Consider the following 114,445-nt stretch of genomic DNA (forward strand, 5'->3'; position numbering starts at 1 on the left):
ACCTCGCCCGTGGTCGCAGCACGCGCAGTGTCACCAGCCAGGCGGCGTTTGCCAGCCTCCATGAACTCCTTGGACCAGGTGTAATACAGGCTCTGGGCGATGCCTTCGCGACGGCACAGTTCGGCAATGGAGTCATCACCGCGCAGGCCGTCGAGCACAATCCTGATCTTGTCTTCAGCGGAAAAATGCCGACGGGTCTTGCGGCGGATGTCTTTCACCACCTGCTCGGCAGGCAATTTGGACTTCGAGGATTTGGGCTTCATCTTCGCTCCTTCGTCACTACGACGAAGCCCAAATCCTCCTTAAATCACAACCTCAAATCTGTGCCATTGGCGCTGACGGGGGACACTACCGCAGTGTTAGCATCCGCCTGGGCGAGCGCAGGTGTTCCATATGCGGCGATTGCCAGCATGGATACCGTTGCACTCGCAAAAAGGCTGCGGCGCACGATTACAGAATTCTTGTTCATTTTTACTATAGTCCCCCTAAGGAAAAACCTTGGCATGCCCGAAACACGGCCTTGAAAGTCTCACCATGGCCTTACTGAATGTTGCCAGCGAAGCTTGGTTGAGCCCGGAAAATGCCGGACAAGACCGATGGTGACAACTTAAAACCATGCAATGTCGCGATTGTTGAATTTTTGTTGCGAAGATACAACACCGACGCTTCAACGGATGGTCAAACTTTTCAAGCTCTCGCTGGTCTTATGGGCTTTGCTAAGCCAAACGCGATCATAACGGTATCCCAACGATGTCAACAATTCATACTGCGAGCGTCCGCTGGCAGCAGCTGATAATGGCAAATTGAACCTAGGACATACCCAAACAGGTGTCGTTCGAACTCCGTCTTCCAAGGCTAATATGCAAAGATCCATCGAAACAAAGCCAATTACCTGGGCTTGGCTTTCTCCCACAGTAAAGTAGCCGTGGTTAGAAAGCGCGCGCGTATAACCATCTGCGTAGCCGATCGCGGTGATGGCCACAGTCATCGGCCGGTCGGCGGTGAAGGTGGCGTTGTAGCCTACCTTGTCGCCGGGCTGCAGATCGCGGATCTGGAGGACACGCGCTTCCGGATAGGCGACTTGCCGGATGCGTTCTTCCAGTTGCTTGCGCTGGATACCCCCGTAGAGGGACAAACCCGGCCGGGTCAGATCGAAATGATAGTCCGTTCCAAGCGCGATGCCGGCGCTGTTGGCCAGGCTTTTGCGGGCGTTCGGGAAATGGCTGGCAACGGCCTGGAAACGCGCCAACTGGTGCGCATTTTGCGGGACATCTTCATCGGCGGACGCCAGGTGGCTCATCACGGTATCGACGTCGAGCGACATAGCGGCGACGGCGCCTGCGCGATGGTCTTCAATGCCAAGCCGGTTCATGCCGCTGTCGAACATGAGATCGCAACGCCCGCCGCCGCTGGCCTGCCAGGTGGCAAGCTGATCCATGCTGTTGATGACAGGCTTTGCGCCGATACGCCGGGCCGCGCTTACTTCTTCCGGCAGAACGCCATTCAATACCGAGATCGAAGCCGGAGGAACCAGATCCGCGATCTCCGCAGCCTCCCGCCAGTGCGCCACGAAGAAATTACGGCACCCGGCCGCGCTCAGGCGCGCGACGACCTCCCTTGCGCCGAGACCATAGCCGTTTGCCTTCACCGCAGCGCCCGCCACGGCGCGCCCGCTCATGTCATTAAGCGTCCGCCAATTGTGCACCAGCGCATCGCCGTCGAGCCGAAGCCGCAACGGTGATGGAATGTCGGACAGATCGAGCGGCTCGGTCATGCTGCGGTCTCGCGCGACCAGTCGGGCAAGGTCTTGGGCAAGCCCCACCAGGTCACGACGAAAGCCATCAGGGTGACGCCCCATGTATACCAGAGGCCGGCATAGGGATCGCCGGTGGAGGCGATGATGGCTGCGGCGATCAGCGGCAGAAAACCGCCGAAATAGCCTGTGCCGAAATGATAGGGGATCGACATGGAACTGTAGCGGATCTTGGGCGGAAACATCTCGGTCAGCAACGCCGCCATCGGGCCATAAGTGGCGCCGGAGAGACCACCGAGGATCATGAGCAGAACGATGATGATCGCGATGGCACCCGCCGAGGGAATGATCGGCGAAAAATCATATCCGGCGCTTGCCAGCGCGGTATCGATGCTGGCGGCGTCCAGCGCGGCAACCTCAGCCCGGCCGACTGTCAGGGACAGCGCGTCGCCGGGTTGCAACGTATAATGTACCCCGCGCGCCGATAGATCGCCCAGCAATTGTCCGCAGGCGCTTGCCTGTTCAGACGCGAACGGATTGTAGGAACAGTCCGGCCCGCTGACGACGATCGGCGCGCGCGTGAAGCTGTCGGTCAGTGCCGGATTGGCGACCGCGCCGATACCCCAGAAAATGGGAAACAGCAGAACCAGTGTCAGACCATAGCCCCACATGATCGGCGTCTTGCGGCCGATCCGATCGCTGAGACGCCCGAACAGGAGAAACCAGAACAGACCAAGCGCGGCGCCCACGCCAACGATGATCTCCGCCGCCGTGCCATCGATCCGCATCGGGCCTTTGAGGAAGCTCAGGCTGCTGAAATATGCGGTGTACCAAATCACCGTCAGCCCCGCAGACAGGCCGAACAGGGCCACGAAAATGCGCTTCTTGTTGCCGGGATAGGTGAAACTTTCCACGAAAGGATTGCCCGCAAGCTCTCCTGCCGATTTCATCTTCTTGAAGATCGGGCTCTCCGACAGCTTCAGACGCATCCACAACGAAATCGCCAGCAGCAGGAGCGACAGGACGAAGGGAATTCTCCAGCCCCAATCTTCCCAGACATCTGCGGGTATCAGCGCCTTGACCCCCAGCACCACGATCAGGCTGAGAATGAAACCGCCCGGAACGCTGGCCTGGATGAAACTGGTAAAAAAACCGCGCTTCTGCGGCGGGGCATGTTCTGCAACGTAAATCGCCGCGCCGCCATATTCCCCGCCAAGTGCCAGGCCTTGCGCAATGCGGAGCAGAATGATGAGAATCGGCGCCGCGATACCGATCGTTGCCGCTGAAGGGATGAGGCCGACGCCGGCCGTCGCGATGCCCATGAGCGTGATGGTGACGAGGAACGTGGCCTTGCGCCCCACCTTGTCACCGAGATAGCCGAACAGGATCGCACCGAGTGGACGGAAACCGAAGCCAACCGCGAACCCGGCCCATGCCAGCAGGGTCTGCAGCGTCTCATTACCGCTTGGGAAGAACACACGGCCGATGATGCCGCTGGCCGCCAGCGTGCCGTAGATGAAGAAATCATACCATTCAAAAACCGTACCGACGGACGATGCCGAAATGACGAGCCGCATTTCTTTATCGTGCGGCTCGGCATCTTTGCCGTGGACGCCTTCGCTCGCAACGCCATTTGCCATGGACATAATCCCCGCCCTGCCTGTCCTCATTCCTTATCAAAGCGCTTTAGCGCCAAGCGTGGCGCTTGGCATCACCAGAAAGGCCGAGACGGCTGAAAACGCATAGCCTGATGGAAGGGGAAGTGGCGCGACGGGCCCTGTTGCCCCTATTCCAACTCCAGGATTACCTCATCGACCGCAAGGCTATCGCCCTCGGCCGTATTGATCGTGGCGATGGTGCCGGCTTTCTCGGCGCGCAGGATGTTTTCCATCTTCATGGCTTCCACGGTCGCCAGCGGCTGGCCGGGCTCGACCTTGTCGCCCTCACCGACGTGCAGAGACACCAGCAGGCCAGGCATCGGACATAGCAGCAGCTTCGAAGTATCCGGTGGAATCTTCTCGATCATGTGCTGGGCATGTTGCGCCGCATGGGCCGGCAGCACGCGCAGATCGTGGCTGGCGCCAAGACTGTTGAACCGGAAACCCGCCCGCGTGGGCCGCACGGCCACCACGATCACATCCTCGCCAAATTCCGCCTCGACCATGCGGTCGCCCGGCGAATAGGCCATCGACAGTCCGGTGCCCTCTCCATTCACGCTCACATCATCCTGTGATACCGTGACATCAAAGACATCGTCTGCGATCTTCACCTGCCACTGCGATGGCGGCTGCAGGCGGTGGCCGAGCTGCCTGTCGATCAGCAGATTGCGATCGGCATGCGCGGTGGCCACGAAGCCGCCGATCGCGGCAAGGCGGCGCAGCTGTGCATGGTCTGCGGGCGCGCCCTGGAAACCGTCCGGATATTCCTCGGCAATAAAATTGGTGGTGATGTTGCCGGAGCGAAAACGCTCATGCTGCATCAGCGCGCTGAGAAAATCGATATTATGGCCGAGGCCCACAATTTCGAACCGGCCCAGCGCCTCCACCATGCGATCGATCGCGGTGATGCGATCTTCGCCGTAGGTGATGAGTTTGGCGATCATCGGATCGTAGAACATCGACACTTCGCCGCCTTCGGCCACGCCATCGTCGACGCGCACATTCTCGTCCGTTTCCGGCGGGCTGTAGCGCACGAGCCGCCCGATCGAGGGCAGAAACCCGCGATAGGGATCTTCGGCATAGACCCGGCTTTCCATCGCCCAACCGGTCAGCGCGACATCTTCCTGCGTTAAGGGGAGCGGCTCGCCAGCGGCGACGCGGATCATCTGTTCCACCAGATCGACCCCGGTAACATATTCGGTCACCGGATGCTCGACCTGCAGGCGCGTGTTCATCTCCAGAAAGTAAAACCCCTCGCCGGTGGTGTCCGCGCCAGAGACGATCAGCTCGACCGTGCCGGCGCTGTAATAGCCCACCGCGCGTGCCAGCGCGACGGCCTGCTCGCCCATCCGCTTGCGCATTTCGGGCGAGACGAAGGGCGATGGCGCTTCCTCCACCACCTTTTGATGGCGACGTTGGATCGAGCATTCGCGCTCGCCCAGATAAACGATATTGCCCTGGGTATCGCCCAGGATCTGGATTTCGATGTGGCGCGGCTGCTCGATGAATTTCTCGATGAACACGCGGTCGTCGCCAAAGCTGGCGAGCCCTTCGCGCTTGGTCGCCTCGAACCCGTCTTTCACGTCCTGATCGTTCCAGGCGAGGCGCATGCCCTTGCCGCCGCCGCCCGCGCTGGCCTTCATCATGACCGGATAGCCGATCTTGTTGGCCCAGGTCAGCGCGTCCTCGGTGCTGTCGATCGCGCCTTCGGAACCGGGCACGGTGTTCACGCCCGCATCGCGCGCGAGCTTCTTGGATTCGATCTTGTCGCCCATCGCCGCGATGGCATTGGCTGGCGGGCCGATAAAGGCGATGCCGGCTTCCTTGCAGGCCAGCGCAAAGCTCTCGCGCTCTGAAAGGAAGCCATAGCCTGGGTGGATCGCATCGGCGCCGGTGTCCTTGGCCGCCTGAATGATCTTGTCCGCCAGCAGATAGGATTCCGCAGCAGGCGGCGGGCCGAGATGAACCGCCTCGTCCGCCAGCTCGACATGCGGGCTGCGCGCATCGGCATCCGAATAGACCGCGACCGTGGCGATGCCCATCTTCTTGGCCGAACGCATGACCCGGCAAGCGATCTCGCCGCGATTGGCGATCAGGATTTTCTTGAACATCAGATTTCCTCACCCTGCTCCAAGGCAGGCATATTATTGGTCAAGGGCGGAACGCGGTTCCTGTGAAATTTGATTGATCGTCAGGTCTCGCAACTGAGACGTGCGGTACTGCGTAACGCGCTCCAGGCAGCCGTTCACAAGCATGGGCTCAATGGAGCCACCGCGCCCATCGTAACCGACAAGGCGACAATGGGCATCGCGATATTGCAGCCAAGCGCGCTGCGATGCCAACAGGCTATCGAAATAGCCTGGTCGGTTGTCATCATAGTCAAAGGACGCATCCTGCGCTTTCATCAACGCTGCAGTCTGCTTCCACTGCACATTGAGCGCCGCATCGGCAGCGTCATAGTCTTGCGCCGCGCACATTGTCATGGCGGACTGCGTCATGGCGTTCTCACAATCAAGCGCGCCTTCGCCCTGTCCAGGAGCAGCAACCATAGCGAGCAAGAGCAATGCTGAAATCACTCTGCCGCTTCCATCGCCTTGCAGGCCCGCATCGGCTCCTGTGCCACCATGGCCTTCAGCCCCAGGCGCTGCAGCATCGCCGCATCGGCATCGTCGCCGGCATTGGCTGCCGTCAGCAGCTTGTCGCCGGTGAAGATCGAGTTCGCGCCCGCCGTGAAGCACAGCGCCTGCGTCGCCTCGCTCATGCTCTCGCGACCTGCGCTCAGGCGTACCATGCTCAGCGGCATGGTGATGCGCGCGGCGGCGACGGTGCGGACGAATTCGATATCGTCGATCTTGGCCATGGGCGTGTCGGCCAGCATATCGCCGAGCACGGTGCCCTTCACCGGCACCAGCGCGTTGACGGGCACGCTTTCAGGGTGCCGTTCCAGCGTGGCGAGCGTGTGGATGAAGCCCACCCGGTCCTCGCGCGTCTCCCCCATGCCGACGATGCCGCCCGAGCAGACATTGATGCCCGCGCCGCGCACATGGTCTAGCGTCTCGAGCCGTTCGTCCATCGTGCGTGTGGATATCACCCGCTCATAATATTCCGGGCTGCTGTCGATATTGTGGTTGTAATAATCGAGGCCCGCCTCGCCCAGCATGTCCGCCTGCTTGGGCGTCAGCATGCCCAGCGTCATGCAGGTCTCCAGCCCCATGGCGCGCACGCCCTTCACGATCTCGACAATCGCGGGCATGTCGCGGTCCTTCGGATTGCGCCAGGCCGCGCCCATGCAGAAGCGCTGCGAGCCATTGTCCTTCGCCTGCGCCGCCGATTGCAGCACCGCGCGCACATCCATCAGCTTGGTCGCCTTCACGCCGCTGTCGGCATGGACAGACTGGCTGCAATAGCCGCAATCCTCCGGGCAACCGCCGGTCTTGATGCTGAGCAGCGTGCACAGCTGCACCTCGCCCGCCGCGTGGTTTTCCCGGTGCACGGAGGCCGCCTGAAACAGCAGATCGGTGAAGGGCAGAGCAAAAAGGGCGGCGATCTCGTCGCGGGTCCAGTCGGTACGAATCTCGGTCATGCAGATGCGATAGCGATGCCGCGCGCAGTAGCAAAGCCCCTCAACGCCTCACTGTAACAGGGAGCGCCGCGACGATCACCCTCCCCGCGCACCAGCGCCGCAACCGCCAGGGCGAGGCGCGCGACATTGGCGTCCGACAGCGAACGGAGCGGCGCGACATAGACACCGATGGTAAACAGGATGGCGCCCGTCTCCGGCAGGCGGCGCAGCGTTTGCCGTTCGCAACGCACGAACAGCATTTCGCCGGCATTCTGCGCCGTCACCGCGGCAAAGGCGGATTGCGGCTGCTCGGCGGCCAACCATCGCATTCGGCCAGTGGGTGCGATGAACCAGTTGCAGCGGCCAAAGATCCGGTCCGGGCTCAACCTGGCCATGAAATGATCGACGCCACTGGCCAGCTGCTCGGCATAGCCATGGATCGGCGCGTGCATGGCGGTGAGCGACAGGCCCATTTTGCGTGCCGGTATCCAGTCTGTGGGGAAGGCGACGGCGGTGCCGACAAGCCGATAAAAGGGCTCGTCCGTGCTGCGGGTCAGCAGACACATGTCTTCATGATGGGCCAACGCCGCCTCTGCCAGGCCGCCATCGATGCCCAGCATTCTGGCCAGTTCGCGGCCCGGTGCCTCCCCTTCCGGTGAGCGTTGCACCCCTTCCGGAAGGCGGCGAAACCGGCTACGCGCGCCGCAAGGTCCGGTGCCGGATCCAGCCAGGCCTCGGCCGACAAGGCCGTAAGCCCCATCTTCAGCTGCCCGCCTCCTCTTGCTCTGGGCAAAAGCGCATCGACGGAGAAGCCGAGCGTCACCGACTATAGACCAGCTTTCTGCGCGCCGCCGCAATAATGAACCAGCAGGACGCGCCATCCGGCCAGCGCTGCGGCGTCACTCGGCGGCCTCCTCCAGTGGAGGCAGGTTGTGTCCGAGCAGCTGCAGCACCTCGCCCGCCGCCTCGACCAGATTGGTGCCGGGACCGAAAATCGCCTGCACGCCTGCGGCCCGCAGCGCCTCATAGTCCTGCGCCGGGATCACGCCGCCGGCAATCACCTTGATGTCGGAACGCCCGGCCTCGGCCAGCTTGCCGATGAGCTCGGGAATCAGCGTCTTGTGGCCAGCGGCGAGCGAGCTTGCCCCCACAATATCCACATCCTTTTCCACAGCCCAGTCCGCCGCTTCTCCGGGGGTCTGGAACAGAGGGCCGCTGACGATCTCGAAGCCCAAATCGGCAAAGGCCGAGGCGACGAGGTTCGCGCCGCGATCGTGACCGTCCTGGCCCATCTTGGCGACCATCATGCGCGGTTTGCGGCCAAGGCGACGCTCCACGGCATCCACACCGGCACCGGCGCGCAGCCATTTGGGGTCTTCGGCATAGGCCCCGCCATAGACGCCGCTGACCGGCTTCGGCACGGTATCGAAGCGCCCGAACACATCTTCCATCGCGGACGACATCTCGCCCAGCGTGCAGCGCGCGCGCGCCGCTTCTACGCACAGCGCCAGCAGGTTCGCGTCGCCGCCGGCCCCGCTGCGCAGCGCGTCGAGCGCCGCTGTCGCCGCCGCATCGTCCCGCTCGCTGCGGGTCTGTTCGATCCGCTTGATCTGATCGCGGCGCACACGGGCATTGTCGATATCGAGAATGTCCATCTCGTCTTCTTCGGGCAGACGATATTTGTTCACGCCCACGATCACCTGCTCGCCGCGATCCACCGCAGCGGCCTTGCCCGCGGCGGCCTCCTCAATATGCCGCTTCGGCAGCCCTTCGGCCACGGCCTTGGTCATGCCGCCCGCCGCCTCGACCTCGTCGATCAGCTCCTTGGCCTTGTCGACCAGGGCCTGCGTCAGGCTTTCGACATAATAGCTGCCACCCAGTGGATCGGCGACATCGGTGATGCCCGATTCTTCCTGCAGAATAAGCTGTGTATTGCGCGCGATCCGGGCCGAGCGGTCGGTGGGCAATGCCACGGCTTCATCGAAGCTGTTGGTGTGCAGGCTCTGCGTGCCGCCCAGCGTGGCCGCCATCGCCTCGATCGTGGTGCGCACGACATTATTGTACGGATCCTGCTCGGTCAGCGAAACGCCGCTGGTCTGACAGTGGGTGCGCAGCATCTTGGACTTTGGGTTGGTTGCGCCAAATTCATGCATGATGTCATGCCACAGCTTGCGCGCGGCGCGCAGCTTGGCGACTTCCATGAAGAAGTTCATGCCGATGCCCCAGAAAAAGCTGAGGCGCGGCGCAAAGCTGTCCACCGGCAGCCCCTTGGCCATCGCTGCGCGGACATATTCCATGCCATCGGCCAGCGTATAGGCCAGCTCCTGCACCGCCGTCGCACCGGCTTCATGCATATGATAGCCGCTAATCGAGATCGAATTGAAGCGCGGCATATGTTCGGCGGTATAGCCGATGATGTCCGCCACGATCCGCATGCTCGGTTCTGGCGGATAGATATAGGTGTTGCGGACCATGAACTCCTTCAGAATATCGTTCTGAATGGTTCCGGACAGCAGCTTCTGGTCGACGCCCTGCTCCTCCGCCGCGACGATGTAGAAGGCGAGCACCGGCAGCACCGCACCGTTCATGGTCATGGAAACCGACATCTGATCGAGCGGAATCTGGTCGAACAGAATTTTCATGTCCGCCAGCGTGTCGATGGCGACACCGGCTTTGCCCACGTCCCCGGTCACCCGCGGATGATCGCTGTCATAGCCGCGATGGGTGGCCAGATCGAACGCGACCGACAGGCCCTTCTGCCCGGCGGCCAGATTGCGACGATAAAAGGCGTTGGACTCCTCAGCCGTGGAAAAGCCCGCATATTGGCGGATCGTCCAGGGCCGCCCGGTATACATCGAGGCATAGGGCCCGCGCGTATAGGGCTCGAAACCCGGCAGGCCCGGATCGATCGCATCCGCGCTGGTGTAGAGCGGCTTCACGGTGATGCCCTCGGGCGTCTCGCGCGTGAGGTCGCGGCCCTTCACCTCTTTGTCGGCGCGGGCTTTCCAGTCGTCATAGGTCGGTGTGTCAGTCATGAACCATCTTCTATCTGTTCAAACTTGGCTTGTCGAAGCCTCGTCCTGCCATGTCGCCGCCGCGCTCATTCGATACCCGCCCGCTCGCCCTGCGCGAGGGGCATGGCGGCGGGGCCTATGCCCAATCGCTATCGGCCTGAAAAAGCGGGCTTTTCCTTTTTCAGGAAAGCGATCGCACCGGCGCGCGCATCCTCGCTATTGCCGGCATCGCGCTGCGCATCGGCTTCTGCCGCCATCGCACCGGCGAAATCGCGGTCCAGATTTTCCGTTGCGCAGCGGCGCATGAGGCCGAGCGCCTTTGTCGGCCCCTTGGCCAGACGCTGCGCCAGCGCGGTGGCCTCCGCCACAAGCGATGCATCGTCGATGACGGCATAGATCATGCCCCAATCGAGCGCCTTGGCGGCATCGATCTTTTCGCCGAGCATCATCATCTCGAAAGCGCGGGCCTTGCCGATCAGGCGCGGCAACGTCCAGCTGGCCCCGCCATCGGGCACCAGGCCGATATTCACAAAGGCCTGCAGGAAATAGGCCGACCGACCGGCCAGCACGAAGTCACCGCTCAACGCAATCGAACAACCGATCCCCGCCGCCGGACCATTTACAGCCGTAATCAGCGGCACCGGAAGCTCGGCCAGCTTCTGCATCATCGGGTTGTAGCTGTTGGTGAGCGAAGCATGGGCTGCATCCCCGCCCATGCCGGCACTGCGGTCACGCCCGCCTGCCAGATCGGCGCCGGAACAGAAGGCCCGGCCCTCGCCGGTAATCATGATCGCCCGCGCCCGATGTGCCAGAGCGGCGTCCAGCGCATGGACAATCTCTTCGGCCATCTGCGGCGGCGCGGCGTTCAGGCGTTCCGGACGATCCAGCGTGATAACGGCCACATGCGTGTCCTCATCGATTGCCAGGCGGATGGTTTCATAATCCATTTTTATCTCCATGGCCCCGGGGCCGGTCAGGGCATTTCAGCCCGCAAATTCGGTCGCTCGGCAACACATAGGCGTGCCGAGCCAGTTCAATGGGCGTCCTTGGGCGTCTCCATGATCTCGGTCAGCATGCCGCCCATATCCTTCGGGTGCACGAAAAAGATGAGCGTGCCATGGGCGCCGATGCGCGGTTCGCCGAGCACGCGCTTGCCCGCCGCCTCGAACTCGGCCCTGGCGGCATGGATATCGGGCACCTCGAAGCAGACATGATGCTGTCCGCCGAGCGGATTGGACTTCAGAAACCCGTGGATCGGGCTGTCTTCGCCGAGCGGCTCGATCAGTTCGATCTGGCAATTGGGCGCATCGACGAAGCAGACCTTGACGCCCTGCGTCGGCATGTCGAATGGCGCGCCGATGTTCGTAGCGCCCATCACATCGCGCCAATGGGCGATGCTATCTGCAATGGACGGCGTGGCGACACCGATATGATTGAGCGGGCCGAGCTGCATCGAAATCTCCTAAACGATCATTCAGGCTGCTGCTCCTAGAACAAGCAAATGTCATTAGGCCAGCGCTTCATGTGCCGCGATCGGTAGCGGAGGTGGGGAAGACGAATGTCCAGCTGGTGCCGTCACCATCCGATTCATGGCTCAGTTCGCCACGCATCTGTCCGGCCAGCGCACGGACGATGCGGCTGCCGGAACCGGCACCATCACGCGCCGCGTTCATCCCCTTGCCATTGTCACGCACGCCCACTTCCAGCTTGTCATGGCCATTGCGCAGCAATTTTATGTGGACGCGGCCCGGCTTGTCATCGGGGAAGGCATGTTTCAGCGCGTTGGTGATGAGTTCATTGACCATCAGGCTTAGCGGCGTGGCATCGTCCACATGCAGCGCAATTTCGGCCAGGTCGTTCTCGATCTGCACATTGGGCGGCATGATCGAGCTTTCCAGATAATGGCACAGCGATCGGATCAAATCCGCCACCGGCACCATTTCGATCGCGCCCGCCCGGTCCAGAATTTCATGCACCGAAGCAATGGCCTGCACCCGGTGCTCCAGATCCTGCAGGGCGGTGCGCGCTTCGTCGCTTTGGCTGGTGTTGCGCCTTGTGCTGATCAGCGCGCTCAGCAGGCTCAGATTGTTTTTGACGCGGTGGATCAGTTCCGTGTGCATGCGCTCTTCGCTCACCAGCGCGCCCTGCAGGCGATTGGCCGTCTGCTGGCGTTCCGCCAGATCGCGGTTCAGATCGCGGATCAATTTGCGAAGCTGCGTGAACCCCTGATCGCAGTGGCGGTCGGCCACCAGCAACACCTGCGATTCCTGCGCGCCTTTTTCGCGGAAACCACGGCCGCGGAACTTCAGTTCCATGCCGCGCATCGGCCCGCTTTTCAGCGTAAAATTGACCGGTGCCCAGATGCTGGTCTGGGCGATGCGGCGCAAGCGCTCACCACCCTGCCCGCCCTCGAAGAAATCGCTGATGCGGTTCTTGTCCGGAACAGCGCCAAGCGTCTCGATGGCGCGATCATTGACGAAGACAACCTGCCCCGAGCGATCGATCACGATCACCTCCCCATCCAGGGAGTTGATGACCCGATTGCAAATGGGTTCGGAAAGCGGTTGCACCTGTTTTCCTAAATTAGCGGCTGATCGATTTTAAAGAACTCATGGCTGTCATCATCATCGTCATCATCAGCTTTCAGATTGATGGCGATGCGGCATTGGCCATCCCCTCTGGCGATGGTTTCCTGCAGAACTACGCGCGCATAGCCGAGCTGATTGGCGGCAATCCGCCCGAATACGTTGGAGGTCATCTGGCATAGCGCCGGCTGCCCGTCGGCGAGCTGGCCGAAAGGGCATTCGCTGTTGCCGAGCAGAATCTGCTCATCGCTAATCGAAATAATGTGGAACGCGCCGCCGATCCGACGCTTCAGGTCAACCAGCAATTCGGCGATCTGTTGCGGATCGAAGGAATCGCGGCCTGCCGATTTGCTATATTCGGCCTCTATCCACTCGCCGATCTCGCTTCCGACCACGGCCACATAACCTGCCGCCTCGTCAGCTCCCACTGTCGCTTCCAGCGATGCCGCGAAAGACCGGATCATCTTGCGAAAGAACAGATCGCGGTCAAGAGGAACGTCCAGCTCCTGCATGCCCATGATAACCCTTCCCTTTTTGCCCGCTTTCATTTGCCTGACTAGCGGCAAAAGCGGTTCAAGGGAAGGTGTCGATCAATCTGCACTACAGTCGGGCGCTATTCAGGCGCTTCAATCTGCACATAAAGCTCGGTCGCAGGCCGGGCCTTGCGCGAACTGCTTGTGCCGTCACAGCGGAATATTGTCGTGCTTCTTCCAGGGATTTTCGAGCTGCTTGCTGCGCAGCTTGCGCAGGCCCAGCGCGATGCGTAGGCGGGTGGAATGCGGCATGATGACCTCGTCGATGAACCCCTTGCTGGCGGCGACGAAGGGGTTGGCGAAGCGGTCTTCATATTCCTTGGTCCGCTCGGCGATTTCTTCCTCGCTTTTGTTGCGGAAAATGATCTCGACCGCGCCCTTGGCGCCCATCACGGCGATTTCGGCGGTGGGCCAGGCATAATTCAAATCGCCGCGCAGATGCTTGGAGCTCATCACGTCATAGGCGCCGCCATAGGCCTTGCGCGTAATGACGGTGATCTTCGGCACGGTGGCCTCGGCATAGGCGAACAGCAATTTCGCGCCATGTTTGATGATGCCGTTATGCTCCTGCGCGGTGCCGGGCAGGAAGCCGGGCACATCGACAAAGGTCAGGATCGGGATGCTGAAGGCATCGCAATAGCGCACGAACCGCGCCGCCTTCTTGGCGCTGTTGATATCCAGCACCCCGGCCAGCACCATTGGCTGATTGGCGACCACGCCCACGGTGCGCCCTTCCACCCGGCCGAAGCCGCAGATGATGTTGCCCGCATGGGCCGGCTGCACCTCGAAGAAATCGCCCTCGTCCAGCGTCTTCTCGATCACCTCATGCATATCATAGGGCTGGTTGGCATTGGCCGGGATGATCTGGTCCAGGCTCGGCTCGGTCCGGTCGAACGGATCGGCCGTGGGGCGTTCGGGCACCTCCTCGCGGTTCGACAGCGGCATGAAATCGATGAAGTCGCGCGCGGTCAGCAGCGCCTCGATATCATTCTCGAACGCCAGATCGGCGACCGAGGACTTGGTCGTGTGCGTCACCGCGCCGCCCAGTTCCTCCTGCGTCACCACCTCGTTCGTCACCGTCTTGACCACATCCGGGCCGGTCACGAACATGTAGCTGCTATCCTTCACCATGAAGATGAAATCGGTCATCGCGGGGCTGTACACCGCGCCGCCCGCACAGGGGCCCATGATCAGGCTGAGTTGCGGCACCACACCGCTGGCCAGCACGTTGCGCTGGAACACCTCGGCATAGCCGCCAAGGCTGGCCACGCCTTCCTGAATACGCGCACCGCCGCTGTCGTTCAGCCCGATCACGGGGGCGCCGATCTTCAGCGCCATATCCATCACCTTGCAGATCTTTTCCGCATGCCGCTCCGACAGCGAGCCGCCAAACACGGTGAAATCCTGGCTGAACACGAACACCAGCCGGCCGTTGACGGTGCCCGATCCGGTGACCACGCCGTCGCCTGGAATATGCTGCTCGTCCATCCCGAAATCGACGCAGTTATGCTCTACATAGCGGTCATATTCCTCGAAGCTGCCGGGATCGAGCAGCACGTCCAGCCGCTCGCGCGCGGTCAGCTTGCCCTTGCCATGCTGGGCATCGATCCGCTTCTGTCCGCCGCCCAGTTCGGCCTGCGCGCGCTTTTCCTTAAGCTGATCGAGAATATGCTGCATGATCGGTTCCGTTCTGTCGATTATCGGCTCCGGTCATTCCAGAGCCCGGCGCCTTTGGCAACCGGCGGCGCGATATCCCTTATTTCATCAACACCAGCTCTTCGGCCATGCTGGGATGCAGCGCCACGGTATCGTCGAACGCCTGCTTCGTCAGCCCGGCCTTCACCGCGATGGCCGCCGCCTGCAGGATTTCCGGCGCTTCCGGTCCGATCATGTGCAGGCCGACGATCTGCCCGGTCTCGCCATTGCAGATCATCTTGTAGAGGCCGCGCTCATTGCGGTTCGCCAGAACATTCTTCATCGCGCGAAAATCGGAGGTGTAGATCTTCACAGATCCCAACGTCTCCTTTGCCTGACTTTCGGTCATGCCGACCCCGGCCATGGGCGGATGGCTGAACACCGCGCTCGGCACATTCTCATAATCCACCTGATGCGGATTGTCGCCGAACATGGTGTCGGCAAAGGCCTGCCCTTCGCGGATGGCCACCGGCGTCAGCTGCATGCGGTTGGTCACATCGCCCACGGCATAGATGCTGTCGACATTGGTCTTGGACCACTGGTCGACGATCACCGCCCCCTTGTCGTCCAACTTCACGCCGGCATGTTCGAGGCCCAGCCCCTTGGTCAGGGGCACGCGCCCGGTGGCGAACATCACGCAGTCCACCTCGATATCCTCATGATTGCTGACCGATACCTTGAGGCACCCTGCGCTGGTCTTTTCAATCCCTTTAAACTCGGCATGAAATTTGTAATCGATGCCCTTCATCATGGAAATCTGCAGCAGGCGGTCACGGATCTGGTGATCATATTGGCGCAGGATCACGTCACTGCGATTGATCAGGGTCACCTTGGACCCCAGCTCGTTGAAGATGCCGGCAAATTCATTGGCGATATAGCCCGCACCCGCAATCAGGATACGCCCCGGCACATCGTCCAGATGAAATGCCTCATTGCTGGTGATGCCCAGCTCATGCCCCGGGCAGTCCGGCACATGCGGCGTGGCGCCGGTCGCGATCAGGATGGTCTTTGCGGTCACCGTCCTGCCGCTGGCCAGCCGGATCTCATGGGGGCCGACCACCTCGGCGCGCTCGTCGAAGATTTCCGCCCCGTGATTGGTCAGGGTCTCGCGATACACGCCGTTGATGCGGTCCACTTCCTCGAACACATTGTCCCGCAACGTGGACCAGCTGAAATTGCAATTGTCTGGCACATCCCAGCCAAAGCGCTGCGCGTCCTTCAGATCTTCTGCAAAATGCGCGCCATAGACGAGCAGCTTCTTGGGCACGCAGCCGCGGATGACGCAGGTGCCGCCCACCCGGTGCTCCTCGGCCACCGCCACCCTGGCGCCGTGACTGGCCGACACGCGGCTCGCGCGCACCCCGCCCGAACCGGCACCGATGGTGAAGAGGTCGTAGTCATATTCGGCCATGAAATCGGGCTTTCCGTGAATTGAATGTCGAAGCTAATCTAATGTCTCGCCGCGCCGCCGAAAGCCGCAATCTCGGCTAGCATGGCGCCAAACGAGAAATCAGCCTTCTCCGCGGGGGATGATTGCCGGCGTCTTGGGTTGCCGCACTACTGCGCGGGATCGCCCAGCGCCGCTTCCATCAGCGCCTTGGTCGAGGCATCGAAATCGTCCATGCCGCCTTCCTCGATCGCGCGGGCCATGTCCTTGCCCAGCTCCACGCCGAACTGGTCGAACGGATTGATGCCCAGCAGCACCGCGTTTACAAAGGTGCGGTGCTCGTAGAAGGCAATCAGCGCGCCCAGGATGGCGGGCGTCACATCGTCGATCAGCAGCGTGGTGGACGGGCGATCTCCGGCATAGCTGCGCGCGGGATCATCGGTCTGCTTGCCCGCCATCAGCGCCGCGCCCTGGGCAAAGCAGTTTGCCAGCAGCGCCTCATGATGGGCATCGTCGAGATCGTGACCCGGCTCCCTGGCGGCAATGAATTCCACCGGCACCAGCACCGTGCCCTGATGGAGCAGCTGGAACACGGCATGCTGCCCATCGGTGCCGACCCCGCCCCAGGTGATCGGCGAGGTGGGATAATCCACCGCCTCGCCCTCGGCAGTCACGGACTTGCCGTTCGATTCCATTTCCAGCTGCTGCAGATAACTTGGCAGCAGGCGCAGCCGTTCGTCATAGGCGAACACCGCGCGGGTCTGTGCGCTGCGCGCTTGCGTATAATATAGATCGGCAAAGGCGGCCATGACCGGGGCGTTCGCGCGCCAGTCGGCATGGGCGAAATGGCGGTCCATCGCGCCCGCCCCTTCCAGCATCTCCTCATAGCCCGCCCAGCCAAGGCCGAGCGCGGCGGGGAAACCGATGGAGCTCCACAGCGAATAGCGCCCGCCAACGCTTTCGGAAAATGGCAGGATACGCGTTTCGTCCACGCCCCATTCCACCGCCTTGTCCGGATTGGCGGTCAGCGCGATCACCCGGCCATGCGGATCGTCCACGCCGCCCGCGCGCATCCACTGCATCGCGCTTTCCAGATTGAGCAGCGTTTCGGCGGTAGTGAATGTCTTGGAAGCGGCGGCCAGCAACGTGGTCCGGGGATCGATGCCCTTGATGGCCTCGGCCATCGCAGCGCCATCGACATTGGACACCACGCGCACCTCGATACCGCCGGTATTGCGGCCCAGCGCATCCATCAACAGCTTGGGGCCAAGCGCCGATCCGCCGATGCCGATATGGATCAGCGTCTCGATCTTGCCGAACGCCCCGGCCTCGATCACCTCGACCAGCGCGCGCATCCGGGCATGGAACTGGCGGGCCAGCTCCACCGCTTCGGGCGATCCGGTGCCGCGCTCTGCCGTATGCTCCGCCGCGCGGCCTTCTGTGGGGTTGATCACCTCACCGCCGAGCAGCTTCTGCCGCTGGCCGGCCAGATCCATCGCCCCGGCCTGCTGCACGAACCCGTCGATCAGGGTATCGTCCAGATGCGTCTTGGACAGATCGAACCGGATGCCCGCCTGCTCGATGGTCAGGGCGGCCACGCGCGCCTTGGCATCGTCTGCGAAAAGCTGTTGCAAGGTCGGACGCGCCTGCGCCTTCAGAAACTGCCAATTGCCGCGCATTACCGCCCCTCTCAAGATGCCGTCGTGAAGGCTGGCCTTTAGCCGGTCACCGGCCTATGTGACCAGTCTTGTCGCTCAATATTTTCCGGCCTTACCCATGATCAACAGCGCGCGGGACGATGACACCGCCGATCCGCGCGGCGCCCCGTCGTCCGCATTGCCCCATCAGGACAAGACGTCACCGCGGTCGGAATGGATCGATCTTGGCCTGTATCTGCTCAAGGTGCTGCTGATCATCCTGGCGATCCGCAGCTTCATCGTCGCACCGTTCAACATTCCGTCCGAATCCATGCACCCGCGCCTGCTGGTCGGCGATTATCTGCTGGTGGCCAAATGGCCCTATGGCTATTCGCGCTACAGCCTGCCGGGCGACGTGCCGCTATTGCCCGAACGCATCTTCCCCCATCAGCCGGACCGGGGCGATGTGGTGGTGTTCAAAGCCCCGCCGGACGACCATACCGATTATATCAAGCGCGTCATCGGCCTGCCGGGTGACACCGTGCGCATGCAAAGCGGCGTGCTGTTCCTGAACGGCAAGGCCGTGCCCAAACAGCGGATCGCCGATCTTGTGCTGCCCGTCACCCCCAATATGATGGCCGCAGCGGCGCAGGCCGGATCGCCTTATCCCTGCTATTCCCCGCAATTCGACGAGGTGATCGATGGCCAGGATTTTTGCCGCTATCCGCGCTACCGTGAGACCTTGCCGTCGGGCAAAAGCTATGAAATTCTCGATCTGGTGCAAGGCAGCATGGGCGATGACACGATGACCTTTACCGTGCCGGAAGGCTCGCTGTTTCTGATGGGCGACAATCGCGATCGCAGCGCGGACAGCCGCTTCCCCGCGGAAGTCGGCGGCGCGATCGGCATTGTGCCGCAGGACAATCTGATCGGGCAGGCGCTGGTGACCATCTTCTCCACCGACGGATCGGCCGAATGGCTGAAGCCCTGGACCTGGGTCAGTGCCGCGCGTGGCGAACGGATCGGACAGGGTTTTTGAAACCGCTTCCCGCCTGGCTCGCCTCCATCGGCATTGCCCATGTCGGCAATCTGCCGCTCTATGAGCGCGCGATGACCCATGGCAGCACGGGCAAGCCGGATTATCAGCGGCTGGAATTTCTCGGCGACCGCGTGCTCGGCCTGGCCGTCGCCGACATGCTCTATACCAGCTACCCGGACGAGCCGGAGGGCAAGCTCTCGCACCGGCTGAATGCGCTGGTATCGGGCGCGACCTGCGCCGATGTGGCGCGCGATCTGGGCGCAGGCCCTTTGATTGCGCTCGGCAAACAGGCGCGCAGCGACGGCGCGGCCGAGAGCGACAATGTGCTGGGCGACGTGATGGAATCGATCATCGGCGCGCTGTTTCTCGATCAGGGCATCGCGACCGCCCGCAGCTTTGTGGAAAGCCACTGGCGGGAGCGGATTGCATCGGCGGGGCAGGCCCCGCGCCATCCCAAATCGCTGCTGCAGGAATGGGCCGCCAGCACGGGCAAGCGCCCGCCGGTCTATGAAACCCTGTCCAAGACCGGCCCGGCCCATTCACGCACGTTCGAGGTGCAGGTGAGCGTCAAGGGCCTGGAGCCCGTCACCGCCACCGCGCCAAGCAAGCAGGAGGCCGAAACCCGTGCCGCCAAATCCTTTCTGGAGAAATATATATGAGCAGCGACCCGGCCATGGACGGCACGTCCGCTGAAACATCCGGCGACGGATCGGCAACAGGCCAGCGCTGCGGCGTCGCGGCGCTGATCGGTGCGCCCAATGCCGGCAAATCCACGCTCACCAACGCGCTGGTCGGGCAGAAGGTGGCCATCACCAGCGCCAAGCCGCAAACCTCGCGCACGCGGCTGATCGGCGTGGCGCTAGAGGGCGACGCGCAGATGCTGCTGGTCGATACGCCCGGCATTTTCACGCCCCACCGCCGCCTCGACCGCGCGATGGTCAGCGCCGCCTGGGAGGGCGCGAGCGATGCCGATATCCTGCTGTTCGTGGTAGACTCCAAGGCCGGCGCCGGCCCAAAGCTCGATCCGCTGATCGAGAGCATCAATCAGCGCCCCGGCCGCAAATGGCTGGTGATGAACAAGGTGGATATCGCGGCCAAGGACAAGCTGCTGGTGCTCGCCGAGAAGCTGAACGGCGCGGTGACGTTCGAGCATACATGGTTCGTCAGTGCGGAAACCGGCGATGGCCTGCCCGAACTGAAGACCGCGCTGGCCGATGCCATGCCCGAAAGCCCCTGGCATTTCCCCGAAGATCAGGTGTCCGACGTGTCGCAGCGCCTGCTCGCCACGGAAATCACGCGCGAGCAGATCTATCGCCAGCTCCATGCCGAGCTGCCCTATGCCAGCGCCGTGGACAGCGAACAATATCTGGAACGGCCCGATGGCTCACTGGAGATCCACCAGCAGATCCTTGTCGCGCGCGACAGCCAGAAGGCGATCATGCTGGGCAAGAAGGGCGCGCGGATCAAGGCAATCGGCGAGGCGTCGCGCGCCGAGCTGTCCAAGCTGCTCGGCGTGCCGGTGCACCTGTATCTGCACGTCAAGGTGAAGGCGAACTGGGACGACAGCCGCGAACAGTTCGAGAATATCGGGCTCGACTGGGTGGATTAAGCCGGCGGCCCCGACCAGGCGCAAGGCCGCCGGGGCGCAGAAACGGCGCTGCTGGTCGGCAGCGCCGGGCTACTCCGTCTCTGCTTTCTTGGCCGCCGGTTTTTTGGGCGCGGCCTTTTTTGCCGGAGCCTTTTTTGCCGCCGGTTTCTTCGCAGGAGCTTTCTTCGCGGCAGGCTTTTTCGCCGAGGCCTTCTTCTTGGCGGGGGCCTTCTTCTTTTTCTTCGGCGGTGCCTTGGCGGCGCGCTCGTCGATCAGCTGCGCCGCTTCTTCCAGCGTCAGCTTGTCCTGCTCGATCGTTTTGGGGATGGTCGCATTGACGTTGCCGTCGGTGACATAGGCCCCGTAGCGGCCGTCCATCAGCTTGATCTCGTCCTCGGTACGCGGATGCTTGCCGAGGATTTTGAGCGGCTCGCGAGCCCCCCTGCCCTTGCCCTTATTGGCGGCGGCCTCGGCCAGTTTGGCGACGGCAGCGTTCATGCCGGTCTCGAACACTTCGGCGGTGTTCGCCAGCTTGGCATATTTGCCGTCATGGCGCAAATAGGGACCATAGCGGCCGATCGCCGCCTCGATATCCTTGCCCGTTTCCGGATGCTGGCCCACGATGCGCGGTAGGTTCAGCAGCTTCAGCGCCATCTCCAGATCCAGCTCGCCCGGCAGATCCTTGGGGATGGAGGCGCGCTTGGCCTCCTTGCCCTCGCCCGACTGGATGTACGGACCGAAGCGCCCGGTCTTGGTTTCGATGGTCGCGCCGGTCGCCGGGTCCACGCCCAGCTCCTCCGGCTCCACGGCCTCGCCCGCATCCCCGCCCGGCTGCGCGAACTGCCGCGTATATTTGCACTCCGGATAATTGGAGCAGGCCACGAACGCGCCATAGCGCCCGCCGCGCAGCGCCAGCTTGCCATCGGCGCAGCGCGGGCAGGCGCGCGGATCGCTGCCATCGTCGGTTTCGGGGAACAGATAGGGGGCCAGAAAGATGTCCAGCTCCGCCGTGATGTCGCTGGGCTTCTGCTCCATCACCTCTTCGGTCTTGGGCTTGAAGTCCTTCCAGAAGGCGGCGAGCACCTTTTGCCAGTCCGCACGGCCGCCGGACACTTCGTCCAGCTCATCTTCCAGTCCAGCGGTGAAGTCATAGGCAACATAGCGCTCGAAGAAGCGCTCGAGAAAACCGGTCAGCAATCGGCCCGATTCCTCGGCGAAGAACCGGTTGCTCTCGGTGCGGACATAGCCGCGGTCCTTCAGCACCTGGATGATCGAAGCATAGGTGGAGGGACGGCCAATACCGAGCTCCTCCAGCCGCTTGACCAGACTGGCTTCCGAGAAACGCGGCGGCGGCTGGGTAAAATGCTGTTCGGCGTCCACGGCGTTCACCGCCGGGCGATCGCCCTCGCGCATCATCGGCAGCAGCTTGCCGTCATCATCGGCGCTGTCATCGCGCCCTTCCTGATAGACCGCCAGAAAGCCGGGGAATTTCACGACCTGCCCATTGGCCCGCAGCACGATCTGGCCCGTGCCGTCGGTGAAGTCCACCGCGGTGCGCTCCATCTGCGCCGGCGCCATCTGGCTGGCCATGGCGCGCTTGAAGATCAGATCGTAGAGCCGCCCATGATCGCCCGATCCGGCCTTGTCCTTGCGGAAATCGGTCGGTCGGATCGCTTCATGCGCTTCCTGAGCATTCTTCGCCTTGGTGCTGTAAAAGTTCGGTTTTTCCGGAATATATCCGCCGTCGAACCGGTCCGCGATGGCCTTGCGCGCATCGGAAATGGCGCTGCCGTCCATCTGCACGCCATCGGTCCGCATATAGGTGATCGCGCCGTCTTCATACAGCTGCTGCGCCACGCGCATGGTGTGGCTGGCGGAAAAGCCGAGCTTGCGCGCAGCCTCCTGCTGCAGCGTGGACGTGGTGAAAGGCGGCGCGGGACGGCGCGTGACCGGCTTGGTCTCGACCTTGGAGACGATCAGGCTGGCCGCTTCCACCGCCGCCTTGGCCTTGGTCGCAATGCCCTCGCCGCCCAGCGACAGGCGCTCCAGCTTCTCGCCATCGAACTGCGTCAGGCGTGCGTCGAACGCCTGGCCGTCATGCTGCATGCGTGCGATGACGGACCAATATTCCTGCGGCTTGAACGCCTCGATCTCGCGCTCCCGCTCGGCAATCAAACGCAGCGCGACCGACTGCACACGGCCCGCCGATTTCGCGCCCGGCAGCTTGCGCCACAGCACGGGCGACAGCGTGAAACCGACGAGATAATCCAGCGCCCGGCGCGCACGATAGGCATCGATCAGATCATGATCCAGATCGCGCGGCGCGGCCATGGCGTCCGTCACCGCCTTCTTGGTGATGGCGTTGAACGTCACGCGGCTCACCTGCGCGGGCAGCGCCTTCTTCTGCGCCAGCAATTCCTGCACATGCCAGCTGATCGCTTCGCCTTCGCGGTCAGGGTCGGTCGCGAGGATCAGGCGATCGGCTTTCTTCGCGTTATCGACCACCTCCTTGATGCGCTTGGCCTTGTCCGCATAATTCTGCCAGGTCATGGCAAAGCCGTCGTCGGGATCGACCGAGCCGTCCTTGGGCGGCAGATCGCGGATATGGCCGTAGGAAGCCAGGACCTTGAAATCCTTGCCGAGATACTTCTCGATGGTCTTCGCCTTGGCCGGCGATTCCACAATGACTAGCTGCATGAGGTTGGGCGCTTTTCTAAATTGTCTCGCATGTACGCACGAGGCTGCTGGCGAATATGGAGGCCCGTCAAGCCGGAAATGATCAGCCTGTCAATCGCACCCTGCCGCCAGCGCCCCGTTCCAGTCGCCCCGCCAGCTCCAGTTCCAGCAGCACGGTCTGCACCACGCCGGGGGCCTCGCCGGACTGGCGCACCAGTTCGTCAACCGCCACGAAATCATGACTGAGCAGGTCCTGCAGCTTCTGGCGGCTGTAGTCCGGCGCATCGACCGGCTGCGGCGTAAAGTCCTGCGTCGGCGCGCGGACCGACCGGTGATCCATCGGAGCGAGCTGCTCGGCAATATCCGCGGCGGACTGCACCAGGATCGCGCCGTCGCGGATCAGCTGGTTGCAACCGCGAGAGCGCGGATCGAGCGGGCTGCCGGGGATCGCCATCACCTCGCGCCCGGCCTCACCCGCCAGCCGCGCGGTGATCAGCGAGCCGGAACGCGGCGCGGCCTCCACCACCACCGTGCCCAGCGCCAGTCCGGCGATGATGCGGTTGCGAAACGGGAAATGGCGCGCGCGTGGCTCGGTGCCGGGCGGCTGTTCGGCCAGCAGCAGGCCCTGATCGGCAATCGCTTCCTGCAGATCGCGATTTTCGGGTGGATAGTGTATGTCGATTCCGCCGGCGACCACGCCGATCGTGCCCTGCGCCATCGAGCCGTGATGCGCCGCCGTGTCGATCCCGCGTGCCAGCCCGGAAACCACGGCAAAGCCTTCGTCGCCCAGATCGCGCGCCAGCCCACGGGCCAGCCGACATGCGGACGCAGAGGCATTGCGCGCGCCGACCATGGCCACGATCCGCTGGTCCAGCAGGTCCCGCCGTCCGCGATAGCTGATGACAGGCGGGGGGTTGTCGATCTCGGCCAGCAGCGCCGGATAGGTTGGCGTGCCGAGGAACAGCAGCTGCGCGCCCAGCTCATGCAGCCGTTGCAGCTCCTGTTCGATCTGCGCCTGTCCGGCGAGTCGCGGTGCCCGGCCGCCGCCGCGCCTGGCCAGCGCGGGCAAGGCTTCGAGCGCAGCGGCGGCGCTGCCGAAGCGGGCCAGCAATTGCCGGAACCCGACCGGCCCCACATTGGCCGATCGGATCAGCCGAAGCCGATCGAAACTGTCTACCATGTCGTTCTCCCCCCAGAGAAAATGCGTCGTCTAGGACTTGCCCACTCTGGGCTCCTGTCCCTGCAGCAGTCTGATGACGTTCGGTCGGTGCTTCCACAGGGTCAGCACCAGAAAGGCAAGCAGGAGCGGCACGAGCCATTCCCGGCCGAACAGCAGGGCCGCAATCGGGGCGGAGGCGGCGGCCAGAAGGCCCGCGAGCGAGCTGATGCGCAGGATGGCCAGCACCCCCAGCCAGACCACCGCATAGACCAGCCCGCCCTGCCAGAAGAGCCCGAACATGATCCCCGCCAGCGTGGCGATGCCCTTGCCGCCGTCGAAACGCAGCCAGACGGGATAAAGATGGCCGATGAACGCGCCCGCTGCGGCCGCCTGCGCCGCCAGCTCCGGATTGCCGGGAAACAGCGCACGCGCGATCAGAACCGCAGCGAGGCCCTTGAGCAGATCGAGCAGCAGGGTGGCCGCGGCCAGCCCCTTGCGGCCCGTGCGCAGCACATTGGTCGCGCCGATATTGCCCGATCCGATGCTGCGCAGATCGCCGGCGCCGCCGATGCGCGTCAGCAGCAAGCCAAAGGGAATGGCGCCCAAGACATAGCCCAGAAGCGCGGCCCACCAAATCGTCATGTTCATGCCTGTATCACTCTCATATTCGTGGCCTAACCACTTTGCATTGCGGCAACAAGACGGTTAGCAGCGGTGCCCTTCCCTCCGGCCTAGTCATGGAGACCAATGCTGCCCGCCGCCCCCATTCTCCTGTTCGATTCCGGTGTTGGCGGTCTGTCGATCCTGCGCGCGCTGAAGAAGGCGGCGCCCCATGCGCCAATCGTCTACGCCGCCGATTTTGCCGGCCTGCCCTATGGCAGCAAGACCGAGGCGGAGATCGCCGCCCGCGTGCCTGCTTTGCTGGGCCGGCTGGTCGAGCGCTATCGCCCGCGCCTGGTCACCATCGCCTGCAACACCGCCTCCACCATCGCGCTGCCGGCGGTGCGCGCGGCGCTCGATATCCCGGTGGTGGGCACCGTGCCTGCCGTCAAACCCGCCGCCCTGCAGACGCGCAGCGGCGTGATCGGCCTGATCGGTACGGAGGCGACCATCCGCCAGACCTATGTCGACAATCTGCTGCGCGAACATGGCCGGGGCGCCACGCTCATCCGCATCGCCGCGCCAGAGCTGGTCGAGGCCGCCGAGCGCAAATTGCGCGGCCAAGCCAATGATACGGCCGTATTTGCAGGGGTGATCGGCCGACTGCTCGCCGCGCCCGATGCCGAGGGGATGGACATCGTCGTGCTGGCCTGCACGCATTTCCCGCTGCTGACCGCAGAACTGGCCGCCGCCGCGCCGCCCGGCCTGCGCTTCATCGATGGCGCCGATGGCATCGCGCGGCGCATCCTTCATCTGTGCGAAACGGATTTTGCCGATGCGCCCCCTGCGGACGGTCTGTTCGTCTCCACCGGATCGGGCCTGGACGCCAGCCGCTATGCCGAGGCGCTGCTGCCCTATGGCCTGACCCGGTTCGAAACGCTGTAGCGCGGCCATTGCGAGCCATCCCCGCCGATCAGCGTTATGGCCAGACCGAAGCCGGTTCCCGTTAAAGCTGGATTTTCGCGGGGTCCGTCTCTATGTCCACCCCAGATAGTAGCAGCCAGCGGCATGGACTCATGAGCCTGAATTACGATCACATCTTCTCTCAGGCCATCGACCGGCTGCATGAAGAAGGGCGCTATCGCGTCTTCATCGACATTTTGCGCAACAAGGGCGCCTATCCCAATGCCCGTTGCTTTGCCCATCATAACGGGCCGAAACCGATTACCGTATGGTGCTCCAACGATTATCTGGGCATGGGCCAGCACCCCAAGGTCGTGGCGGCGATGGAAGAGGCGCTGCACGATGTCGGCGCGGGCTCCGGCGGCACGCGCAACATTGGCGGCAACACCCATTATCATGTCGATCTAGAGCATGAGCTGGCCGATCTGCACGCCAAGGAAGGCGCGCTGCTGTTCACCTCCGGCTATGTCTCGAACGAGGCGACGCTCAGCACACTCGCCAAGATCCTGCCCGGCTGTGTGATCTTTTCGGACGAGCTCAACCATGCCTCGATGATTGCGGGCATCCGCAATTCGGGCTGCGAGAAGCGCGTCTGGCGGCACAATGATCTGGCCCATCTGGAAGAGATGCTGGCCGCCACCGATCCCGATGCGCCCAAGCTCATCGCATTCGAAAGCGTCTATTCTATGGACGGAGATGTCGCGCCCATCGCCGCGATCTGCGATCTGGCCGACCAATATAACGCGCTGACCTATTGCGACGAAGTGCATGCCGTGGGCATGTACGGCGCACGCGGCGGCGGCATTACCGAACGGGACGATGTCGCCGACCGGGTGACCATCATTGAAGGCACGCTGGGCAAGGCATTCGGCGTGATGGGCGGCTATATCGCGGCGGACAAGACCGTGGTGGACGTGATCCGCAGCTATGCGCCGGGTTTCATCTTCACCACCTCGCTCAGCCCCGTGCTGGTGGCCGGCGTGCTCGCCTCCGTCCGGCACCTGAAATCCTCCTGCGAGGAACGCGCCGCGCAGCAGCGCCATGCCCGCCTGCTCAAGGACCATCTGCTGGAAGCCGGCCTGCCGGTGCTGGAAAGCCAGACGCATATCGTGCCGCTGCTCGTGGGCGATCCGGTGAAGGCCAAGCGCATCGCGGATATCCTGCTGGCCGAATATGGCATCTATGTGCAGCCGATCAACTACCCCACCGTGCCGCGCGGCACCGAGCGCCTGCGCTTCACCCCCGGCCCCGATCACAACGAAGACATGATCCGCGGCCTGACCGACGCGCTGACCGAGATCTGGGGCCGCCTGGAGCTGGAGATGATCAAGGCGGCTTGAGGGCTGGCGTTGGAGGGGTGAGGCGTTAGGTTTCCGCGCCCTCATTTGTGACGGCGGCTTTGCGCCCCATTTTCGTTCTGGAACGCACAAACAACCTTTAAAAGCTGCCTCTCTTGATTGGCACCTTTTGCACCAAAGTTTCGGTCTATCTCTTCCATTCGTTCAGGTCATCGCATGGTGCAGTCGGTCCCTTGAAAAGCCGTAAGCTGCAGTCCATCCCATCACCGATGCGCCAATTTTTTAGTCTGTTCGCCCTTTCGATATTGATGAGCCAAACGCCCGCCTTTGCTCAGTCTCTGGCTGGCAACTGGCAAGCAATGGGCGATGAAGGCCCAAACGCGCAACTGACGCTGGATCGCGATGGTGGTTTCGTTCTGTCCTGGGAGTTCCGGGAGAAGCCGTTACGGCATGAGGGCGTCTGGCAGCGCCGCGGCGACATTGTGATCTTCAGTTGGGACCCGCTCGATATCGGCCCCACCTATCGTCTGCTTTCTGCCGGACCATGGAATGAGGAGGCTGAGCAAGCTGCACTTTCTGCGCAGCAGGCCGCAATCGAAGCGGATATGCAGGATTACTGCCCATGGCTCGAAGTGTCCGATGTGGTGTCCGCCATTCCTGCTCCAGGCGGAAACCAAACCTTGGCCGCAGAGGCGAACGAAGCGCTGGGAGAGGCTCGTCTTGCCGCCCAAGCGTTGTCGGTAGCAGCGCAGCGTGCGGCCCCCAATGGCGGATATGCCGACCGGGATACAATCCGCCACGCCGTCGAGGAAGCCAAACGCTATGCGAAGGCCTGGGGACGTGCAAAAGCCATATATTCTGCCGCTGGTCTGGCGCTTCCAGACAGACCTGAGCCACGCATACCCGAATTTTGCCGTCCACAGGATGTATCGGTCGAACCGCATCTGGTTGCGGTGCATGTGGTGCCGTTCGGTGGGTCGCAGATTGACCTTTCGGATGACCTCAGCGTAGCCTTCCGACTGCCCAGTGGTGAGCGGCAAGAACCCCTCAGGAAGGGCAATTGGGCGTTTACCTCGGCTGGCCGAGGCGGACCAATTAATGCCATCACATTCTATGGGGCAGGCACTCCAAGTGAAACCGTCGCTATCCCGCCAGAAGACAATGCAGCTCGCATCTTTACCATCGAGACCAATCTGCAAGCGCTTGCCAATGGCCCCCGAGACATAGTGGTATCGGTGCGTGATAATGCGCTTCTGATGTACCAAGGAGCCGTTCGATTTGTGCGAACCGAGGGCCAGGGAGATGCACAATCACAAGAAAATAGCCGCGATAGCGAAGCCAGCGAAACGGTACTGCATTTGCGCTTGACCGAATCCGGAGCTTGGCCAGACGCCCACAGAGCCAGATTTTTGCAATCGAGCGATGATCCGCACGCCTGCACATCTAGCGGCATTTCCATGGCGCCCCCGCCCGGCCGCCCTGCCGCGCCGAACTGCGCAGCGACATCTGATCCGGAGAACCGCTTCGTAGCATTGGATATCGGCGTTCCTGACGGCGATGTGCATCCGGACGGGCTTAAGGTCGTAGCCTTGACGGGCGATGGGACACGCCTTGAGACGACCACCCGATCCGGCGCTGCGCTTGTCGCAGCTGCGACAGGAACCTATTTGACCGAACTGAAGGTGATGCTGCCGAATGGGCGCAGCGCCAAATTGGCGTTGCCCGAACAGTGGCGCAGAGCCCGATATTTCAGGCTGACATTACCGCGAGCGGCGCTGCGCTGACGGTCGGCGGGCTTGCTATAGGCCGATCGGGCGTATCCAGCCTGAGGCCAAATGGAAATCAATCAAGTTGGAGAGCGACATCATGCGACCAGGCCTGAAACTGCTCTTACTGTCTGCCTGTCTTGTATCGACCACGACGGCCTCTGCCGCCGAACCGTTGCGGGAGGACAGCGGGGTTCAGCATGATCTGCGCTGCATGAGTATCGTCATGGGCGTTGCCTTTGATGACAGGATCGTCTTCGCTGATTCCGACAAATTCTTTAGCACGGGCGTTGCCGGGCTCGGCTATTGGCTGCGGAAGATTCTGGTGGCCGAACCGGATATCGATCTGGGAGAGCGGCTGAGATCTGAAATGCTCTGGATCGAGAGTCTCCAAAACGAGAGCGAGGCCGCCGAGCAAACGCTGATTGCAAATGCTGAAGAATGTGCGGCCGAGTGGTTGCCGGTCATGGAACGGTTCGATGCCGCCTTCCCGCATGAAAGCGGCCCGGAACAGGATGATCGGTAAGATACGGGTTAGCTGTAAGGAAACCTGGTCGATCAGCGCGGCCTCGGCAATCTATTGTTCGCCATCGTTCTGCAGCGTTTCGCCTGCATTTTTCAGTTGGCCGCCCACCTGGCGAAATTCCTCCAAGCATTATACCATAATATCATCCAATGCCTCCGGTTCCTCGGGTAGCGGCCCGGACTTCTCAATAGCCGAAGCAAGGTCGATATCGGGCTGCGCGCCTTTTACCTTGCCGATATAATAGAGGGTAAAGGCCAGCAACGACGCACGACGATCGGCATCATCGCCGCGAAGCTCGTTCAAATGTTGAAGGACGGACGCGGCGGTTACGCAGCGCAAGTCACGGTCTACCGTGCTCGCCGCAGGCGTTGACGGAGCGTTTGGCGCTGCACCGGAAAGCGCGATGAACATCATCATGTGGATCGACATATCTTCTCACTAACAGCGATCAGATTATAATGCACTTGGGTCATAGCGCTGATCGAACTAACGGGGCGTCTCTTTTACGAACAGCAGCGACCCATCGAGAAATAGGCCTCCATCGCCAATGGTCAGCGGCGGCGGCGTTTCGGATGTTCCAGTGGTCTCGATTGCAATAGGGTGCACAGCCAAGGTGAATATCTCGGCATCAGCCGCATGCGGCGGAATTGGCACGGTTACATCCCCGCCACCTTGGCCGACCGTCCCTTTCACCCTGATCCCGCGCAATTTACCCGCCCGCGGCGCCGTTGCCGCAAAGGTGGAAGGGGTAACCAGCGCTTCTGCCGTTCCGCCATCTTCGAACTGCAACCAAACCTCCCAGCTTGGCATCGCTTCGGCAAGCCATCCCGTTTTTGGCTTGAACAGAATTTTCGTCATCGGCTGCGCCGAACTTCGATTGTTTTGCCCCGGCCTCTGCGCTTTGTGGGATTCCAAGGACGCACGCTCCAATGTTATCGGTGGTTTGGAAACGATGCTGTCGAATATGATCTGATCGCCTTCCTGATGCCACGTCCCGGAGAAGGTCTCGCTTTCGTAGGGACCGCCGAGCGTCAGCGCGAAGCTGCCATCGGCAAGCAACCTGATACTCGGTCGGTCATCGACCGGTTGCGGGGAGCCATCCTCCCTTATCGCGCGATACATTCCTTCCGGCGCGGCTGCTCTTTGCGACTGCTCCGGGGCTTCTGCCGTTTGGGTGCCGCTCTGCTGAACGGCATGAGCCGGCATTGACGCTAATAAGGCTATTGGAAAAAGGAGGGATAGGAACATAGAATTCTCAATCGAACGACGCGTTAGTGGTATTACAGACTATCGTAGATCGACGGCCAGTAACAGACAGTCCGAAACCGGCTCACAAGGAGTTGCTATGCAAAGTCACATTTGATGTAAATTCCTCCGCCCATCCACGCCTACCTCCAGCCCATCCACGCTGGGCATCGCCGTTGCTCTGTTGTAATAACCGAGCATGATCCGCACCATCCTTGCCTCCACCGCGCTCTTCATGGCCGCTCCGGCGCTGGCGCAGACGGCGCCCTCGTCTTTTCATCCCGGGCCGTTGATTGCCGATTATGGGCCGATTGCGGATGTGGAGGTCAGCGCGCCTTTGCCGGCGGATGCCAGCTTCAAGGTGGCGTTCGATCTGATGGATGCGGGCACGGCGGATGCGCCCAATCGCGGGCTGGTGTCGCTGGCGCGCTTTCTCAACATGCATGTCGCCGCCGGGGTGCCGGAGGCCAATCTGCGGCTGGCGGTGGTGGTCCATGGGCCGGCCGGGGTCGATCTCACGCAGGACGCCTTTTACGGCGCGCAGCATGACGGTGCGGCCAATCCCAATGCGGATCTGATCGCGCAGTTGCAGGCGCATGGCGTGCGGGTGATCCTGTGCGGGCAGAGCGCGGCCGCGTCCGGCATCGCGCGGGCCGATCTGCTGCCCGGTGTGGAGATGGCGCTGTCCGCCATGACGGCGCATGCGCTGCTGCAGCAGGATGGCTATACGCTCAATCCGTTCTGACGGCGCGTCCGCTTTGCTGCTGGTGTTAAAAAAGCGCTGTCCTAGAAAACGCTGTCCTACAGGGCCTTGGCTGGCGCATATCATGGTGGATGTCGCTCCCTGCCGCCCTGTCCCGTCATTCCGCTTTTCGAGCGGCGGGTGGGATGCCATTTTTCCGCTCTGGACAGTGTGACCTGTGTGACCCTGGCACGGCCCACGGCTTGGAAGCGGCGGGCCGCCGCCCTATCTCCCATCGATGCCCGCTGAAAACTGGATCGAGCCGCACCCCACCGGCATTTACGTCAAGCCCTGCGATGCCTGGATCGATCCCTCGACTCCCCGCCCCCGTGCGCTGGTTACCCATGGCCATGCCGATCATGCGCGCGGCGGCCATGGCGCGGTGTGGGCGACGCCCGAGACGCTGTCCATCATGGGCCTGCGCTACGGCGTCGGCGCGGAAGGCAATGCAATGCCCTATGGCGAAGAGGTGGATCTGGGCGGCGGTGTTATCGCCAGCTATCACCCCGCCGGCCATGTGCTGGGCTCCGCGCAGATCCTGCTGCAGCATGATGGCGAGCGGGTGGTGGTTACCGGGGACTATAAACGCCGGGCCGATCCGACCTGCCCACCCTTCGAGGTGGTGCCATGCGATGTGCTGATCACCGAGGCGACCTTCGGGCTGCCGGTGTTCAAGCATCCGGACACCGCGGAGGAGGTCGCCAAGCTGCTGGAGGCGCGCGCGGCCAATCCGGATCGCTGCATTCTGGTGGGCGCCTATGCGCTGGGCAAGGCGCAGCGGGTGATCGGCGAGCTGCGCGATGCGGGCTATCATGAGACGATCTATCTGCATGGCGCGCTGGAGAAGATGTGCCGCCTCTATGAGGAGCTGGGGGTCGATCTCGGCCCGCTGGCGCTGGTCGCGGACCAGGAGAAGGCCGATCTGAAGGGCTGCATCGTGCTGGCGCCGCCGGGTGCGCTGAACGACCGCTGGAGCCGCCGCCTGCCCGATCCGGTTACCGCCATGGCGTCAGGCTGGATGCGGGTGCGCCAGCGCGCGCGGCAGCGCAATGTGGAGCTGCCGCTGGTGATCTCCGACCATGCCGACTGGGACGAGCTGACGCAGACGATCGAGGATGTCGCGCCGCGTGAGATCTGGGTGACCCATGGGCGGGAGGACGCGCTGGTCCATTGGTGCAGCATGCGGCAGATGAAGGCGCGCGCGCTGGCCATGGTGGGCCGCGAGGATGAGGACGACTGATGCGCGCCTTCGCCGAACTGATCGACCGCCTGATCTACACCCGATCGCGCAACAGCAAGTTGGCGCTGATCGCGGACTATCTGCGCCAGACGCCCGATCCGGACCGTGGCTGGGCGCTGGCCGCGCTGACCGGGGAGCTGGACCTGAAGACGGTGAAGAGCTCCCAGATCAAGGCGATGGCGGACGAACGCTTCGATCCGCTACTGTTCCGCATGAGCCGGGACTATGTCGGCGATACGGCCGAGACGGTCGCGCTGATGTGGCAGGAGCCGGTTGGCGGTGTGCCCGCCGAAGACGATCTGAGCGTCTCCACCGTCATCGACCTGCTGGCGGACACCAGCCGGGCCAAGGCGCCGCAACTGCTGGCCGGTCTGATGGACAGGCTCGATGCCAATGGGCGCTATGCGCTGCTGAAGCTGGCCAGCGGTGGCATGCGTGTCGGTGTCTCCGCACGGCTGGCCAAGACGGCGGTGGCGCAGGCTTTCGAGCTTAATGTCGATGACGTCGAAGAGGTGTGGCACGCGCTTAGCCCGCCCTATGCAGAGCTGTTCGCCTGGGGCGAGGGCAAGACCGCGCGGCCCGATCCCGAAGGCACGCCCTATTTCCGGCCCTTCATGCTGGCCCATCCGCTGGAGGAAACCCGCGTCGATCTGGCCGACTATGCCGCCGAGTGGAAGTGGGACGGGATCCGCGTGCAGATCGTCGGCACACATGGCTCCGTCCGGCTCTACAGCCGCGGCGGCGACGATATAACGGCGAGCTTTCCCGATATCGCGGAGGCCTTTGCCGCAGATGGCGTAGTGGATGGCGAACTGTTGGTCCGCGGCGACGTGCAGGGCGGAGAGGCGGCCAGCTTCAATGCACTGCAGCAGCGGCTGGGGCGTAAGACGGTAACGGCCAAGATGCGCAAGGACTTCCCCGCGTTCGTGCGGCTGTATGACATACTGATCGAGGGCGATCAGGACGTGCGCGCGCTGCCATGGACCGAGCGGCGGGCGCGGCTGGAAGCGTTCGTGCCAGCGCTAGATCAGGGTCGGTTCGATATCTCGCAACTGATCCCGGCGGAGAGCTATGATCAGCTGGCCACCATCCGCGAAGGCGCGCGGGATGCTGCGATTGAAGGGGTTATGCTGAAACGCAAGGACAGCCCCTATATTGCGGGCCGCAAGACCGGGCTCTGGTACAAGTGGAAGCGTGATCCGCTGAACGCCGATTGCGTGATGATGTATGCCCAGCGCGGATCGGGCAAGCGCAGTTCCGTCTATTCCGATTACACCTTCGGCTGCTGGACCGAAGATGACGAACTGCTGCCCGTCGGCAAGGCCTATTCGGGCTTTACGGACGAGGAGCTCAAGATGCTCGACCGGTTCGTGCGACAGAACACCGTCAACCGGTTCGGGCCGGTGCGTGAGGTGGAGAAGACCATGGTGCTCGAAGTCGCCTTCGACTCCATCCACGACAGCAAGCGCCACAAATCCGGGCTGGCCATGCGCTTTCCCCGCATATCGCGTATCCGCACGGACAAGCCCGCGGACGAGGCGGACCGCATCGCCACGCTTAAGCGGATGGTGACCTAGCGCCGATCTCCGCCGCCCAGGCATAGCCGCCGTATAGCCGCTCGAAACTGACGTCATGGCCCATGCGATAGTAGCGATCGACCAGCTGCGGCAGATCGGCGCGGGCGGCGACGTGGAAGCGGGCGAGCCAGGCATAGAGCCCCTTGCGGAAGAGGCGTGGGAGCCGCTCCTGCTGGCCGAAGTCCACGATGTGGAGGCGGCCATCGGGCGTCAGCGCGGCGACGCCCTGCCCTATGGCGGCCTGCCAGTCGGGGATCATGGAAATGGCGTAGCTGATATAGGCGCGGTCCACGCTTTTGACGCCGAACAGCGCTTGCGGATCGAAATCCGTCGCATCCCCCTTGGCCAGCGTGATGCGGTCCTGCAGCCCGGCGCGCTGGACGGCTGCGCGGGCGCTGACCAGCATCTCCTCGCTAATATCGAGGCCGTATAGCCGCGCATCCGGATAGGCTTTGGCGGCGGCGATGAGATTGCGGCCGGTGCCGCAGGCGATCTCCAGCACGGTGCCACCCGGCGGGGGCTGCAGGCGGCTGATCAGGCGGTCCCGCCCGAGCAGATAATATCTGCGGGTGACGTCATAGAAATGGCGCTGGACTTTGTAGATCGCGTCCATCTGGGCGGCATGGGCTTGCTTGGTCATGAGGCTGTTCTGGTCCGGCGGATTGAGGATGGCGCAACAAAATGGCGCAAAGTTGACAAAGTGAACATGAGGCGATTGCGCGAGCGGGTTTGCATCGGTCCAATGTAGGAAATTCTATTTCCTACAGGTCATTGCGGACAAAAACTCATAGCATTTCATGCTTCTGTAGGACAGCCACTACCGCAGCACATAAAGATGCACGCCGCCGTAGATCGAGCTGCGGTCGCGCGCGGTATAGCCCAGCGATTCCTCGGCGCGATAATTCCAGCGGTCCAGCAGCGCATCGGGCAGGCGGCCCGGCAGCAGCGTCTCCTCTGCCGCCGTGCGGAACAGGACGCGTGCACCGGGGCGCGCGGTGCGGGTGATCTCGGCCCACAGGTCGGTCAGCTGCGCGTCGCTCATCCAGTCCTGCGCGTCGAGCAGGATGTAGCGATCATGGCTGGCGTCTTCCGCTTCGGCCAGATGCTCGGTCATGCTGATATGGCGCACCGTCACCCGGTCGGCGCGCGTTCGCACCGCGTCGAAATGGCGTTCCTGCAGATAGGGCGGCAGCGGCGCATCGGCACCCTTGCCATAACCGCGCCCGAAGGCCTGCCAGGCGAAATAATTGTCCTCCAGCGCGAAATCGCAGGCCAGTTTTTCCAGCCGCGCGCGCAGCACGTCCGACATCTTGGCGTCACCGGCCAGTGCCTCGAACTGTGCAGGCGGAATGCCGAGGCCGAACAACGAGGCGGGCTGATCGGTCAGCCAGCGGATGAAGCGCTTGTCGAAAATCGGCGCGAGCCGCGTTTCGAAGATGCGGCGCTGCTCCTCGATATTCCCGGCCTCCAGCAGCTCCTTGGGATCGATGCGGTAGAGCCTGGCGACCAGATGGGCCATGCCGATGAACCCGCCGAGCAGCCCGCGCTTGTACACCCCCTTGGCAAAGCCTCCGATGCGGCGACGCCCGGTGAGATCGCGGCCCTCCCAATAGGCACGGCTCGTCTCGTCCAGATGCGGGCGGACAAACCGTTCATAGGCCGCGACATTGTCCTTGCGGTCCGCATCGGCAAAGAAGCGGCGGAAACTGTCATAGTCCGGCAAATTCTGCGCCGCCGCCAGTTTCAGGCGGTTGAGCGCCACATGGGCGGTGTTGAGATCGACCGCCACAATCTCGGCCGGATCGGCGGTGAGATAGGACAGGATATTGCAGCCGCCGCTGGCGATGCTGGCAACGCGGTGCCCCGGCGCGATCTGCAGCGCCTCCATATCCACCACCGGGTCTTCCCAGATCTGCGCATAGACCAGGCCTTTGAAGGCGAAGGCGAAGGCGCGGTCCCACAGCTTGCCGCCGCCCTCATGGCCCAGCACGGCCTGTTCGATTTTCCTGTTCTTTTCGGGCATTGCAATGTCCTGAAATGGGTTCATCACCCGTTGGTCTCGATCGTGCGGTGCCGCAGGCGACGCGGCAATCCATGCCAGTTTCAGCCCTGCCCCCGCCCTGAATTGCTTCGCTTTGGCCGCCATGACGGAAGATCAGGGCTGCTAGTCTGGCTCCATGACCGCCTCATGACAGATCGATGCCGGTCAATCGCGTGAATGTGGCCGGATCGACATTGCCGCCGGACAATGTGAGCGCCGTACGGTCACTCAGCGCCACCTTTCCAGCCAGCGCAGCGGCCAGTGCCACCGCCCCGCCGGGCTCCACCATGCGGCCGAGCTGGGTCCAGGCGATGCGCATCGCGGCGGCGACCTCCTCCTCGCTCACCGATATTCCAACCGCGCCGCGCGCACGCAATATGTCGAAGGTGATCGGCGAAACCTTGAGCGTCTGCAGCGCGTCGCAAGCGGTCGGCGGCGGGTTGGGGCCGACGGGCTGGATGACGCCATGACGCAAGGACGCGCCCATGTCGTCCCAGCCGTCTGGCTCCACCACCGCGATGCGCGCATCCGGATTGGCCAGCGCGCTGCCGGAAGCAAGGCCGCCACCGCCGCAGCAGATGAGCAGGCGATCCGGCCCCTGCCCCAGCTGCGCGATCATCTGTGCGCGGATTTCATGGCCACAGCTGCCCTGCCCCTCCACGATCCAGGGATCGTCGAAGCTGGGGATGACGGTGGCGCCGGTCTCTTCGGCAAGGCGGGCGGCGATATCCTCGCGCGATTCGGTCATGCGTTCGTAAAAGATGACGCTGGCGCCAAGGCGTCTGGTCCCGTCCACCTTCGCCGCAGGGGCGTCCGACGGCATGACGATGGTCGCCGCGATGCCGCGCTCCTTGGCCGCCCAGGCCACGCCTTGCGCATGATTGCCGCTGGAAAAGGCGACCACGCCGCGCGCCGCCTGCGCGTCGGTCAGATCGGCGATGCGGTGGATGCCGCCGCGTATCTTGAACGCGCCAACCGGCTGATCGCACTCCGCCTTGCACCAGATGGTGACGCCATGAAGGTCGAGCGGCAGCAGCGGCGTTGGCGGCAACAGCGCGGCCACACGGGCGGCGGCCACGGCCACGCCCTGCGCAGTCGGGCTGCGCCTGGGGTCGGTCAATCCTTGTCCCGTCATGGCATCAGTCTATATGCGGTGCCCACCCCTTCCCCCAAGAGATTTCGCGGAGATGATATGAGCAAGGTTCTGGTAATCGGCGCTGGCGGCGTCGGATCGGTCGCGGTCCACAAGATGGCGATGAATGCTGATATCTTCGGCGAAATCGCGCTGGCCAGTCGCACCAAGAGCAAATGTGACGCCATTGCGGCATCGGTGAAGGAGCGCACCGGCGTCGATATCTCCACGCATCAGATCGATGCCGACGATGTGCCCGCCACCGTGGCGCTGATCCGCCAGCTCGGCCCCAAGCTCGTCGTGAACCTCGCTTTGCCCTATCAGGATCTTAACATCATGGATGCCTGCCTGGAAACGGGCGTGCATTATATGGATACGGCCAATTACGAACCGCGCGATCAGGCAAAGTTCGAATATCATTGGCAGTGGGCCTATCAGGACCGGTTCAAGGATGCCGGGCTGATGGCGCTGCTCGGCTCCGGCTTCGATCCCGGCGTGACCAGCGTGTTCGCCGCCTGGCTGAAAAAGCACAAGCTCGATACCATCGAGCAGCTGGACATATTGGACTGCAATGGCGGCGACCATGGCCAGGCCTTTGCCACCAATTTCAACCCGGAAATCAACATCCGCGAAGTGACCGCGCCCGCCCGCCACTGGGAAAATGGCGAATTTGTCGAGACGCCTGCGATGCAGGTCTCCCAGAAGTTCGACTTCGAGGGCGTGGGCGAAAAGACCATGTACATGATGTATCATGAGGAGCTGGAGAGCCTCGCCAAATTCCTGCCCGAGCTCGAGCGCGCGCGCTTCTGGATGACCTTTGGCGAGGAGTATATCAAGCATCTCACCGTGTTGCAGAATGTCGGCATGACGCGGATCGACCCGGTGATGTACGAAGGGCGCGAGATCGTGCCGCTGCAGTTCCTGAAAGCCGTGCTGCCCGAACCGTCCAGCCTGGGCGAGACGACCAAGGGCAAGACCAATATCGGCGACATCGCCACCGGCATCGCCAAGGATGGCGAGCGGCGGACCTATTATATCAACAATATCTGCGACCATGAGGACGCCTATGCCGAAACCGGCAATCAGGCGGTGAGCTACACCACCGGCGTGCCCGCGATGATCGGCGCGGCCATGATCCTCACCGGATCATGGAGCGGCGACGGCGTGTTCAACATGGAGGATTTCGATCCCGATCCGTTCATGGCCATGCTGAACGATCACGGCCTGCCTTGGCAGGTCGCCGAGCTGGACGGGCCGCTGGATTTCTAGTCGGTCGATTTGGCCGCCAACGGCTGCCCGGCCTGGGTTCCGGGCCTCGGCAGCCGCCGGGCCAGGGCCGACAGGCCGAGCACGCTGATCGCCAGCATGAGAACCAGCAGGCAGCTGCCGGTCCATCCCAACAGTTCATAGGTGGCGGTGGCCGCCCAGCTGACCATGCCACCGCCGATGAACATCAGCATGATATAGACTGTCATCAGCCGCGTGCGGATGGCGGGCTCCTCGATCAGAATGGTGGCGCGTCCGCAAATGTCGATCACCGGGCCGACGGCGGTCAGGATGAGCAGCGGCGCGACGAGGATCCACAGGCTGTCCTCGCCCAAAAACAGCAGGATGGCGGCAACCAGCTGGATGCATGCCACGATCAGCCGGGCCTTGCGCGGGCCGATCCGGTCCGTCCATTTGCCCAGCGGCGGCGTGATCGCCAGATTGATGATCGAAACGCCCGCCAGATAGCCGACCACATCCACGCCATAGCCGATATCGGGCAGATGCAGGCCGATGGCGAGCCAGACCGACAGGAATATGCCGAAGTTCAGGCCCTGGATCGACCCTGACAGAAGAACATGGCGGTTGCCGCGGGCCAGCGTGAAGATGGAGCGCAGCAACGCGGCATAGCTCATCTGCTCTTCCGGTGCGCGCGCCGTCCGGGGCTCACGCATCAGCCAGGGCAGCACGGCGCAGACCAGCGCCAGCAGCAGCGCGGCAATCCAGTAGATGGTGCGCCAACCGAAATATTCGCCGATCACGCCGGCCCCCAATCGTGCCAGCAGAATCCCCAGCGCCACGCCGGTCGTCACGATCGCCACGGCATGGCCCAGCTGCCTGGGGTCCACCCGTTTCGAAACATAGGCCGGGATCAGATAGGGCGTGATCGTGAACAGGCCGAGGACCGTCGAGGCGATCAGGAACAGGCGGAAATCCTCCACGAACCCCATGGCGACGATCGCGATGAACTGGCCGATCGTGAAGACCGTGGCCAGCCGCACATTGCGCACCCGGTCGCCCAGCGGCAGAAACAGGAAGATGCCCAGCGCCAGAGCGATCTGGTTGAGCGCCGGCACCGCGCCGATCATCGCATTGCTGACCCCGAAGGCGGCCGCCACCGGCGCCACGATCGGGTGGATATAATAGGCATTGGCCACCACCACCGCCGTGGCCAGCGCCAGCGCATAAAGCTGCCCGCGTGACAGATAATCTTCGCTTTCGTGATCGTCCAAACCAGCTTTCCCTTTGCGGCCACCCCGGCGCAGCGGCTATGGGCCTATGCATGATGAATACGCAAGCCGGTGATCCCGGCGCCTTCGCCCATTTCGATCTCAGCCGCGTGCCCTCGCCCGCCTTTGTCGTGGACGCGGCCAGACTGCGCGCCAATCTGGAGGTGCTGGCCGACATCAAGCACCGGTCCGGCGCCAAGATTCTCTCGGCGCTCAAGGCCTTTTCGATGTGGGAAGTGGCACCGCTGCTGGCCGAATATCTGGACGGCGTGGCCACCAGCGGCCTGTGGGAAGCGCGCTTGGCGTTCGACAAATATGAAGGCGAAATTGCCACCTATTCCCCCGCCTTCAAGGCGGAGGATCTGGCCGAGATCGCCGCGATATCGGACCATATCATCTTCAATTCGCCCGATCAGATCGCCCGGCACAGCAAGGCGATCATCGGCCTGCGCGATGCCGGCGAGCAGTTCGACATTGGCTTGCGCATCAACCCGCTGCATGCCGAGGGGGAGATTGCGAAATATGATCCCTGTCAGCCGCACAGCCGGCTGGGCTTTCCCATCGATCAGCTGGCCGATGCGCATATCGACGCGATCGACGGCATCCATTTCCACAGCCTGTGCGAGCAAGGCTTCGAGCCGCTCTACCGCACCTGGGAAGCGATCGTGCCCTTTCTGGAGCCCTATATCGGCGACCTGAAATGGCTGAACTTCGGCGGTGGGCACCACATCACCCGCGCCGACTATGCGCGTGACGAGCTGGTGGAATTTCTCCACGATGTGGCCGAAACCACCGGCTGCGAGGTGTATCTGGAACCCGGCGAGGCGATCGCGCTGGACGCCGGTATCCTCGTTGGCGAATTGCTCGACGTGATGGACAACGGCATGCCTGTGGGCATCACCGATATCAGCGCGACCTGCCATATGCCGGACGTGATCGAGGCACCCTATCGCCCCGCCATGCTGGGCGAGGCGCGCGATGGCCCGGTCATCCGGCTCGGCGGGCCGTCCTGTCTGGCGGGCGACATCATCGGCGACTATCGCCTGCCCGGCCCGATGGAGCCGGGGCTGCGTTTCGCCTTTCTGGATCAGGCGCATTATTCGATGGTCAAGACCAGCACCTTCAACGGTGTGCCATTGCCCAGCATCTGGCTGTGGGACAGCGAAACCGACGAATTGCGCGAGGTGCGCCGCTTTGACTGGACCACCTTCCGCGACCGGCTGAGCTGAACCGGCGGAACGGTCGCCAGGCCGGGCCGTTCATACTCCAAACACCAAAACCACTTTACAGCGCTTCGGCGCACCCATATATCGCGCGTCCGCTGCCCCATGGGGACTTCCAAACCGCAAGGCAGCTTAAAACTGAAACGAAATCCTTTGGGGGTCCCTTGAATTGCACGATTTTCCTGACGCTCTCGCTGTAGTCCAGGCCACTTCGCCGGACGAACCCGTGACGCTGGTCCGCCCTCATGCGGCGGAGCGCGCGGCGCGTTTTTTCGTGGAGAATTTCCGCGGCAAGACGCTCTACGCGGTCAAGGCCAATCCATCGCCGGCACTGCTGCGCACCTTGTGGCGCGCTGGCGTGACGCATTTCGACGTCGCGTCCATCGCCGAGGTGCGTACTGTTCGTTCGGCGCTCCCGCAGGCCAAGCTGTGCTTCATGCACCCGGTCAAGGCCGAGAGCGCGATCGCCGAGGCATATGCAAAACATGGCGTGCGCACCTTCTCGCTCGACAGCCATGAAGAGCTGCAGAAGATCCTGCGCGCCACCGATCATGCGACAGACCTCGATCTGTTCGTGCGTATCCGCGTGCCGAGCGACCATGCGCAGTTGAGCCTTGCCGCCAAGTTCGGCGCGCAACCGCATGAAACACCGCAGCTTTTGATGGCCGCGCGGCAGGCCGCCGATGGCCTTGGCATCTGCTTCCATGTCGGCAGTCAGGCGATGAGCCCGCATGCCTATGTGAGTGCGATCGAGCGCGTGCGCGCAGCCATTGTCGAGGCTTCCGTGCTGGTCGACTATATCGATGTCGGCGGCGGCTTTCCCTCGGTCTATCCGGGGCTGGAGCCACCGGCGCTGCAGCAATATTTCGATACCATATACCGCGCCTATTGGGATCTGCCGATCAGCTATTCGGCCGAACTCTGGTGTGAGCCTGGCCGTGCCCTGTGCGCGGAATATAACTCCATCATCGTCAAGGTGGAGCGCCGCCGCGGTACCGAATTATACATCAATGACGGTGCCTATGGCGCGCTGTTCGATGCCGCCCATATCGGCTGGCGCTTCCCGGTGAAGCTGCTGCGCGCGCAGGATAACGAGGCCGAACTGACCGAGTTCAGTTTCTACGGGCCTACCTGCGACGATCTGGATCATATGACCGGCCCGTTCCTGCTGCCCGAAGACATCAAGGTGGGCGATCATATCGAGATCGGCATGCTTGGCGCTTATGGGTCTGCCATGCGCACCCAGTTCAACGGGTTCGGCACGAGCGGCTGCCTGGTGGTCGCCGACGAGCCGATGGAAAGCCTCTACCGTGAAGTCCCTGCGGAACCCGGCACCGACAATGTGGTGGCCATCGGCAAACGCTGATCGCACGGCGCTCCTGTTCCTGACATGGAAACAGGAGTGCCTTTTCATTGCCAGCCACCGCGATTGACGATCGCCCTTTCCGCGCGCATCCCTTCTCCCGAATAATAGGGAGAGAGAGATGATCGATACTGCAATTCTGATTCCCGCTGCGGCGCTGATCTGCTGGACGCTGGTGATGCTCTACTGGATGCTGCTGACGCGGATGCCGGCGATTGCGAAGGCGGGGATCGACATGGGCGCGCAGCCCGGAGGACGTGGCAGCGATCTAGAGGGGATTGTTCCTGCAAAAACGCAGTGGAAAGCCCATAACTACAACCATTTGCATGAGCAACCTCTGCTCTTTTATGCCGTCACTGTGATATTGAGCCTGACCGGCGGAACTACTGATCTGACATGGGGCCTGGCCTGGGCCTATGTGGTCATCCGCGTCGTGCACAGCATCTGGCAGTCCACCGTCAATAGCGTGCCCGTTCGCTTCGGCCTGTTCCTGCTCGGCAGCATCATTCTGACGATCCTGGCCGTAATGGCGTTAATTCAGGCGCATTAAGATATAGGCATGCCGGTGGTCAGGGGCTCTAGTCAGGGGCTGGGGCGTTCGAACGCCCCCACCAGTTCCACATGGGTGGACCAACGGAACTGGCCGACCGGCGTGATCCTGCGCAAGCGATAGCCGCCCTCCACCAGGCGGGCGGCGTCCTTGGCGAAACTTGCCGGGTTGCAACTGACATAGGCAATGCGCGTGGCCGTAGCCTCGGCCAGGCGCAGACATTGCTCGCGCGCGCCGGCCCGTGGCGGGTCCAGCACGACCGCACCGAACCGGTTCAGCTCCGCGGTCTCCAGCGGGCGACGGAACAGGTCACGATGCTCGGTGACGGCATGAAGCCGCGCGGCATTGGCTCCGGCTTTCAGGCTTTCGATGGCGGCCCGGTCCGCTTCCGCGGCATAGATGCGGCGGCTTTCGCCCGAGGGGCTCACGCCCAGGGACAGGGCAAAGGTGCCCAGCCCGGCAAACAGATCGGCCACGGTATCCGCATCTCCAATGGCGCTGAGAACGGCGTCCAGAAGCACCGCCTCTCCGTCTGCGGTGGCCTGCAAAAAGGCACCGGGCGGCAGCGGCACCGTGGCCGCGCCAAAGCGCATCGTAACCGGGCGCGGCTCCCAGCGCGGCTCCGGACCATAGCCTTCATCGAGACATAGCCGCGCCAGTGCATGGGTCTCGCAGAAGGCGATGATGGCGTCATGGCCATCCAGTCCTTCGAACCGTGCGCCCTTGATGGCGATGTCTACGCCCTGATCCGCGATGGCAAGAATGATTTCCGCGCCGCCGCCCTTGGGCAGCCGGTTGGCAAGCAGGCCCCGCAACGGCGCAATCATGGCAAACAGCCGCGGCTCCAGCACCTCGCACTGCATCATGTCCACGACATGATGGCTGCGCTCCCTCGTGAAGCCGATGCGTGGGCCTTTCGGTCCATTGATCGCATGCAGCACCGCCCGGCGTCGGCTGCGCGGCGGAGACAAGTGGGCCGGTGCGACCTCATCGGCCACAATTCCCTGTGACTCCAGCGCATTCAGAACACGTTCTGTGACAAAGTCTGACAATGCGCTCTCATCGAGATGCTGCAACTGGCAGCCGCCACATTCGGGGAAGTGACGGCAAGGCGGCTGCGCATGATGCGGGCCGGGCACAATTTCGCCGCTGGGCGTCACATGATCGCCAGGCGCGGTGAGCGCCACATGCCGTCCGTCGGCCGTAAGCCCGTCGCCCATGGCCGCGACGCGCAGGACGAGACCGGGGTCCGTTGGGGTTGGTGCGTCGGTCATCGCGCCGGCGGGCTTTTCGCGGCGTCCGCAGACTGGATGCGCGCGGGCAGACGATAGCGATTATCGTCCGACGTCACTTCGATCATGCCGTCATCGAGCAGCCGGATTTCGGTATCGTCGAAGCCATCGGCGGCGATCAGGCCGCGCCCGTCGGTCACGATCTCGAAACGCTGAAAACCGCCGTCCGGATGCTGGATGATCAGGATTTCCCGGTCGGCCCCGGATATACGGTCGGTCGAGCAGGCGCGGGCAAAATCCTCGCTGCCGGCCAGAGCGCATTCGATCTTGTCATTGCCTGCCATCATGGCCTGCTCGCCCGCCACCGGATCGGTGCTGGAATTACAGGCGGACAGAAGGATCAGGGGAAGCAGGAGCGGGGTGCGGGTCATGTCGCGGCCCGCTCTGACGCGGGCAACGCATCAGCGCAAGCGAAAGGGCGCATCCGCGCCGTCATGGTCCAGTAACCGGGAAAGCGATCGGCGATCGCGGAGTGCGCGATCATGGCGTCACGATCGCTGTCGAACAGTGCAAAACAGGTCGCGCCGGAGCCGGACATGCGCGCAGACGGGCTGAATTGGCGCAAATGGTCCAGCAGCGCGCCAATTTCCGGCACCAACGCGATGGCGGGCTCCTGCAGATCGTTGCGGGCTTCGCCGAACAGCGCTGCGAGGCTGCGCTGCGCCAGGGCGCCGCTATCGCGGCCATTCCAGCGTTGAAAGATCTGCGCTGTCGACACGCCGATGCCGGGATTGACCAGCAATATGTGGGCCTGCGCCAGCCCATCGATCTCTTCGAACGCCACATCGTCGCCCCGCCCTGTGCCCAAGGCGGTGCGGCTGAACAGGCACGCAGGCACATCGGCGCCAAGCGACGAGGCCAGCGCGGCATAGTCCTGCAGTGGCCGATCCAGGCCCCAGAGCCGGTCCAGAAGACGGATCGCCGCCGCCGCATCCGCCGATCCGCCTCCGATGCCGGAGGCAACCGGCAAATGCTTGTCGAGCGACAGCGCCGCCGCACGGCCCGGCGCAAATTGCTCGGCCATGCTGTGGGCGGCGCGCATCACCAGATTATCATGACCATCACCATCGAGCGACGATGCGAAAGGACCGGTGACGCGCAATGACATGGTATTGGCCATGGCAGCGCTCAGCCGGTCGCCATCGTCGACAAAGGCAAACAGCGTTTCGATCGCGTGATAGCCATCGTCCAGCCGTCCGCGAACGTGCAACGCCAGATTGATCTTGGCGTAAGCGGTCTCGACTTCAGAAACGGTCACAGCAATGCCGCATTACATATTGGGATAATTGGGACCGCCCCCGCCTTCCGGCACCACCCAGTTGATGTTCTGATAGGGATCCTTGATGTCGCAGGTCTTGCAGTGGACGCAATTCTGCGCGTTGATCTGGAACCGGTCCGAGCCATCTTCCTGCACATATTCATAGACGCCAGCCGGGCAGTAACGCTGCGACGGCCCGTCATAGATCGGCAGGTTTTTCTCCACCGGCAGATCAGGGTCCTTCAGTTGCAGATGGACCGGCTGATCTTCCTCATGATTGGTGTTGGACAGATAGACCGAGGACAGCCGATCGAAGCTGATGACGCCATCGGGCTTGGGATATTCGATCTCCCGGCACGCCTCGGCAGGCCAGAGCTTGGTATAATCGGGCTCATGCTTCATCGAGATCGGCAGGCCGATCTTCAGCGTGCGCATCCACATGTCGATGCCGCCCAGCATGGTGCCCCAGGTACCGCCAAACTTGTCGACGCAAGGTTCTGCATTCTGAACCTTTTTCAGCTCGGTCGCGATCCAGCTGCCGCGCAGATTGCTCTCATAGCTGCTCAGCTCGTCATATTCGCGGCCCGCCTGGATGGCCTCGAACGCGGCTTCGGCGGCCAGCATGCCGGATTTTTGCGCGGTGTGCGTGCCCTTGATGCGCGGCACGTTCACGAAGCCGGCGGAACAGCCGATCAGGGCGCCGCCCGGGAAGGCGAGCTTGGGCACGGATTGCCAGCCGCCCTCATTGATCGCCCGCGCGCCATAGGCCACGCGCTTGCCGCCCTCGAGATATTTGCGGATCTCGGGGTGCTGCTTCCAGCGCTGGAACTCCTGAAACGGGGAGAGATGCGGGTTGCGATAGCTGAGCGCCACCACGAAGCCGAGCGCCACCTGCCCATCGGCCTGATGGTACAGGAAGCCCCCACCCCAGGCCTCGTCCAGCGGCCAGCCTTGGGTGTGGACCACCTTGCCCGGCACATGCTTGGACGGATCGATATCCCAAAGTTCCTTCAACCCGATGCCATAGACCTGCGGCTGACAGTCCGCTTCAAGGTCGAACTTCGCCTTCAGGCCCTTGCTCAGGCCGCCGCGCACACCCTCGGCGAACAGCGTATATTTTGCGGTCAGCTCGACGCCCGGCTCATAGTCCGGCTTATGCTCGCCATCGCGGCCGATGCCCATCACACCGGCGACAACGCCGCGCACCGAGCCATCGTCATTGTACAGCACTTCGGACGCGGCGAAGCCGGGGAATATCTCCACACCCATGCCCTCTGCCTGCTCACCCAGCCAGCGGCAGGTGTTGCCAAGCGATGCGGTATAGCACCCGTCATTGCTCATCAGCGGCGGCAACGCGATTTCCGGGATCGAATAGGAGCCGTTCTTCTTCAGAACGAGGTGATGGTTCTCGGTCACCGGAGTCTCGGCGAGCGGACAGCCCATATCGCGCCAATCCGGCAGCAGTTCGTCCATCGCCTTGGGATCGACCACCGCGCCGGACAGAATATGCGCCCCGATTTCGGAGCCTTTTTCCAGCACGCAGACGCTCAGATCCGTCCCGCTTTCGTCTGCCAGTTGCTTGAAGCGGATCGCGGCGGACAGCCCGGCAGGGCCGCCACCTACGATCACCACGTCGTACGGCATGGATTCGCGCTCGCTCATCCGGCAATTCCTTTTCTTCTGTTCAACATCGTTCGGTCCCGCATGTAAGGCGTTTTGCAGGTTTTTCATTCCTTTGCAATTGACGCGAGGGGTACGGATATGGCTTCACTGCGGCAATGACCGGCGCAAGCCCCACATCACAATCGGAAATGGAATCGCTCCTCAGCTGGTGGCAGCTGGCTGGGGTGGAGGATTTCTGCGCCGATCAGCCGGTGAACTGGCTGGAGGCTCCCCCGGCCCCGCCGCGCAGGGCCGCCACGAACCGGCGCGCTGCTCCCGACGTCCCAGATCAGAACCCATCCCAAGCAACGCCGCCTAAAACCGTTGCTGCGCGTCCGGCAGCGTCGGCACCCGCGCCCTCGCTTGCACCGCCCCCGGCCACGCTGGAAGCCCTGCACGAACGCCTGCGCCGCGTGGATGATCTGCCGGGCACCGCTTATGGCAGCATGCGCGCTTTGCCGCATGGCGCCGCCGAAGCGCCCCTCATGATCATTTCCGACTGCCCCGATGACGACGATCTGGCGGCCGCCACCATATTGAGCGGCGCCACCGGCGCTCTGCTGCGCAACATGCTGTCGGCGATCGGCATCGATCTGGCCAGTTGTTACCGCGCCAGTTTGTCGGTGAGCCGCCCGGCCAGTGGCCGATTGCCGCCGCAGGACTTCGCGCCGCTGGCCGATGCAATGCGCCACCATATCGCGCTGGCGCAGCCGCAGAACCTCCTCCTGCTCGGGACCGGGCCGAGCGAGGCCCTGCTGGGCCAGACCATTCAGCATGCGCGCGATGGTTTACACGAATTTAACCAAAAGAGCGGAAAGATGGCGTTGATCGCAACCTATCATCCGCGCACCCTTCTCAAGCGCCCGCAATGCAAGCGGCCAGCCTGGGAAGATTTGCAAAAGCTCCTGAAAGTAGGCCGCTGGTGACCAAGACCTTTTTCTCCATCCTCATTGCATCCACCTGTATCGCCGCGCCGGCGCTGGCGCAGGACGGCAGCGCGCCGCTGGCCGTGCCGTTCACCCAGAATTCGCCCGAACAGCCGGCGGCGGCCATAGCGGCGGTGCAGGTGCCGCAGATCAGAAGCGACGCGGATTTCGCGCTGGTCTTTACCGCCATCGAGCAGAAGCGCTGGGGGGACGCGCAGGCCATGCTCGCCAACGCACCGGACAGCCCGCTCAACGCCATGGCCCGCGCGGAGCTTTATCTGGCGCCGGACAGCCCGCGCGTGGAACTGGGGCCGCTGCTGTCTTTGATCAACGATGCGCCCTATCTGCCGCAAGCCGAGCAGCTCGGCCGCCTTGCGCAGAAGCGCGGCGCGCAGTTCCTGCCGCAAACCCCCCAGGTCCGCCGCCTGTCCTATCTCGGCTCCAGCCCGCGCCGGGCCGATCCCAATGAGATCAGCGATGCCGCCGCCAGCGCGGTGCGCAGCGCGATCGTGGATCGGATCAAGAATGACGATCCGCTGGGGGCCGAAACGGCCTTGCTCAGCGGGATCGACACGCTGTCCCCCTCCGCCCTCACCGAAATGCAGCAGCGCGTCGCCTGGGGCTATTATATCGAGAATGATGACGGCAACGCCCGCCGGGTGGCCGAAATCGGCAGCACCGGGACGGGTGAATGGGCCCCCCAGGCCGATTGGGTGCGCGGTCTGGCCAGCTGGCGTCTGGGCGAATATGCCGATGCGGCGCAGGCATTCGATCGGGTCGGCCGCCTGGCCGCCAATGAGGAAACGCGCGCCGCCGGCCTGTTCTGGAGCGCGCGGGCCAGCGTGGCCGCGCGGCGACCGGAAGAAGCGCAGCCGCGCCTGCAAACCGCCGCGCAATATGGTGAAACCTTTTACGGCATTCTGGCGCAGGAACAGTTGGGCATGGCCCGGCCCGTGCCTACGCGCCAGACCGTCGCTGCCATCAAGACGAACAGCGCCGACCCCAATGTCCGCATTGCCGCGGCCCTGGCGGGCTTTGGCGAAGTTGCACTGGCGGACGACGTGTTGCGTCATGCCGCCAAAATCGGCGGCGATGAGGAACGGGCCGATCTTCTGGCCATGGCACGCGGGCTCAGCCTGCCGTCCACCCAGCTGTATCTGGCGCATTATGGACCCAGCGGCACCAGCGCAGACCCGTTCGATCGTTATCCCGCGCCCAAATGGGCGCCGCAGGACGGCTGGCGCGTCGATCCATCGCTGGTGTTCGCGCACACGTTGCAGGAATCGCGCTTTCAGGCCAATGCGGTCAGCCCCGCCGATGCGCGCGGCCTGATGCAGGTGCGCCCCGGCACCGCTTCGGATCTGGCGCGCGCGCGCGGCGCCTATTTCTCTGCTGCGGATCTTAACCGGCCCGAAGTGAACCTGGAATATGGCCAGAGCTATCTCGAGCAGTTGCGCGACATGAGCCAGACCGAAGGGCTGCTGCCCAAGGTGATCGCCGCGTTCAACGCAGGCCCCGCCCCCGTCGGCCGGTGGAAATATGAAGTGCGCGATCAGGGCGATCCGCTGCTCTTCATCGAATCCATCCCCTATTGGGAAACGCGGGCCTATGTCGGCATCATCTTGCGCAATTACTGGGTGTATCAGCAGATGGCCGGCAGCGAAGCGAGCAGCCTGGAAGGCCTGTCGCAGAACGCCTGGCCGCGCTTTCCCGGCATGAGCGGCCCCGCCTGGGTGCGCATGGACGGCCCGCAAAAGCTGGCGCTTCGCTGATGGGAAAACCTGTCAACATCGCGCTGCTGACGGTTTCGGACACGCGGACCGCGGCGGACGACAGTAGCGGTGACATTCTGGCGCAGCGCATCACCGCCGCGGGCCATCATCTGGCAGCACGCACGATCGTGCGCGACGACGCGGACCTGCTGGTAGAACATTTTCGCGGCTGGATCGCCGATCCGGATATCGACTGTATCATATCCACCGGTGGCACCGGCCTGACCGGGCGCGATGTAACGCCCGAAGCCCTGGAGCGGGTGAAATCCAAAGATATTCCCGGCTTTGGAGAACTGTTCCGCTGGCTCAGTTTCAAGACCATCGGTACGTCCACGATCCAGTCCCGCGCCGCAGCGGTTCTGGCCGAGACGACTTATATTTTTGCGCTGCCCGGTTCCAACGGCGCGGTCAAAGATGGCTGGGATGGCATTCTGGCGGATCAGCTCAATAGCGATAACAAGCCCTGCAATTTTGTCGAGCTGATGCCGCGCCTGAGCGAGCGCTGACCGCGTAACCGCCAGTCAGAGGATCCGCGTTGCCCGGATAGGGCCAGCTTCCTGTGAGCAAGAGGCCTTGCCCTTGTTCTTCTTCTGTTCCCGGCCTATCATTGCGGCATGACGGAGTCGGTCGATCGCATGGTTGCCAAGGGTCGCGGGGCGACGCGGTCGGATGTGCCGCAACGCTTTGGTCTGGCCGCGCGCGAGATGGATGGCGACTGGCGGGACGCGCGCAGCGAGATCGACGGCGAACCCGGCCCTGTACGAACGCAGGTGACCGAAGAACATCCGCGCTCGATCCTCAGTTTCAACCAGTCCCCCGATGTGCCGTTCGATCGGTCCGTCAATGCCTATCGCGGTTGCGAGCATGGCTGCGTCTATTGTTTTGCCCGCCCCACCCATGCCTATCACGATCTGTCGCCCGGACTGGATTTCGAAACGAAGCTGTTCGCCAAACCGGGCGCGGCCGACTTGCTGCGGGCCACTTTGGCCAAGCCTGGCTATGCGGTGCGCCCCATCGCCATCGGAACCAACACCGATCCCTATCAGCCGATCGAGCGGCACTATCGCATCAGCCGCAGCGTGCTGGAGCTTATGGCCGAGACGCGGCACCCCATCTGCGTCACCACCAAATCGGACCGGGCGCTGGACGATCTCGATCTGCTTGCCGATCTGGCCCGGGACGGTCTGGCTGCAGTGGCAATATCGGTCACCACACTGGATTCCGCCCTCGCCCGCATTCTGGAGCCGCGCGCCGCGCATCCGGCACGGCGGTTGAAGGCGGTGGCTGCGCTGGTGGGGGCCGGCGTGCCGACCTATGTGAATATCGCGCCGGTCATTCCCGCCATCACCGATCATGAAATTGAGGCGATCGCAGCCGAAGCTGCGGCGGCCGGTGCCAAGGGCATTTCGGCGATCCCGTTACGCCTGCCCCACGAGCTGGCACCGCTGTTTCGCGACTGGCTGGAGGTTCATTATCCGGACCGGGCGGGCAAAGTGATGCGGATCGTGCAGGAATTGCGCGGCGGCAGGGACAATGACCCGGCCTTTTTCCATCGCATGCGCGGGCGCGGACCGTGGGCGGATCTGTTGCGCACCCGCGTAGACATTGCGCGGCGTCGCCATGGTTTCGTGAAAGGGAAGTTCGATCTGCGCTGCGATCTCTTCAAGCGGCCGGATCTGGGCGGGCAGATGCGTCTGCTCTAGGGCGGCGTCAAAGCTTTCGCGACGAGACCGGCAGGCTCAGGCGAAACCGCCTTCTTCGCCGCTCTTGCCTGGCACCAGACGGATCAGCCGGCTTGTCTCTACAGCCGCCTGCCGGTGGACCACCGCTTTGCGATAGTCCGCATCGGTCACCATGGCCAGAAAGGCGGCGGCATCGGGATAGCGTGCCACGAAGACCGCGTCCCAGCGCTCCTGCGCCGGGCCGATCAGCATGGTCTGAAATCCGCCGCGATAGGCCACCGTGCCGCCGACCCGCGCAAACACCGGTCCGCTTTCCTTGCCATAATTCTTATAGGCCTGTGCCCCGGTCAGCGCATCGCCGGACAGTGGATGATCGGCGGGATAGGCGGCGGCATCGCGAAACCGCACCAGGTTCAGCATCTCGATCGGCACGTCGCGGGGCAGCGCCTTGAACGCCTCGAACTGCGCGCGGTCGGGATCGACAAAGGCTTCAGTCATCGGCGGTCGCCAGACTGTAATCGGCATATTCGTCCCGCAGCGCGCGCTTCAGGATCTTGCCTGTCGCCGTGTGGGGCAGTTCATCGACAAATTTGATCTCGTCCGGCAGCCACCATTTCGCCACCCGCCCCTGCAGATGGTCCAATATGTCCTCGGCACCGATCGTCGCGCCCGGCTTGCGCACCACCAGCAGCAAGGGCCGCTCGTCCCATTTGGGATGATGCACACCCACCGCCGCCGCTTCGGCCACGCCGTCACAGCCCACGGCCTCATTTTCCAGCTCTATCGAGCTGATCCATTCGCCGCCCGATTTGATGACATCCTTGGCCCGGTCGGTGATCTGCATCGTGCCGTCGGGAAAGAGCACGGAGACATCGCCGGTATCGAACCAGTTCTCCTCATCGATCGCCAGTTCTTCGCTGCCGAAATAGCGCTGGAGGATCCATGGCCCGCGAATTTGCAGACGGCCGCTGGTCTTGCCATCACGGGGCAGCGATTGTCCGTCTTCCCCCACGATGCGCAGTTCCACCCCATAAGGGGGGCGGCCTTGCTTGGCGATGATATCGACCTGCTGCTCGAAGCTCAGTTCGGCCCAGTTGTGCGGGCGCGCGCCGGTGGTGCCGATGGGCGAGGTTTCGGTCATGCCCCAGGCGTGCGCCACGGTGATGCCGGCCTTTTTCAGCCGCTCGATCATGGCACGCGGCGCGGCCGATCCGCCGATCACGACCCGCTGCAACGCGCCATAATCCCCGCCATTGGCGTCCATATCGGCAAACATGGCGAGCCAGACGGTCGGCACGCCGGCGCTGAACGTCACCTTCTCCTCACGGAACAGCTTCCACAAGACCCCGCCATCATTGGAGCAGGAACAGACCAGCTTCGCACCGACTGCCGCAGCCGCAAAGGGTATGCCCCAGGCATTGGCGTGAAACATCGGCACGATCGGCAGCATGACCGACCGGGACGAGAGGTCCATCACGGCAGGCTGCAACGCGGTGATGGCGTGCAGGACATTGGAGCGGTGCTCATAGAGCACGCCCTTGGGATTGCCCGTCGTGCCGGAGGTATAGCACAGGCCAACGGGATCACGCTCGTCCGCATCCACCCACCGATAATCGCCATCCTCGGCGTCGATCAGATCGCGATAGCAGGCATAGCCGTCGCTGGCGGGCGCATTATCGAAAAGCACAAAATGCTCGACCGTTTCGAGCCGGTCCTTGATCGCCTCGACAATCGGCTGGAACATCTTGTCGAACAGCAGAACGCGGTCACCGGCATGGTTCAGTACATAGACCAGCTGATCGGCGTGCAGACGCGGATTGATGGTGTGCAGGATGCCGCCCATGCCGGCCGTGCCGTACCAGCTGGAAATATGGTGCGCATGGTTCATGCCGATGGTGGCCACACGGTCGCCGCGCTGCACGCCCAGCCGCCCGAGCATCTGCGCGAATTTGCGCGCTTCCAGCGCCACTATGCCCCAATTGCTGCGCAGCTCCTGGCCATTGGCCCAGCGCGTGACGATTTCCCGCTCCCCATGCTCGCGTTCGGCATGATCGATCAGGCTGGTCACGAGCAGCGGGAAATCCTGCATATTGCCGAGCATGTCACTCTCCTAAAACGGGGCGGCCGATTGCCGGCCTGCCTTCAGGAGACCAGACGCAAGGGCGGCGAGCCGGCTGGCTTCAATTCCGCAACATGGCTGATCCCGTCCAGCGACTTGAGCCGGTCCCGCAGGGATTCGTCAACCCGGAATGTCCTTCCCAGCGAGATTCGCGCGCGCCCTCCTGCTGCCGGTACGTCCAGAACCAGTTCGCTGCGGCCACCATGCAGCGGCCCGAGCAGGGCAGCAATTTCCGGCATGGCCTGCGCGCCTTCCACGGTCAGCTCCAGGCACAGGCGCGGATCGCGGACCGGCGCACTGGCGGCGTTGATTGGCTGCGCGCTGCGCACCGTCATCCGGGCGCTGTCGCTGCCCTCGCGCAGATCGAGCTCGATATCCAGGATCAGACAGGCCGATTGTTCGGCTGCATCGCTGAGCACCTTGCCGGCCGCATCCTCGAAGCAACTGGCGCCGAACTGACCGCTCGGATCGGAAAACTCCGCCATGTAGAACGCCCCACGGCGCCCGTCCCTGCGGCGCACATTCTCCACCAGCGCGGCCATCCTGATCTGCTTTTTCTGCCCCGGTCGCAAGGGCGGAAGGCCCGCCAGATCGGATTGCTTCATGATATGCATCGCGGCCAATTGATCGGCATATTGCGCGATCGGATGGTCGGAGAAGTAGAAGCCGAAGGCGTCCTTCTCCTGCATGATGGTCTCGCCCGCAGTCCATGCTGCCACGCCCGGCAAACGCAAGGCGGGCGCATCGCTCTCATCGCCGCCGAAGAGCCCGCCCTGCCCGCTGTCGCGCATGGCCTTGGCCGATTGCGCGGCGGCCAGGATGGTTTCCGCCCCGGCCTGAACGGCAGCGCGGTGCTTTTCCACTGGGTCGAAGGCTCCGGCGGCGGCCAGCGTCTCGATGCTGCGCTTGTTGAGCAGGCTCGGGTCGATCCGCTGCGTCATGTCATCCAACGATCGGAACGGTCCGGCAGCCCTGCGTTCGGCCACCACCGTTTCCATGGCCTTTTCACCGACATTCTTCAGCCCGGCCAGAGCATAGCGCACGGCGCGGCCATCGGCCTGCTCCTCGACCGAGAACATCGCCTCGCTATGGTTCAACGATGGCGGCAGGCAGGCCACACCGAGGCGCCGCATGTCGTCCACGAAAATCCCGAGCTTATCGGTCTGATGCATGTCGAAGCACATCGAGGCGGCGAAGAATTCTTCCGGATAATGCGCCTTCAGCCAGGCCGTCTGATAGGCGAGCAGCGCATAGGCGGCGGCATGGCTCTTGTTGAAACCATAGCCGGCGAACTTGTCGATCAAATCGAACAGCTGATTGGCCTTGTCCGGCCTGATATCATTGGCCGCGCAGCCATCGACGAAGCGATCGCGCTGCTTGTCCATCTCGGCCTGGATCTTCTTGCCCATGGCGCGGCGCAGCAAATCGGCCTCGCCCAGACTATAGCCGGCCAGGATCTGCGCGGCCTGCATTACCTGTTCCTGATAGACAATGATGCCATAGGTTTCCTTGAGGATCGGCTCCAGCAGGGCGTGGGGATATTCGATGCTCTCCTCGCCATTCTTGCGGCGGCCGAACATCGGGATATTGTCCATCGGGCCGGGCCGATAGAGCGACACCAGCGCGATGATATCCTCAAAACCCGTGGGCCGGACGGCAGCCAGCGTGCGGCGCATGCCTTCCGATTCCAGCTGGAACACACCCACCGTCTCGCCGCGTTTCAGCAGATCGAACACGCCGGGGTCGTCCAGCGGCAGGCCCGCCAGATCGACGGTTTCGCCGCGTGCCTCGATGAAGCGCACGGCTTTCTGCAGCACGGACAGGGTCTTGAGCCCCAGAAAGTCGAACTTTACCAGCCCGGCCACTTCGACGAACTTCATGTCGAACTGGGTCACCGGAATGTCCGAGCGCGGATCGCGATAGAGCGGCACCAGCTGGGCCAGCGGCCGATCCCCGATCACGACGCCCGCAGCATGGGTCGAGCTGTGCCGGGGCAGGCCTTCCAGCTTGCCCGCCAGCTCGAACAGTTCGGCCACATTGCTGTCCCGTTCGATCTCATGGCGCAGCTCGGCCACCCCCTTGCGCGCGCGATCGAGATCCCACGGATCGGTGGGATGATTGGGCACCAGCTTGCAGAGGCGATCCACCTGACCATAGCTCATCTGCAGCACGCGGCCCGTATCGCGCAGCACGGCGCGCGCCTTAAGCTTTCCGAAGGTGATGATCTGCGCGACATGATCGGCGCCATATTTCTGCTGCACATAGCGGATCACTTCACCGCGCCGCGTTTCACAGAAATCGATGTCAAAGTCCGGCATCGACACGCGTTCCGGGTTCAGGAACCGCTCGAACAGCAGGCCCAGGCGGATGGGGTCCAGATCGGTAATAGTGAGCGCCCAGGCGACCACCGAGCCTGCGCCCGATCCGCGCCCCGGCCCCACGGGGATATCGTTGTTCTTGGCCCATTTGATAAAATCGGCAACGATCAGGAAATATCCAGGAAAACCCATATTGACGATGACGTCGATCTCGAAATCGAGCCGGTCGAAATAGGATTGCCGATCCTCCTGGGACAGATCGCTATAGGAAGACAGCCGATGTTCGAGCCCGGCCCGTGCGTCTGCGGCCAGCTGCGCCGCCTCCCCCTCCAGATCGCCGGCCACGCTGGGCAGGATCGGGGGCCGCTTGGGCGCACCGATGGCACAGCGCTTGGCCACCACGAGGGTGTTGCTCAGCGCTTCGGGCAGATCGGAGAACAGCTCCTGCATCTGGATCGCCGGTTTCATCCAGCTTTCCCGCGGACTTTTGCGGCGGTTGTCATCCAGCACATATTGCCCGCCTGCAATGCACAGCATGGCATCATGCGCGCGGTGAAAGCTCGGTTCGGAAAACAGCACGGGATTGGTCGCCACCAGCGGCACGTCCTGCGCATAGGCAAAATCGAGCAGGCCTTCTTCCGCCGCTTCCTCGATCGGGTCGGCACGGCGGCTTAGCTCGATATAGAGCCGGCCTGGAAACAGCGACTTCAGCCGTTCGCCATAGGCCACGGCCTTGTCCGGCTGGCGCTCCTCATAATGGCGCGCCATGGCGCCCTCCGCGCCCGCGGTCAGCGCGATCAGACCATCGGTGCGCCCTTCCAGCGCCTCGAACATCACATGCGGGGCGTGTTCCAGCGGCCGGCCGAGATGCGCTTCGGACACGAGCGCGCACAGATTGTCATAGCCCGCGCCGTCTTGCGCATAGAGTGCCAGCCAGTCGATCTGCGGTTGGTCCGGATCGCCGCCGGGCCGCGCCACGGCCAGCAGCGTGCCGATGATCGGCTGCACGCCGACGTCGCGGCATCCCTTTTCGAACGCCATGGCGCCATAGAGGCCATTGCGATCGGTCACCGCAACGGCGGGAAAACCGAGGCCGCGTGCCCGCCCGCCGACGGCTTTTGCGTCCGTGGCCCCTTCCAACATGGTGTAGGCCGAAAAGACGCGCAGCGGAACGAAAGGGGCGTAGGACATATTTGAGACAGATAGCCCAGCTAAGCCGATTCGACGAGGGGCGGCGGCGCTTTAATTCTAAACGGAAAGTCGAAGATCATGTGGCAGGCGACCAAGGACTGGTTTTTATCGCTGGGCGAAAATTACGGCGTCGATCCGCTGATCTTCGGCATCATCTATGTGGGGGCGATCCCGTTTTTCCTGTTGTCGATCGCCTGGCTGGTGCGCAACAAGCGCGCAGGCAAGCCCATCGTCCTGCCGGTGCTGAGCGCGGGCGTATTTTTCGTTTCCGCTTATGTCTATCTGGCCATTGTGGGCCGCAATATCCCGGTGTGGGTGTGGTTCTTCCTGGCCGCGATGATCGTCTATGGTGTGTGGTCGACCGTGCGCGACATTCGCAAGAAAGTCGCCATGGGACCGGAGGCCTGACCGATCAGGCGATGCGGCCTTCGTGCAGGCGCACGAGCCGGTCCATCTTTTGGGCCAGCCGCTCATTATGCGTGGCGACCAGCGCGGCAGAGCCTTCCTCGCGCACCAGCGACAGGAATTCGGCCAGGACCACATCGGCGGTCTTCTCGTCCAGATTGCCGGTCGGCTCGTCCGCCAGAATCAGCTTGGGCCGATTGGCCAGCCCCCGCGCCACGGCCACGCGCTGCTGCTCACCGCCTGAAAGTTTGGACGGGCGATGATCGAGCCGGTTGGCCAAACCGAGTGTCGATAGCAGCCGTTCGGAACGCGCGATCGCTTCGGGCTTGGTCGCCCCGGCGATGAGCTGCGGCAACACCACATTCTCGCGCGCATCGAAATCGGGCAGCAGATGATGGAACTGGTAGACGAACCCGATCTTCTCGCGCCGCAGGGTCGTGCGGTCATCGCTGTTCAGTTCTGACGCTTCCACGCCATCGATCCGGATCGAGCCGGAGAAGCCGCCCTCCAGCAGACCGACCGCCTGAAGCAGGGTGGACTTGCCCGAACCGGATGGTCCGAGCAGGGCCACGATCTCGCCCTCGGCAACATTCAGATTCACGCCCTGCAGCACGTCGATGGTGACATCGCCCTGCGTAAAACTGCGCCGGACATCGGTGAGGCGGACGACATCATTCATAACGCAACACCTCGACAGGATCGGTACTCGCCGCCTTGAACGCGGGATAGAGCGTGGCAAGGACGCTCAGCACGAACGCCAGCACCACGATGGCGGTCACCTCGACCGGATCGGTCTTGGACGGAAGCTCCGTCAAGAAGCGGACCGAGGGGTCCCAGATGTTCTGACCGGTCACCAGCTGGATCACATTGACCACGCTCTGGCGGAAAAACAGGAAGACAAATCCCAGGATCATGCCGGCTATAATGCCGAGCGATCCGATGGTGATGCCCACGGTCATGAAGATCTTGAGCAGCGACTTTCGCGTTGCGCCCATGGTGCGCAGGATGGCGATATCGCGCGTCTTGCCGCGCACCATCATGATCAGCGAGCTCAAAATGTTGAACACGGCCACCAGCACGATCATCGACAGCACTACGAACATCGCGACACGCTCGACCGCCAGCGCCTCGAACAATGAACTGTTCAAGGTCTTCCAGTCGGTAATCACGGCGCGGCCCGCCACCTTGGGCTGCAGCGGCGCCAGGATTTCGCCCACCCGGTCGGCATCCAGGGTCTTGAGCTCGATCATGCCCACCTGATCGCCCAGCAGCATGAGCGTCTGCGCGTCCTCGATCGGCATGATGATGAAGCTTTCGTCATAATCATAGACGCCAACCTCGAAGATGGCGACGACCTGATAGCTGATCTCGCGCGGTACCGTGCCGAACGGCGTCGCGCGCCCGGCCGGGTTGATGATCGTGATACGCGATCCGACGGTGGCACCGAGATTTTGCGCGAGCCGCGAGCCGATGGCCACCCGCTCGCTGCCCGGCTCCAGCGCGCGCAGATCGCCTGCGACCGTTTTGCCATCCAGCGTAGGATTGCGCAGAATATCGTCGCGCAGCATGCCGCGAACCAGCACCGCCTCCACGCGCCCGTTGAAACTGGTGAGCAAGGGCTGTTCGATCAGCGGAGAGGCTTCGGTCACGCCGGGCGTTGCGCGCACCTCTTTCAGTACGTCGCGCCAGTCCGGCAGTCGCCCGCCATAGCCTTGCACCACCGCATGGCCGTTCAGCCCCACCGTCTTGTCGAACAGTTCGGCACGAAAGCCATTCATCACGCTCATCACGATGATCAGCGATGCCACGCCCAGCATGACGGCGATCAGGCTGATGCTGGCGACAAGGAACAGAAAGCCTTCGCCACGGCCTGGCAGCAGGTAGCGCTTGGCGACCATCCATTCGGAACGGGACAGGATCATGCGGGGATAGCAACCTTCGATAGGATGGGCCGCCGCCTTACGGTTCCGGTGCAGAACTGGCAAGCGGACGAAATCAATGTGCGGCAGACATTGTTGCAGGAAAGCAACGTTGTGTCCTCAATCGCCGCTCCATAAGCGCGAAACGATTGAACCGCGGCTTAACTTGAGTCATTCCTTTTCTCGCGCTTCTGCAACGGTCCAAAGGGCCGAGGTTCAGGGAGAAGGGCACGCGCAGGCGACGGCTGGGGCAACCAGGGGGAACCGCCGCCACAGCGCGACCAAAACAGGACGAACCATCGTCACGTGGAGACCCGGGTTAACGCCCGGGTCTTTGCGTTTGGGGCCCTGCACTTCCTGGAAATGGCGGCTGTCCAGCCACTTGGCCAGCCACCTGCCCAGCCAGCAAAATTTGCATCAAACCATCTTGAAAACGTTATCGTAACGACCATCTTTTCCATGCGGGTCGCCCTTGCGGGGCCCGTAGCAACCGGAGCGCGGGTTTCCCGGCTCCATCTTCAATATTGCTCCAATGGAGAATGATGAAATGAACCGTACCGATTTCACCCCCTATCGCCGCACCACCGTCGGTTTTGACCGGCTGTTCGATCTGCTGGAAAATGCAGGCCGCACCATGCAGAGCGATAATTACCCCCCTTTCAATATCGAGCGTATCGCCGATGATCGCTATCTGATCACCGTCGCGGTGGCTGGCTTCACGCCGGCCGAGATCGATATCACCGCGCAGCAGAACCAGCTGGTCGTGCGCGGCGCCAAGGACGAAGGCGAGGATGGCCGCGAATTCCTGCACATGGGAATCGCCAATCGCAATTTCGAACGGCGCTTCCAGCTGGCCGACCATATCCGTGTGGAAAATGCGGGTCTGGAAAACGGTCTGCTGACGGTGGAGCTGTTCCGCGAGATTCCCGAAGCGCTGAAACCGCGCAAGATCGCGGTGAACGGCGTGACCGCCAAGTCTGCTGAAGAGCCTGCCGAGGACAGTCAGGCCGAGCAGCGGCATATTCGCGCAGCCTGATCTTTACCCTGAATGCGACAGGAGGCGGCCGAGCCATCGGCCGCCTTTTTTATGCAAAATCGGCCTTCGGACCCGTTACGTCCGATCAGCCCCTATCCCGTTCGTGCCGAGCGAAGTCGAGGCAGCGGTCAATCCAACGCGACGCTCATCGGCCAGCCCCCCTCGATTTTGCTCGAGGCGAACGGGCGCAATGATATCGGCGCGTCCGAAATACAGCCGATAGGACTGCCTGGCCTAAACCAGCCGGCTCTGCTTGACCGCCGCCTCGATGAAACTTGCGAACAGCGGATGCGGATCGAAGGGCTTGCTCTTCAGCTCCGGGTGGAACTGCACGCCGATGAACCAGGGGTGGTCAGGGCGCTCGATGATTTCCGGCAATGTGCCGTCCGGTGACATGCCGGAAAAGACGAGACCGCCCTCCTCCAGCGCCGGCATATAATGGGTGTTTACCTCGAACCGGTGACGATGCCGTTCCTGAATGCTGGTCGCATCGTAAATCCGCGCGACATGGCTGCCTTCGGTCAATGCGGCCTCATAGGCACCCAGCCGCATGGTGCCGCCCAGATCGCCGCCCTCGCTGCGCTGCTGCAGGCCTTCTTCGCTCATCCATTCGGTGATCATGCCGACGACCGGCTCATCGGTCGGCCCGAATTCGGTGGTCGATGCCCCAGCCTTACCGGCCAGATTGCGCACCCCTTCGATGCAGGCCATCTGCATGCCGAGGCATATGCCGAAGAAAGGCACCTTCTGCTCGCGGGCGAAGCGGATCGCACCGATTTTACCCTCGCTGCCGCGCTCGCCGAAACCGCCGGGCACGAGGATGCCGTGCATCGGCTCCAGCTTGGACGCCAGATCATCCGAATCCTGCTCGAACAGCTCGGCGTCGAGCCATTTCATATGCACCCGCACACGGTTGGCCATGCCGCCATGCACCAGCGCTTCGGACAGCGACTTATACGCATCCGGCAAGCCGACATATTTGCCGACGACACCGATGGTCACTTCGCCTTCCGGGTGCTGATAGCGATCCAAAATATCATCCCAGCGCGACAGGTCCGGCTTGGCCGAATGGTCGAGCCCGAAGGCACGCAGCACCTCGGTATCCAGACCCTCGGCATGATAATTGAGCGGCACCGAATAGATGCTCTTTGCGTCCAGCGCCGGGATGACCGCTTCCTTGCGGACATTGCAGAATTGCGCGATCTTGCGCCGCTCGCTGTCAGGCAGCGGACGTTCGCAGCGGCAGAGCAGCAAGTCCGGCTGAATGCCCAGGCCCGCCAGTTCGCGCACGCTGTGCTGCGTCGGTTTGGTCTTCAGCTCGCCTGCGGCGGCAATGAACGGCACCAGCGTGACATGGATGGCAACCGACTGCTCCGGCTCCAGCTCGTTGCGCAACTGGCGGATCGCCTCGATGAACGGCAGCGATTCGATATCGCCCACCGTGCCGCCGATTTCGCACAGCACGAAGTCCAGCCCCTCGGTATCCGCCAGCGCGAATTCCTTGATGGCATCGGTCACATGGGGAACGACCTGCACCGTGGCGCCCAGATAATCGCCGCGCCGTTCCTTGGCGATGATGTCCCGGTACACGCGGCCAGAGGTGACATTGTCGCTCTGATGTGCCGAGACGCCGGTGAAGCGCTCATAATGGCCAAGATCAAGATCGGTCTCGGCCCCGTCATCGGTGACGTAGACCTCTCCGTGCTGATACGGGCTCATCGTGCCCGGATCGACATTCAGATAGGGATCGAATTTGCGAATGCGGACGGTGTAGCCACGCGCCTGGAGAAGGGCGGCGAGCGATGCCGCCATAAGACCTTTTCCGAGCGAGGAGACCACGCCGCCGGTTATGAAAATGTACCGCGCCATGGGAGGAGAGCCTTAAGTGGGGCGACGCCGGTATGTCCAGCGCCGCATGGGCTTTATCCCCGGATTATTTGTCGAGCGGAACGGCATTGCCGCCCGCAGCGTCCTGTCCGGGCGCGACATCGGTGGCACCGGGAGGCGCTGCAGCCGGAACGGGATCACCCGGAACCGTACCGACGCCCGGTCCGCCGCCGATCGGCAGCTCGCCGCCTTCGGTCGGTACAGGTGCACGGCGCTGGAAGCTGGAGTCGATGTCCGCCGGTGCGCTCTGATCGGCGGCCACGACGGCCAGCGCGATCGAAAGGGAAACGAAGGCGATCGCGAGGATGGTGGTGCCACGGGTCAGAAAATTCGCCGCGCCGCGGGCGGACATCAGGCCGGACGGACTGCCGCCCATGCCAAGGCCGCCGCCCTCGCTCTGCTGCATGAGGATGATGCCGACAAGCGCCGCGCCGACAATGGCCTGAACGACGATGAGAAAATGGAAAAGCGTCATGAATGTTTCTGGTCCGTTGGAAGACGGCGCACATAGCGGTGCGGCGTGGCTTTCGCAAGCGCAGGCGGTTGGTCTACCCGCCAGTCGGCTGGCCGGTTGCCCTTAGCTCGCGCTGGCGGCAGCCTCGATGATGGGCACGAACTTGTCGGCGCTGAGACTGGCCCCGCCCACCAGGCCGCCATCGACATCGGAAACGGCCAGCAGTTCCGCGGCATTGCCGCCATTCATGGACCCGCCATATAATATGCGCATGGCATCTGCCTCTTCACCGATCAGATCGCGCAGTTTCACGCGGATCGCACCATGCATTTCCGCCACGTCACTGGTCTGGGGCACGCGGCCCGTGCCGATTGCCCAGATCGGCTCATAGGCAATGGTCAGCCAATCGGCAGAGGCATCGTCAGGCATGGATTCGGCGATTTGCGCGGTGACGCGGGCGATCGCCTGACCGGCATCGCGCTGCGCTTCGGTTTCTCCGCAGCACAGGATGACGGAAAGGCCAGCGGCATGCGCTGCTTCGGCCTTGGCCTTGATGTCCGCATTGCTCTCCTGCTGGTCCTGTCGCCGTTCGCTATGGCCTACGATCGTCAGCCGCGCACCCACTTCGGCCAGCATGGCAGCCGACACGCATCCGGTATGCGCGCCATGTTCCGCCTGATGGCAATCCTGCGCGCCGATCGGCAGCGTCGGGGCGGCGTCTGCCGCGCGTGCGATCAGGGTGCTGGGAACACAGAGCGCCACGTCGACCGACTTCGAAGCGTCTGCTGCGGCTGCGATCAGCTGAAGTTCCGACAAGCTACCAGCCATGCCATGCATTTTCCAATTGCCCGCGACGAATTTGCGCCTTGCGCCCATAGCCATATCCCCTGCTGTATCCCGTTGCCGCATGCGGCGTTGGTCGTGCCTTAGCGCGCGTGACCGTGTCATGCCAGAGGCCCCCGCATCGCCGTGCAATGCCTGGGTGGTTTCGCCCGCTTGCTCCCGAACGCCACCCCGCCTAAGGACGCGAACTATGTCTTTTCCAACGGCCAAAGCGCTCCACTCATGATCTCCACCATCCGCAAATTGTTCGAAAGCAAGCTGGGCGCGATCATCGCGATCATCTTCGTGGCCATCATCGGCCTGGCCTTTGCGCTGTCCGATGTGTCCGGCTCCCTGTCACCCGCCGGTGTCGGCGGCGGCACGGCGGCCAAGGTCGGCTCGGTAGAAATCAGCGAAGCGGAACTGAACGAGGCCGTGAACACCGCCTTCAGCCAGGTCCAGCGGGAAAATCCGGGCCTCACCATGGCGGCCTTCGTGCAGCAGGGCGGACTGGACGATGTGTTCGCCAGCCTGGTCGACCGCGTGACCGTGAGTGCCTATGCCCAGAAACATGGCATGGCGGTGAGCAAGGCCATGGTCGATGCCGAGATTCGCGACATTCCCGCGTTCAAGGGTCTGGACGGCAGCTTCGATCAGCAGACCTTTCTCGGCGCGCTGCGCCAGAACAATCTGACCGAGGCGCAGTTCCGCGAGGATATCCGCCGCAGCCTGTATCTTGAACAGCTTTTGAGCCTGTCCGATGCCGGAACGAAGGCAGCCAGGAACATGGCCCTGCCCTACGCGTCCCTGATTCTGGAAGAGCGCAAGGGGCAGCTGGGCGTCATTCCCTCGCAAGCGTTCGTGCCCAAGAACGATCCCAGCGATCAGGTGCTGAACACATTTTACAAGGCCAACCGCGCCAGGTTCACCGTGCCGGAGCGCCGCGCGATCCGATATGCCGTGTTCGATGCTGCAAGCATGGCGGGCAAGGTTCAGGTCTCCGACGCCGAAATCGCCAAATATTATCGCGACAACCAGACCCAATATGCCGCCAGCGAGGAGCGCACCATCAGCCAGCTGATCGTGCCGACCGAGGCGGCCGCGCAGGCCGTCGCCAAGCGTGCGGCGGGAGGCGAGAGCCTGTCCGCCATTGCAGACGATATCGGCGTGGCCGTGTCGCAGGCCGAGGGCGTGACCAAAAGCGGTTATGCTTCGCAGACGTCCGACGGGGTGGCGCAGGCGGCGTTCTCCACCGCCATCGGCAAAGTTGCCTCGCCTGCGCGTGGCAATCTCGGCTGGTATGTCGTGCGTCCGGACAGCAATCGCTCGATCGCCGCAAAACCGCTCGCCAGCGTGAGCGCGGCCATTCGCGAGACCCTGACCACGCAACGCACGCGTGAAATGCTCGACGAACAGACCGGCGAGATCGAGGATCAGCTGGCCAAGGGCGCAACGGTGGCCGAAATCGCCAAAGCCGTCGGCGCCAAGGTTGAGACGACGCCCCCGCTGCTGCAGGCAGGCGGATCGCCCGGCAATCCCGATTTCAAGCTGCCCGAGGCGCTTGCTCCGATCCGTGCCGCCGCCTTCCAGATGGATGCCGGCGGTGATCCGCAGCTGATCCAGCTGGGTGATGATCAGCGCTTCGCCATCATCGGCATCGCCAAGGTGGACGCGGCCGCGCCGCCGCCGCTCGCCGATGTGAAGCAGGACGTCATCAATGCCTGGAAACGTTCCGAAGCATCCAAGGCCGCCCGCGCCTTGGCAGCAAAGGTGCGCGACAGCGTGAACAAGAGCACCAGCCTGAAACAGGCGCTGGCCGCCAACGACGCGCCGATCGAGCAAATCCAGCCGATCTCCGGCACGCGCCAGCAGCTGACGCAGAATCAGGATCAGGTGCCGCCGCCGTTACAACTGCTGTTCTCGATGACGCAGGGCAGCACCAAGCTGCTTCCGCTGCCGCAGGAACAGGGCTTCTACGTCGTGCATCTGGACGAACTGATCCGCAACAGCGCCAAGGATAATGCGCCGCTGCTCGAAGCCACCAGCCAGCAATTGTCGCGGGCCTTGTCGCAGGAGTTCTCCGCCGGCTTCGTCGCCGCCATGCGCGAAGAGCTTGGCGTCAAGCGCAACCAGTCGGTCATCGACCGTCTGCGCGCGCGCTTGTTGGGTAATGACAGCTGATCTTCTGAACGTGGTGAACCCGACCGCCGATAGAGGCCATTCCGTTACCCGGAACCTGGCTGAAGCGCAGGCCGCGCTGTCCCAAGGCAAACCTGCGCTGCTCTGGCGCAAGCGCATCGCCGATACCGAAACGCCGGTTTCCGCCGCGCTGAAACTCTGCGTGGAAGGGCGCGGTGATTTTTTGCTGGAGTCGGTCGAAGGCGGCAATGTGCGGGGGCGGCACAGCCTGATCGGGATCGATCCCGATCTCATCATCCGCGCGCACGGCACCAGCGCCGAGATCAATCGGCAATGGCGGCAAGACCGGGCATCATTCCAGCCGCTGGCGGGCGATCCGCTGACGGAGCTGCGCGCCCTGGTTGCCGAATGCGCGATGGATGTGCCGGACGCCCTGCCCCGCGCACTGTCCTGTCTGGTCGGCTATTTCGGTTATGAGACCGTCGGGCTGGTCGAAAAACTACCCCGCCCGCCGGAAAATCCGCTGGCGCTTCCGGATCTGCTGTTCGTTCGGCCCAGTCTGATCGTGATCTTCGACCGGCTCAGCGATGAGATGTTCCTGATTGCCCCGGTATGGCCATCGGAAGAGCTGGAATACGACGTGATACTGGACGGCGCCATCACCGCGCTCGACGAAGGAGAGCGGACGCTTTCCGCATCGCTGCCCGCCAACGGCATGACCGGAGACGCGCCTGCCGAACCGGTGTTCGAACCGCAGCTTGCGCCGGGCCGCTATGGCGAGATGGTGGCCGCCGCGAAGGATTATATCGAGGCTGGCGATATCTTTCAGGTGGTGCTTGCGCAGCGCTTCACGGCTGAATTCGAGCTTCCTCCCTTCGCGCTCTACCGTGCCCTGCGGCGGGTAAACCCCTCCCCGTTTCTCTATTATCTCGATCTGCCCGATTTCGCCCTGATTGGCTCGTCCCCCGAAATCCTCGTGCGTGCGCGCGATGGCGAGGTGACCATTCGCCCCATTGCCGGAACCCGCCCGCGCGGCAAAAACGATGCCGAAGATCAGGCGAACAAGGCCAGTCTGCTAAGCGATGGAAAGGAGCTGGCCGAACATCTGATGCTGCTCGATCTGGGCAGGAACGATGTGGGCCGGGTTGCCGCGCGTGGATCGGTGACAGTAACCGATAGCCATTTCGTCGAATTTTACAGCCATGTCATGCATATTGTCTCGAACGTGACGGGCACGCTGGCGCAGGACAAGGACGCGCTCGATGCGCTGTTTGCCGGCTTCCCGGCGGGCACCGTATCCGGCGCGCCCAAAGTGCGCGCCTGCGAGATCATCGCGGAACTGGAGCCGGAAACACGCGGTGCCTATGCCGGCGGCGTCGGCTATTTTTCTCCCGACGGATCGATGGACAGCTGCATCGTGCTGCGCACCGCCGTGGTGAAGGATGGCAAGATGCATGTGCAGGCCGGTGCCGGGATCGTCGCCGATAGCGATCCGGCCTATGAGCAGCGCGAATGCGAGGCCAAAGCCAGCGCTCTGCTGTCCGCGGCGAAGGAAGCGGTCCGGATCGCAGGTGAGCCTAGCTTCGGCCAATGACACGGCTTGCCGTTCTGGCGCTCGTGCTGCTGGCGGCTGGCTGCGGATCGGAAGACGGGCAGCAGCGCGCTGCCGAACCGGCAGAGCTGGTCCGTCCGATCTGCGACAATGAAAGTTTTGAGGGCGATGATTTCACCGTCTGCACGGCCGACCCCAAGCAGGACCGCATCGCCATGTTTGACGCCGATCATGACGGCGTGCCCTATCGCAGCTTTCCGGAACTGGAACGCGCGCTAGCCTCCCGCACATCCAAGCTCCGCTTCGCCATGAATGCCGGTATGTTCGACGAATCCGGCCTGCCCATCGGATATTATGTGGAACATGGCGAGCGCCTGCAGACGCTGAACCGCGCCGCGGGGCCAGGAAATTTCCATCTGCTTCCCAATGGGGTGTTCTTTGGCCAAGGCGGGCGCTGGCGCATCCTGACCAGTGATGGCTTTGCGGAACAGGTAACCGCGCGGCCCGATTTTGCCACCCAGTCCGGCCCCATGCTGCTAATCGACGGCCAGTTGCATCCCAGAATAGCGCAGAACGGCACGTCGCTGCATGTGCGCAATGCCGTAGGGGTTAATCCGCGTGGCCAGGCGCTTTTCGTCATCAGCAACGGCCCGGTGTCGTTCGGACGTCTGGCCCGGCTGTTTCGCGACAAGCTGCAATGCCGCAATGCGCTATATCTCGATGGTTCGGTGTCCGGCCTGTGGTATCCGGAAGCGGGTCGGATGGATCGCCGCGCGCCGCTGGGGCCCATGGTCGCGGTGTTCGCGAAGGACCGCTGAACTGCTATTTCAGCAGCTTGGGCCCCGAACGCTCCAGCTTTTCACGAATTTTTCCTGCAAACATGGCCAAAAGCGGCGGCAGCGTCAGTTCCACCGCAACATGATCTTCCTGCACATCGCAGATCGCCGCAATCGACTGCCCCATGGCTTTGGCGGTGAAATGCAGGCGGTCACCTTCCCAATGATGCTCGGTCACATCGCCGCCGGGAATCATGTCGCCCAGCTTGCCGATGCCGCCTTCCAGCCGCTGTCTGGCGCCTGCTTTGCCGAGCTGGTGGGGAAGATTTGCGCGTACCGGTTCCATGGCGGACAGCCATAGCGGCATGAGGATCGGCATGCCAGCCTTTCGCTTGGCGTCGGACCATAGGCGCGGTACAGCGCAGCCATGATCCTCGTCATCGACAATTATGACAGCTTTACCTTCAACCTGGTCCATTATCTGATGGAGCTGGGCGCCGAAACGCGCGTGGTGCGCAACGATGCGCTCACCGTGTCGGAAGCCATGGCCAGCGGTGCCACGGCCATCCTGATATCCCCCGGCCCGAAAATGCCGGATCAGGCCGGGATCAGTCTGGACTTGGTGGCCGCCTGCGCGGATGCCGGCATGCCGCTACTTGGCGTGTGTCTGGGTCACCAGGCGATCGGCCAGCATTTCGGCGGCCAGGTGGTGCGCGGCGGGTTGATGCATGGCAAGACCTCCCCGATCACGCATGATGGCAGCGGGATCTTCGCCGGTCTGCCCGCCACATTTACGGCCACGCGCTATCATTCGCTGATCGTGCCCGAGGAAGGACTGCCCGATAGCCTGCTGGTCAATGCGCGTGGACCGGACGGGACGGTCATGGGCTTTCGCCATCATGCGCTGCCGATTCACGGCGTGCAGTTCCATCCGGAAAGCGTGGCAACCGAGCATGGCCATGCGCTGCTGGCCAATTTCATGACCCTGGCCGGGCTGACCCCGGAGCGGCTGCCCGCATAGCGCGCTGGATATTTCCGCCGCGCTGTGCTTTGCCCCTGTTCCGATGACCCAGCTTCCAGACCCCGCCGTTCCGCTCTCGCAAGATCAGGCCAGCGCCGCCTTTGCCTCCATTCTGGATGGTGAACAGGATGAGGCCACGATCAGCGATTTTCTGATCGGCATGGCCGTGCGCGGCGAGACCGCCGATGAGATTGCCGGTGCCGCCCGGGAAATGCGCGCGCGCATGATCCCGGTGGCCGCGCCGCTTGGCGCCATCGACGTGTGCGGCACGGGCGGCGATGGATCGAACAGCCTGAACATCTCTACCGCGGTCGCCATCGTGGTGGCCGCTTGCGATGTGCCCGTGGCCAAGCATGGCAGCCGCGCCGCGACCAGCCAGACAGGCGCGGCGGATACGCTGGAAGAGCTTGGCGTCAATCTCGATATATCCCCGGAAGATGCACAGCGTTCGCTGGAGGAGTTGAACCTCGCCTTCTTCTTTGCGCCGAACCACCATCCGGCGCTGGCGGCGATTGCGCTGATCCGCCGCAAGCTGGGCCGCCGCACCATCTTCAACATGCTGGGGCCGCTCGCCAATCCTGCGCGTATCCGCCACCATCTGATCGGCGTGGCCAGCCCCAATCTGGCCGAAACCTATGCCAACGCTGCCGCCCGGCTGGGATATGGCCATGCCATGATCGTATCCGGCGACGAAGGGCTGGACGAGCTCTCCATCTCCGGCAGCAGCACCATCTTTCATGTGCGCGGACGCGACATCGAAAAGGCCAGCATCCATCCGGAAGAGGTCGGCCTGCAGACCCACAAGCTGGAGGCGCTGAAAGGCGGCGATGCGCGCAACAATGCCGCCGCCCTGCGCCGTCTGCTGCAGGGCGATGGCGGGGCGTACCGCGATGCCGTGCTGCTCAACGGGGCCGCCGCCTTGTTGGTGGCGGGCGCGGTGGATAGCTGGGCCGATGGCGTGGAGGAGGCTGCCGAGGCGATCGACAAAGGGCTTGCCAACGCGCTGCTGGACTGCTGGATCGCACGGCAATGAACGACAAACTGGCCCAGATCATCGCGCACAAGCGCAACGAAGTCGCCGCCCGCAAGACCGTGAGGATCGCCCGCGAACTCGCCCTGATCGCGCGCGAAACGCCGGAGCCGCGCGGCTTTGCCAAGGCGCTGGATGCAGCGGCGGCGGACGGTTTCGCGCTGATCGCCGAAGTGAAGAAAGCCTCTCCTTCCAAAGGCGTGATCCGAGAGGATTTCCATCCGCGCGACGCGGCAATCGCCTATGCCGCTGGCGGGGCGGCCTGTCTGTCGGTTCTGACGGACGAGGAATTCTTCAAGGGCCATGACGACTATCTGCGCATTGCCCGGGGCGCGGTTTCCGTGCCGGCCTTGCGCAAGGATTTTACCATCGATCCCTGGCAGGTGGCCGAAGCGCGCGCCATTGGCGCCGACGCGGTGCTGCTGATTCTGGCGGCGGTGGATGACGACATGGCCAAGGCCATCGAAGCGGAGGCGATCGATTTCGGGCTCGACCTGATCATCGAAGTCCATGACGAGGCCGAGATGGAGCGCGCACTGGAACTGCAGTCGCCACTGATCGGCATCAACAACCGCAATCTGAAGACCTTTGAAACCGATCTGGCGACCAGCGAACGGCTCGTTGCTATGATCCCGGATGATCGGGCGGCAATTGCGGAGAGCGGCATTAACACCCATGCCGATCTGGAGCGCCTGTCGGCGCATGGGATCCGCCGTTTTCTGGTCGGCGAATCGCTGATGCGGCAGCCCGATATCGAAGCGGCCACGCGCACCCTCCTGCATGGCTGAACTCACCCATCTGGACGACGCCGGGCGTGCGCGCATGGTCGACATATCGGCCAAACAGGAAACGGTGCGCGAGGCAACGGCAGAGGGGCATATCGTCATGAGCGCCGAGGCGCTGGAAACGGTGCGCGATGGCAAGGCGGCCAAGGGAGACGTGCTCGCCGTGGCGCGGATCGCCGGAATCATGGCGGCCAAGCGCACGTCGGAGATCATCCCGCTCTGCCACCCTCTGCAGCTGAGCGGATGCACCGTCGATTTCGAATATGGTGACCACGGCATCCGCGCTGCGGCGACGGTGCGGATCGGCGGCAAGACCGGCGTCGAGATGGAGGCGCTGACCGCAGTGAGCGCGGCGTTGCTGACCATCTACGACATGGTGAAAGCCATCGACAAGGGCATGACGATCGAGGGTGTGCGCCTTCTTGCCAAATCCGGCGGCCGATCGGGCGATTGGCGCGCCGCCTGATGCTGTCGGTTGCGCAGGCGCAGCGGCGCATTCTCGCGCTCGGCCATCCCCTGGGCAGTGAAACGCTGGAAGTTGCGCGGGCCGCCGGCCGCTATCTGGCCGCACCGCTTCATGCCCAGCGCGATCAGCCGCCCGCCGACAATAGCGCGATGGACGGCTTTGCCATTCGTTTCGCAGACCTGCCCGGCCCGTGGACCGTCATTGGGGAATCGCGCGCTGGCCATCCCTTCGAGGGTCAGGTCGCGCCCGGACAGGCGACCAAGATTTCCACTGGCGCAATCTTGCCGGACGGGGCCGACACCGTGCTGGTGCGCGAAGATGCCGGGATGGACGATGACCGGCTCAGCCTGAGCGGCGATGGTCCCGCAGAAATCGGTCGTCATATCCGGCGGGCTGGCGGCGATTTCAGGCGCGGCGATCAATTGCTGGCTGCAGGACAATTGCTGGGGCCTGGTGCGCTGGCGCTAGCCATCAGCTCCGGCCTCGGAACGGTCGACGTCGGGCGCCGGCCCAGCGTGACCATCCTTTCGACGGGCAATGAGCTGGCGGCTCCGGGCAGCCTTGCCGCCGCCAATCAGATTTATGACAGCAACGGTCCCATGTTGTCGGCCATGATGATGGGTCTGTGCGGCGATGTGCAGCATCTCAGCGGCGTGGAAGATGATGAGGCCTCAGTTCGCGCAGCCATAAGAAGCGCGGATAATGCCGACATTCTGGTCACCATCGGCGGCGCGTCGGTGGGCGATCACGACCATGTCAAACCGGCACTGGTCGCCGAGGACGCAGCGCTCGATTTCTGGAAGATCGCCATGAAGCCGGGCAAGCCGTTGCTGGCCGGCACGCGCGGGCGACAAGTGGTCATCGGCCTGCCTGGCAATCCGGGCTCCGCGTTCGTCACCGCGACGCTGTTTCTTCTGCCCCTGCTGCGACATCTGGCCGGCGCGTCCGATCCGCTTCCGACCGTCGGATATGCACATTTGCGCACCGCTCTGCCCGCAGGCGGCAGCCGTACGGAATTTTTGCGCGCGCAGCTGGACAATGGCAGCATTGCCGTGCTCGGTGCGCAGTCCAGCGGCCTTCTTCATACCCTCGCAGCTGCCGATGCGCTCATCCAGCGTCCAGAACATGCGCCGCCAGTCGAAGCGGGCACCATCATCCCCTATATTGCCTTATATAAGGGTAATGCTTGACGTTCTCCCCAAGGTTGCCTAAACGTTCCTTATATGTTCGGCCACCGGAGATCGATCCATGCTTACCGCCAAACAGCATGAACTGCTGACCTTTATTCATCAACGTCTGGAAGATGGCGGCATTTCGCCGTCGTTCGAAGAGATGAAGGAAGCCCTCGATCTCAAGAGCAAATCGGGCGTGCATCGACTGATCAGCGCGCTGGAAGAACGTGGTTTCATCCGCCGCCTGCCGAACCGCGCGCGCGCGCTGGAGGTGCTGAAGATCCCGGAAAAGGGCAATGCCGCACCAATCAAGCTGAGCGGCGCGTCGCCCATGGCCCAGTCCGATCGACCGGCCGGAGCCATGCCGGTGGCGGCCAATGACGTGATCGAACTGCCCTTGCACGGCCGCATTGCCGCTGGTGTTCCGATCGAGGCGATGGAGGGACAGAGCTCGCTCTCCGTGCCCATGGCCCTGTTGGGAACGGGCGAGCATTATGCGCTTGAAGTGTCGGGAGACTCGATGATCGAAGCGGGCATTTTCGATGGCGACTATGCCCTGATCCAGCGCACACAGATTGCGCGGGACGGAGATATTGTGGTGGCGCTTGTGCACAATGAAGACGCAACGCTCAAATATCTGCACCGTGAAAATGGCCGTATCCGGCTCGATCCGGCCAATAGCAGCTATATGCCGCAATATTACGCCGCGGACGAGGTCGAGATTCAGGGCAAACTGGCTGGTCTTCTGCGCCGCTATCACTGATGCCTTTTGGCATATGCGCTGCGCCGGGCGTGCGAAAGATTGCTTTGCGATCCAGCGGAGGCAGACTGGTCCGGCATTGAGCCCTGTCGTGCGTTATTGAGGGTCGACCATGGCAGATGGCCGGTTTGAGCGGCGACAGTGCGCACCTTTTCGGCGGCAAGATCAATCGAAAGGCCGCCGGTTTGCTTCAGGCTCTGCCGATCGATCTTGAGCCAGCGCGGACGGCAGCTTGCCGGCAGCCATCGATCGCTGATCATGATATCTGTGCGGCGGCAGAAGGCCGCCAGTTCGAGCGATGGCACATAATATCCTGAGCGCGTCGCACCAATCGTCCAGACGCGTCCGCCCCTGTTCAACTGGACCATGCAGATATCCGCCGAGCAGCGGGCATTCCGGGCCTCGCTTATGGCCGATGCGTCCTGTTCGGTTCCGGCATTTTCGCCCAGCATATCGCGGATATAATCGCCAGCGCTCCCGCGCAGTAACGCAATGCCGCCCTGCCCGTTCGAAAAAGCGACATGCCGGCCATCGCCGGTAATCAGGAGGTCCGGCATCGGCGTTGCGATGGCGGCCGCGCTGCCCATGGCCATCGGAAGCAAACCCAGCCAACGTATTTTGGTTTTCAGGAGGCAGATCATCAAGCCGCCTAGGACGGTCATGCCGAAAATGGCGGATGGCATGGACGGCAAGGTCGCCACCGCGCCCCGTTGGCTGGACGTGATATGCGCAATGTCGAGCAGTAGACCGATTGCATGTTCGCACAGGAACCAGAACGGCGCGCCCATGCCCACAATATCGAACAACAGCGCGAGGGCCTCCAGCGGCATGACGACGAACGTTGTGAGCGGGATGGCAAGCACATTGGCGAACGGGCCATAGAGACCGGCCTTGTGAAAATGATATATCGCGATCGGCATCAGGACCATTTCGACCACAAATCCAGTCAGGAACAAGGCCGCGATGAAACGCCAGCACCGCGACACGAAACCGCGGTCCTGCCGGGCGACAAAAGCGCGCATCAGGGGCAGTTCGTGCAGCGCCACAATCGCCGTGACGGCCGCGAAACTCAGCTGGAAGCTGGGGCCAGAAAGGGACTGCGGCCAGACGATGAGCACGATCAGCGCGCCGGTGGCAATCAGACGCAAGCTGATGGCCTGCCGTCCCAGTGCCATCGCGATCAGGACCAGCAACGTCGCAACGCAGGCGCGCACCGTCGGCACCTGCGCGCCCGTAAGCAGCGTGTATCCAATCGCACCGATCGCCGCGCCGCTGGCGGCCACCAGCGGCACCGGCACACGCAGAGCGAGCGGACCGATCAGCGCGACCAGGCGGCTGATCAGCAGATAGATCGCACCGACCACTGCGGTGACGTGGAGGCCGCTGATCGACAGCAAATGGGCCATGCCGCTGCGCCGCATCGCTTCGGCATCGGCCTCCGGAATGGCCCCGCGATCGCCGGTCGCCAAGGTGGCGCCCAACGCGCCGGCTGCCCCTGGCATGCTTGCCTGAACATGCCGGGACAAAGCCTTGCGCCATCGCTGCCATCGCGTCTGCGCGGATCCGGCGCGCAATATCTCGAAATCTCCGATCATCGAGCCGGTTGCGCCAAACTGATCGAACCAGGCGCGGGCGGCAAAATCATAGGCACCGGGAACAGCGGGTCCGGCGGGCGGCATCAATCGTGCTTTCATCCGAACGACGGCGCCCTCCCGCACGGCTTCGCTCCGGCTGTCAGCAGGGATATTGAGCCGAATGGTCGAGGGCAGACCTTCAGCCCCCATGGGTGCGATGGTCCAGCGCACCAGCTGCCGGGCTGGCAGTGCCGCGACATTGGTCACCTGCCCGGTCACCGCGACCACATAGGGCCTGGCCAACCTGTTCGGCGCGGACGTCGTGGCATGCCACGCGATATTGCCGGCGCCCAAAACCAGCATCAGGCCGGAAATAGCCAGAGCGGTGCCGAGCCGCCGATGCAGGCCCGTGGCAACGCCAAAACACATAGCGGCCAGCGCCACCAGCAACAGAACTGACAGGATCCTGTGGCCAAAGGTAAACCAGAGCGCGATCCCAGCGCCGAACATGACCACGGCCCACAGCGGCAGCTGTTCGCGCTCTGCGTCCAGCCATCGTTCGACGGCTGCCAAGACCGGCGGCCAGCGTTCTGAGCGGCCATCTCTGCGGGCCTCCAGAACCTCGTGATATGGCACCGATTCCATCCGTTGCCGATAGCAGGAATTGCCAACCAGGGGCAGCCGCCAGCGTGCTTTGGAATTGTGCAGTGCAACGCCCTTGACCTGAGGGCTGCCAGCCCTCATTTCCGTGGCACGGAAAAACGCTTTTCGACGAGCAACCGCGCTTGATCGGAAACCGTTATCGTCCGCACCTTGATCTGCAGGCAAGGCATCGCCTTGCGCCTGCAGGCCTCGGGCTGCTGACCAATGGATTACTTATACGGAGAATAGCATGAACGACATCGCCAAGCTGGACCTGAAGGGCGAGACCCATGAGTTTCCCGTGTTGCAGGGCACCGAAGGGCCAGACGTCTTCGATATCCGCTCGCTCTACGGCAAGTCGGACATGTTCACATTCGATCCGGGCTTCAAATCCACGGCGAGTTGCGAGTCCGGCCTGACGTTCATCGACGGCGACGAGGGCGTTCTTCTCCACCGCGGTTACCCGATCGGTCAGCTGGCGGAGCATTCCAGCTTCATGGAAGTCTGCTATCTCCTGCTGAACGGTGAACTGCCGGACGGCAAGGAACTCGAAAAGTTCAGCTGGACGATTTCGCGCCACACAATGCTGCACGAGCAGTTGCGGCAGCTGTTTTCCGGCTTCCGCCGCGATGCGCATCCCATGGCGGTCATGTGCGGCGTGGTCGGCGCACTCAGCGCCTTTTATCATGACAGCACCGATGTGAAGGATCCGACGCATCGGATGATTTCCAGCCATCGTCTGATCGCCAAGATGCCGACGATTGCCGCCTGGGCCTATAAATATTCGATCGGCCAGCCCTTCGTCTATCCCGACAACAGCCTGTCCTATACCGGCAACTTCCTGCGCATGACCTTCGGCGTGCCTGCAGAACCTTATGAGGTCGATCCGGTGATCGAACGTGCGATGGACCGGATTTTCATTCTCCATGCTGATCATGAGCAGAATGCTTCGACGTCAACGGTGCGGCTCGCCGGTTCGTCCGGCGCCAATCCTTTTGCCTGCATCGCGGCGGGCATCGCCTGTCTGTGGGGCCCCGCCCATGGCGGCGCCAATGAGGCGGCGCTCAACATGCTCAAGGAAATCGGTACGCCGGACCGCATTCCGGAATTTATCGAGCGCGCGAAGGACAAGAACGACCCGTTCCGCTTGATGGGCTTCGGTCACCGCGTCTACAAGAACTACGATCCGCGTGCGACCGTGATGCAGAAGACCGTCCGCGAAGTCTTCCAGGCCATGAACGTCAAGGACCCGGTGTTCGATGTTGCTCTGCAGCTCGAGGAAATGGCGCTTAACGACGACTATTTTCAGGAAAAGAAGCTTTTCCCGAACGTCGACTTCTATTCGGGCATCATCCTGTCAGCGATTGGCTTCCCGACGTCGATGTTCACCGCGCTGTTTGCCCTCGCGCGAACGGTCGGCTGGGTTGCGCAGTGGAACGAGATGATTTCCGATCCAGGCCAGACCATTGGTCGTCCGCGTCAGCTCTACACAGGGCCGAAGCAGCGTGACTATGTCGGGTTAGACAAACGCTAACTGCCCGTCGTCATATTCAAATTTGGCTCCTCCCGGTTCAGGCCGGGGGGAGTATCAACACAAAACGCGCCCCGACCTCCGATCCGTCGACCATCAGGTCGCCGCCCATGGCTCGGGCAAAACGACGCGAGATATAGAGGCCAAGGCCGCTTCCGCCATCGGCTGAACGTCCCAACCGCTCGAACTTCTCGAAAACATGTTCGCGGTTTTCTTCGGCAATCCCGTCTCCCTGATCCTGCACAATGATGGCCGGGTTGCCGTCGATGATGGCGGCATCGACCGTCACGATTGTTCCATCGGGTGAATAATTGACTGCATTGCCAATCAGATTGACGACGATTTGAAGAACGCGTTTATATTCGCCAGTCGCGGCCAGGCTATCGACCTCTCCCGGCGTCTGGATGGCGATGCCATGATCGGCCGCGCGAACAGCGAGCAGGCCGGCGGCGCGGCGGGCAAGCTCGCAACAATCGATCCGCTCCACGTCGAGCCTGAAACCGGGATGCTCGACAGTCTCCAGATCGCCGAAATCCTCGACCAGATCACGCAGATGTCGCGCGGCTGAAGCGATATCGCGCGCATAGGATGCGTAATTTTCACGCAAAGGCCCCCGCAAGCGCCCGTGAATGGTTTCGGCATTGGCGATGATGCGGCTGAGCGGCTGTTTCAGATTGGGGGTAACAAGCTGGGTCGGGGACGGCGGTGCTTCCGCCTGGCCCGGCGTGACGCTCGCCTCCGCTATCTGACAGAGATAGCCACTGAATTCGCCTTTGCCCGAAAGCAGTGGCTGCCCGGCCAGCATCACGGCGCAGCCGTTCACCTTCGCAGCCTGGGCCTTGAACGCCTGCCGCTCCGCCACGGCTTCCAGCAACGGAAAGCTGGCTGGCGGCGCAGTCTGAAGCTGCGCCCATTGGTTCAGCGCCTGTCCGATGTCCGGCTGGCCGATCCGCGTGTTCGGCAGCGCGCCGCTGATGGCCAGCACCCGCAACGCTGCATCCAGTTGCAGCTTCATTCCCGGCTGATGGTCAGACATGTCCAGGCGGAAACGCGGCGTCTCCAGCAGCGCATCGTCCCGCTCGCGTTCCTGCCACCCGGTGATCCGGATCGTTACCGATTCCTGATCGGGGGCCGTTTCCACGAGCAGCCGGTGGTCGCAACGCTCGTCGCTCACCTGAATCGTCCGGGCCAGTTTCATGCCCAGCGCCGCGCTGGATTCGCACAGGGCGCGCAGCGCGGGAAGCGCCAGGATTCCGCCGTCCTCGCCACCTGCCTGCCGGTGCAGTTCCAGCAAGGCGACATCCGCTTCCATCAGCAGACCGTCACTGGTGCACCGTCCGCAGATCGGTTCGCTCAACTGTTTTTCACGCATCGCCAAAGCCCGATCCGGTTGCCGCGATCAACGCGCGAGCGGCTTTTTTCGACACTTCCTTATAATGGGTGAGATCCGGCACGCGGTCGGTCGGCGACAGCAGATCGGCGATGCCCTGCGCTTCCGATCGGCGAAAAGCGGCAGCGCGCAGCAACAGCATCAAACGCGCGCCGCCCTCGCCCAGCATCAGAACGACATCGTGCCAGGAGCAGCCCAGTTCCGAGGCAAGATAGCCTGCAAATAGGTCCAGACCTGCATGGACCGGATCCCTCAGTTCTTCGAAATTCTCATCACGGGCCAGCTGTACGGCCAGCCGCGCGGACAAATAAGGAAGCCCCGCCGCTTCGTCATGCGCGGCCAGCAGCGTGGCGACGTCATGGGCGCGGTGCGGATCCGCCTTGTCACTACTGAGCAGTGCCGCGTCAATCTGCCGCACGAGATGCCGGAATATCGGCGCCGGCAGGTCATATCGACCGGACAGCCGTTCCTCGACCGTCCGGCTTCGCGCGGACAGCAGGGAAAAGATGCTCTCACTGAGCAACTCGTCATCATCGTCGATATGGCCGGAAAGCCAGACATTGGACCGCTGCCAGAGAGGCGCCGGCAATCGCTGGCCAAGCCGGAGCCAGGCCGCGTGCGCCATCAGGAATCTGAAGAGCGGCGGATGGTCGAGCAGCCGGCTGCGCTCGATAATCGGCCAACTAAGACCGGGTTCTTCGCCCGTAAGATCGGCCTCTATCGCGTTGACCAGCGTAAACAGGATCGCGCGGGCGCTGGCCACGGTCGCGTCTTCCAACGCAATCTGGGACCGGGGAAACAGGCGCGCCGCGAGATCGGCCTGCAAAGCGGGCTGTTCACGCTCGATGCGCTCCGCTTCACGCAGCGGATGTTCCAATGGCCGTTGGCCGTCTGACACGATCATTGCCCTGCTAGAAAGAAGCCCGGCTATAGGAAAGTGATGTTAATTTGGCTTTAAGGCTGTGCGCTTGCGGCGATGCGAAACCCATCGTTCAGTAACGAGCGCCGCCAGACAGGCAAGGCTGGTAACGCCGATCGCCATCGGTCCCGCCAGGAGGCTGGCGATCATCAGGATCAGGGCCACCACCGGCAAGATCGGCACGATCATGTCCCAACGCCCGTCGAACCGGCGATCGGCACATAAGGCCGCCGACAGAACCAGAACGGCGCATGCGATGATGGATATATCCGCGCGGCGCGACAGAAGAAGAACGGCCGCTGCCACCAAGCCAAGGCCGGCCGCGCTTCGCCAAGGCACGCCGCGATGATCCCGGCGATCCGGATCGATGCGTTCCAGCGCGCGATCCCCCGCAAGGGCCATGATCGCGGCCAGCGCCCCCCATGTGATCGACCCCATAGCCCCGCCCACGGCAGCCAGAAGCGCTGCTGCCAGCGGCAGATGCAGCAACGGCCATCGGGCAGCCGGTTTGCGCCGCATCAGGAGCAGCACGCCGCGCGCGATGGGCGCGGTGACGAGCCGGTCGAACCAATGCGCCGACGGACTGCCGCCCACGGCTGCACGTTCGATCTGTCGCGCACCCTCCTCATTCGAAACGCGCACGGGCATGGGGTGCGACGATGCCTGTTCGCTGTCGATCCCGCGTGCCCCATCCTGCGTGAGCTGACGCAGCAGCGTGGATGCGACATCCCAGCTTTCCGGCAGATCGGCCCCATCCGATACAGCGCGTCTGCCGAATGTGGCCACCCCGCCCCAGAAATGATCCCGGTCGAGCCGTTCCCATCCGCTATGTTCGGTCACCAGAACGGCTTTGTCGAATTGTTGAACAAATGCGAGCGTCTCCGCGCTGATCCATGCATCAGCTGCCACCAGCACAAGCCGTGCCTCCACCGGCAAGACGGCGTCCAGTTCTGCCAGCGTGCGGTGGTAGGACGCGCCTAGCCCTCTGCTCTTGATCAGATCGACCAGACGCGCAGCATCCGTCGCCGGCAGATCGCCGACCAACAGAAAACGGCGTACGCCGCTGCGCTCCAGCCCGGTGACCAGATGCTCCACCAGTGAACGTCCAAGAATCGATGGCTGCGCCGACGCTTGTCCAGTTACAAGCGCCAGGATTGCAAACTTTTCCAAACCGGCCTCCGCCCGCTCCCCTAAAGCGCAGAGCACGGGCTTGCAATCGCGGTGCGCCCTCAGGCCGGATCGACCGCGCTGTTTACGGCTATGGTCAGCTCCCGAAGAACCACTGGATCACCAGGAGCGCCATCGGCTGCCTCTTCGGCAAGCGCCTGAATTTGCGAAGCGCCGAAGCTTGCGGCAATGCCTTTCAGGCGCAGCGCCGCGTAAAGCCAGTTGGCGTCGCAGCGCGCGCGTTGCATCAGATCGATCTGACGCCGTGCGCTGTCGCCAAATGCTTCGCGCAGCTGCGCGACCAGATCCTCATCCTGGCCGACAGCTTGGGCCAGCGCGCTCTCCAAAGCTCCATGGTCATAAGACATGGAAGCGTCTCTACATCATGCAGGCTTAACTTTGCGTTTCGATCCCTCCGGGTTATGGTTAACCCCAGTTCTTGAGGGGGTCGCGGGCATGGCCATCAGCGCAAATGAAGATGTTTACGACGCGGATCCGGCCGCCGAATCGCCTGTGATGGGCGACCATGCAGTCGAGTCGGCTGCGGAATGGATTGAGGACGAGCCCGAGCCGGCATCGATGATCTTGCCGATCGTGCTCATCGGCCTGGCAGCCGCCTGGACCGCCTTCTTCATCTTTGCCCAGTTCGAAAATCTGCAGGCCCGCCCCGGCGCCAGTCAATCCGCGGACCTGATCGTGCAATGGGCGGTTCCGCTCCTGCTGATCGGCATGATCTGGCTGCTGGCCATGCGCACCAGCCACCGCGAGGCCCGGCGTTTTGCCGATGTTTCCGGGCGCATGCAGGACGCAGGCGCCGCGCTGCAACATCGAATGCAGGCGGTCAATAACGAGATCAGCCTGGCGCGCGAATTTCTTGCCGAACAGGCCCGCGAACTCGACATGCTGGGGCGGACGCGCGCCCGCGATATCCGCGAGGCGGCGCAGAGCATCGAACATGCTTTTGCGGAAAGCCAGCGCCAGGCCGCCAAGCTCGACGAGGTGAGCCAGGCCGCGAACGGCAATCTGGAGCGGCTGCGCAATCATCTGCCGGTGGTCACCAGCACGGCCAAGGACGTTACCAACCAGATCGCCACCGCAGGCGAAGGCGCGCGGATTCAGCTGGACGCACTTGTAAGCGGGGCGGCCGCGATCGAAGAAGCGACGGAACGGCTGGGGGCTGCATCGGACCGTTTGCATGAACGGTCATCCAACGTCTCCGAAGCGATCGACGAAAACAGCGCTGCAAGCGAGCGGCGGCTCGCTGATTTCCTGCAGGATGCCGAAGGGGCGGCGGCGCAATTGTCCAGACATCTTCAGGCAAGCATTGCGGACCTCCTCGCAAGCCTGGACGACAGCGCAGAGCGGCAGCGCCGTCTTGCGATGGAATCGGCCAGTACCTTGCAGGCGCGGCTGTCAGAGCTCGATAACCGGATCAACGATGTGGCCGAGCGGGGCGGCGAACAAGGCGAACGGATCGTGCGTCTGTCGCGCGAGATCGAGGAAAGCGCCGAGCGCGCTCGGGCGCGTATCCATGAGCTGGACGAACGGGGAAGCGAAGCCACCGCGCGCATTGCTTTTGCGATCAAGGCGGCGCTGGACAACAGCGATGCGCTGAGCGCGAAGATCGAGCATAATGACGATGGCCTTGCCGCGCTTCAGAACCGCCTCGCTGCGGCGCACGAGCTGATGGCCGCGATCGAACAGCTGGGTGATGACCGGCTGTTGCCCAGTGTCGAACGGGTGTTGGGCAAGATCGACGAGACCAACGACCGCGGTACCGATCTCAGGACGCTCATCGAGCTGATCGATGTCAACAGCCATGGCGTACAGGATCGGGCGGTCGCCTTCGGGGATGTACTGTCGCAGCAGCGCGAACTCATCGACGGGCTGAACGAGGATAGCGCGGCCGCCTTTACCGAACGGCGTGAAGACAGCGCAGCACTCGAACAGGCTTTGATGGAGGCGCGCGGCGCTTTGCAGCGGCTGGCCGAAGACGTCGAGGCGCGGCTTTCCGCCAGCGTGGAGCAGGTGCGCGATCGTTCCATCGAAGCCGCCGATCACGCACGCAGCGCGCTGGACGGCGTGGTCGAGACCACTGCCGACAATCTGCGCCAGCGGACCACGGAAACGCTGGAACATGCCGTGACCGAGCAGATGGAGGCTGGTGGAGAGCGCTGGAACGCCATGGTTGCCGCAGCACTTCACCAGTCCGATGAAACCACGAAATTGCTGGAAGAGCGCCTGGCCAAGCTGGACCAGATGACCAGCAACCTAGAGGTCCGTCTGGAACGGGCGCATGAGCAATTCGAAGGGACGGACGACGATGCCTTTGCACGGCGTGTGCTGATGCTGACCGAATCCCTGAATTCAACCTCGATCGACGTGGCGAAACTGCTGTCCAACGACGTGACGGATCCGGCCTGGGCGGCCTATCTGAAAGGCGATCGCGGCGTCTTTACGCGGCGTGCGGTGCGGCTTCTGGATGCCGGCGAGGTCCGCATCATTGCGCAGCATTACGAGGAAGATCGCGAGTTCCGAAACCAGGTGAACCGCTATATCCACGATTTCGAGAGCATCATGCGCAACCTGATGAGCACGCGGGACGGCAGCGCGATCAGCGTCACCCTGCTCTCTTCCGATGTCGGCAAGCTATATGTCGCGCTGGCGCAGGCAATTGAGCGGCTCAGGGCCTGAAGATGGCCCTGCAGCGCGCTCGGCAGGTTACTGGTCGAATGACTGGAAGAAGTTGAAGTCTTCCGCCGTGATCCATTCGAACCGATAGTTCAGATAGAACAGGCCGAACAGGATCGCGGAAACCACCGTCGTGCGTAATATGATCCTGCCGGCAGAAAAATTGCCGGGCGCGCTATCGGCCTGGCCCGACACCATGTCGATACCTAGCTCCTCATGCGTCCGCACGCCAAAGGGCAGGACGGCAAACAAGGTCAGCGCCCAGAACAGCACATAGATGGCGATCATCGATGCCGGTTGCATGAAGCTGGTCAGCCTTCCACGATAAGCACGTCGACCACCGGCTTCTTGCCGGTCCATTCCCGCGCGGTACGGCGAACGGCCAAGCGCACATCTTCGCGCAACTTGGCAATATCGCCGCTGAATTTGCGCGTGGCTTTCTTGGCCGCGTCCACCGCTTCGTCCAGAAATTCATCGCGCTCGTCCTCGATCGGTACGCCCTGCGTCTGCAGCACCGGATCGCCGGACAGCTTGCCGCGCGCATCGATCGCAAGGGCCACCGAGATCTGACCATTCTGGGAAATCTTGCGACGCTCATTCATGGTCGCGCCGTCCGCCGCGATGATGATGTCCCCGTCCACGATCAGACGGCCGGAACGCTCGCGCCCGACAATCTTCGGCTCGCCCGGCGCAAGCCGAACGACGTCACCATTCTTCTGCACCACCGCCTTGGGAATGCCCTGCTCAAGCCCGAGCCGAGCATGCTCTTTCATATGGCGCATCTCGCCATGGACCGGCAGCAGGATTTTCGGCCGGATCCACTCATACATGGACTTCAGCTCAGGCCTGCCGGGATGGCCGGACACATGGATGTCGGCCTGCCGTTCGGTGATCATCTTGACGTTCATTTCGGCGAGCCGATTCTGAATGATCCCGATGGCAATTTCATTGCCGGGAATCTGTTTGGATGAGAACAGCACGACATCGCCGTCTTCCAGCGACAATTTGTGATTGCCCTGCGCCACGCGGCCAAGCGCCGCGCGTGGTTCACCCTGCCCGCCGGTGGCCACGATCATCACCTTGTTGCGCGGCAGCTGCATGGCCTCTTCGAAGCGCACGATATCCGGGAAGGCCTTGAGATAGCCGGTCGCCTTGGCATTTTCGATCATACGGTCGAGCGAACGCCCCGCGACGCACAACTGGCGGCCCGTCGCCTTGGCGACTTCCCCCAGCGTCTGCAACCGGGCAAGGTTGGACGCAAAGGTGGTGACCATGATCCGGGTCTTGATGCCCTTGCAAGCCTCAAGCAACGATTCCCGTACCATCTCCTCGGAACCCGAGGCATTGTCGTTGAACACATTGGTGGAATCGCAGACCAGCGCAAGAACGCCTTCATCGCCGATCGCGGTCAGCTCTTCCGCCGTGCTTGGCGTGCCGATCTGCGGTTTGTCGTCGAGCTTCCAGTCGCCTGTGTGGAAAATATTGCCATAAGGCGTTTCGATCAGCAGGCCATTGCCTTCCGCGATGCTGTGCGCCAGCGGAATGTAACGAATGCCGAAATCGCCCAGGCGGAAATGCCCGTCATCCTCGATAATATTGAGTTTGATGTCTTTTTCCAGCCCATGCTCACGCAGCTTGTAGCGGATCAAACCGGCGGTGAACTTGGTGGCATATAATGGCACGCCAAGCTCTTCGGCGAGCCAGGGAATGGCACCGATATGGTCCTCATGCCCATGGGTCAGAACGATGCCGAGCAGATCCTTGGCATTGCGCTCGATAAATTCCAGATCGGGCAGCACCAGATCGGTGCCAGGATAATGGGGGTCAGAGAAGCTGATACCCAGATCGACCATGATCCATTTGCCGTTACAGCCGTACAGGTTCACGTTCATGCCGATTTCGCCCGAGCCGCCAAGGGCCAGGAAAAGAAGTTCGTTTTTCGGTTTCATGTTGTGCTTTCAACACGGGCGGCAATGATTGCCAGCCCGTTAAGGGTTAGGTCCGGTTCGACCGCATCGAACAGGTCGGTATGTTTATCGAAGAGCTGGGCCAGTCCGCCGGTCGCCACCACCTTGGTCGGGCGTCCGATTTCGGCGCGCATCCGCTGAACGATGCCTTCCATCATGGAAACATAGCCCCAGTAGACGCCGATGTGCATTTGCTCTTCGGTGTTGCGCCCGATGACGCTGTTCGTCGCGGGCGCTTCAATTGCAATATTGGGTAGCTTGGCCGCCGCCGCAACTAGGGCATCGAGCGAAAGATTGATGCCGGGCGCTATGATCCCGCCTTTATAGGCGCCGGTATAATCGACATGATCGAGCGTAGTCGCCGTACCAAAATCGATCACCACCAGATCGCCATCATATTTGGCATGCGCCGCCACGGCATTCACCGCCCGGTCCGCGCCGAGCGAACCCGGCTCATCGACGTCGATCACCAAGCCGTAATCGCCCTCACCGCGCCCCGCGACAATCGGATCGCAATCGAGATATTTCTGCGCCAGCAGGGTTAGGTTATGCAGGGCACGCGGCACCACGGTCGAAATAATAACGCTCTTGATGGCGGCGGGGTCGATCTGCGCCAATTGCATCAGTTGGCGCAGCCAGACCGCATATTCATCGGCCGTCCGCCGCGCATCGGTTGCGATCCGCCAACGCGCAGATACTTCGCCATTCTGCATGACGGCAAAGACGATATTGGTGTTTCCGGCATCGATGGCGAGCAACATGACGTCAAATCCGTTCCCTGATAATGTCCACATCGGCCGCGTGCACCTGCCGGCGCGTTCCGTCTGTCATCCGCAGGAACAGCGCCCCGTCCGATGCCAAACCGTCATAATGCCCTTCCAGCTTCTCGTCCGCACTTAGCGATACGGACAGAGGCGTGCCGATAGCATGAGCGCGCGATTCCCAGTCAGCCAATGTTCTCTGCAATGGCTCGGCGCGCCAACGCGCGAGCTTTTCGGCAAAATTCCTAGCCAGATCGACCAGTAACGCCGCAGGATCGAAAGGCGCAGCCGATCCGTCGTGGAAGCTGGCCGTCAGCCGGCCGGCAATTTCCGGAGCGGACGCCAGATTCACTCCAATCCCAAGAACGACGCCATCTTTCTCCCGCTCCAGCAGCATGCCTGCGCACTTGGCGCCGTTCAACAAAAGGTCGTTGGGCCATTTCAGCTTAAGCTCATGCGGTCCGCCAAGTGGTGCCAAGGTCACATGGGCGGCAATGCCGATCACGAACGCCAGACTTGCGGCTGATGGATCCTCCGCCCGCAATCGCACAAGCGTGCTGGCATAAAGATTGCCGACGGGGCTCTGCCACTGCCGCCCCTGCCTGCCGCGACCGCCGCTCTGCACATCGGCACGAAGCCAATATCCTTCGGACGCCCCTGCCCTTGCAAGAGCCATGACGTCGTCGTTGGTCGACGCTGTGAGCGCGACGCTATCGATGCGCGGGATCAGAAGAGCGCCGAGGCGGCGTTATTGGCGAAGCCGCCGAGCAAGGGAATGGAGAAATAGCCAAGCGGTGACACTAGCAGCGCCATGATCGCACCGATCCACGCCAGCGCCTTGCCGTCTCCGGTCTGCAGCACGGTGCGGCTCTCATCGAAATACATCAGCTTGACGATTTTGATATAATAGAATGCGCCGATCACGGACGCCGCAATACCGATGACGGCCAGCGGCAACAGTCCAGCACCGATCGCGGCATCGAATACAACCACCTTGCCCCAGAAACCGAACAACGGCGGGATACCAGCAAGCGAGAACATGAAGATCGCCATGGCGAGCGCCAGACCCTTGTTGGTCTGGGAAAGCCCGGCAATATCGCTCAGTTCTTCACGCGGTTCGCCGTCGGGCCCGCGAAGCTGCATGATGCAGGCAAAGCTGCCCAAGGTCATCGCGACATAGATGCTGAGATACACAAGAACGGCAGATATGCCCTCCTGCGTTCCAGCAGCGAGGCCGATCAGCAAAAATCCGATATTGTTGATCGAGCTATATGCGAGCAGTCGCTTCAGATTGGTCTGGCCGATCGCCGCCACGCCGCCAAGAATGATGGAAGCCAATGCGATGAAAATGATGATCTGCTGCCACGCGAGTGTCTGCGTGCCAAACGCATCGACCGCCACACGGACCGTCAGTGCCGTAGCGGCCACCTTGGGCGCGCTGGCGAAAAACGCGGTAACGGGAGTCGGTGCGCCCTCATACACGTCCGGCGTCCACATGTGGAACGGCACGGCGCTGATCTTGAAGGCCAGGCCCGCCAGCACGAAAACGATGCCAAACAACGCGCCAGTCTCCATGCCACCGCCGAGCGATCCAAGCACCGCGACGAAGCTCGTCGAGCCGGTAAAGCCATACACCAGCGACATACCGAACAGCAGAATACCGCTGGCCAATGCGCCCAGCACGAAATATTTCAGCCCGGCCTCGGCGGAGCGTTCGTCGGTGCGCAGGAAACTGGCCAGCACGTATGCCGCCAGACTGTTCAGCTCCAGGCCGATATACAAGGTCAGGAAGTCGGTTGCCGATACCATCATGCCCATGCCCACACAGGCATAGAGGATGAGGATGGGATATTCCGCCCGTGCAAGGCCGGCTCGCTGGAAAAACCGCGGTGCGATCATCAACGATATGGCCGCTGCGATATAGATGAGCACATGACCGAAATCGCTGAACTGGTCTCCGCTATAGAGGGCACCAAACGCATCGCCGGTATAGCACAGCGTGGCCACGCCTGCGGCAACGAGCAGCGCCACCGCGGAGATACTCACCGCGCGCGTCGCCTTGGCCCCGGACCATGCGGCCACCAACAGCAGGACAAGTCCACCAATGCTGAGAATGATCTCAGGCAGGGTTATCAGGAGCGATTGACCGTAATCCATCAATGCGCCCCCCCGGCGGCGGTATTTTCATGATGTTCTTCACGAACCGTGCGGAAACGCTCGGTCCAACCCACATTCTCGACAAGCTGGGAATCGCTTGCCGGCTTGGCGCGATCGATCCGCTCGACGATCATCGAAACGTCCCTGCGAATAGGCTGCAGAAAGCTTTCCGGATAGATGCCCATCCAGAGCGCCGCGCCCGCCAAGGGCGCCAGCAGCCAAAGCTCCCGCATGCTCAGATCGCTCATTGCGGCAGCGTCGACATTCTTCTGCTCGCCAAAGGCAACGCGACGATAGAGATAAAGCGAGTAAGCCGCACCCAGAATGATGCCTGTCGTGCAGATCAGCGCAGCCCAGGTCGATGCCTGATAGGTGCCCGCCAGCGCCAGAAATTCGCCGACGAAACCACTGGTGCCTGGCAATCCGATCGACGCCATGGTGAACAGCAGAAAGAACACGGCATAAGTCGGCATGTTGATCGACAGGCCGCCATAACGGCTGATCTCGCGCGTATGCAGCCGATCATAGACCACACCGACGCACAGGAACAGCGCGCCCGATACCAGACCGTGGCTCAGCATCAATATGATCGAGCCTTCGAGGCCCTGCTGATTGAAGGCAAACAAACCGACCGTCACGATCGCCATATGGGCAACCGAACTGTAGGCGATCAGCTTCTTCATATCCTGCTGCACCAGCGCCACCAGCGAGGTGTAGACCACTGCGACCATCGACAGTCCGAAGATGAGCCACATGAACTGCGCAGACGCTTCCGGGAACATTGGCAGCGAGAAGCGGAGCATGCCGTAACCGCCAAGTTTCAGCAGCACACCTGCCAGAATGACGGAGCCAGCGGTTGGCGCCTGAACATGGGCGTCCGGCAGCCAGGTATGAACGGGCCACATTGGCATCTTCACCGCGAAGCTGGCGAAGAATGCAAGCCAGAGCCACGTCTGAGCCTGCGGTGCGAAATCATACACCATCAACTCGGGAATCGCGGCCGTACCGGCGGCCCGTACCATCCACAGGATGGCGATGAGCATCAGCACCGAACCCAGCAATGTATAGAGGAAAAACTTATAGGCTGCGTAGATGCGGTCCTGCCCACCCCAGATGCCGATGATCAGATACATCGGGATCAGGCCGGCCTCGAAGAATATGTAGAACAGGAAGATATCCTGCGCCGCGAAGACACCGATTACCAACGTCTCCATGAACAGGAACGCGGACATATATTCCGGTACCCGCTTGGCAATCGCGTTCCAGCTCGCACCAATGCAGATCGGCATCAGAAACACCGTCAGCATGATCAGCATGAGCGCGATACCATCGATGCCGAGCGCGTAGGAAAACGGCCCGAAAATATCCGCGCGTTCGACAAACTGCCACTGCGCACCGGCTGGATCATAGCTCGCCCACAGCACGATCCCGATAACGAAATTGATCAGGGTTGCCAGAAGCGCGACGAGGCGCGCAGCGCTGGCACCGACGAACAGACAGACTGCGGCGCCAACAAGCGGGACAGCCAGCAACAGCGATAGAATGGGGAAACCGATATCGCTCATGTCAGCGCACCATGACCCAAGTGACGAGCCCGACCAGGCCAAGCAGCATCACAAGCGCGTAAGAATAAAGATAGCCGGACTGGAAGCGCACAGCGAGGCCAGAGCTCGACCGCACGACATTGGCAACGCCGTCCGGGCCGAAGCGATCGATCACGCCCTTGTCGCCTCCCTTCCAGAATATACGACCGAACCAGAAGGCCGGGCGCACAAAGATGAGGGTGTACAGCTCATCGAAATACCATTTATTGAGCAGGAATTTGTAAAGCGGGCTCAGGTTTTCCGCCACCTGCCGCGGTGCATCGGTCTCACGCAGATACATGAGCGCTGCCACGAGAAGGCCGAGCAACATCGCCGCCGTGGACGACCATTTCACCCAAGTCGGCACTTCGTGCATGGCGTGCATCAGCGGTTCGTTGAACGCCAGGCTACCCTGCCAGAAGGCACCGGCCGTTTCCGGCTCGACGAAGAAATTGTGGAAGACAAAGCCCGCAAAAACAGCGCCAACGGACAGAACGATCAGCGGTATCAGCATGCTGAGCGGACTTTCATGCGGATGATAGCCACCCGTGCCGTCCGGCAACTGTTCTGCATCGGCTGCATGAGCATGTGGCGCGCTGCCAGCATCTTCCTGCGCCGGAGGGTTATCGGCAGCAGCTTCTTCATGGGCATGCGTCGCATGATCCACATCATTATGATGGCCGTGGATAGCGTGCTGAATATGTTCGCTATCGGCCCAGCGCGGCTTGCCCCAGAAGGTCAGGAACATCAGCCTCCAGCTATAGAAACTGGTCAGCAGGGCCGCGGAAACGCCCATGAACCAGGCATAGCCGGCATAAGGCGCGTCGGCTGCAAAGGCGACTTCGATGATCGCGTCCTTGGAATAGAAACCGGCGAAACCGCCCAGCCCCACGATTCCCACGCCGGTGATCGCCAAGGTGCCAGCCATCATGCCCCAGAAGGTGACCGGGATCTGTTTGCGCAGGCCGCCGTAGAACCGCATATCCTGCTCATGGTGCATGGCGTGGATGACCGAGCCAGCCCCAAGGAACAGCAGCGCCTTGAAGAAAGCGTGCGTGAACAGATGGAACATCGCCGCACCATAGGCACCAACGCCCGCGGCAAAGAACATATAGCCAAGCTGCGAACAGGTGGAATAGGCGATGACCCGCTTGATATCCGTCTGCACCAGACCGATCGTTGCAGCGAAAATGGCCGTGGTGGCCCCGACGATGGTGACGAAATTCAGCGCAAACTGGCTGGTTTCGAACAAGGGCGAGAGCCGGCAGACCATAAACACACCGGCGGTTACCATTGTGGCGGCATGGATCAGCGCGGAAACGGGCGTCGGCCCCTCCATCGCATCCGGCAACCATGTGTGAAGACCCAACTGGGCCGATTTGCCCATCGCTCCGATGAACAGCAGGATGCACAGCAGGCTCATCGTATCCACCCGCAGGCCGAGGAAGCCGATGCTCGACCCCGCCTGATCCGGCGCTGCGACCAGAATCTCCGGGATCGAAACCGTCCCGAACACCAGAAACACGCCGAAAATCCCGAGCATGAAGCCCAGATCGCCAACCCGGTTGACGACAAAGGCCTTGATCGCCGCAGCGCTTGCGCTGGGCTTGCGGAACCAGAAACCGATCAGAAGATAGGATGCCAGGCCGACGCCTTCCCATCCGAAGAACATCTGGACCAGATTGTCCGCCGTAACCAGCATCAGCATGGCAAAGGTGAACAGCGAGAGATAGGCGAAAAACCGCGGTTGATCCGGGTCCTCGTCCATATAGCCCCAGCTGTAGAGATGCACGAGCGCAGAGACGCTGGTGATCACGACCAGCATGACCGCGGTCAATGTATCGACGCGCAGCGCCCAGTCGAAATCGAAACCGCCGGAGCGCACCCACGTCATGACCGGTTGCACATAGGCGCTTTCATTGCCGGACATGAAAGCCAGGAAAATGGGCCAGCTCAGCGCGCAGGACACAAATAGCGCCCCCGTCGTCAACACCTTGGCGGGTACATTGCCGATGGATCGGTTGGCCAGTCCGGCCACAATCGCCGCGAGCAGCGGCAGAAATACGATGATCTGAATCACGGCGCGCGTCAGCCCTTCATCCGGTTGACGTCATCGACCGCGATGGTGCCACGGCCACGGAAATAGATGACGAGAATGGCCAGGCCGATGGCTGCTTCGCCCGCCGCAACGGTCAGCACGAACATGGCGAAAATCTGCCCGGTCAGATCCTGCAACGCGCTGGAAAAGGCCACCAAGTTGATATTCACCGCCAGGAGAATGAGCTCGATTGCCATCAGGATGATGATCACATTTTTGCGATTCAGAAAAATGCCGAGCACACCCATCACGAACAGGATCGAGCTGACCACGAGATAATGTTCGATGCCGATCATAGGTCGACCCCCTGCCCGATTTCCGGCGTCAGATTTCGCACCGCATCTTGCGGACGACGGCGGACTTGCTTGGCCACATTCTGCGGCCGCGTGCCGCTACGCTTGCGATGGGTCAGCACGATCGCACCGATCATGGCCACGAGCAATATGAGCCCGGCAGCTTCGAACAGGAAAACATATTTGGTGTAGAGGAGCGCGCCGATCGCCTCGAGATTGGGCACCGCCGCATCCACGGGCGCGCTCGTCGCCGTGCCGAGCTTGATCGCTCCGGCACGAAACGCCTCGAGGCCCAGAACCAGTTCGATGGCGAGGAAGACCGCCAGCACAATGCCAAAGAAAAGATAGCGGGCAAAGCCAGCGCGCAGCTCGGCAAAGTCGATGTCGAGCATCATGACCACGAACAGGAACAGCACCGCGACCGCGCCGACATATACAATGACGAGCAGCATCGCGATGAACTCGGCCCCCGCAAGCACCATCAACCCCGCGGCGTTGAAAAACGCGAGAATGAGCCACAGCACGCTGTGCACCGGGTTCTTCGCGAAGATCGTGAACGCGCCCGAAAGCAACACGATGGTGGCGAACAGATAAAAGGCAAAGGTCTGGATCAACGTCCCTGCATATCCCTTTTGAGCCCCATAGACGCTGCCAGCATCGGCACCGCCATCTCGTTACGAAATGCCCGTCATCATATTCGGGGCTCGGGGATTCACATTATTGTTTGTCGTTTGAATCGGTCTGGCGGCGGCTTAGCGATAGGGCGCATCGGCGGCAAGGTTCGCGGCGATGGCGCGCTCCCATTTATCGCCATTCTCCAGCAATTTTCCCTTATCGTAGATCAATTCCTCGCGGGTTTCCGTCGAATATTCGAAATTCGGCCCCTCAACAATTGCATCGACCGGGCAGGCTTCCTGACAGAAACCGCAATAGATGCACTTGGTCATGTCGATATCATAGCGCGTCGTGCGCCGCGAACCGTCATCGCGTGGCTCGGCTTCGATCGTGATCGCCTGGGCCGGGCACACCGCCTCACACAGCTTGCAGGCAATACACCGCTCTTCGCCATTGGGATAGCGCCGCAGAGCGTGCTCGCCGCGAAAGCGCGGGCTCAGCGCGTTTTTCTCATAGGGATAGTTGATCGTCGCCTTCGGCTTGAAGAAATATTGCAGCGTCAGCCAGTGCGCCTTCAAAAATTCCCAAAGCGTATAGGCTTTGACGGTCTGTGCGAAGCTCATGAGAGCGCTCCATAACGGGTGATCATCAAATAGCCGGACACCAGGAATACCCAGAACAGGCTGATCGGGAGAAATATCTTCCAGCCCAGACGCATCAGCTGATCGTAGCGATAGCGCGGGACAGTCGCCTTGACCCAGCTGAACATGAAAAAGCAGATGCCGATTTTCAGGAAGAACCAGATGATGCCGGGCACATAGTAAAGCGGTGCCCAGTCGACCGGCGGCAGCCATCCACCCCAGAAAAGCAGCGCATTGAGCGCGCACATCAGGATAACATTGGCATATTCGCCCAGCCAGAACAGCGCGAACGCCATTGAGCTATATTCAGTCTGATACCCGGCGACGAGCTCCGATTCCGCCTCGGTCAGATCGAATGGGGCGCGGGCAGTTTCTGCAAGCGACGAAATGAAGAAAAGCACCGCAATCGGGAAGAGCAGCGGGTTCAGCGCATTGGCGTTGAATATGCCGAGAATGGTACCGCGCTGGGCATCGATAATGCCGCCCAGATTAGACGTTCCCGCCCACAGGATCACGCTGATCAGGATAAAGCCGATCGAGACTTCATAGCTGATCATCTGCGCTGCGGCGCGCATCGCCGAGAAGAAGGGATATTTGGAATTGGAGGCCCAACCGGAGATCACCACGCCGTACACGCCGAGCGAACTGATCGCGAGCACATAGAGCAGGCCGACATTGATATCCGCCAGCACCATGCCCGGCCCGAACGGGATTACTGCCCAGGCAAGCAGCGCCACCGTAAAGGTGATGATCGGCGCCATCAGGAAAAGGCCGCGATTGGATGCGGAGGGAATGATCGTTTCCTGCAGGAAAACCTTCAGACCATCGGCAAAGCTCTGCAGCAGACCGAAAGGACCGACGACATTGGGCCCCTTGCGTAGCGCGATTGCCGCCCAGATCTTGCGATCGGCATAGATAATCATCGCCACTGCCAGCATCAGCGGCAGCGCGATAAGCAGGATCAGGATCAGGTTCGCGACGAACCAGCCAAAGCCGGCGCCGAGATGGGTCTGGAAAAACTCGGTCATTCCGCAGCCTCCAGCATATCGACGCCATGGACCAGTTCGGCCGAGCAGCGATTCATCGTCTCGCTGGCGCGGCAGATGGCGTTGGTCAAATAATAGTCACGAATGGGATAGCTCGGGACCCCGCTGGGGCTGTCGGCCAGCTTCGGCGGTGCCCAATCATACGGCACCAGGCCTTCATCCGCGAGCGCAGGCACATCCGCAAACATCGCCGCGCGAAGGCCATCGAAATCGTCAAACGGCAAGCGATGACCCAATATGTCCGACAAAGCGCGGAAAATTGCCCAATCTTCGCGCGCATCGCCCGGTGCGAACACCGCCTTGGCGCTGCGCTGAACCCGGCCTTCGATATTGACGTACGTACCCGCTTTTTCGGGATAGGCCGCAGCCGGCAAAATGACGTCCGCCGCATGCGCGCCAGCATCGCCATGATGGCCGACATACACCTTGAAGCTGCTGTCGAACTGGCTGAAATCCACCTCGTCCGCGCCAAGGAAAAAGGCCAGCTTTGGCTTGCCACGCACGATATCGGCAATTCCGCCCGCCTGCGCATAGCCAAGCATCAGTCCGCCCATGCGCGCGGCCGAGGTGTGCAGCAGGTTGAAGCCATTCCAGCCTTCGCGCACCATCTTGAATTGATCGGCCAGCTTCAACGCGGCGCCATGCGCTCCATCGATGGTCAACGCGCCTGGACCAAGAATGAGGGCCGGTCGCTCGGCACCCTCCAATGCATCAGCCAGGGCCTGCGGCAGGCTGGACAGCCCGGCAAGATCATCTCCCAGCCACTGAACCTTGTAGGTCAGATCGGTTTCGGCGCCGAAAGCAAATATCTTGGCGCCGCGCTTGATCGCCTTGCGGATGCGGGTGTTTACCAGCGGCGCCTCATGGCGCGGATTGCTGCCGATCAGCAACACCACATCGGCATGCTCCAGATCGGCGAGCGGCGTGTTGAAACGCACGGCATCGAGACTGGTGACGTCATAGGACATGCCGGTCTGCCGACCTTCCAACTGGTCCGATCCCATCGATTTCAACAGCGCCTTGGCGGCGTACATCGTTTCGCAATCCACCTGATCGCCGGCAATGGCCGCAACGGACGAACCGGCGTTCACATCGGCGATGGCCTGAAACGCATCCTGCCAGCTGACAGGCTGAAGCGTGCCATCGCGGCGGACATAGGGCTTGTCGAGGCGGCGGCGCATCAGCCCGTCGATGGCGTAACGCGCCTTGTCGGTCGCCCATTCCTCGTTCACATCGTCATTCACACGCGGCAGCACGCGCAGCACTTCGCGGCCACGCGCGCCGAACTGGATGTTGGTGCCGACGGCGTCCATCACGTCGATGCCGAGCGTCTTCTTCAATTCCCAGGGCCGCGCTTCGAACGCATAGGGCTTGCTGGTCAGCGCGCCGACCGGGCACAGATCCACCACATTGCCCGAAAGCTCGGACTGCACGGCATGTTCGAGGTAGGAGGTGATCTGCATATTCTCACCACGCCCGATCGCGCCGATATCCTCGACACCGGCCACTTCCTCGGCAAAGCGCACGCAGCGGGTGCAGTGAATGCAGCGGGTCATGATCGTCTTCACGATCGGCCCCATATATTTCTCGGTCACCGCGCGCTTGTTCAGCTCATAGCGGCTGCGACCCTTGCCATAGGCCATGGCCTGATCCTGCAGATCGCACTCTCCGCCCTGATCGCAGATCGGGCAATCAAGTGGATGATTGATCAGCAAAAACTCCATCACGCCTTCGCGGGCGTGCTTGACCATCTCGCTATCGGTGCGGATTTCCTGGCCGTCGGCGGCAGGCAAGGCGCAACTCGCCTGCGGCTTGGGCGGCCCAGGCTTCACTTCGACCAGGCACATCCGGCAATTGCCGGCGATGCTCAGCCGCTCATGATAGCAGAAGCGCGGGATTTCCTTGCCCGCCAGTTCGCACGCCTGCAGCACGGTGGCGCCAGCGGGAACTTCGATTTCCTGTCCGTCTACGGTGACTTTAGGCATTATTCCGCTGCTTCCATCATCGGCGTATCGCCATTGCGTTCATGAATCCGCCGCTCGATTTCGGGACGGAAATGCTTGATCAGCCCCTGGATCGGCCAGGCCGCCGCATCGCCGAGTGCGCAGATGGTGTGGCCTTCGATCTGTTTGGTGACCTGATGCAGCATGTCGATGTCGGAAATCTCGGCATCGCCAGTGCGCAGCTTTTCCATCACGCGCCACATCCAGCCCGTGCCTTCGCGGCACGGTGTGCACTGACCGCAGCTCTCATGCTTGTAGAAATAGCTGATGCGGCTGATGGCCTGCACGATGTCGGTCGAACGATCCATGACGATGACCGCCGCCGTGCCAAGACCGGAACCGACCGCTTTCAGACCGTCGAAATCCATCGGCGCGTCCATGATCTGCTCGGCGGGCACCAGTGGAACCGATGAGCCGCCGGGAATGACGGCCAGCAGATTGTCCCAACCGCCGCGAATACCGCCGCAATGCTTTTCGATCAGATCGCGGAACGGAATGCTCATTGCCTCTTCGACGACGCAAGGCCGTTCGACATGGCCGCTGATCTGATAGAGCTTGGTGCCGTGATTGTTCTCACGGCCGAAGCTCGAGAACCAGGCCGCTCCGCGGCGCAGGATCGTCGGCACCACCGCAATGCTCTCGACATTGTTCACCGTGGTCGGGCAGCCATAAAGACCGGCACCGGCAGGGAATGGTGGCTTGAGGCGCGGTTGACCCTTTTTGCCTTCAAGGCTCTCGATCATCGCGGTTTCTTCACCGCAGATATAGGCGCCGGCACCGCGGTGCAGATAGACGTCGAAATCATAGCCGGACTTCGATGCGTTCTTGCCGATCAAGCCTGCATCATAGGCCTGCGCAATCGCAGCCTCCATGACCTCTGCCTCGCGAATATATTCACCGCGGACGTAGATATAGGCGGCGCGCGCGCGCATCGCGAAACCGGCGATCAGCGCACCCTCGATCAGCTTGTGCGGATCGTGGCGCAGAATCTCGCGGTCCTTGCAGCTGCCCGGCTCGGACTCGTCGGCATTGATGACGAGAAAGCTGGGGCGACCGTCCTTCGATTCCTTGGGCATGAACGACCATTTGAGACCAGTCGGAAATCCTGCCCCGCCGCGGCCGCGCAGGCCCGACGCCTTCATCTCCTCGATGATCTTGTCCTGCCCGCGCTCGATCAGCGCCTTGGTATCATCCCAATCACCGCGCGCTTCCGCCGCCTTCAGGCCCCAATCCTGGAAGCCGTAGACATTGGTGAAAATCCGATCCTTGTCGGCGAGAAAGTCAAAACTCATGCCCCGCCTCCCATGGCGAAATAGATGCCCACGGCTAGCGCGATGGCGATGATGATCCCGAATGTCTTCACGACGCCTGTCAGCAGCTTGAGCGCGATAAAAAGGACGATAAGGCCGATGATGATCGGAAGAACAAGCTCCATCACCATTCGCCCCGATAATCATGATTGGCGTCGACCATGGCGGTCAACGTGGTCGGGCCTCCCACCGGTTCGGACGTATGGCGGCCTTCGATCTGCGTTCCGGCCTTGGGGCTTTCGCCATTGGCCAGAGCATCGAGCACCTTCATGGTCTTGTCGTAATCCAGATCTTCGAAATTGTCGTCATTGATCTGAACCATCGGCGCGGTGGCACAATTGCCCATGCACTCGACCTCGGTCAGCGTGAACATGCCGTCTGGCGTGGTTTTGCCCTTCACCATGCCCTTGTTCTTGCAGGCGGCCATGACATCGTCAGAGCCGCGCAGAAGGCACGGCGTGGTGCCACACACCTGCACATGATAGCGGCCGACCGGCTCAAGATTGTACATGGTGTAAAAGGTCGCGACCTCATAGGCGCGGATATAGGGCATATCGAGCTGCGCGGCGACATATTCGATCACCGGCACCGGCAGCCAGCCTTGCGTCTGCGTGTCCGCACCGATCTGCCGCTGGGCCAAATCGAGCAACGGCATCACCGCTGAGCGCTGCCGCCCCTCCGGATAGCGCGCGATATACATTTTGGCTTTTTCGGCATTCTCGGCCGTCCATGCGAAGTCGGCATAGGGACGCTCGTCGGCCGCCAAGGGATCAGCAATCTGCTTTTCATTGGCGTAGGTTGGACCGCTCATCGATCACTCTCCCCGAACACCACATCGATCGCGCCCAGGATGGCGGTCGCGTCCGGCAGCATATGGCCCTTGGTCATATAATCCATTGCCTGCAGATGACTGAATGCGGTCGGGCGGATCTTGCACCGATAGGGTTTGTTCGATCCGTCCGAGACGAGATACACGCCGAACTCGCCCTTGGGGCTTTCTGTGGCGACGTAAACCTCACCCTCGGGCACGTGGAAGCCCTCGGTGTAGAGTTTGAAATGGTGGATCAACGCTTCCATCGACTGCTTCATCTCGGCGCGCTTGGGCGGCACGATCTTGCGGTCGTCGCTGGCAATCGGCCCTTCCGGCATCTCGGCCAGACATTGTTTCATGATACGTGCGGACTGCCGACATTCCTCGACGCGCACCATCATCCGGTCATAGCAATCGCCATTGGTGCCGACCGGCACGTCGAAATCCATGCGATCATAGACATCATAGGGCTGCGACTTGCGCAGATCCCATGGAATGCCCGATCCGCGGATCATGGGTCCGGAAAAACCGCGCGCAATCGCTTCGTCACGCGGCACCACGGCAATGTCCACATTGCGCTGCTTGAAAATGCGGTTGTCGGCCACCAGGCTGATCGCGTCCTCGAACAGCTTGGGGAATTTGGTATCGAGCCAATCACCGATATCGGTGAGCAGCTTCAACGGTACGTCCTGATGCACGCCGCCGGGCCGGAAATAGGCCATATGCATGCGCGCGCCCGAAGCACGCTCGAAAAAGCCCATGCAGTCTTCGCGGATCTCGAACAACCACAGGTTCGGCGTCATCGCGCCCACATCCATGACATGGCTGCCGAGGTTGAGCAGATGATTGGAGATGCGGGTCAGTTCGGCAAAGAACACGCGCAGATATTGCGCGCGGATCGGCACTTCGAGATCGAGCAGCTTCTCGATGGCCAGCACATAGCTATGCTCCATGCACAGCGGCGAGCAGTAATCGAGCCGGTCGAAATAAGGCAGCGCTTGAAGATAGGTCTTATACTCGATCAGCTTCTCAGTGCCGCGATGCAGCAATCCCACATGCGGATCGACACGCTCGACGATCTCGCCATCCAACTCCATGACCATGCGCAGCACGCCATGGGCCGCAGGATGCTGCGGACCGAAATTGATCGTATAATTCTGGATGTCGGTGTCACCCAGCGTCGGGTCGGCGCCGTCAGTCTCATGCCGCATCTCTTCGAGATAGTCCGCCATCAGTCCTTGTCCTTCCCGTCACCATCGACGGTTTTTTCGGGTTCATGCTGCTTGGCATGGCCACCCTTTGTCTGGTCCGGCGCATCAAGGTCCTTCGCGCCGCTGTCTTTCACAGCCGGACTGCCTTCGGAGACGGTCTTGGACGCCTCTTTCTCGGCAGCCTTGCCGGCGCCGGTATCGGCGGGCTTGTCGGTCTTCTTCGGCTTGTCGACGCCGTCACCGGTTGTCGATTTCTCGTCGCCGGGCAGGACATAATCGGCGCCTTCCCACGGACTCATGAAATCGAAACTGCGGAAGTCCTGTGCCAGCTCGACCGGCTCGTACACCACGCGCTGCTGCTCTTCGGAATAGCGCATCTCGACATAGCCGGTCAGCGGGAAATCCTTGCGGAAAGGATGGCCGCGAAAGCCATAATCGGTGAGGATACGGCGAAGATCGGGATGTCCCGAGAACAGCACACCGTACATGTCGAACACTTCCCGCTCCAGCCAGTCGGCATTCGGCCAGACGACGGTTGCGGTCGGCACCGGGGTGTCTTCATCCGTGGCAACCTTCACGCGAATACGGTGATTCCTGGTCAGGCTGAGCAGATGGTAGCACACCTCGAACCGTTCCGGACGGTCAGGATAATCGACGCCAGCGATCTCGGCCAGCATCTGATAGGCATGATCGTCGCGCAGCAGGCGCAGCGCATCGGCAATGCTGTCGCGCACCACGGTGATGCTGATCTCGCCATGGCTGTCCTTGCCCTCGACGAACATGTCGCCGAGCGCGGCGGACAATGTGTCGAGCACACCCTCATTCGAGGCATATTTCGGTGCGGAATGCAGCACGGCCATCGTCAGTTCCCGCCCCTCAACGCTCGATCGTGCCGATGCGGCGGATCTTCCGCTGCAACTGCATCACGCCATATAGCAAGGCTTCCGCCGTGGGCGGGCAACCTGGCACGTAGATATCGACCGGCACGATCCGGTCGCAACCACGAACAACCGAATAGCTGTAGTGATAATAGCCGCCGCCATTGGCGCAACTGCCCATCGAAATCACATATTTCGGATCGGACATCTGGTCATAGACCGTGCGCAGCGCGGGTGCCATCTTGTTGCACAGCGTTCCAGCCACGATCATCACGTCGCTCTGACGCGGGGATGCGCGCGGCGCTGCGCCGAAGCGCTCCATGTCATACCGCGGCATGTTGACGTGGATCATCTCGACAGCGCAGCAGGCAAGACCGAAGGTCATCCACCACAGCGAACCCGTGCGGGCCCACTGAAAAAGATCTTCGGTGCTGGTAACAAGGAAACCCTTGTCCTGCACTTCGCTGTTCAGCTCATTATAAAACCCTGCGTCGGGCGGCGTAACCTCACCCTGCCCGCGCGGCCCCCAGTTCTGGCCGGGCGTGTTCTGCTCGGTATCGGCGATCATTCCCATTCCAGCGCTCCCACTTTCCAGGCGTAGATGAAGCCGATGATCAGCTCAAACAGGAACACCATCATCGTGGCCCAGCCAGCAATACCGATCTCTTCCAGGCTAACTGCCCAGGGAAAAAGGAACGCAGCTTCCAGATCGAAGATGATGAACAGGATCGCCACCAGATAAAAGCGCACATCGAACTGGCTGCGCGAATCCTCGAACGCGGGAAAACCGCATTCATATTCGGCCAGCTTCGCCGCTGTCGGCTTGTGCGCGCCGGTCAGCCGCGCAACGCCCATAGGCAGAAACACGAAGATTGACGAGATGGCGATGGCAACGCCCAGAAACAGCAAGATGGGCAGATATTGAGAGAGGTCGACCACGAAGGTTCATCCATTGTTGGTTTGGCCATGCTTCTAGGCAGCTAAACCGCCGCCCGCAAGGGCGCGGCAGCGGAAAACATCGTGACGAAAGCGCAACCAGATTGGCGCGCCGCCGGCTCAGGCAGCTGCCTCACGCTGCTTCTTGAGCGCCTGTGCCAGCAGTTTGTGCAGCTTGCTGTGCAAGGCGTCGTTGCCGGCCAGCACCTGGCGATCGGCAATCGCGGGGCTGCGTCCGCGAAAGTCGGTCACGAAACCACCGGCTTCCCGCACCATCAGACAGCCTGCCGCGGTATCCCAAGGGGAAAGATCGCTCTCCCAGAACCCGTCATAGCGGCCCGCCGCCAGCCAAGCGAGATCGAGCGAAGCGGCGCCGAAACGCCGGATGCCAGCCACCTGCGGGCGAATGGCACCGAAGATCGCATGCCATTCATCCATATTGCCATGGCCCTTATAGGGCACGCCCGTTGCGATCAGGGACTCGCTCAGGTCGCGGCGCGCAGAAACGCGCAGACGGCGATCGCCCAGCCAGGCACCGCGATTGCGCTCCGCCCAATAGCTCTCATCCGTCAACGGCTGATAAATGAGGCAGGCGAACACATCGCCCCAGCTTCCATCGGGATTGCACTCCTGCGCCGCAATCGAGATCGCGAAATGCGGGATGGAGTGCAGGAAGTTGCTGGTGCCATCCAGCGGATCGATCACGAAGCGCGGCTCGCCCGGCTCCCCTTCGATCGTGCCGCCCTCTTCCAGTTCGAAGCCCCAGCCGGGGCGCGCCTTCAAAAGCTCGTCATAGAGCGTGCGCTCCGACTTCTGATCGGCTTTCGACACGAAATCCGCCGGGCCCTTTTTGGAGACCTGCAGATGCTCGACTTCGCTGAAGTCACGGCGGAGGCGCGTGCCGGCCTTGCGGGCGGCACGTTCCATAACCGTGATGAGACCGGTTTTGGCTGGCATCAGCGGCTTTCTGGCGTTGGCGTTGCGGGTGCGGACTGCTCTGCCGCGGCAGCCTTGCCATTCTGACGCGCACCGCAAACGGTCGCCGCGACAGCGTAGATGACGCCCGGCTTCGTGGCGTCCAGCTCAGGATTGACCCCGAGGATGCGACCCGTTTCGGCGCTGATGGTTTTCAGTGAATTTTCGTACATGCAGCCAACCAGCGCGTTCTTCTCTTCCGCAGCAATATCCTCGCTACGCACAGCCTGGCTGAACATGCCGAAAATCACGCCGGCGCGGTCCATGGTGACCTGAGCATCCTCGTCCGGGGCTGCCGGAGCAGCCGCATCGGTCTGCGCCGATACGGCGCCGGGCAGCATCGTCGACAGGATTGCAGCAGCAAAAATGGGGAGATTGCGCATATTCATTCTGCTTTCTTCACATATTCCTTGGCGTACACATCGACCACGATGCGCGTGCCGGCGGAGATGTGCGGAGGCACCATCACACGCACGCCATTATCGAGCACGGCAGGCTTGTAGCTGGAAGAAGCTGTCTGTCCCTTGACCACGGCATCCGCCTCGACGATTTCCGCTTCCACGGTATCGGGCAGCTGCACCGAAATCGGGCGTTCGTCGTAAAGCTCCAGGGTCACATCCATGCCGTCCGAGAGGAACGGCGCTTCGTCGCCCAGCATCTCTGCGTTCAGGTTGATCTGTTCGTAGGTGTCCTTGTCCATGAACACCAGATGCTCGCCATCGGCGAACAGATACTGGAATTCCTTGGTGTCGAGACGCACCTTTTCCACCGTATCGGCCGAGCGGAAACGCACATTGGTCTTCCGCCCGTCGATCAAGTTCTTCATCTCCACCTGCATATAGGCGCCGCCCTTGCCCGGCTGGGTATGCTGGATCTTGGCGACCTTCCAGAGGCCTTTGTCATATTCCAGAATATTGCCGGGACGGATATCTACGCCGCTGATCTTCATGGGAGAGCGCACCTTGTTTCGCAGTGGAAAGAGCAGGCAGGAGCGATGGCTCCTTCCGCGAGTTGGCGGGCTTTAACGGCCTCCGCCGCGAAGAGCAATGGCTGTGGATCGATCCGTGGCGCCGGGTGGCCGGATCAATGCACAGCCAGGATGGTCCTCATCTGGCCAGCAAGGGATAGGGGTTCACCGGCTCGCCCTCGCTCCAATTATCGGATGGTTGGGCATTCAGCACCGCGAAATGAAGATGCGGACCGAAGGGGTTTGCATTGCCGGTTGCACCCACGGTCGCGATGGGCTCACCTGTCCGTACATTATCGCCTTCCCGCAGATTGTCGCGATAGGCATCCAGATGGGCGTAATAAAACATCCGCCGTCCGTCCGGCGAACGGATATAGATCGTGTTGCCGCCAAGATCGCTCCAGAAGAGTTTTTCGACCGTACCGGGCGCCGCGGCGTATACCGGGGTTCCGATGCGCGCCATGATGTCGATGGCCTCATGCGTCCGCTCGCCATTCCCGCGGGCATCGAGATATGTATCGACCAGATCGCTCTTACGAACGCCCTCGACCGGTATGGCCAGCGCGACTCCGGCATAGCTACCGCCGTTGGGCTTTAAGGCCACGCGCTTGCCTTGCCCGGCCGGCATGCGGTCTGGCGATGGCCTTCCGGCTGATGCGCCAGTCATGCCAACCGCATCAGCCGCTGGGATCTCCTGCCTATCGCCCGGCGCACCCGACCCTAAAGCCAGGGGAGCAATGGGCATGCGATTCCCGAACAGAAAGAACAGCACCAGCCAGATGGCCGATGTGATGAGCACCGTCTGCGCGACGAGCCTGATATCTCTCCACCGGTTCTTCATTTGCGCTGCGTCTCGTTCAGGCCTGGAAATGCGCCTTGGTGCCGCTGTGTACCATCTGCGCCAGTCGCGCGGCGTCCCAGTTGGTCAGGCGGATACAACCGTGGCTCTGCGCCGTGCCGATGGTTTCCGGAGCGGACGTGCCGTGGATACCGTAATGTTCCTTGCTGAGATCGATCCAGACGACTCCCACCGGACCGTTCGGGCCGGGCGGCAGTTGCAGCTTGTCCTTGCTGTCGCTCACGTCCCAGAACAGCTCCGGATTATAGCTGAACGGCGGGTTATAAGCCGTGCCCAGGATCTTCCAGTCGCCCAGCGGCAGCGGATCATGCTCGGACCCCATCGTGGCCGTAAATTGTGCCACCAGTTTGCCGCTCCCATCATAAGCGCGCAGTACGCCATCCGATTTGTCGACGACGATCTTGTCCACCTTCGGCTGCTCGCTGCCCACGCCCAGGCTCTGCAGGGTCTGCTGCCAACCGGCATCGTCGACAGCGCCTTTCTTCAGCGCATCCGAGCCGACATTGGGCACCGTGATCTGCTCACCAGCGGCAAATTGCTGCTTCGCGCCGTTCAGCGCGGCCAGAACCTCGGCAGTGGTATGAAACCGTTCGGCCAGCTTTTCAGCCATGTCGTTATAGCCCAGACGCTCCATCTTGGCTTGCGCTTCCGCGTCGTCCGGCACCTTCTTGAAGCTGATCTGCGACCAGTTGGCAGGGATCGTCACCTGGCGGGTTGGGGCGATATTGTCATAAGGCGCCAGTTTCCGGCGCGTGGCCTCGTCCAGCGTGCCGGACGGCGTCAGGTCATTGGCTTCCTGATATCCCGTGATCGCATTCTTGGTGCTGGCGCCGTTTTTGCCGTCGACCACGCCGGGCGAAAAGCCCATTCGATCGAGCACGACCTGCGCCTTCATCATGGGAAATTGCGGCGCGGAGGAGCTGGTCGCCGTGCTGTTGGCGGGTGCGCTATTGCCTCCAGCCTGGCTGGTGCCGGAGGCTGCAGGCGCTGCCGATACCGGCGTATCAGTGAACATGGCGTCCGGGCCGGCATCGGCTGCGGGGGCAGGATCGCGCGATGCCATGCTATCGGCCAAATTATCATCCGGCGCGGGCGCAGCCTTCTGGGCGGTATCATTGTCCGCCGCCGCGCTGCCCTCCCCGCTGTCGGCAAAATTGCAGCCCATAAGGGCCAAGGTGGCTATTGCCGTGAACGCTACTCGCATGTCTTCACTCCTGTACGCGGCCACATCGGCCTGGATCATGTCGCTTGAGTAACGAGCTTTCTGTCAATTGGCTCCGTAAGGCGCGCCAATCACGCCCGCTCCTGCAACAATTCGGCGAAGGCGGCGACAGCGGCAGCCGGGCCATCAGCGTGATTCCAGACAGCGCCACTCACCGCCAGAAAATCGGCCCCCGCGTCGATCAGCGGCGCCGCATTGTCAGGCGTGATCCCGCCGATGGCGACGCAGGGTATTTCCATGATCGGCGCCCACCAATGCAGCACGTCCAGCTCGGCACGGTGGGTCACGTCCTTCGTCCCGCTGTCGTAAAACGCGCCGAAGGCAACATAATCGGCCCCCTTTTCGCCCGCTTCCATCGCCAGATGGCGGCTGCCGTGGCAGGTCACACCGATCTGCGCATCGGGGCCGAGCTCTTCCCGGGCCTCCCGCGGATCGCCATCATCCTGCCCGAGATGGACGCCATCGGCCTTCAGCCGCTTGGCCATGGGCACATCGTCATTGACGATGAACGCCACCTCATGGGCGCGGCAGATATCGAGCAGCGGCTGGGCGAGCGCGGCCAGTTCATGGCTCTGCTTGTCTTTCACACGCAGCTGGAAAGCGGCCACGGGACCTGCGGACAGAGCAGCCTCAAGCCGTTGCGGAAAGTCGCCACCAACATCATTGGGGGAGATCAGGTAAAGCTGGCAGCCGGTCATATTCATCCTTCATGCAGTCTGCGGGCGCAATCGTCGGCCACGGTGAGCGGCAAGCGATGCCCGCAATTGCCCATCATTGAAAGGACAAGCCATGTCGAAGTTTCTTGCCGCCCTCGCCCTGGTGACGCTGAGCGCCTGCGCGTCCACCACGGCAGACACGGCCTTCGCTCCTGCCTCCGCCGGTATGCAGGCGAGCGCGGCTCTTCAGCAGACAGCGCTGCTTGGCCACGTCGCCCTCACCCCCACCGCGCTGATCGAGGACAGCCGCTGCCCGGTGAATGCGCGCTGCGTGTGGGAAGGCCGTCTCGTCCTTGCGCTCAGCGCGCGACATGATGGCTCCAGTGAGCCGATCCAGGCGACGCTGGGGGAGCCGTTCACAGCGGGCGGCCAACAGTTCATGCTGGTGGCCGCCAGCCCCGAGAAGACCGCCGGCGCCGAAACCGCGCCGGAGGCCTATCGCTTTACGTTCGAGGCGCGCTGACGCCTCAGGCTTCCTCGCCCTTGTAGATCGCGACCAATTTGGCGAGCATTTCCAGCGCGTCTTCACGACTGCGCTGGAAGCTGTTGCGGCCGATGATCGAGCCATTGCCCCCGCCATCGCGGATGTCGCGTGCGTCCTGAAACACCTGATCGGCGCCCTTTTTGGAACCGCCGGAGAACACCACGATGCGGCGGCCGTTGAAGCAGCTTTTCACCACATGGTTCACCCGGTCCGACTGGGCCGAGAAGTCCATGCCTTCATAGCTCTTCTTCGCGTCTTCCTGCTCGATATGGTCGCTCGGCAGCTTCACCTTGATGATATGCGCGCCGGCCAGCGCGGCCATATGCGCGGCATAAGCACCGACATCGAGCGCCAGCTCACCCGATTTGGGCAGATTGCCGCCACGCGGATAGGACCAGAGAACCGTCGGAATGCCGACCGACGCCGCTTCGGCGCGCAGCTCGCGGATTTCCTCGATCATGCCGAAACAATCGTCGGAGCCGGGATAGATGGTGAATCCGATGGCCGCGCAACCAAGGCGCAGCGCATCATCGACGCTGCCGGTAATGGCGCTGTCCTGCGCGCTCGCCCAGCTGTTGGCGCTGTTGCACTTCAGGATGGTCGGGATCTGCCCGGCAAATGTATCCGCTCCGGCTTCCAGCGCACCCAGCGGCGCGGCATAAGCGTTCAGCCCGGCATCGATCGCCAGCTGATAGTGGTAATGCGGGTCATAGCCTTCCGGATTGGGCGCGAAGCTGCGTGCCGGGCCATGTTCGAAGCCCTGGTCAACCGGCAGGATGATCATCTTGCCCGTGCCGCCAAGTTCGCCCTGCATCAGGATGCGGTAGAGATTGGCTTTTACGCCCGGACTGTCGGACTCATACTGATCCAGGATTTTTTTGACTTCAGGTGTAATCGACATCGTTTTTCCTCCGGACGTTTCTGCATTCCTGTGCGGCTGCCTTAGGCAAGCATCTGCCCGGGCGCAATTCGGCTAAGCATGCTTACGGTTCACGGCAGATTGAAAGTTCGCACTGGTCATACCCCGTATCGCCAGAATTCCGTCCAGCCGTTGTTTTCTGTCGACCAATGGAGCCCGCGTCTGTGCATCAATCACTGCTGGGATTGTGCAATAGGTCATGCAGACGCTTGTACCTCGATGAGGGCCTGTAGGACAGAAACAAGCACGACAGCGCCTGAGCCTGCTTAGCCGCGCAGGGCGGCGACGCCGGGCAGATCCTTGCCTTTCATCCATTCGAGGAATGCGCCCCCAGCTGTTGAAATATAGGAGAAATCCTTCGTGACCCCGGCATGGGCCAACGCTGCGACGGTATCTCCGCCTCCCGCAACCGAAGTGAGCGAGCCATCCTGCGTCAGGGCGGCAGCGGTCTTTGCCAGTGCGACCGTGGCCTCATCAAAAGGCGGCGTTTCGAACGCGCCCAGCGGGCCGTTCCACACCAACGTGCGGCAATTTTTCAGAACATCGCCCAGCGATTCGGCAGCGGCAGAGCCGAGATCGAGGATCATGTCGTCAGCTTCGACCTCATGCACATTGACCGTGCGCGATGGCGTGTTTGCCTTGAATTCCTTGGCCACCACGACGTCATAGGGCAGATGCACGGTGCAACCGCTCTCGTCGGCCTTGTCCATGATGGCCTCTGCCGTACCGGTCAGATCATGCTCGCACAGCGATTTGCCGACATCCACGCCGCGCGCGGCGAGAAAGGTGTTGGCCATGCCGCCGCCGATGATCAGATGATCCACCTTGGTGACGAGATGCTGCAGCACGTCCAGCTTGGATGACACCTTGGCCCCGCCCACCACGGCGGCCACCGGATGGACCGGGTTGTCGAGTGCAATCGAGAGCGCCTTCAGCTCCGCCTCCATCGCCCGCCCGGCATAGGCCGGCAGCAGATGCGCCAGTCCTTCGGTGGTGGCATGGGCGCGGTGCGCGGCAGAAAAGGCGTCATTGACGTAAAGGTCACCATTGGCGGCAATCGCCTTGGCAAAATCCACGTCATTGGCTTCCTCGCCGGGCCAGAAGCGGCTGTTTTCGAGGATACCCACTTCGCCATCGCGCATGATGCCGAGCGACTGGCTCACAATGTCTCCGGCGATTTCCGGAATGAACATGACCTCCCGGCCCAGAACCTCTTCCACCTCGCCGGTCACCATGGACAGCGACATGGTCGAGTTCTTTTCTCCTTTGGGACGGCCAAAATGCCCCAGAAGCAGCACCTTGGCGCCCTTGCTTGAGAGTTCGTCTACGGTCGGCTTGAACGCCCGAATGCGGGTATCATCGGTCACGTCGCCATCGCTCATCGGTACGTTGAGATCGACACGGACCAGCGCCACCTTGCCGGTGAGATCGCCGAGATCGTCGAGGGTCTTGAAGGCGGTCATGATATTCTCCGGTAAGGCGCTGCTTCTGATGATCCGTCCGCACCGGCGATATCATGGTCGGCTGTCCGTCTGGCGATAAACCAGACGGACAGCCGCCTCAACGTCGCGCGGTACGAACGGTTGGTACGTGGTGAACTCCTAGAGCAGCCCGGCCATCACGCCTGCCGTATCGAGCATGCGGTTGGAAAAGCCCCATTCATTGTCATACCAGCTGACCACGCGGGCCAGCTTGCCCTCGAGCACGGCGGTTTCCAAGCTGTCGACCGTGGAACTGGCTGGCTGATGGTTGAAATCGCTGCTGACCAGCGGCTGGTCGGTGAAATCAAGCACACCCTTCATGGGGCCTTCCGCCGCTGCCTTCAGGGCGTCGTTCAGTTCTTCGACCGTCGTATCGCGGCCGGGTGTGAACACCAGATCGATCAGCGAGACATTGGGCGTCGGCACGCGGACCGACGATCCGTCGAGCTTGCCGTTCAGTTCTGGCAGAACCAGGCCGACGGCGCGGGCGGCGCCCGTTGTGGTGGGGATCATGTTCTGCGCGCCGCCGCGGGCACGGCGCATGTCGCTGTGCATCTGGTCCAGTATGCGCTGATCGTTGGTGTAGCTGTGGATGGTGGTCATGAAACCACGCTCGATACCGACGGTATCGTTCATCACCTTGGCGACGGGGGCGAGACAGTTGGTCGTGCAGCTGGCGTTGGAGACGATCAGATCGTCCGCTGTCAGACTGTCCTGATTGACGCCGAACACGATGGTCTTGCTGACATTCTTGGCCGGCGCAGAGATCAGCACGCGCTTGGCACCGGCATCCAGATGCGGCTGGGCGGCTTCGTGGCTCTGGAAGAAGCCCGTGCACTCCAGCACGATGTCGATGCCCATATCCTTGTGCGGCAGTTTGCCGGGATCGCGCTCGCTCGTCACGGCGATGGATTTGCCGTTCACCTTGATGCTGTCATCGGTGGCCGACACATTGCCACGGAAACGGCCATGGGTAGAGTCATACTGAAACAGAAGCGCATTGGCCTTGGCATCGGCCAGATCGTTGATCGCCACCAGATCCAGCCCGCAATCGGGCCGCTCCAGAATGGCGCGCGCCACCAGGCGGCCGATCCGCCCGAAACCGTTGATCGCTACTTTGACTGCCATGGTGATAATCTCCTGATGAATGATAGGCCGCTGAGCGCGGCCAATGGTTTAGGCCAATATCTTAAGGCTGCACCGCATTGAGAATCTGCGGCGTGATCGCGTCGGCGGTCAGGCCGAATTTCTCGAACAAGGCAGGTGCCGGGGCGGACGCACCGAAACGGTCGATCCCGAAATTCAGGCCGTTCGCCATGGTATAGCGTTCCCAACCAAAGGTGGTGCCCGCCTCGATCGAAACGCGCAGAATTTCATCCGGCTGCACATTGGGCAGAATATCCTCGCGATAGGCGGTGTCCTGCGCATCGAACAGCTCAGTGCAGGGCATGGAGACGACATCCGCGCCCACGCCTTCAGCCTCCAACTTGTCCGCGATCTCCATCGCCAGGCTGACTTCCGATCCGGTGGCAATCAGGATCACACGGCGCGGTGCTTCGGCTGCCTTCAGGCGATAGCCGCCGCGCGCGCAGCCCTCTTCGGAGGCTTCGGTGCCGATCTGCGGCAGGTTCTGACGGCTGAGCGCCAGCAGCGACGGCGTGTTCTTGCTCTTGAGCGCAATCTGCCAGCACCATGCCGTCTCGATCGAATCGGCGGGCCGGAAGACCTGCAGGTTCGGCACGGTGCGCAGGCTCTGCACCTGCTCGATCGGCTGGTGCGTCGGCCCGTCCTCGCCCAGCCCGATGCTGTCATGCGTCATCACATGCACCACCCGCGCCTGCTGCAGCGCGCCGAGGCGGATGGCCGGGCGGCTATAATCGGAGAAGATCAGGAAGGTGCCGCCATAGGGAATGACGCCGCCATGCAGCGTCATGCCGTTCATTGCAGCCGCCATGCCGAATTCGCGGATACCGTAATAGACGTAGCGATTACCGTAATCGGCCGGCGTCAGCGCATCGATATCCTTGGTCTTGGTGTTGTTCGATCCGGTCAGATCCGCGCTGCCGCCGATGGTTTCGGGCAGCTGCGGATTGAGCGCGGCGAGCGCGATTTCGGAGGCTTTGCGCGTGGCGATCGTCTGCGGCTTGTCCATCAGCGACTGGACATGCGCCTTCATCGAGAAATCCTGCGGCAGATCGCCAGCCATGCGGCGTTCGAACTCGGCGCGGTCGACATGGTCGGCCAGACGCGTCGCCCAGCTCTTGCGCAACTCGCTGCCGCGACGGCCAATATCTTCCCATGCAGATTTGATCTCGGCGGGAATGTCGAAGGGGCCATGCTCCCAGCCAAGTTCCTTGCGGGTAAGCGCAATTTCCTCATCGCCCAGCGGTGCGCCATGGGTGGCCGACGTGCCCTGCTTGTTGGGCGAACCGAAACCGATCGTGGTGCGGCAGGCAATCAGGCTGGGGCGCGGATCGTCCTTCGCCTCGGCCAGGGCGCGGTGGACATCGTCATGGTCATGGCCATCGCAGGACACGACATGCCAGCCGGAGGCACGGTAGCGGGCGGGGATATCTTCCGAAGTGGACAGATCGGTCGATCCATCGATGGTGATGCGGTTGTCGTCCCACAGAACATTGAGACGACCAAGCTTCCAGTGACCGGCCAGCCCCACCGCTTCGTGGTTCACGCCTTCCATCAGGCAACCATCTCCGGCAATCACCCAGGTACGGTGATCGACCAGATCGTCGCCGAACACGGCGTTCAGATGACGTTCGGCAAAGGCCATGCCGACGGACATAGCAAGGCCCTGCCCCAGCGGACCGGTGGTGCATTCCACGCCGTCCAGCAGGAAATTCTCCGGGTGACCGGCGCAGGGGCTGCCCAATTGGCGGAAGTTGCGGATGTCCTCAAGCGTGGGCTTCGCGTAGCCGGTAAGGTGCAGCAGCGAATAGATCAGCATCGATCCATGGCCGGCGGATAGAATGAACCGGTCGCGGTCCGCCCAATGGGGATCGGACGCATCGAACTTCAGGAAATCCTTGAACAACACGGTCGCGGCATCGGCCATGCCCATCGGCATGCCGGGGTGGCCGCTATTGGCGGCCTGCACGGCGTCCATGGAAAGCGCCCTGATGGCATTGGCCAGCGTGCGATTGGAAACGGCCATAGTTACTCCGATTGGGTTCCGCAGACCTGCCCGCAGCGGACGAGTCGCTCTGTGCCGCCATCCTTTGGGAATTCGCGCGGCCAGCGTCAACCCGCGCCCCCGAAGACAGCGCCCCTAAGACAGCCTCGCTTAGACGGGATGCATATGGGCACTTGCTGGTTCAGCTTGCCGATCGCCGCAGGCTCCCCTGCGGTCACGCAATAGGGCAGCGCCTTGCCAATGGTTGACAGCCAGCCCCGCTGCGCTAGCAAATATCCACATGACCCAGGAGCGCATCATCATGGCGATCGGCCGCATCGAACGGGCGTTGGCTCGGATCGAGCGCGCGGCGCTGGATAACGACCGGGCCGGCTCTGCCGATCTGGCACGCCGCCACGATGCGCTGAAAAACGAAGCGCGCCGCGCGGTCAGCGATATGGACGATCTGCTGGGTACGCTCGCGCCGAACGGCAATGGCACAGGCGGGGACAACTGATGCCACAGGTGAAGCTCAACATCGCCGGGCGCGAATATCAGGTGAACTGCGCCGATGGCGAGGAACAGCGGCTGGAAGCGCTTGGCGGCCTGATCGACGACAAATTGCGCGAAGGCGCCGAACCCAGCGCGCTGAGCGAAACGCGCGCGCTGCTGTACGCCGCGCTGTTTCTGGCGGACGAAGTCCATGATCTGCGCCGTCAGCCGGCCCATCGCGATGACGAGCGTTCGGCCGTGGCGCTGGAAAATCTGGCCGGGCAGATCGAAGGTCTTGCATCGCGCCTTGAGAACGCGGCGCCGGACGCCTAAATAGGTTATTGGCGGAACTGCCCGGTACGAGCTCGAGAGAACATCCCTGAGGCGATATAACAACGAAGGGAGCCGTCCCTGGCGAGACCCTGGTCTTGCACATATGGCGCCCACCTGATGCTACTGGCGTCAGAGGATATTCCAGCAACCGACCCATGGTGGTTCCGCTACCTCCATCGCCATGCCATGACGGCATCATGATGATGAACAAGACCAGCTTGCGGCGGCATCTGCGCGATGTCCGCCGCGACTATGTTGCCCGGATGTCCGCTACGGACCGGGCCCGCACCTTCAGCATCCTGCCCAGCCCCATCAAGCCCCTGTTCGCACATCGGCCCGTGGTGGCCGGCTATGCGGCCGTGGCGGGCGAATGCAACGTCATGACGCTGCTTGGCCAGATCGATGCGCTGGGATGCCCTGTCGCCCTGCCCTGGTTCGCCAATCGCAGCGCGCCGATGCAGTTCAAGCTCTGGATGCCCGGCACCGCCCTGTCGCCTGCTCCCTTTGGCGGCGGGCAGCCCGAAGATGCGGCGCAAACCGTGGACCCGGCGGTACTGCTGATGCCCCTGATCGGCTTCGACAGGGCCGGAAACCGGCTGGGCCAGGGCGGTGGCCACTACGACCGGCTGCTGGCGCAGCACGCGGATGCTGTGGCGGTGGGCGTGGGCTGGTCGGTACAGGAAGTCACCGAGATCCCCACCGACCCCTGGGACATCCCTCTCGACCATATATTGACCGAACGCGAATGGATCACTCCGATGAAAGTAAGCACATGACCCCAGAGCAGCGGCCCAGCTGGCGCAAGCCCGTCGGCATCTTTGCCATCCTGATCTTCATCGGACTATGGGCCGCGCTGGTCCTGTCGCAGGTCGACCGGATATCCGCCCTGCCCTGGTATGTGCAGACGGTGATCTATCTCGTGATGGGGGTCATCTGGATCCTGCCGCTCGGCCCCCTCCTTCGATGGATGGAAACCGGAAAATGGCGCGAGTGACGGGACTTGAACCCGCGACCTCCGGCGTGACAGGCCGGCGCTCTAACCAACTGAGCTACACCCGCTTATGCGGTGGAGCAGCGCAACTAGGCAAGGCGCGTTTGGGTGTCAACTGAAAGCCGACAGAAAAATGCCAAGAAGCGAAATTTAATTCGATCGGC

The 114,445-nt window shown here is 62.4% G+C and carries 107 protein-coding genes, 1 tRNA gene and 1 other RNA gene; 37 read left to right on the plus strand and 72 right to left on the minus strand.

Annotated elements, in window-relative coordinates:
* The 15 genes from G410_RS0103810 to pgi all read right to left on the minus strand — a co-directional run.
* The coding region (locus G410_RS0103810) for an IS3 family transposase (protein WP_022674091.1) at nt 1-263 on the minus strand (263 nt) is incomplete at its 3' end.
* 404 nt (nt 264-667) lie between these two features.
* Nucleotides 668-1,774, minus strand: coding sequence for an alanine racemase (alr, locus tag G410_RS15510; RefSeq protein WP_022672330.1), 1,107 nt, complete (start codon nt 1,772-1,774; stop codon nt 668-670).
* Nucleotides 1,771-3,393, minus strand: coding sequence for an MFS transporter (locus tag G410_RS0103820; protein WP_028971031.1), 1,623 nt, complete (start codon nt 3,391-3,393; stop codon nt 1,771-1,773). Before G410_RS0103820 ends, alr begins: the two co-directional genes overlap by 4 nt.
* Nucleotides 3,394-3,539: 146 nt before the next feature.
* Complete coding sequence (locus G410_RS0103825) at nt 3,540-5,525, minus strand: acetyl-CoA carboxylase biotin carboxylase subunit (RefSeq protein WP_156851843.1); 1,986 nt, start codon at nt 5,523-5,525, stop codon at nt 3,540-3,542.
* 30 nt (nt 5,526-5,555) lie between these two features.
* Nucleotides 5,556-5,987, minus strand: a complete 432-nt coding sequence (locus G410_RS0103830; RefSeq protein ID WP_022672333.1) for a lysozyme inhibitor LprI family protein — start codon at nt 5,985-5,987, stop codon at nt 5,556-5,558.
* Nucleotides 5,984-6,994 (minus strand): biotin synthase BioB, encoded by a 1,011-nt coding sequence (bioB, locus tag G410_RS0103835; RefSeq protein WP_022672334.1) that lies wholly within the window; start codon nt 6,992-6,994, stop codon nt 5,984-5,986. Before bioB ends, G410_RS0103830 begins: the two co-directional genes overlap by 4 nt.
* Nucleotides 6,991-7,641: a heme-dependent oxidative N-demethylase subunit alpha family protein gene (locus G410_RS17130; RefSeq protein WP_342662450.1), complete on the minus strand. Its 651-nt coding sequence runs from the start codon at nt 7,639-7,641 to the stop codon at nt 6,991-6,993. The genes bioB and G410_RS17130 overlap by 4 nt, the downstream gene beginning before the upstream one ends.
* 231 nt (nt 7,642-7,872) lie before the next feature.
* A complete protein-coding gene (gene scpA, locus G410_RS0103845; RefSeq protein WP_022672335.1) occupies nt 7,873-10,008 on the minus strand; it encodes a methylmalonyl-CoA mutase in 2,136 nt (711 codons plus the stop codon).
* A 128-nt stretch (nt 10,009-10,136) separates the two neighbouring features.
* Complete coding sequence (locus tag G410_RS0103850) at nt 10,137-10,934, minus strand: enoyl-CoA hydratase-related protein (protein WP_022672336.1); 798 nt, start codon at nt 10,932-10,934, stop codon at nt 10,137-10,139.
* Nucleotides 10,935-11,020: 86 nt separating this feature from the next.
* Nucleotides 11,021-11,440, minus strand: a complete 420-nt coding sequence (gene mce, locus G410_RS0103855; RefSeq protein WP_022672337.1) for a methylmalonyl-CoA epimerase — start codon at nt 11,438-11,440, stop codon at nt 11,021-11,023.
* Between the two features lie 67 nt (nt 11,441-11,507).
* Nucleotides 11,508-12,557: a histidine kinase dimerization/phosphoacceptor domain -containing protein gene (locus tag G410_RS0103860; RefSeq protein WP_022672338.1), complete on the minus strand. Its 1,050-nt coding sequence runs from the start codon at nt 12,555-12,557 to the stop codon at nt 11,508-11,510.
* 8 nt (nt 12,558-12,565) lie between these two features.
* Nucleotides 12,566-13,090, minus strand: coding sequence for a methanogen output domain 1-containing protein (locus G410_RS0103865; RefSeq protein ID WP_022672339.1), 525 nt, complete (start codon nt 13,088-13,090; stop codon nt 12,566-12,568).
* Between the two features lie 165 nt (nt 13,091-13,255).
* Entirely contained in the window at nt 13,256-14,782 is a 1,527-nt protein-coding gene (locus tag G410_RS0103870) for an acyl-CoA carboxylase subunit beta (protein ID WP_022672340.1), read from the minus strand.
* 79 nt (nt 14,783-14,861) lie between these two features.
* Complete coding sequence (gorA, locus tag G410_RS0103875) at nt 14,862-16,211, minus strand: glutathione-disulfide reductase (RefSeq protein WP_022672341.1); 1,350 nt, start codon at nt 16,209-16,211, stop codon at nt 14,862-14,864.
* A 146-nt stretch (nt 16,212-16,357) separates the two neighbouring features.
* Nucleotides 16,358-17,866, minus strand: coding sequence for a glucose-6-phosphate isomerase (pgi, locus tag G410_RS0103880; protein WP_022672342.1), 1,509 nt, complete (start codon nt 17,864-17,866; stop codon nt 16,358-16,360).
* A gap of 97 nt (nt 17,867-17,963) precedes the next feature.
* Here pgi and lepB point away from each other — a divergent pair, with 97 nt between their 5' ends.
* Genes lepB through era form a run of 3 tightly spaced genes read left to right on the plus strand, consistent with a single transcriptional unit; the run spans nt 17,964 to nt 20,472 of the window.
* The gene (gene lepB, locus G410_RS0103885) at nt 17,964-18,863 is read left to right on the plus strand and encodes a signal peptidase I (protein WP_022672343.1); all 900 of its coding nucleotides are present in this window, start codon (nt 17,964-17,966) and stop codon (nt 18,861-18,863) included.
* Nucleotides 18,860-19,522 (plus strand): ribonuclease III, encoded by a 663-nt coding sequence (rnc, locus tag G410_RS0103890; protein WP_022672344.1) that lies wholly within the window; start codon nt 18,860-18,862, stop codon nt 19,520-19,522. The genes lepB and rnc overlap by 4 nt, the downstream gene beginning before the upstream one ends.
* Before the next feature lie 14 nt (nt 19,523-19,536).
* Nucleotides 19,537-20,472: a GTPase Era gene (era, locus tag G410_RS0103895; RefSeq protein ID WP_028971035.1), complete on the plus strand. Its 936-nt coding sequence runs from the start codon at nt 19,537-19,539 to the stop codon at nt 20,470-20,472.
* Between the two features lie 69 nt (nt 20,473-20,541).
* On the opposite strand, the gene topA is transcribed toward era, so the two are convergent.
* The 3 genes from topA to plsY form a co-directional block, all read right to left on the minus strand.
* Nucleotides 20,542-23,148: a type I DNA topoisomerase gene (topA, locus tag G410_RS0103900; RefSeq protein WP_022672346.1), complete on the minus strand. Its 2,607-nt coding sequence runs from the start codon at nt 23,146-23,148 to the stop codon at nt 20,542-20,544.
* Nucleotides 23,149-23,230: 82 nt separating this feature from the next.
* Complete coding sequence (gene dprA / locus G410_RS0103905; protein WP_022672347.1) at nt 23,231-24,307, minus strand: DNA-processing protein DprA; 1,077 nt, start codon at nt 24,305-24,307, stop codon at nt 23,231-23,233.
* Nucleotides 24,308-24,337: 30 nt separating this feature from the next.
* Nucleotides 24,338-24,934, minus strand: coding sequence for a glycerol-3-phosphate 1-O-acyltransferase PlsY (plsY, locus tag G410_RS0103910; RefSeq protein WP_022672348.1), 597 nt, complete (start codon nt 24,932-24,934; stop codon nt 24,338-24,340).
* A gap of 99 nt (nt 24,935-25,033) precedes the next feature.
* Between plsY and murI the strand changes: the two genes are divergently transcribed.
* The 4 genes from murI (at nt 25,034) to G410_RS0103930 (ending at nt 29,439) form a co-directional block, all read left to right on the plus strand.
* Nucleotides 25,034-25,831 (plus strand): glutamate racemase, encoded by a 798-nt coding sequence (murI, locus tag G410_RS0103915; RefSeq protein WP_022672349.1) that lies wholly within the window; start codon nt 25,034-25,036, stop codon nt 25,829-25,831.
* Nucleotides 25,832-25,968: 137 nt separating this feature from the next.
* A complete protein-coding gene (gene hemA / locus G410_RS0103920; protein ID WP_028971037.1) occupies nt 25,969-27,189 on the plus strand; it encodes a 5-aminolevulinate synthase in 1,221 nt (406 codons plus the stop codon).
* Between the two features lie 113 nt (nt 27,190-27,302).
* Nucleotides 27,303-28,931, plus strand: a complete 1,629-nt coding sequence (locus G410_RS0103925) for a hypothetical protein (RefSeq protein WP_211214993.1) — start codon at nt 27,303-27,305, stop codon at nt 28,929-28,931.
* Between the two features lie 67 nt (nt 28,932-28,998).
* Nucleotides 28,999-29,439 (plus strand): hypothetical protein, encoded by a 441-nt coding sequence (locus G410_RS0103930; protein ID WP_022672352.1) that lies wholly within the window; start codon nt 28,999-29,001, stop codon nt 29,437-29,439.
* Nucleotides 29,440-29,568: 129 nt separating this feature from the next.
* Here the strand turns inward: G410_RS0103930 and G410_RS0103935 are convergent, their stop codons facing one another.
* Both G410_RS0103935 and G410_RS0103940 read right to left on the minus strand, forming a co-directional pair.
* Nucleotides 29,569-29,868: a hypothetical protein gene (locus G410_RS0103935; protein WP_022672353.1), complete on the minus strand. Its 300-nt coding sequence runs from the start codon at nt 29,866-29,868 to the stop codon at nt 29,569-29,571.
* 57 nt (nt 29,869-29,925) lie between these two features.
* Nucleotides 29,926-30,687 (minus strand): hypothetical protein, encoded by a 762-nt coding sequence (locus G410_RS0103940; RefSeq protein WP_156851846.1) that lies wholly within the window; start codon nt 30,685-30,687, stop codon nt 29,926-29,928.
* A 196-nt stretch (nt 30,688-30,883) separates the two neighbouring features.
* On the opposite strand from G410_RS0103940, the gene G410_RS0103945 reads away from it, so the two are divergent.
* The 3 genes from G410_RS0103945 (at nt 30,884) to G410_RS0103955 (ending at nt 34,243) form a co-directional block, all read left to right on the plus strand.
* Nucleotides 30,884-31,429 (plus strand): DsrE family protein, encoded by a 546-nt coding sequence (locus G410_RS0103945; protein WP_022672355.1) that lies wholly within the window; start codon nt 30,884-30,886, stop codon nt 31,427-31,429.
* Between the two features lie 235 nt (nt 31,430-31,664).
* Nucleotides 31,665-32,666: a ligase-associated DNA damage response exonuclease gene (locus G410_RS0103950; RefSeq protein ID WP_022672356.1), complete on the plus strand. Its 1,002-nt coding sequence runs from the start codon at nt 31,665-31,667 to the stop codon at nt 32,664-32,666.
* Nucleotides 32,666-34,243 carry a cisplatin damage response ATP-dependent DNA ligase gene (locus tag G410_RS0103955; RefSeq protein ID WP_022672357.1) on the plus strand — a complete coding sequence of 526 codons (1,578 nt, stop codon included), beginning with the start codon at nt 32,666-32,668 and terminating at the stop codon, nt 34,241-34,243. Before G410_RS0103950 ends, G410_RS0103955 begins: the two co-directional genes overlap by 1 nt.
* Here the strand turns inward: G410_RS0103955 and G410_RS0103960 are convergent.
* The 3 genes from G410_RS0103960 to G410_RS0103970 form a co-directional block, all read right to left on the minus strand.
* Complete coding sequence (locus G410_RS0103960) at nt 34,224-34,883, minus strand: class I SAM-dependent methyltransferase (RefSeq protein ID WP_022672358.1); 660 nt, start codon at nt 34,881-34,883, stop codon at nt 34,224-34,226. The two genes, G410_RS0103955 and G410_RS0103960, sit on opposite strands and share 20 nt — an antisense overlap.
* Nucleotides 34,884-35,060: 177 nt before the next feature.
* Nucleotides 35,061-36,266, minus strand: coding sequence for a BtaA family protein (locus G410_RS0103965; protein WP_022672359.1), 1,206 nt, complete (start codon nt 36,264-36,266; stop codon nt 35,061-35,063).
* Between the two features lie 163 nt (nt 36,267-36,429).
* Nucleotides 36,430-37,404 (minus strand): threonine ammonia-lyase, encoded by a 975-nt coding sequence (locus G410_RS0103970; RefSeq protein ID WP_022672360.1) that lies wholly within the window; start codon nt 37,402-37,404, stop codon nt 36,430-36,432.
* Between the two features lie 72 nt (nt 37,405-37,476).
* On the opposite strand from G410_RS0103970, the gene G410_RS0103975 reads away from it, so the two are divergent.
* Nucleotides 37,477-38,685, plus strand: a complete 1,209-nt coding sequence (locus G410_RS0103975) for a saccharopine dehydrogenase family protein (protein ID WP_022672361.1) — start codon at nt 37,477-37,479, stop codon at nt 38,683-38,685.
* Here G410_RS0103975 and G410_RS0103980 read toward each other — a convergent pair.
* Nucleotides 38,682-39,914: an MFS transporter gene (locus tag G410_RS0103980; RefSeq protein WP_022672362.1), complete on the minus strand. Its 1,233-nt coding sequence runs from the start codon at nt 39,912-39,914 to the stop codon at nt 38,682-38,684. The two genes, G410_RS0103975 and G410_RS0103980, sit on opposite strands and share 4 nt — an antisense overlap.
* Nucleotides 39,915-39,967: 53 nt before the next feature.
* Here G410_RS0103980 and G410_RS0103985 point away from each other — a divergent pair, with 53 nt between their 5' ends.
* The 3 genes from G410_RS0103985 to G410_RS0103995 all read left to right on the plus strand — a co-directional run bounded on the left by G410_RS0103985 (nt 39,968) and on the right by G410_RS0103995 (nt 43,047).
* A complete protein-coding gene (locus G410_RS0103985) occupies nt 39,968-41,140 on the plus strand; it encodes a carboxynorspermidine decarboxylase (RefSeq protein ID WP_028971040.1) in 1,173 nt (390 codons plus the stop codon).
* Between the two features lie 163 nt (nt 41,141-41,303).
* Nucleotides 41,304-42,500: a type III PLP-dependent enzyme gene (locus G410_RS15520; RefSeq protein ID WP_022672364.1), complete on the plus strand. Its 1,197-nt coding sequence runs from the start codon at nt 41,304-41,306 to the stop codon at nt 42,498-42,500.
* 118 nt (nt 42,501-42,618) lie between these two features.
* Nucleotides 42,619-43,047 carry an MAPEG family protein gene (locus G410_RS0103995; RefSeq protein WP_022672365.1) on the plus strand — a complete coding sequence of 143 codons (429 nt, stop codon included), beginning with the start codon at nt 42,619-42,621 and terminating at the stop codon, nt 43,045-43,047.
* Between the two features lie 32 nt (nt 43,048-43,079).
* Here the strand turns inward: G410_RS0103995 and G410_RS0104000 are convergent, their stop codons facing one another.
* Genes G410_RS0104000 through G410_RS0104015 form a run of 4 tightly spaced genes read right to left on the minus strand, consistent with a single transcriptional unit; the run spans nt 43,080 to nt 47,259 of the window.
* Nucleotides 43,080-44,321, minus strand: coding sequence for a class I SAM-dependent RNA methyltransferase (locus G410_RS0104000; protein ID WP_022672366.1), 1,242 nt, complete (start codon nt 44,319-44,321; stop codon nt 43,080-43,082).
* A complete protein-coding gene (locus G410_RS0104005) occupies nt 44,318-44,710 on the minus strand; it encodes a hypothetical protein (RefSeq protein WP_022672367.1) in 393 nt (130 codons plus the stop codon). The genes G410_RS0104000 and G410_RS0104005 overlap by 4 nt, the downstream gene beginning before the upstream one ends.
* Nucleotides 44,707-45,597, minus strand: coding sequence for a 4-(cytidine 5'-diphospho)-2-C-methyl-D-erythritol kinase (locus G410_RS15525; protein WP_022672368.1), 891 nt, complete (start codon nt 45,595-45,597; stop codon nt 44,707-44,709). The genes G410_RS0104005 and G410_RS15525 overlap by 4 nt, the downstream gene beginning before the upstream one ends.
* Before the next feature lie 12 nt (nt 45,598-45,609).
* Nucleotides 45,610-47,259, minus strand: coding sequence for an electron transfer flavoprotein-ubiquinone oxidoreductase (locus G410_RS0104015; protein ID WP_022672369.1), 1,650 nt, complete (start codon nt 47,257-47,259; stop codon nt 45,610-45,612).
* A gap of 116 nt (nt 47,260-47,375) precedes the next feature.
* Between G410_RS0104015 and G410_RS17295 the strand changes: the two genes are divergently transcribed.
* The 4 genes from G410_RS17295 (at nt 47,376) to G410_RS0104035 (ending at nt 51,660) form a co-directional block, all read left to right on the plus strand.
* A complete protein-coding gene (locus tag G410_RS17295) occupies nt 47,376-48,185 on the plus strand; it encodes a uracil-DNA glycosylase family protein (RefSeq protein WP_084488950.1) in 810 nt (269 codons plus the stop codon).
* Nucleotides 48,182-49,957 carry a lytic transglycosylase domain-containing protein gene (locus G410_RS0104025; protein WP_022672371.1) on the plus strand — a complete coding sequence of 592 codons (1,776 nt, stop codon included), beginning with the start codon at nt 48,182-48,184 and terminating at the stop codon, nt 49,955-49,957. The genes G410_RS17295 and G410_RS0104025 overlap by 4 nt, the downstream gene beginning before the upstream one ends.
* Nucleotides 49,957-50,463 (plus strand): molybdenum cofactor biosynthesis protein B, encoded by a 507-nt coding sequence (gene moaB, locus G410_RS0104030; protein ID WP_022672372.1) that lies wholly within the window; start codon nt 49,957-49,959, stop codon nt 50,461-50,463. Before G410_RS0104025 ends, moaB begins: the two co-directional genes overlap by 1 nt.
* A 108-nt stretch (nt 50,464-50,571) precedes the next feature.
* Nucleotides 50,572-51,660 (plus strand): PA0069 family radical SAM protein, encoded by a 1,089-nt coding sequence (locus tag G410_RS0104035; protein WP_022672373.1) that lies wholly within the window; start codon nt 50,572-50,574, stop codon nt 51,658-51,660.
* Between the two features lie 36 nt (nt 51,661-51,696).
* Here G410_RS0104035 and G410_RS0104040 read toward each other — a convergent pair whose 3' ends face one another.
* From G410_RS0104040 to dnaE, 3 genes are read right to left on the minus strand one after another with little or no spacing between them, the layout of a single operon-like run.
* Nucleotides 51,697-52,137: a DUF1330 domain-containing protein gene (locus tag G410_RS0104040; protein WP_022672374.1), complete on the minus strand. Its 441-nt coding sequence runs from the start codon at nt 52,135-52,137 to the stop codon at nt 51,697-51,699.
* Entirely contained in the window at nt 52,130-53,740 is a 1,611-nt protein-coding gene (locus G410_RS0104045; RefSeq protein ID WP_022672375.1) for a long-chain fatty acid--CoA ligase, read from the minus strand. Before G410_RS0104045 ends, G410_RS0104040 begins: the two co-directional genes overlap by 8 nt.
* A 41-nt stretch (nt 53,741-53,781) precedes the next feature.
* A complete protein-coding gene (gene dnaE, locus G410_RS0104050; protein WP_022672376.1) occupies nt 53,782-57,267 on the minus strand; it encodes a DNA polymerase III subunit alpha in 3,486 nt (1,161 codons plus the stop codon).
* 78 nt (nt 57,268-57,345) lie between these two features.
* Here dnaE and G410_RS0104055 point away from each other — a divergent pair, with 78 nt between their 5' ends.
* The gene (locus G410_RS0104055) at nt 57,346-57,675 is read left to right on the plus strand and encodes a hypothetical protein (protein WP_022672377.1); all 330 of its coding nucleotides are present in this window, start codon (nt 57,346-57,348) and stop codon (nt 57,673-57,675) included.
* A 4-nt stretch (nt 57,676-57,679) separates the two neighbouring features.
* Here G410_RS0104055 and G410_RS0104060 read toward each other — a convergent pair whose 3' ends face one another.
* Together G410_RS0104060 and G410_RS0104065 are read right to left on the minus strand one after the other, a co-directional pair.
* Nucleotides 57,680-58,351 (minus strand): ABC transporter ATP-binding protein, encoded by a 672-nt coding sequence (locus tag G410_RS0104060; protein ID WP_022672378.1) that lies wholly within the window; start codon nt 58,349-58,351, stop codon nt 57,680-57,682.
* Nucleotides 58,344-59,594, minus strand: a complete 1,251-nt coding sequence (locus G410_RS0104065; protein WP_022672379.1) for a lipoprotein-releasing ABC transporter permease subunit — start codon at nt 59,592-59,594, stop codon at nt 58,344-58,346. The genes G410_RS0104060 and G410_RS0104065 overlap by 8 nt, the downstream gene beginning before the upstream one ends.
* 544 nt (nt 59,595-60,138) lie before the next feature.
* On the opposite strand from G410_RS0104065, the gene G410_RS15535 reads away from it, so the two are divergent.
* A complete protein-coding gene (locus G410_RS15535) occupies nt 60,139-60,627 on the plus strand; it encodes an Hsp20 family protein (RefSeq protein ID WP_051137220.1) in 489 nt (162 codons plus the stop codon).
* 234 nt (nt 60,628-60,861) lie between these two features.
* Here the strand turns inward: G410_RS15535 and G410_RS0104075 are convergent, their stop codons facing one another.
* The 3 genes from G410_RS0104075 to tpiA all read right to left on the minus strand — a co-directional run bounded on the left by G410_RS0104075 (nt 60,862) and on the right by tpiA (nt 63,844).
* Nucleotides 60,862-62,496, minus strand: a complete 1,635-nt coding sequence (locus G410_RS0104075) for a CTP synthase (protein WP_022672381.1) — start codon at nt 62,494-62,496, stop codon at nt 60,862-60,864.
* A gap of 64 nt (nt 62,497-62,560) precedes the next feature.
* On the minus strand, nt 62,561-62,989 hold the full coding sequence (secG, locus tag G410_RS0104080; protein WP_022672382.1) for a preprotein translocase subunit SecG: 429 nt from the start codon (nt 62,987-62,989) through the stop codon (nt 62,561-62,563).
* Nucleotides 62,990-63,091: 102 nt separating this feature from the next.
* Nucleotides 63,092-63,844: a triose-phosphate isomerase gene (gene tpiA / locus G410_RS0104085; protein WP_022672383.1), complete on the minus strand. Its 753-nt coding sequence runs from the start codon at nt 63,842-63,844 to the stop codon at nt 63,092-63,094.
* Nucleotides 63,845-64,033: 189 nt separating this feature from the next.
* Between tpiA and G410_RS15540 the strand changes: the two genes are divergently transcribed.
* Genes G410_RS15540 through G410_RS0104100 form a run of 3 tightly spaced genes read left to right on the plus strand, consistent with a single transcriptional unit; the run spans nt 64,034 to nt 68,299 of the window.
* Complete coding sequence (locus G410_RS15540; RefSeq protein ID WP_022672384.1) at nt 64,034-65,971, plus strand: SurA N-terminal domain-containing protein; 1,938 nt, start codon at nt 64,034-64,036, stop codon at nt 65,969-65,971.
* A complete protein-coding gene (trpE, locus tag G410_RS0104095) occupies nt 65,961-67,523 on the plus strand; it encodes an anthranilate synthase component I (RefSeq protein ID WP_022672385.1) in 1,563 nt (520 codons plus the stop codon). The genes G410_RS15540 and trpE overlap by 11 nt, the downstream gene beginning before the upstream one ends.
* A complete protein-coding gene (locus G410_RS0104100; protein ID WP_022672386.1) occupies nt 67,520-68,299 on the plus strand; it encodes a phosphodiester glycosidase family protein in 780 nt (259 codons plus the stop codon). Before trpE ends, G410_RS0104100 begins: the two co-directional genes overlap by 4 nt.
* A gap of 4 nt (nt 68,300-68,303) precedes the next feature.
* Here G410_RS0104100 and G410_RS0104105 read toward each other — a convergent pair whose 3' ends face one another.
* Entirely contained in the window at nt 68,304-68,636 is a 333-nt protein-coding gene (locus G410_RS0104105) for a polyhydroxyalkanoic acid system family protein (protein ID WP_022672387.1), read from the minus strand.
* A gap of 48 nt (nt 68,637-68,684) precedes the next feature.
* Here G410_RS0104105 and G410_RS0104110 point away from each other — a divergent pair, with 48 nt between their 5' ends.
* Genes G410_RS0104110 through lexA form a run of 6 tightly spaced genes read left to right on the plus strand, consistent with a single transcriptional unit; the run spans nt 68,685 to nt 73,494 of the window.
* Entirely contained in the window at nt 68,685-69,278 is a 594-nt protein-coding gene (locus tag G410_RS0104110; protein WP_022672388.1) for an anthranilate synthase component II, read from the plus strand.
* 43 nt (nt 69,279-69,321) lie between these two features.
* Nucleotides 69,322-70,311 (plus strand): anthranilate phosphoribosyltransferase, encoded by a 990-nt coding sequence (trpD, locus tag G410_RS0104115; RefSeq protein ID WP_022672389.1) that lies wholly within the window; start codon nt 69,322-69,324, stop codon nt 70,309-70,311.
* Nucleotides 70,308-71,096 (plus strand): indole-3-glycerol phosphate synthase TrpC, encoded by a 789-nt coding sequence (gene trpC / locus G410_RS0104120; protein WP_022672390.1) that lies wholly within the window; start codon nt 70,308-70,310, stop codon nt 71,094-71,096. Before trpD ends, trpC begins: the two co-directional genes overlap by 4 nt.
* The gene (gene moaC, locus G410_RS0104125) at nt 71,089-71,559 is read left to right on the plus strand and encodes a cyclic pyranopterin monophosphate synthase MoaC (protein WP_022672391.1); all 471 of its coding nucleotides are present in this window, start codon (nt 71,089-71,091) and stop codon (nt 71,557-71,559) included. The genes trpC and moaC overlap by 8 nt, the downstream gene beginning before the upstream one ends.
* Nucleotides 71,544-72,749 (plus strand): molybdopterin molybdotransferase MoeA, encoded by a 1,206-nt coding sequence (locus G410_RS0104130; RefSeq protein WP_022672392.1) that lies wholly within the window; start codon nt 71,544-71,546, stop codon nt 72,747-72,749. The genes moaC and G410_RS0104130 overlap by 16 nt, the downstream gene beginning before the upstream one ends.
* Nucleotides 72,750-72,807: 58 nt before the next feature.
* Nucleotides 72,808-73,494 carry a transcriptional repressor LexA gene (gene lexA / locus G410_RS0104135; RefSeq protein WP_028971045.1) on the plus strand — a complete coding sequence of 229 codons (687 nt, stop codon included), beginning with the start codon at nt 72,808-72,810 and terminating at the stop codon, nt 73,492-73,494.
* Here lexA and G410_RS15545 read toward each other — a convergent pair.
* Entirely contained in the window at nt 73,488-75,638 is a 2,151-nt protein-coding gene (locus tag G410_RS15545) for a ComEC/Rec2 family competence protein (RefSeq protein ID WP_162604065.1), read from the minus strand. The genes lexA and G410_RS15545 overlap by 7 nt on opposite strands.
* A gap of 319 nt (nt 75,639-75,957) precedes the next feature.
* Here G410_RS15545 and G410_RS0104145 point away from each other — a divergent pair, with 319 nt between their 5' ends.
* A complete protein-coding gene (locus tag G410_RS0104145; RefSeq protein ID WP_022672393.1) occupies nt 75,958-77,241 on the plus strand; it encodes a citrate synthase in 1,284 nt (427 codons plus the stop codon).
* Nucleotides 77,242-77,278: 37 nt separating this feature from the next.
* Here the strand turns inward: G410_RS0104145 and G410_RS0104150 are convergent, their stop codons facing one another.
* From G410_RS0104150 to G410_RS0104165, 4 genes are all read right to left on the minus strand, one after another.
* Entirely contained in the window at nt 77,279-78,610 is a 1,332-nt protein-coding gene (locus G410_RS0104150) for a sensor histidine kinase (RefSeq protein WP_022672394.1), read from the minus strand.
* Nucleotides 78,603-79,526, minus strand: coding sequence for a hypothetical protein (locus G410_RS0104155; protein ID WP_156851847.1), 924 nt, complete (start codon nt 79,524-79,526; stop codon nt 78,603-78,605). The genes G410_RS0104150 and G410_RS0104155 overlap by 8 nt, the downstream gene beginning before the upstream one ends.
* A 45-nt stretch (nt 79,527-79,571) precedes the next feature.
* Nucleotides 79,572-80,642: a hypothetical protein gene (locus G410_RS0104160; protein WP_022672396.1), complete on the minus strand. Its 1,071-nt coding sequence runs from the start codon at nt 80,640-80,642 to the stop codon at nt 79,572-79,574.
* 134 nt (nt 80,643-80,776) lie between these two features.
* A complete protein-coding gene (locus tag G410_RS0104165) occupies nt 80,777-81,082 on the minus strand; it encodes a hypothetical protein (protein WP_022672397.1) in 306 nt (101 codons plus the stop codon).
* An 88-nt stretch (nt 81,083-81,170) separates the two neighbouring features.
* Between G410_RS0104165 and G410_RS0104170 the strand changes: the two genes are divergently transcribed.
* Nucleotides 81,171-83,408 carry a coiled-coil domain-containing protein gene (locus G410_RS0104170; RefSeq protein WP_022672398.1) on the plus strand — a complete coding sequence of 746 codons (2,238 nt, stop codon included), beginning with the start codon at nt 81,171-81,173 and terminating at the stop codon, nt 83,406-83,408.
* 27 nt (nt 83,409-83,435) lie between these two features.
* On the opposite strand, the gene G410_RS0104175 is transcribed toward G410_RS0104170, so the two are convergent.
* The 25 genes from G410_RS0104175 to thiE form a co-directional block, all read right to left on the minus strand.
* Nucleotides 83,436-83,708, minus strand: a complete 273-nt coding sequence (locus G410_RS0104175) for a DUF1467 family protein (protein ID WP_022672399.1) — start codon at nt 83,706-83,708, stop codon at nt 83,436-83,438.
* Between the two features lie 8 nt (nt 83,709-83,716).
* Nucleotides 83,717-85,354 carry a ribonuclease J gene (locus G410_RS0104180; RefSeq protein WP_022672400.1) on the minus strand — a complete coding sequence of 546 codons (1,638 nt, stop codon included), beginning with the start codon at nt 85,352-85,354 and terminating at the stop codon, nt 83,717-83,719.
* The gene (locus tag G410_RS0104185; RefSeq protein ID WP_022672401.1) at nt 85,351-86,133 is read right to left on the minus strand and encodes a type III pantothenate kinase; all 783 of its coding nucleotides are present in this window, start codon (nt 86,131-86,133) and stop codon (nt 85,351-85,353) included. Before G410_RS0104185 ends, G410_RS0104180 begins: the two co-directional genes overlap by 4 nt.
* 4 nt (nt 86,134-86,137) lie before the next feature.
* On the minus strand, nt 86,138-86,863 hold the full coding sequence (locus G410_RS0104190) for a biotin--[acetyl-CoA-carboxylase] ligase (protein WP_051137206.1): 726 nt from the start codon (nt 86,861-86,863) through the stop codon (nt 86,138-86,140).
* Nucleotides 86,860-88,290 (minus strand): NADH-quinone oxidoreductase subunit NuoN, encoded by a 1,431-nt coding sequence (gene nuoN / locus G410_RS0104195; protein WP_022672403.1) that lies wholly within the window; start codon nt 88,288-88,290, stop codon nt 86,860-86,862. The genes G410_RS0104190 and nuoN overlap by 4 nt, the downstream gene beginning before the upstream one ends.
* Complete coding sequence (locus G410_RS15550) at nt 88,290-89,855, minus strand: NADH-quinone oxidoreductase subunit M (RefSeq protein WP_022672404.1); 1,566 nt, start codon at nt 89,853-89,855, stop codon at nt 88,290-88,292. The genes nuoN and G410_RS15550 overlap by 1 nt, the downstream gene beginning before the upstream one ends.
* Nucleotide 89,856: 1 nt before the next feature.
* Nucleotides 89,857-91,953, minus strand: a complete 2,097-nt coding sequence (gene nuoL / locus G410_RS0104205) for an NADH-quinone oxidoreductase subunit L (protein ID WP_022672405.1) — start codon at nt 91,951-91,953, stop codon at nt 89,857-89,859.
* A gap of 8 nt (nt 91,954-91,961) precedes the next feature.
* Nucleotides 91,962-92,267 carry an NADH-quinone oxidoreductase subunit NuoK gene (nuoK, locus tag G410_RS0104210; RefSeq protein WP_022672406.1) on the minus strand — a complete coding sequence of 102 codons (306 nt, stop codon included), beginning with the start codon at nt 92,265-92,267 and terminating at the stop codon, nt 91,962-91,964.
* Nucleotides 92,264-92,878 carry an NADH-quinone oxidoreductase subunit J gene (locus tag G410_RS0104215; protein WP_022672407.1) on the minus strand — a complete coding sequence of 205 codons (615 nt, stop codon included), beginning with the start codon at nt 92,876-92,878 and terminating at the stop codon, nt 92,264-92,266. The genes nuoK and G410_RS0104215 overlap by 4 nt, the downstream gene beginning before the upstream one ends.
* Nucleotides 92,879-93,016: 138 nt before the next feature.
* Complete coding sequence (nuoI, locus tag G410_RS0104220) at nt 93,017-93,502, minus strand: NADH-quinone oxidoreductase subunit NuoI (protein ID WP_022672408.1); 486 nt, start codon at nt 93,500-93,502, stop codon at nt 93,017-93,019.
* Entirely contained in the window at nt 93,499-94,548 is a 1,050-nt protein-coding gene (nuoH, locus tag G410_RS0104225) for an NADH-quinone oxidoreductase subunit NuoH (RefSeq protein ID WP_022672409.1), read from the minus strand. The genes nuoI and nuoH overlap by 4 nt, the downstream gene beginning before the upstream one ends.
* A complete protein-coding gene (gene nuoG / locus G410_RS0104230; protein WP_022672410.1) occupies nt 94,545-96,551 on the minus strand; it encodes an NADH-quinone oxidoreductase subunit NuoG in 2,007 nt (668 codons plus the stop codon). Before nuoG ends, nuoH begins: the two co-directional genes overlap by 4 nt.
* Complete coding sequence (nuoF, locus tag G410_RS0104235) at nt 96,551-97,861, minus strand: NADH-quinone oxidoreductase subunit NuoF (protein WP_022672411.1); 1,311 nt, start codon at nt 97,859-97,861, stop codon at nt 96,551-96,553. The genes nuoG and nuoF overlap by 1 nt, the downstream gene beginning before the upstream one ends.
* Nucleotides 97,858-98,004, minus strand: a complete 147-nt coding sequence (locus tag G410_RS17925) for a hypothetical protein (protein WP_022672412.1) — start codon at nt 98,002-98,004, stop codon at nt 97,858-97,860. Before G410_RS17925 ends, nuoF begins: the two co-directional genes overlap by 4 nt.
* On the minus strand, nt 98,004-98,690 hold the full coding sequence (locus G410_RS0104245; RefSeq protein ID WP_022672413.1) for a complex I 24 kDa subunit family protein: 687 nt from the start codon (nt 98,688-98,690) through the stop codon (nt 98,004-98,006). Before G410_RS0104245 ends, G410_RS17925 begins: the two co-directional genes overlap by 1 nt.
* Nucleotides 98,687-99,922, minus strand: a complete 1,236-nt coding sequence (locus tag G410_RS0104250; protein WP_022672414.1) for an NADH-quinone oxidoreductase subunit D — start codon at nt 99,920-99,922, stop codon at nt 98,687-98,689. Before G410_RS0104250 ends, G410_RS0104245 begins: the two co-directional genes overlap by 4 nt.
* Nucleotides 99,922-100,761 (minus strand): NADH-quinone oxidoreductase subunit C, encoded by an 840-nt coding sequence (locus G410_RS0104255; protein ID WP_022672415.1) that lies wholly within the window; start codon nt 100,759-100,761, stop codon nt 99,922-99,924. The genes G410_RS0104250 and G410_RS0104255 overlap by 1 nt, the downstream gene beginning before the upstream one ends.
* Before the next feature lie 16 nt (nt 100,762-100,777).
* Entirely contained in the window at nt 100,778-101,347 is a 570-nt protein-coding gene (locus tag G410_RS0104260) for a NuoB/complex I 20 kDa subunit family protein (RefSeq protein WP_022672416.1), read from the minus strand.
* Nucleotides 101,344-101,718, minus strand: coding sequence for an NADH-quinone oxidoreductase subunit A (ndhC, locus tag G410_RS0104265; protein WP_022672417.1), 375 nt, complete (start codon nt 101,716-101,718; stop codon nt 101,344-101,346). The genes G410_RS0104260 and ndhC overlap by 4 nt, the downstream gene beginning before the upstream one ends.
* Before the next feature lie 117 nt (nt 101,719-101,835).
* A complete protein-coding gene (locus G410_RS0104270) occupies nt 101,836-102,672 on the minus strand; it encodes an inositol monophosphatase family protein (protein ID WP_022672418.1) in 837 nt (278 codons plus the stop codon).
* Nucleotides 102,672-103,073 carry a hypothetical protein gene (locus G410_RS0104275; RefSeq protein WP_156851848.1) on the minus strand — a complete coding sequence of 134 codons (402 nt, stop codon included), beginning with the start codon at nt 103,071-103,073 and terminating at the stop codon, nt 102,672-102,674. The genes G410_RS0104270 and G410_RS0104275 overlap by 1 nt, the downstream gene beginning before the upstream one ends.
* Nucleotides 103,074-103,075: 2 nt before the next feature.
* The gene (efp, locus tag G410_RS0104280; protein ID WP_022672420.1) at nt 103,076-103,639 is read right to left on the minus strand and encodes an elongation factor P; all 564 of its coding nucleotides are present in this window, start codon (nt 103,637-103,639) and stop codon (nt 103,076-103,078) included.
* Between the two features lie 157 nt (nt 103,640-103,796).
* The gene (locus G410_RS0104285; RefSeq protein WP_245559295.1) at nt 103,797-104,261 is read right to left on the minus strand and encodes a M23 family metallopeptidase; all 465 of its coding nucleotides are present in this window, start codon (nt 104,259-104,261) and stop codon (nt 103,797-103,799) included.
* Nucleotides 104,262-104,514: 253 nt separating this feature from the next.
* On the minus strand, nt 104,515-105,720 hold the full coding sequence (locus G410_RS15555) for a L,D-transpeptidase family protein (protein WP_084488953.1): 1,206 nt from the start codon (nt 105,718-105,720) through the stop codon (nt 104,515-104,517).
* 89 nt (nt 105,721-105,809) lie between these two features.
* The gene (gene thiE / locus G410_RS0104295; RefSeq protein ID WP_028971048.1) at nt 105,810-106,436 is read right to left on the minus strand and encodes a thiamine phosphate synthase; all 627 of its coding nucleotides are present in this window, start codon (nt 106,434-106,436) and stop codon (nt 105,810-105,812) included.
* A 91-nt stretch (nt 106,437-106,527) separates the two neighbouring features.
* Between thiE and G410_RS15560 the strand changes: the two genes are divergently transcribed.
* Complete coding sequence (locus tag G410_RS15560; RefSeq protein ID WP_022672424.1) at nt 106,528-106,917, plus strand: hypothetical protein; 390 nt, start codon at nt 106,528-106,530, stop codon at nt 106,915-106,917.
* Nucleotides 106,918-106,921: 4 nt separating this feature from the next.
* On the opposite strand, the gene G410_RS0104305 is transcribed toward G410_RS15560, so the two are convergent.
* The 4 genes from G410_RS0104305 to tkt form a co-directional block, all read right to left on the minus strand.
* On the minus strand, nt 106,922-107,839 hold the full coding sequence (locus tag G410_RS0104305) for a class I fructose-bisphosphate aldolase (RefSeq protein ID WP_022672425.1): 918 nt from the start codon (nt 107,837-107,839) through the stop codon (nt 106,922-106,924).
* Nucleotides 107,840-108,123: 284 nt separating this feature from the next.
* The gene (locus G410_RS0104310) at nt 108,124-109,320 is read right to left on the minus strand and encodes a phosphoglycerate kinase (RefSeq protein WP_022672426.1); all 1,197 of its coding nucleotides are present in this window, start codon (nt 109,318-109,320) and stop codon (nt 108,124-108,126) included.
* Nucleotides 109,321-109,458: 138 nt separating this feature from the next.
* On the minus strand, nt 109,459-110,466 hold the full coding sequence (gene gap / locus G410_RS0104315; RefSeq protein ID WP_022672427.1) for a type I glyceraldehyde-3-phosphate dehydrogenase: 1,008 nt from the start codon (nt 110,464-110,466) through the stop codon (nt 109,459-109,461).
* Nucleotides 110,467-110,527: 61 nt separating this feature from the next.
* Nucleotides 110,528-112,507: a transketolase gene (gene tkt, locus G410_RS0104320; RefSeq protein ID WP_022672428.1), complete on the minus strand. Its 1,980-nt coding sequence runs from the start codon at nt 112,505-112,507 to the stop codon at nt 110,528-110,530.
* Between the two features lie 259 nt (nt 112,508-112,766).
* On the opposite strand from tkt, the gene G410_RS0104330 reads away from it, so the two are divergent.
* The 5 genes from G410_RS0104330 (at nt 112,767) to G410_RS17635 (ending at nt 114,284) form a co-directional block, all read left to right on the plus strand.
* Nucleotides 112,767-112,982 (plus strand): hypothetical protein, encoded by a 216-nt coding sequence (locus tag G410_RS0104330; protein WP_022672429.1) that lies wholly within the window; start codon nt 112,767-112,769, stop codon nt 112,980-112,982.
* Nucleotides 112,982-113,290, plus strand: a complete 309-nt coding sequence (locus G410_RS0104335; RefSeq protein WP_022672430.1) for a cell division protein ZapA — start codon at nt 112,982-112,984, stop codon at nt 113,288-113,290. The genes G410_RS0104330 and G410_RS0104335 overlap by 1 nt, the downstream gene beginning before the upstream one ends.
* Nucleotides 113,291-113,301: 11 nt before the next feature.
* Nucleotides 113,302-113,459, plus strand: a non-coding RNA gene (gene ssrS, locus G410_RS18440) — 6S RNA.
* Complete coding sequence (locus G410_RS0104340; protein WP_084488955.1) at nt 113,446-114,066, plus strand: 5-formyltetrahydrofolate cyclo-ligase; 621 nt, start codon at nt 113,446-113,448, stop codon at nt 114,064-114,066. The genes ssrS and G410_RS0104340 overlap by 14 nt, the downstream gene beginning before the upstream one ends.
* A complete protein-coding gene (locus G410_RS17635) occupies nt 114,063-114,284 on the plus strand; it encodes a DUF2842 domain-containing protein (protein ID WP_028971049.1) in 222 nt (73 codons plus the stop codon). Before G410_RS0104340 ends, G410_RS17635 begins: the two co-directional genes overlap by 4 nt.
* Here the strand turns inward: G410_RS17635 and G410_RS0104350 are convergent.
* Nucleotides 114,273-114,349 (minus strand) — tRNA-Asp (locus G410_RS0104350). The two genes, G410_RS17635 and G410_RS0104350, sit on opposite strands and share 12 nt — an antisense overlap.
* Nucleotides 114,350-114,445: the final 96 nt, after the last annotated feature.

Origin of the sequence: Novosphingopyxis baekryungensis DSM 16222 (assembly GCF_000420305.1) — a bacterium.
Lineage (GTDB): Bacteria > Pseudomonadota > Alphaproteobacteria > Sphingomonadales > Sphingomonadaceae > Novosphingopyxis > Novosphingopyxis baekryungensis.

What these genes read in the sequence shown, in the direction of transcription:
- alr (WP_022672330.1), bottom strand. Translation starts at nt 1,774, where the DNA reads ATGACCGAGCCGCTCGATCTGTCCGACATTCCATCACCGTTGCGGCTT.
- G410_RS0103820 (WP_028971031.1), bottom strand. Translation starts at nt 3,393, where the DNA reads ATGGCAAATGGCGTTGCGAGCGAAGGCGTCCACGGCAAAGATGCCGAG.
- bioB (WP_022672334.1), bottom strand. Translation starts at nt 6,994, where the DNA reads ATGACCGAGATTCGTACCGACTGGACCCGCGACGAGATCGCCGCCCTT.
- scpA (WP_022672335.1), bottom strand. Translation starts at nt 10,008, where the DNA reads ATGACTGACACACCGACCTATGACGACTGGAAAGCCCGCGCCGACAAA.
- G410_RS0103850 (WP_022672336.1), bottom strand. Translation starts at nt 10,934, where the DNA reads ATGGATTATGAAACCATCCGCCTGGCAATCGATGAGGACACGCATGTG.
- mce (WP_022672337.1), bottom strand. Translation starts at nt 11,440, where the DNA reads ATGCAGCTCGGCCCGCTCAATCATATCGGTGTCGCCACGCCGTCCATT.
- G410_RS0103865 (WP_022672339.1), bottom strand. Translation starts at nt 13,090, where the DNA reads ATGGGCATGCAGGAGCTGGACGTTCCTCTTGACCGCGATCTGTTCTTT.
- G410_RS0103870 (WP_022672340.1), bottom strand. Translation starts at nt 14,782, where the DNA reads ATGCAGCATATTCTCGATCAGCTTAAGGAAAAGCGCGCGCAGGCCGAA.
- gorA (WP_022672341.1), bottom strand. Translation starts at nt 16,211, where the DNA reads ATGGCCGAATATGACTACGACCTCTTCACCATCGGTGCCGGTTCGGGC.
- pgi (WP_022672342.1), bottom strand. Translation starts at nt 17,866, where the DNA reads ATGCGCGGCAATTGGCAGTTTCTGAAGGCGCAGGCGCGTCCGACCTTG.
- lepB (WP_022672343.1), top strand. Translation starts at nt 17,964, where the DNA reads ATGATCAACAGCGCGCGGGACGATGACACCGCCGATCCGCGCGGCGCC.
- era (WP_028971035.1), top strand. Translation starts at nt 19,537, where the DNA reads ATGGACGGCACGTCCGCTGAAACATCCGGCGACGGATCGGCAACAGGC.
- topA (WP_022672346.1), bottom strand. Translation starts at nt 23,148, where the DNA reads ATGCAGCTAGTCATTGTGGAATCGCCGGCCAAGGCGAAGACCATCGAG.
- dprA (WP_022672347.1), bottom strand. Translation starts at nt 24,307, where the DNA reads ATGGTAGACAGTTTCGATCGGCTTCGGCTGATCCGATCGGCCAATGTG.
- plsY (WP_022672348.1), bottom strand. Translation starts at nt 24,934, where the DNA reads ATGAACATGACGATTTGGTGGGCCGCGCTTCTGGGCTATGTCTTGGGC.
- murI (WP_022672349.1), top strand. Translation starts at nt 25,034, where the DNA reads ATGCTGCCCGCCGCCCCCATTCTCCTGTTCGATTCCGGTGTTGGCGGT.
- G410_RS0103935 (WP_022672353.1), bottom strand. Translation starts at nt 29,868, where the DNA reads ATGTCGATCCACATGATGATGTTCATCGCGCTTTCCGGTGCAGCGCCA.
- G410_RS0103940 (WP_156851846.1), bottom strand. Translation starts at nt 30,687, where the DNA reads ATGTTCCTATCCCTCCTTTTTCCAATAGCCTTATTAGCGTCAATGCCG.
- G410_RS0103945 (WP_022672355.1), top strand. Translation starts at nt 30,884, where the DNA reads ATGATCCGCACCATCCTTGCCTCCACCGCGCTCTTCATGGCCGCTCCG.
- G410_RS0103950 (WP_022672356.1), top strand. Translation starts at nt 31,665, where the DNA reads ATGCCCGCTGAAAACTGGATCGAGCCGCACCCCACCGGCATTTACGTC.
- G410_RS0103955 (WP_022672357.1), top strand. Translation starts at nt 32,666, where the DNA reads ATGCGCGCCTTCGCCGAACTGATCGACCGCCTGATCTACACCCGATCG.
- G410_RS0103960 (WP_022672358.1), bottom strand. Translation starts at nt 34,883, where the DNA reads ATGACCAAGCAAGCCCATGCCGCCCAGATGGACGCGATCTACAAAGTC.
- G410_RS0103965 (WP_022672359.1), bottom strand. Translation starts at nt 36,266, where the DNA reads ATGCCCGAAAAGAACAGGAAAATCGAACAGGCCGTGCTGGGCCATGAG.
- G410_RS0103975 (WP_022672361.1), top strand. Translation starts at nt 37,477, where the DNA reads ATGAGCAAGGTTCTGGTAATCGGCGCTGGCGGCGTCGGATCGGTCGCG.
- G410_RS0103985 (WP_028971040.1), top strand. Translation starts at nt 39,968, where the DNA reads ATGAATACGCAAGCCGGTGATCCCGGCGCCTTCGCCCATTTCGATCTC.
- G410_RS0103995 (WP_022672365.1), top strand. Translation starts at nt 42,619, where the DNA reads ATGATCGATACTGCAATTCTGATTCCCGCTGCGGCGCTGATCTGCTGG.
- G410_RS0104000 (WP_022672366.1), bottom strand. Translation starts at nt 44,321, where the DNA reads ATGACCGACGCACCAACCCCAACGGACCCCGGTCTCGTCCTGCGCGTC.
- G410_RS0104005 (WP_022672367.1), bottom strand. Translation starts at nt 44,710, where the DNA reads ATGACCCGCACCCCGCTCCTGCTTCCCCTGATCCTTCTGTCCGCCTGT.
- G410_RS0104015 (WP_022672369.1), bottom strand. Translation starts at nt 47,259, where the DNA reads ATGAGCGAGCGCGAATCCATGCCGTACGACGTGGTGATCGTAGGTGGC.
- G410_RS17295 (WP_084488950.1), top strand. Translation starts at nt 47,376, where the DNA reads ATGACCGGCGCAAGCCCCACATCACAATCGGAAATGGAATCGCTCCTC.
- moaB (WP_022672372.1), top strand. Translation starts at nt 49,957, where the DNA reads ATGGGAAAACCTGTCAACATCGCGCTGCTGACGGTTTCGGACACGCGG.
- G410_RS0104035 (WP_022672373.1), top strand. Translation starts at nt 50,572, where the DNA reads ATGACGGAGTCGGTCGATCGCATGGTTGCCAAGGGTCGCGGGGCGACG.
- G410_RS0104040 (WP_022672374.1), bottom strand. Translation starts at nt 52,137, where the DNA reads ATGACTGAAGCCTTTGTCGATCCCGACCGCGCGCAGTTCGAGGCGTTC.
- G410_RS0104045 (WP_022672375.1), bottom strand. Translation starts at nt 53,740, where the DNA reads ATGCTCGGCAATATGCAGGATTTCCCGCTGCTCGTGACCAGCCTGATC.
- dnaE (WP_022672376.1), bottom strand. Translation starts at nt 57,267, where the DNA reads ATGTCCTACGCCCCTTTCGTTCCGCTGCGCGTCTTTTCGGCCTACACC.
- G410_RS0104055 (WP_022672377.1), top strand. Translation starts at nt 57,346, where the DNA reads ATGTGGCAGGCGACCAAGGACTGGTTTTTATCGCTGGGCGAAAATTAC.
- G410_RS0104060 (WP_022672378.1), bottom strand. Translation starts at nt 58,351, where the DNA reads ATGAATGATGTCGTCCGCCTCACCGATGTCCGGCGCAGTTTTACGCAG.
- G410_RS0104065 (WP_022672379.1), bottom strand. Translation starts at nt 59,594, where the DNA reads ATGATCCTGTCCCGTTCCGAATGGATGGTCGCCAAGCGCTACCTGCTG.
- G410_RS15535 (WP_051137220.1), top strand. Translation starts at nt 60,139, where the DNA reads ATGAACCGTACCGATTTCACCCCCTATCGCCGCACCACCGTCGGTTTT.
- G410_RS0104075 (WP_022672381.1), bottom strand. Translation starts at nt 62,496, where the DNA reads ATGGCGCGGTACATTTTCATAACCGGCGGCGTGGTCTCCTCGCTCGGA.
- secG (WP_022672382.1), bottom strand. Translation starts at nt 62,989, where the DNA reads ATGACGCTTTTCCATTTTCTCATCGTCGTTCAGGCCATTGTCGGCGCG.
- tpiA (WP_022672383.1), bottom strand. Translation starts at nt 63,844, where the DNA reads ATGGGCGCAAGGCGCAAATTCGTCGCGGGCAATTGGAAAATGCATGGC.
- G410_RS15540 (WP_022672384.1), top strand. Translation starts at nt 64,034, where the DNA reads ATGATCTCCACCATCCGCAAATTGTTCGAAAGCAAGCTGGGCGCGATC.
- trpE (WP_022672385.1), top strand. Translation starts at nt 65,961, where the DNA reads ATGACAGCTGATCTTCTGAACGTGGTGAACCCGACCGCCGATAGAGGC.
- G410_RS0104100 (WP_022672386.1), top strand. Translation starts at nt 67,520, where the DNA reads ATGACACGGCTTGCCGTTCTGGCGCTCGTGCTGCTGGCGGCTGGCTGC.
- G410_RS0104105 (WP_022672387.1), bottom strand. Translation starts at nt 68,636, where the DNA reads ATGCCGATCCTCATGCCGCTATGGCTGTCCGCCATGGAACCGGTACGC.
- G410_RS0104110 (WP_022672388.1), top strand. Translation starts at nt 68,685, where the DNA reads ATGATCCTCGTCATCGACAATTATGACAGCTTTACCTTCAACCTGGTC.
- trpD (WP_022672389.1), top strand. Translation starts at nt 69,322, where the DNA reads ATGACCCAGCTTCCAGACCCCGCCGTTCCGCTCTCGCAAGATCAGGCC.
- trpC (WP_022672390.1), top strand. Translation starts at nt 70,308, where the DNA reads ATGAACGACAAACTGGCCCAGATCATCGCGCACAAGCGCAACGAAGTC.
- moaC (WP_022672391.1), top strand. Translation starts at nt 71,089, where the DNA reads ATGGCTGAACTCACCCATCTGGACGACGCCGGGCGTGCGCGCATGGTC.
- lexA (WP_028971045.1), top strand. Translation starts at nt 72,808, where the DNA reads ATGCTTACCGCCAAACAGCATGAACTGCTGACCTTTATTCATCAACGT.
- G410_RS0104145 (WP_022672393.1), top strand. Translation starts at nt 75,958, where the DNA reads ATGAACGACATCGCCAAGCTGGACCTGAAGGGCGAGACCCATGAGTTT.
- G410_RS0104150 (WP_022672394.1), bottom strand. Translation starts at nt 78,610, where the DNA reads ATGCGTGAAAAACAGTTGAGCGAACCGATCTGCGGACGGTGCACCAGT.
- G410_RS0104165 (WP_022672397.1), bottom strand. Translation starts at nt 81,082, where the DNA reads ATGTCTTATGACCATGGAGCTTTGGAGAGCGCGCTGGCCCAAGCTGTC.
- G410_RS0104170 (WP_022672398.1), top strand. Translation starts at nt 81,171, where the DNA reads ATGGCCATCAGCGCAAATGAAGATGTTTACGACGCGGATCCGGCCGCC.
- G410_RS0104175 (WP_022672399.1), bottom strand. Translation starts at nt 83,708, where the DNA reads ATGCAACCGGCATCGATGATCGCCATCTATGTGCTGTTCTGGGCGCTG.
- G410_RS0104180 (WP_022672400.1), bottom strand. Translation starts at nt 85,354, where the DNA reads ATGAAACCGAAAAACGAACTTCTTTTCCTGGCCCTTGGCGGCTCGGGC.
- G410_RS0104185 (WP_022672401.1), bottom strand. Translation starts at nt 86,133, where the DNA reads ATGTTGCTCGCCATCGATGCCGGAAACACCAATATCGTCTTTGCCGTC.
- nuoN (WP_022672403.1), bottom strand. Translation starts at nt 88,290, where the DNA reads ATGGATTACGGTCAATCGCTCCTGATAACCCTGCCTGAGATCATTCTC.
- G410_RS15550 (WP_022672404.1), bottom strand. Translation starts at nt 89,855, where the DNA reads ATGAGCGATATCGGTTTCCCCATTCTATCGCTGTTGCTGGCTGTCCCG.
- nuoK (WP_022672406.1), bottom strand. Translation starts at nt 92,267, where the DNA reads ATGATCGGCATCGAACATTATCTCGTGGTCAGCTCGATCCTGTTCGTG.
- nuoI (WP_022672408.1), bottom strand. Translation starts at nt 93,502, where the DNA reads ATGAGCTTCGCACAGACCGTCAAAGCCTATACGCTTTGGGAATTTTTG.
- nuoH (WP_022672409.1), bottom strand. Translation starts at nt 94,548, where the DNA reads ATGACCGAGTTTTTCCAGACCCATCTCGGCGCCGGCTTTGGCTGGTTC.
- nuoG (WP_022672410.1), bottom strand. Translation starts at nt 96,551, where the DNA reads ATGCCTAAAGTCACCGTAGACGGACAGGAAATCGAAGTTCCCGCTGGC.
- nuoF (WP_022672411.1), bottom strand. Translation starts at nt 97,861, where the DNA reads ATGAGTTTTGACTTTCTCGCCGACAAGGATCGGATTTTCACCAATGTC.
- G410_RS17925 (WP_022672412.1), bottom strand. Translation starts at nt 98,004, where the DNA reads ATGGAGCTTGTTCTTCCGATCATCATCGGCCTTATCGTCCTTTTTATC.
- G410_RS0104245 (WP_022672413.1), bottom strand. Translation starts at nt 98,690, where the DNA reads ATGAGCGGTCCAACCTACGCCAATGAAAAGCAGATTGCTGATCCCTTG.
- G410_RS0104250 (WP_022672414.1), bottom strand. Translation starts at nt 99,922, where the DNA reads ATGGCGGACTATCTCGAAGAGATGCGGCATGAGACTGACGGCGCCGAC.
- G410_RS0104255 (WP_022672415.1), bottom strand. Translation starts at nt 100,761, where the DNA reads ATGGCCGTGCTGCATTCCGCACCGAAATATGCCTCGAATGAGGGTGTG.
- G410_RS0104260 (WP_022672416.1), bottom strand. Translation starts at nt 101,347, where the DNA reads ATGATCGCCGATACCGAGCAGAACACGCCCGGCCAGAACTGGGGGCCG.
- G410_RS0104270 (WP_022672418.1), bottom strand. Translation starts at nt 102,672, where the DNA reads ATGCCAGCCAAAACCGGTCTCATCACGGTTATGGAACGTGCCGCCCGC.
- G410_RS0104275 (WP_156851848.1), bottom strand. Translation starts at nt 103,073, where the DNA reads ATGCGCAATCTCCCCATTTTTGCTGCTGCAATCCTGTCGACGATGCTG.
- efp (WP_022672420.1), bottom strand. Translation starts at nt 103,639, where the DNA reads ATGAAGATCAGCGGCGTAGATATCCGTCCCGGCAATATTCTGGAATAT.
- G410_RS15555 (WP_084488953.1), bottom strand. Translation starts at nt 105,720, where the DNA reads ATGCGAGTAGCGTTCACGGCAATAGCCACCTTGGCCCTTATGGGCTGC.
- thiE (WP_028971048.1), bottom strand. Translation starts at nt 106,436, where the DNA reads ATGACCGGCTGCCAGCTTTACCTGATCTCCCCCAATGATGTTGGTGGC.
- G410_RS15560 (WP_022672424.1), top strand. Translation starts at nt 106,528, where the DNA reads ATGTCGAAGTTTCTTGCCGCCCTCGCCCTGGTGACGCTGAGCGCCTGC.
- G410_RS0104305 (WP_022672425.1), bottom strand. Translation starts at nt 107,839, where the DNA reads ATGTCGATTACACCTGAAGTCAAAAAAATCCTGGATCAGTATGAGTCC.
- G410_RS0104310 (WP_022672426.1), bottom strand. Translation starts at nt 109,320, where the DNA reads ATGACCGCCTTCAAGACCCTCGACGATCTCGGCGATCTCACCGGCAAG.
- gap (WP_022672427.1), bottom strand. Translation starts at nt 110,466, where the DNA reads ATGGCAGTCAAAGTAGCGATCAACGGTTTCGGGCGGATCGGCCGCCTG.
- tkt (WP_022672428.1), bottom strand. Translation starts at nt 112,507, where the DNA reads ATGGCCGTTTCCAATCGCACGCTGGCCAATGCCATCAGGGCGCTTTCC.
- G410_RS0104330 (WP_022672429.1), top strand. Translation starts at nt 112,767, where the DNA reads ATGACCCAGGAGCGCATCATCATGGCGATCGGCCGCATCGAACGGGCG.
- G410_RS0104335 (WP_022672430.1), top strand. Translation starts at nt 112,982, where the DNA reads ATGCCACAGGTGAAGCTCAACATCGCCGGGCGCGAATATCAGGTGAAC.
- G410_RS0104340 (WP_084488955.1), top strand. Translation starts at nt 113,446, where the DNA reads ATGGTGGTTCCGCTACCTCCATCGCCATGCCATGACGGCATCATGATG.
- G410_RS17635 (WP_028971049.1), top strand. Translation starts at nt 114,063, where the DNA reads ATGACCCCAGAGCAGCGGCCCAGCTGGCGCAAGCCCGTCGGCATCTTT.